Source organism: Brevibacillus sp. MER 51 (assembly GCF_023714195.1).
Classification (GTDB): Bacteria; Bacillota; Bacilli; order Brevibacillales; family Brevibacillaceae; genus Brevibacillus.
Window position 1 is genome coordinate 115,344 of sequence record NZ_JAMAUS010000010.1, and the last position, 115,343, is coordinate 230,686.

Consider the following 115,343-nt stretch of genomic DNA (forward strand, 5'->3'; position numbering starts at 1 on the left):
AGACGTATTCGTAGAGCTGGTGCAGTGCCCAGAGAGCGATGAAGCCGTACAGCGAGACGTTCTTCAAGCGATCCAGGGCGTGCTGCATAACGGAAAGCACATTTTCAATGACGAAGAGGACGAACGTCTCGCGAGCATCGTAGATACGATGATAGACAAAGGCTTGCTCTCAGAGAAGGAGCTCACTGACTGGATCAATAGTTTGGCAAGCTGTGCCGAGCTGCCAAAAAGCCGTACTCAAGTTATCGCTCGGGTGAACAGTAAGAACTTTTTACGCTGTCTCTATTTCAGAAGGGCACGAGATAGCCGGGAAAATGAGCTTGCGGCAGCTATGCTTGCTGCCGTAACGAAGTGTAACAGATTTGCGATCAATTAATGGGTGAAGGTTGATGCCAAGACAGAAGGCATCAACCTTTTCTTTTTTTATACGAGGTTTTAAAAGGTAGCGATGAGCCAACAAAGCTGGTAAGAAGAAAAAGCGCAGGGCTCGTAGACCTTGACAACGCCTACCCAGTCGGAACTTAAAAAAGGGGACCACGCTTGTCGAACACTTCTTCCTCGAGAAACTTCCGCCCGTAGGGTGGCTTTGGCTCGACGGTCCCCTTTTTTAAGTGGAGACGGCCAGTGAATCCCCCCAGCTGGCGTGTCAGAGTCGAAGAGAACTGCGCTTTTTCTTCTCCTCCACTGATTGACAATCACCTTTTAGTACTATATAGTACTAATCATGACACGAACCTCAAACCGTGACCATGTCATCGCCACTGCATCCGATTTGTTTTTGCAAAAAGGACTCATGAATACCAGCATGGATGACGTCGTAGCACATAGCAAAGTCTCCAAGTCCAACATTTACTACCATTTCAAAAGCAAGGAGGAGCTCGTCGTAGCTGTGCTCGGCTACAGAATCAATGTGCTGAGAGGAGCACTGGAAGTCATCCTGCAACAGGCAGACTTGTCTGTTTCCGCCCGGGTGGGGCTGATTTTTACCACCGTTGCAGAGGAACTGGAGGGCCGCTCCTGCGTAGGAGGCTGTCCGATCCTTTCCTTGCTGTCGGCACAAATACCAGAAGTCAAAGCGCGAATCAACGAGTTCCTGATCGAATGGCAGAACCTAGCGGAAAAGCTGCTTGTGGAGGGAATCGCCCGTGGAGAATTCAAGGAGAATATCTCGATTCAGCAAACGGCAGTCTTGCTCGTGACCATTGTGGAAGGAGCGATGCTCATGGCTGAATCGCAGGGTCATGCACAGGCACTCGTAGGCGCTGGTCAGACACTTCTACACTTGATTCAAGTGTAGGATTTTTTTGAAGTCAATTAGTACTAATTAGTACTAAAAATATAAAGGAGGCAGAAACAATGGCTGTCGTTTTTGTAACAGGTGCGACTGGATTTATCGGCAAGGAGGTAACAAAGCAGCTGGCCCGGTCCGGTCATACCGTACTGGCGCTGGTTCGTTCGCCAGAGAAGTGGGATGAATTGCTGATGCAGATGACACCTACAGAGAGGTCTAATTGCAAGGCCGTGCGGGGTGATTTGCGAAAGGAGGGCTTGGGATTATCAGCGAGCGATTACGAGCAGGTATTGCGCGCAACTGTGATCATTCATGCAGGTGCCCCGATGGATATTTCGCTGGATGAAACGGTGGCGAGGGAATTGATTTTACAAGGAGCAAGTCACCTTGCAGCACTAGCGAACGAATTGCATAAACAACAGCGTCTACAAAAGCTGATTCATATCGTTGGCTACATGAGTCCGTTTGACGATGAGAGTGGAAAGCTGGCGACAGATGTTTTTGCGCCAACCGATTTTTATCGAGAGGCAGGGGGCTACGAGAAATACAAGTTTCTGGCAGATCTATACCTCAGACAAGAGGCGTATCAAAAAGGAATGCCGCTGGTCGTGGTAAATCCGTGTACGATCATAGGCCCGCGAAGCACCGGGAACACAGAACAAACAGATGGATTCGGGCTCGTGATCAGCTCCATGCGGCGTGGTAAGATCCCTGTTCTTCCCGGTGGTAAGGAGTGGTGGCTGCCCTTGCTTTCCGTCGACGATTTTGCCCAGGTCATTGTGGGGATTGTAGAGACAAATCACATCGAGCATCAAACGTATTACGCCTTAAATGAGCGGAGTGCCACGCCAGCTTTTTCAGAGCTGATTTCGTTGATGGCTAAAGAATTACGGATGAAGCCACCAACCATTCCTTTCCCGGTATCGGTCTTGAAAAAAATTCTCCATAACGGCGGCAGCCGCTTGCTCGGGGTACCTGCCAATTCGATGGATTTTCTCGTAAAGAAAGACTTCCCGCTCGCTCCCTTTCAGCAAATGAAAGCGAAAAAAAGCATCGCTGCATACGACGTAGCGGCGTATCTTCCCAGTGTGATTGCCGATCTCGACTACCGTTTGTCGGTCAAGGATCAGAAAGTACCTCCTTGCTTTCACCGAGAGCAAATCGCAGGCATGGCCGCGTACAAGAAAGAAGGCTCGGGTACTCCGTGGCTGCTCGTGCACGGGCTTTTCAGTGAGATGAGCGATTTACTCCCGCTCGCTGAACAGCTGGGTGAACAGGAAGTATGGTTACTGGATTTGCCCGGATTTGGCAGATCGCCCTATCACCATCACGAAAAACCGATCGAGGGCTTTATCGAGGCAGTGGCCGAGGCATTGCGACAGCTGCCATCTCCGGTTCATCTTGCAGGACATTCATTTGGCGGGTTTTTGGCATGGGAGGCAGCAAAGCGAGTACCGGAAAAAATCGAGAAGCTATACCTTTTGCAGCCACCCCTGCATGCCCCGAAGTATTCTCGGCTGCAGGCGGGATTGGGGAAGAGTCCAGCCCTCCTTCAGCTTTTTTTGCAAAAGCAGTTAACGTCAGCCAAATTGGAAAAAGCAATGCTTGAGCAAGGGGTATTTCAGTCTACGTATGAAATGCCAAAAGGCTATGTAGAAAAGGCAGGGAAGCTCCTGCAATCCCCGCGCATCAGCAAGACGCATACAGACGTGCTGCGCTACTTTATGAACGAATTCCGGCAAATGGCGGTAGCGACACAGCCTCTCCCTTTTCCAGTCCAGATCGTATGGGGGACACAGGATAAAACGTATCAGCTGACAAAAGGAACAGAGGGTGCATTCAGGGGAGCAAATGTAGAGATCGAAAGGCTCTCCGTCGCGCATCATTTTCCGCTCAGCCATCCACAGCTAACGGCAAACGTATTGCTACAGATGAGGCACGGCAAGGAATGAGGACGGAACGATTCTTCAGAAGGGCATGGTAGAAAGGGACCATGCTCTTTTTGAATGAAGTAAGAAAAAAACGAGTTGAACTTTCTGTAAATTTGGAATAGACTATTTTTAACTAATAACGACACTATAACGACAAGTGTCGTTAGTGGAGAAAGAGGGAGGAGAGCAAAGTGCAGGAACACAACAAGAAGAAGCAAGTTCATACGGTTTCTTACATCTGGGTGAAGACCTCATGAAGCAGTACATCGTGAAGCGCCTATTGTCGGGCATCATTGTCCTGTTTGGACTCTCCGTATTTACGTTTCTGCTCATTCATCTCATCCCTGGTGACCCTGTGCGGATCATGCTGGGGCAGCGGGCGACTGTCGAACAAATCGAGTCGCTTCGCGGAGAGCTGGGCTTGAACAAACCGTTAGTCGTTCAGTATCTCGACTATGCTTCCGGCGTTTTAAAAGGGGATCTCGGCACTTCCCTGAAAACGGGCCGACCTGTCAGCACAGAAATTGCGGATCGTTTTCCCGCGACAGCAAAAATAGCAGTTGCCAGCCTTGTAGTGGCAGTTGTGATCGGTATCGGGCTGGGTGTCCTAGCGGCGAAATACAAGGATACACCCATCGACGGAGCGATTATGACCTTTTCCACCTTTGGGATGTCCATACCCGGCTTTTGGTTGGGTTTACTCGTCATACTTGTATTCTCCGTTCATTTGGGCTGGTTTCCGATAGCGGGAGGGACGGGGCTAAAAGACATGGTTCTTCCAGCGTTTACCTTGGGGACATTGCTGGCGACGGCACTCAGCCGACTCACTCGTGCTGGTATGGTAGAGGTTTTGTCCAATGACTATATCCGAACAGCACGTGCAAAAGGGATGAATGAACGAGTTGTGCTGCTACGTCACGCTTTTCGCAATGTGATGATTCCAATTGTGGCTGTCATTGGTCTGGAACTGGCTGGCTTGCTTGGCGGGGCTGTGATTATCGAGCAGGTTTTTGGCTGGCCGGGAGTGGGGACTTTGGCGATTCAAGCGATTGGCTCGCGGGATTTTCCGATGATTCAAGGAACGACGCTGTTTATCGGAGCTGTGTATGTCCTCGTTGTCATTTTAATTGATGTCCTGTACGCGCTTCTCGATCCCCGCATTGACTATGCCGCGAAGGAGGGAGTGTAGCATGTTCTGGAGCAGACAATGGTCCATGCCTCGTTTGGAATTATGGGAGAAGATCATGCAGCAAAAGAAAGCGAAATACAGCTTCCTGATGATGCTCTGCATTGTTTTGCTGGGAATCATCGGGCCGTGGATTGCTCCGCATGACCCTACGAAAGCGTACTACGAAGCGTTTATGCAAGGCCCGTCGAAAGACTTTTGGCTAGGGACAGATGCGATTGGCCGCGATATTTTATCCCGGATGCTGTACGGAACTAGAGTGACGCTGACCGTAGCTGTGCTGGCGTCTGTCATGACGTTTGTAGCAGGAACGCTGATTGGTGTGACATGTGCTTACCTCGGAGGAATCGTCGACAATCTGATCATGAGAATCATGGATATCATGCTGGCGTTGCCCGGCATTGTAATGGCTCTCGCCATTGTTGCTGTACTTGGACCGAGTCAGGAAAATGCGATGATCGCGATTGGAATATCATCGATCCCGGCCTTTTCGATTCTGATCCGTGGTGCGGCACTCTCGATCAAGCAATCCGGCTATGTAGAAGCAAGCCGCTCCATCGGCAGCTCGAATTGGTGGATCATTACGCGCCAGTTCATTCCGAACATCTCCAATGTGTTGATCGTCTATACGACCATGTTTATAGGCAGTGCGATTTTGGGGACCTCGGCACTGGGCTTTATCGGTTTGGGTGCCCAGCCTCCTACACCGGAGTGGGGAACGATGCTGAATGAAGGGAAAAATTACTTGCGAGAGGCTTGGTGGCTCGCTACTTTTCCCGGTCTTGCGATTACAGCGGTCGTTTTTACGGTATATCTGCTCGGGGATGCTTTGCGCGATATTTTTGATCCCAAATCATAGTTTTGCGAGCTTCCGTTCCCGAAAAAGGAGTGAGTAACGTGACAAACATGTTGGAAGTGACAGGATTGACTACCACGTTTTTTAAAAATGAAAAGGCTTTCAAAGTGGTGGACAATCTTTGTTTGCAGGTCAAAAAAGGTGAATCGGTCGGGATCGTCGGAGAATCAGGTTGTGGAAAAAGCGTTGCCTCCCTATCCATGATGCGTTTGCTCAGTAAAAACGGAAGCATTGAAGGCCATATTCAACTGAACGGAGCCGATCTCTTGCGCTATAGCGAAAAAGAGATGCAGAAGATCAGAGGAAAAGAGATCGCCATGATCTTTCAAGAGCCGATGACTTCGCTGAATCCCGTACTGACCATCGGCAAGCAATTGAGCGAAGGGCTGGAAAAGCACGAGGGCATGAACCGAGTCCAATCGAGACAAAGAGTGCTCGAGCTGTTGACGCAGGTAGGCATTTCACGTGCCGATGAAATTTATCACGAGTACCCGCATCGTCTGTCAGGGGGGATGCGGCAGCGTGTGATGATTGCGATGGCGATTGCCTGTCATCCAAAGCTGTTGATAGCGGACGAACCGACGACGGCGCTAGACGTAACGATCCAGGCGCAAATATTGGATGTCATGAAAAAAATCCAAAAAGAGCTGGGCATGTCGCTCATCATGATCACGCATGATTTGGGCGTCGTCGCCGAGACATGTGACCGGGTACTGGTGATGTATGCGGGGCAGGTCATTGAAGCGGCTGATGTTCGCACACTGCTGCGCAGCCCCAAGCATCCGTACACCATGGGCTTGATCAAATCAACGCCGCATAATGCCAAAGGTCAGAAGAGATTGCACAGTATCGCGGGAAGTGTGCCGACCCCCGATCGTTATCCGCAGGGATGCCGCTTTGCTCCGCGATGCGAGAAGGTGATGGCTGTCTGTTTAGAAAAAAATCCCCCGTTGCTGGATGTGGATCAACAGTCGGAGTGCCGTTGTTGGCTGTATCGAGAGAACAGGGAAAGTCCGGCGGTGAATGGATGAAGACGCCTCTTTTACAAGTGAAGAACCTGAATAAGAAGTTCCTTGTCCGCAAAGGGTGGTTTCAGCAGCCGAGTTACGTGCATGCCGTCCATGGAGTGAACATAACTGTCAACGCAGGTGAAACGTTGGGGATCGTAGGAGAGTCAGGCTGTGGCAAGTCAACACTGGGCAGATGTATTTTGCGCTTGGTCGAGCCGACAGACGGCGAGATCGTGTTCGAGGGTCAAAATATCCGCGGCTTACAGAAGGCAGACATGCAAAAGCTGCGGCGTGATATGCAAATGGTGTTTCAAAATCCATTTGATACGCTCAATCCAAAGCTGACGATCCAGCACATTTTGTCAGAGCCGTTGATTGCCCATGGTATCCCAAAGCGCGAGCGAGCAGCCATGGTCGAAGAGACGCTAGAGATCGTCGGTTTGAACAATAGTCATTTGTCGCGATACGCACATGAGTTTTCCGGGGGACAAAGGCAAAGAATCGGTATCGCTCGCGCCTTGATGCTCAGGCCAAAGCTCATCATAGCTGACGAGCCTGTGTCTGCTCTCGATGTATCGATCCAATCGCAAATTCTCAATTTGCTTCAGGATTTGCAGGAGCAGTTTTCGCTCACGTATCTTTTTATCTCGCATGACTTGAGTGTCGTCGAGCATATCGCCGATCGAGTAGCAGTGATGTACTTGGGAGAAGTGATTGAGCTGGCGAAAAAAGAAGAGCTGTTTCAACGTCCGATGCATCCCTACACACAGTCGCTTCTCTCCGCCATTCCTATCACGGATCCTGACGAGAAGAAAGAGCGGATCATGTTAACAGGAGATCTGCCGTCTCCATCCAATCCACCGAAGGGCTGCAAGTTTCATCCGCGCTGTTGGGCGTGCACGGACGTGTGCAAGACAGAAGCCCCTCTATTAACAGAAGCAGACGGCAGACTGGTTGCGTGTCATCTCTATGAAAAATAAGGGAACAGGAGTGGTAGATAGATGTTGGACCCACGCCTTACGAAGCTGGCGAATGTGCTGGTAAATTACTCGACGAATGTGCAGCCGGGAGATAATGTGCTGATCGATGCGATGGAGGTGGACGCCGCTCTGATAAAGGAGCTAATCAGAGCAGTTTCGCGAGCAGGCGGACATTCCTTTGTGAACCTGCGTGAATCCTCGATTAGCCGTCAGTTATTGCTAGCGGGAACAGAGGAGCATTTCCGTTTAGGGGCAGAGATGGACAAAGAACGAATGGAAAAAATGCAGGCGTGCATCATCATCGAGGGTGGGCTAAACATCAATGAAGTGTCTGATGTCCCTGATGAGCAAATGAAGCTGGCTACGTCCTTTTTCAAAGAAGTAAGTATCGTGCGTCTCAAAAAGAAATGGGTCTATCTCCGTTATCCGACGCCTTCCATGGCACAGCTGGCGAATAAGAGTACAGAAGCGTTCGAACAGTTTTACTTCGATGTCTGCACAATGGATTACGCCAAAATGGCAAAAGCCATGCAGCCGCTCAAGGAGCTGATGGAGCGAACTGACCGCGTGAAAATCACGGGACCTGGCACAGAGCTGACCTTCTCCATCAAAGGCATTCCAGCCATTCCGTGTCCGGGGCACTACAACATACCAGACGGTGAAGTATTTACGGCCCCTGTTCGCGATTCGGTGAACGGTGTCCTATCGTTTAACACGCCCTCGCCTTATCAAGGCTTTACCTTTGAAAAAGTACGGCTGGAGTTTGTGGACGGAAAGATCGTTCACGCCACAGCCAATGATACGGAGCGCTTGAACAACATTTTGGATACAGATGAAGGTGCCCGGTACATTGGGGAGTTTGCTTTGGGGGTGCACCCGTTCATTCGGGAGCCCATGCAGGATATTTTATTCGATGAAAAAATCGACGGCAGCTTCCACTTTACCCCGGGACGATGCTATGACGAGGCATCCAATGGCAACAAGTCGAACATCCATTGGGACATGGTCATGATTCAACGCCCGGAGTACGGTGGCGGTGAGATTTGGTTCGATGACCATTTGATTCGCAGAGACGGACGCTTTCTTTTACCGGAGCTTGCGCCACTTAATCCGGAAAACCTGAAGTAACTGGAGGAGCATGAGGCATGACACATAGAATCGACGCGCATTTTGACCTTTTGCTGGATGTCGCTATTCAACGCGAGCATGGCAGGCGAAAAGTTATTGAAACGGATTACTTGCCCGATTTCGTGGCGGGCGGGGTGGATACGGTTGTCGCAGCGATTTTTATTGACAACAAATTCTTGCCGGAGATGGGCTTGAGAAAAGCACTGCAACAAATCAGCGCGTTGCACGCAGAGGCAGATGAATCGCCTGATAAAATCATGGTTTGCAAAAGTGTGAGCGATATCGAGACCGCGAAGCGACAGGGGAAAATTGGTTTTGTGCTCTCTCTGGAAGGCGCGGAACCGTTATATAATGATCTGAGTATGCTCCGTGTTTTTTACGAGCTGGGCGTGCGCCTTATGGGTCTCGTGTGGAGCAGGCGGAATTTCGTTGGAGATGGCAGTCATTTTAGTCCGGTACGGGAAGGACGCAAGGGCGGGCTCACCGAGTTCGGCATCCGCGTCGTCGAAGAGGCAGAAGCAATGGGGATCATCATTGATGTCAGCCATCTGAATGACGAAGGGTTCTGGGATCTGATCGAGGTAGCGCGTAAGCCCATCATCGCTTCTCATTCCAATTGCCGGACATTAGCGAGCTCCATGCGCAATCTGACAGATGAGCAAATCAGGGCGATAGCATTCACCAATGGCGTTATTGGCATCAATGGCGTCAATCTGTTCGTAGGGGACACAGACGACCAGGCTGATATCGAGCACATGATCAACCACGTCGATCACATCGTGAAGCTGGTTGGTGTTGAACACGTCGGACTGGGTCTGGACATTATCGAGCCATTTATGAAATACGATTCTCCGGGTGTGTTTATCCAAGCAGGACGCAAAGATTTTGATGTCGTAAAAGGACATACCAAGGTTCCGGAGCTTGTGCGTGCTCTTGCCAAAAGAGGATACAAGGATGAAGCGATTGAGCGTATTTTGGGCAAAAACTTCATCCGCGTGTTCAAGGATGTGTGGAAATCATAGAGAGATGAGGGAGTGGAACATTGACCATTACGATAGCGGTAATCTCTTCGGAAGAATTTTTGCCAAGGATCTTGAAGCATACCCAATCCATCGATTACATTCAACTGACCTCGTATACATACCAGAATCCAAAAGAGAGCGTTGCGTTGCTTGATCAAATCCATGACTGCGACGTGCTGCTTTTTGCTGGCCCACTTCCTTATTTTTTTGCCAAGGAAAAGGTAGAGCAAAAGAAGCTGCCTGCTGTGTACATCCCGATCGATGAATATACCATTTCCCTCTCTTTGTTTCATACCTTGCTGAACGTACCAGGAGGACTGGACCGCATCTCGATAGATTTGCCAAAAGCGGAGTATATTGAGAAGGTCGCTGATGAATTGGGCATTATTTCTACGCCTTGGTATGTAAAAGACTACAGTGAGATTATCGAAGAAGGCGGGACGAAATTTGACGTAGAGGAGATTATTCAGTTCCACAAGGAGCTTTGGGAACAGAAACAGAGTCATTTTGCTTTGACTGGCGTTGATTACGTATATCGTCAATTGCGTGAGATGAACATCCCTTCCGCATCGCTGGTTGGTCCCGACAAAAATATTCGCGATGCCGTCAATCAAGCCATTGCTTATGGTCAATTGAAAATTAGCAAAAACTCACAGATTGCTGTGGGAATTGCAGCGATCCAGCAAAATGATGGTCCGCCTGTAGAAACGAGATGGCAGGATGCGACGATTATTTTGCTGCAAGAACTGCTGGAGCTCGTCAAAGAGACGGACGCTTCCATACAAAAGCTGGGAATGGATCAATTCATCATCTATGGCACGAGAGGCAGCATCGAGCAAATGATTGAATCCGGGAAGATCATGCAAGTAGTGGGCAATGTCGACCTGCTTGCCAAGGTGACGGTTGCTATCGGGTTTGGTTTTGGCCTAACCGCGAAAGAGGCTGAGGCCAACGCGCGCATTGCGATTTATCATGCCCAGAAAACAAAGGAAAGCAGTGCGTACTTAGTAACAGATGAAAAAGAAGTGATTGGGCCGTTGAACACCGAATCGAAGAGCTTCCAATTAAAAAGCGAGAACAAGGAAGTGCTGGAGATCGCGGAGAAGACTGGCGCAAGTGTCGCTACGATCACGAAAATTATGCAGTATGTCAAGCTTCGCCGCGATAACCGCTTCACCGCTTCCGATTTAGCCGAGTACCTCCAGATCAGTCGCCGCAGCTCAGAAAGAACCTTGAAAAAGCTGATCGAGCATCAGGTCGTAGAGATCGTCGGAGAAGAACAGCCGTATCAGCAAGGACGCCCGCGGGCTGTGTATCGCCTTAATCATCCATGATTATCCTCATGTAACATCAACCTGTCCCGGATTTCCGTTTGCGAAGGCAATCCGGGACCCCCCTCATGTAAGAAGCAATCCGACCTAATTAGCGACTATATACCGACGCAAGTGGGCTTCGAATGGAAAAGACTCGAAAAATGGAGGTCGCGACATGCTATCAGAACAGTTAAAGAGCCAAATTCGCAGCGTTTTACTCATGGGAGTACTCGTCTTTTCCATCGTTGGCTGTAGCTCTGCTCCCACTCCGGCTACAGATGAGAAGCAAGCAAATCAACCAGCAAAAGTCTCCCAGCCCAAAAAGGGTGGGACGATCACCATGGGCTACCAGATGGAGCCAGATACGCTGGACCCGCAAAAGACGTCGTTGCCAGCGGGAAACTTTGTTGGGGGCATGTTGGGGGGAGCTTTGCTGATCCTCGATCCTTTTACGCTTGAGTTGAAGCCGCATCTGGCTGAATCGTATACAATCTCGGACGACGGCAAGACCGTGACGTTCAAATTGCGTCCTGGCGTGAAGTTCCATGATGGAACACCGCTCACTGCGGAAGTTTTTAAGCAAAGCTATGAACGTGCTCTCGATCCGAAAACAGCCTCGCCGGTTACGGGACCGGATGTATCTTCGATCAAATCTATTTCAGCTCCTGATGACTCCACATTGATCTTTCATTTGGATGAGCCCTCCCCTTCGTTACTTTCTAACTTAACATATAGCGGCTACCAGCAACCTATTTCCATAGAGGCACGAAACAAATACGGAAATGAGCTGGGACGTAATCCTGTGGGGGTAGGTCCGTGGAAATTCGAGAGCTGGAAAACAGGCGAATCAATCACACTGGTACGAAACGACGAGTATAAGTGGGCAGCTCCTTTTGCTCTGAATCAAGGACCTGTAAGACCTGACAAGTTCGTTCTGAAATTTATTCAAGACAACCAAACCATGATGGCTGCTCTCGACAGTGGGACGATTGATATTGCCACTGTACCCCCGAAAGACGCGAAGAAATACAAGGATCACAAAGATTTTACGGTGCTGGAAGGAATGCAGCCTGCAGAGTACTTCATTGGGATGAATTTGGAAAATGAAATCTTGCAGGATGTCCGCGTGAGAAAGGCACTGAACCTGGGGATCAACAAAGACGCATTGATCATGGCGGATTTGCAAGGAGAGGGGGTGCCTGTCTACGGACCGATCCCACCAACGATGATCGGATACGATGCGGCAGTAGAGCAGTACGGCTACAAGTACAATGCTGAGCAGGCCAGACAAATACTGGATGAAGCAGGATGGAAGCCAAACGCGCAAGGGATAAGGGAAAAGGATGGAAAAATGCTCAGCCTGACGATGCTCACCGAAGATACAAATCCAGGACATCAGCTGGTGCAAAGCATGTTCAAAGAGATTGGTGTCGAAGTGCATATCCAAAAGTATGAATCAGCGACAGCTCTTGAACAGGCACTGAAGGGCGAGTTCGATTTGTTCTCAACGAGTCATGGCAGTGTCGATCCAGATATTTTGCACTTGTTACTGCATTCGAGTCAGATCGGGGGCTTGAATTTCTTTCGCCTCAGTGATCAACAGCTCGATAGCCTGCTAAATAAAGGACGAACGACAACAGATCAAGTACTGCGACAGCAGGTTTTTGCAGACATTCAAAAAAGAATCGTGGAACAGGCCTATTGGATTCCGCTCTATTCCGCAAAAACATTCGTGGTCGTCAGTAACCGGATTCAAGGGGTCAAACCAAATCCATTAGCCTCCTTAATTATTCAGGACATGTGGGTGAACGAGTAGGGCATGGTATGACAACATTAGAAAGAGGTGGAAAAAATGAGACAGCAAGGCTGGTTAGTAGAATGGGAAGAACTGGTTGAAAAAGAAATGAAGGAAGGCAGAGTTCCGGGCTTCGTCATGGGTGTGAATTTGAATGGACAGAGCCTGTTTCGCAAGAGCTTTGGCTATCGTGATCGTGAAAAGGAACTCGAAATCACTCCTGATACCGTGATGGGTTTGGCCTCCGTTACGAAGTCCTTTACATGCATGGCGATCATGCAGCTACAGGAAGCGAAGAAGCTCTCTGTTCATGATCCGGTGATCAAATACCTACCCGAATTTCGTACCCCGGATCGTCAAAAAACGGAGCAGATGACGATCCACCATTTTATGACGCACACGACAGGCATACCGCCTCTGCCTATTGATAATCTGGCAATTCGCAACTCCATGCTCGATGACATGCCTGACGAGGATAACCCGATTCACCGGTACTTGAAAAAGGAGTACCAGAAACCGATCTACACATTCGAAGAGCTAATGGAAGCTCTTGCCCTGGCGGAATATGAGCTGGTGGGCTCTCCAGGGGAATTGTTCAGCTATTCGAATGATTGCTACTCTCTCTTGGGAGCGGTCATAGCCAGAGTGAGTGGGAAGTCGTATGACGAGTATGTCAAAGAGCATATTTTGGAACCAGCAGCCATGAAGAGCAGCACCTTTCTTCTGAGCGATCTGCCACACCTGCCGGATGTAACGACCATCTATCATTTCAAAGAGAGCAATGGCGTATCCGAGATTTACCCTGATCCCAATTGGGAGGATGGGCTACTCGTAGCGGCATCGGGGCATTTGAATTCAACCGTGCATGACATGTTGAACTACGCTGAAATTTTTCGTACAGGCGGATGTGTGGGCAAGGAACGGATTTTATCGGAGGAGAGCGTCAAACAAATGATTTACCCGCATGTCCAGAACAGCTACAGCAGGTACTACGGGTATGGCTTATCCATTCAACCCGACTACTATGGGGGTACCTTGATCAAGCACGGTGGAGCAATCAAAGGTGTCGCCGCCCATCTAGCGATTGTTCCGGAGCGGGGTATTACATCCATGGCTTTGGCCAATTTGGTCGGAAGCCCCGTCGAAAAAGCCACTCTGACTGCACTGCATGCCTTAGAAGGGCGTCCATTGAATACGCCGCAGTACCAATTCGAGACATACAGCGTCCCTCTTGCCCAGTTAGGAGAGTATGTCGGTCGATACGTCAGTGGGGAAGGAATGGATATCATCGTATATGTGGTAGAGGGTGTCCTGATGATGATAGATAAGACATCGGATGCGTTTGGTGGAAAACAACTGAACTATCCATTGCGACCAATTGGAGAGCATCAATTTATTACCGATAGAGAGGGCAGCGAGCTGACAGTTGGCTTTGTAAAAGGCGAAGACGGCTCTGTAAAAGCCATGTCCCTTTATTATCGAATTATTCCACGAGTAGCAGCTACGGAGGGTAGTCGAATATGAAAATAACATCTGTAAGCGTTCATGCCATCAGGTTGCCGCTAAAACGCCCATTTATTATCGCGTACGCCTCATATGAGGATATGCCGTCCATTATTGTAAAAGTGGAGACAGACAATGGTTTGGTCGGATTAGGCGAGGCGGTACCGGATCAAAATGTCACCGGAGAGACGTGGGAGTCTACCTATACGATGCTCGTTCAAAACCTGGCGACTGTTGTAATCGGTGAGAATCCATTTGATATCGAGAGAATCCACGAGAAGATGAACCAGGCTGTTTGGGGAGCCCCAGCAGCAAAAGCCGCCATCGATATCGCTTGCTACGATCTGATGGGCAAGGCTGCTGGTCAACCTGTTTATCATTTCTTGGGCGGAAAATATCACACGACTCTTTCCTTCCCCTATGTGTTAAGCATATTAGAGCCAGAGGTCATGGCAGCTGAAGCTAGGCAAGCAGTGGCAGATGGGTATGACACGATCAAAATAAAGGTGGGAGCTGATCTTCGGACAGATATCCAGCGAATCCGGGCTGTTCGGCAGGCAGTTGGCCCTGATGTAGGACTGCGGGTGGACGCCAACCAAGGTTGGGAGAACCGTGCGAACACCTTGCTTGTTATGAAACAGATTGAGGATTGTCACATTGATTGGATGGAGCAGCCTGTCTTGGCAGATGATCTCGATGCGCTGGCGGATATTCGCAGGCAAACGACCATTCCCATTATGGTAGACGAGGGATTGCACGGGACGAAGGAAATGCGGGAAGTCATCGCGAAGAAAGCTGCAGATAAAGTAAACATCAAACTGATGAAAAGTGGAGGGATTTATCCTGCTCTCAAATTGGTGAATCAGGCGGAAATGGCCGGGATGGAGTGTCAAATCGGTTCGATGCTGGAGTCCTCGATTGGCAGTGCAGCTGGTGCACATTTGTCACTGGCGAAAAAAAACATCATTTCCAACGAGTTGGCAGGACCTACGATCATTTCGCGGGATGTAGCTCAGCTTGCGATTCACGGAAGTCAAATAGTCGTGACAGATCAGCCGGGCTTAGGATTAGTGCTAGACGAAGCGGTGCTTGCCGGTATAACGGATAAGTCAGAGCAGGTCATCGGAGCGAAGCGGCAACCCGTATAGGGAGAGGACTGAATGCAAAATACGCGCATAGAAATTGTCGAGTCATTGACAGATAGCCAGCTTCAGATGATCAAGGCAATGGAGCAGGAGGCCTTTGGCCCACATGGAGCGATTGATGAATGGGTGCTCGTACCACTGGCGAGACATGGCTGCGTTGCACTTTTCATGGAAGCAGAGGAGGCGCGTCCTGTTGGGGTGTGCCAGCTTTTGAGGGATTTTCGTCGGCCGGACAAGTGCTACATGTATGGGTATTACATCCGAGCAGATCGGAAAGGGATGGGTTATGGGTTCTCTTTCTTGAACCGATTGCTGGAGAAATTGCGTGAGGATGGGTTTCGTCAGATTTGCCTGACGGTAAGCCCAGATAATACTGGAGCAGTCGGACTCTATCAAAAAGCAGGCTTTGCGGTTATCGAGACACGGATAGCGGAATATGGAAGTGGAAACGATCGCTATTATATGGTGAAAACGCTATAGAAGGGGAGTCGCTACAAACATAAGCGTAGACATTTTTCTCTTTTGTTTGTTGGAGATTTATTGGCCCTGTACTCGTTGTAACCCAACAGAAATTAGGCACCGGACAAGTTCCGGTGTTTTTTTTGTGTGCTTGACAATTACAAAACGATGATTCATTATGTTTATTAAATAATAAACAAAAACGTATTTTATCTATTTATTATCAGTTATTGAAAAGTGAGGGGAACACAATGAATCGCGAAGAACTGAAACAACAGTATAAAGAGTCGGAAACGCAGGCAGGGGTGTATCAGATCAAAAACACCCAAAACCAAAAAGTCTGGATCAGCGCCACCCGCAACCTCAAGACGATGAACGGAAAGCTGTTCACTCTCAAAATGGGTTCGCACATAAACAAACAGCTTCAACAGGAATGGAATGAATACGGAGAAGAGGCATTCGTCTTTGAAGTGTTGGAGGTTTTGAAAAAGAAGAAAGACGGATTCTTTGATGAAAAGGATGCCCTGAAGAAACTGGAACAAAAATGGCTCGACCAGCTCCAGCCATACGGAGAGCGCGGATACCACCAGGAAAAAAAGAAAGAACAATAATCAGACGAAAAGAGGGAAAGAAAATGAAAATACCTACTACCTTGAACCATAAGCCTGTTGTGGTGTCGGATAACTATGAGCGCGTGGATGGCAGATTAGCCAGGAACACAGATGCGAAAGCACTTTCTCTGGGAGTGGCAGAGGGCAACTCCAGAAGGAAGGTCGATCTATTGGCCAAAGTATGGAGACACACGGGAGAAGAATGGTCAAAACAATCGGAGGAACTGCCTCTCCATCGCGTTCTTGACATGTCCATATTGATTTGTCGGTCTTTGGCCCATTTTCGCGACGCATACAGATATGAGCATTATTATGATCCGCAGGAGCCCGTCATCGACCGGGTTGCCCTGCAAGGGGATGCAATGAACGTGGCGATATGTACGGACAATGAGAATCTTCATGAAGACATTAAGCTATTCAGCCAAGCGCTGAGCAACGACGATGAGATGATCGGCGAACGTCTGCGCACATTATCAAGACTATTAAAGGATATGGGGTATTGAAATGTTTTCCAATGTTTATGTTCGAACGATTGTCCTCTCCCGCGTGCTGCTGCATTTGGGGATTTGGATCCGGAATTATGCCGTTCTTCTTTTCGTTAGCGAAATGACGAATAATAATCCGGTTTATGTATCATTGATTTCGGTCGCGGAATTCGCACCCATTTTTTTATTCGGCCTGATTGGCGGAACTTTTGCTGACCGATGGCGACCGAAGCGGACAATGGTTTGGAGCGATCTGCTGTCTGCCGTGTCCGTCGGGGCTGTGCTGCTTGCACTTATGAATGGGGGATGGATGGCACTGCTCATCGGAACCTTTATTTCCGCCAGCTTGTCTCAGTTTTCTCAGCCCTCGGCCATGAAACTGTACAAGCGTCATGTGCCAGCTGATCAACTGCAGGGCGCGATGGCCATGTCCCAAACGCTTGTTGCTGTCTTTACGGTTTTAGGTCCGGTCATCGGCACGTTTATTTTCATCCAGTTTGGAATTACAGTCTCTCTGATTTTGACAGCCGTTTTGTTCCTGGGTTCTTCACTGATATTAGCGACGCTTCCACGTGACGCGGAGGAACCGAAGTCTGAGGATGCTGGCGGCTTCATCAAGGAATTGAAGGCCGGACTGCGCTACATCGGGTCCAATCAATCCTTGCGAATTCTCTGTTTGACTTTCTTCGTTGTCGGATTGGCGTCAGGTTTGACACAGCCGCTTCAAATCTTCCTTGTCATCGAGAATTTGGGACAGGACAAACAATTTTTGCAGTGGTTGGTTATGACCAACGGGTTAGCCATGTTGGCAGGAGGAGCAATTATTATCGGGATAGCCAAAAAGGTAAGGCCACAGATGCTGCTCATGGTAGGCTTGCTTGTCTCTGCGGTTTGCACGATGGTAGTAGGGGCTACCACAACGATTTGGTTGATGATTGTTCTATTAGTGATCAGTGGTTTCTTTTTCCCTTGTATTCAAAGCGGAATCCAGACGCTGATTGTACGGAACACAGAAGGGGCATTTATGGGCCGGGTATCTGGTGCGATCACCCCTGTTTTTATGGGGATGATGGTGATTGGCATGTTTATCTCCGGCTATTTAAAGGAGACGTTCTCGCTGGTTGCGGTATATGTGGTGAGCGGGGTTTTGATTATGATCGGTGCTGCTTTGCTGTTGCCTCTTCTTGTTGAGAAAAGGAGCAAAGATGTGAAGGACTCCGCACTATGAGGGGAGGAGAAATATGATGACCGAAAATGAAAACGATCATTTGTCACCCGAAAGACAGCTGACAGATGCAGAAAAAAAGCTCGTTTGGAAAAAGCCAATCACGCATAGGGTCAGTGAAGAAGAACGGCGCATTAGTAAAGAAATCAAACGCAACTGGAATCGCGGGGAAATGAAGATCGCCAATATATTGTTAGAAGGTGACGCCGGTTCTGGGAAAACACAACTAGCCAAAGCCTTATCGGCTAATTTCGGGCTGCCGTATACGAAAGTGACTTGTTTTGCTGATATGGATAAATCGGATATTATTGGCGCTATATTGCCTGTCATTTCTTCTGAACGTCTCGAGAAAATGGAGCCTGCCGAGCAAGCGGTATGGAAAGCTTTATATGAAAGCGATGGGCTCCAAAGCATATCTGAAATTTTAATGGATGCACTGGGGATTACACAGGAACAGGCTGCCTTAAAGATGAAGCAATTACTGAAGCGTGCAGCAGCGGAAAACACCGATGATGAAGCGATTGAGTACCGATTTTACCCTTCGGAGATCGTCAGAGCCTATCAAAAGGGTTACCTGCTGGAAATCCAGGAACCAAACGTTATTCGCGATGCTGCGGTGTTAATGGCATTAAACTCTGCCTTGGAGCTGGATGGCAGCATCAATCTTCCTACTGAGATCATACGCAGGCACCCAGACTTCATCGCGGTTATCACAACAAACCGCAGCTATGCGGGAACCAGACCGTTAAACGAAGCGCTGCGCGACAGGGTTCAGCATACGGAAAAGATGGACCTGCCGACCAAAGAAATCATGATCGAACGTGTAATGGCCAAAACCGGTTTTCAAGATGGCAAGATGTTGGGTATTTTAGCGGATGTGATTATGGTTTTAGACAGAACAGCGCGGGCCAATGCGATCAAGGGCGTGGCTGGAATGCGTTCCTTTTTCTACTGGGCAGATGCAATTGCCGCAGGAGCCTCCGCCAAAGAATCTCTTTATCATAAGGTCATCTACAAGATCACAACCGATTCGGAAGAAATAAAACTTCTGGAAGAAGCACTAAAAAATCATGGTTTGCTTGCCAGCCTGGAAGAAGCCGAGACTGAACTAAAAAAAAACGAAAATTTGACGACGCCGTAGAGATCAGGACATGGGGAGATATAGACGATACGGATTTTGACAAGGACAACCATCGAGAGGAAAAAGGAATCGCGTTGAAAAAATCTGCTGATAGCAGCTCTTCCCGTGTTTCTGATGACTCTACCCATATGGAACGTTCAGGTTTGGGTGAAAATGGCGATCCCAACTATCATCAGGCAAATCCTGAATCCATGTCAGAGGAAGCGAAGCAAAAGGAACGAGATTTCCGTAAAAAGCTGAATCGAGATGCAAGAGAGGTCATTTCCGATTCGATTCATAAAAAAGTAAAGCTCATTGTTCACCGTCCAGACTACGATGAAGAAAACCAACAGGAATATGTTCGTCTTTGTCAGGGACTCATGCCGATTGTACAAGAGATTGCGAGAAAGACACTTCCGTATCTGGAACATGAGATATCATCCGACTTTGCGAGAAATCGTTACTATGGCAGCAAATTTCAGGCAGACAGCGTTGCTTACAGGGATTACAAGTATTTTGCCAAGAAACGTCCTCCAACGGAATCCCCTTCTCTTGTGGTTGGTCTTAGGGTTGATGAATCCGCATCTATGTCAGCTTACGGGAGATTAGAAGCAGCAAAACGAGCAGTGATCGCGGTATATGAATATTGTCAGCTTTGTCATATCCCCATTTTGATCTACGGCGATACAGCGGATGTTTCCCGATTGGAGCAAATGTCGATCTTTGCCTATGCCGACTTTGATAAAGCGGATGCCAATGATCGCTTCAGATTAATGAGAATTCATGCCAGAAGCAATAATCGCGATGGCATGGCTCTTCGAATAATGGCGGAACGGTTAGCCGCTTCACCCCAAAAGACAAAACTGTTGATTAGCATAAGTGACGGCCAACCGAAAGCAATGGATGACTACACGGGAAGTTACGCTGTTACAGATATGAAACAGACCATCCAGGAATATGAACGAAAAGGAGTCACATTTCTTGCAGCCGCAATCGGTCAAGACAAGGATGTGATTAGTGAAATCTATGGGAATGAAAGATTTTTGGATATTACCAATTTACATGAGTTCCCTGCAAAATTAGTTCGGATAATCGCTCGGTATTTATGATGGAAGCGGGCATCTCTCTATCTGTTTCGCATAGAGAGGATGCCCGCACTCTGTTATTTTTCAATATACGCGTATTTAAAGTAGGAACCGCCGAGAGGGAAGATCACAAAGTCCTTCACCTTGTCGTTTTTTACATAAGCATTGCCGCGGAAGTGCAGCGGTGCTAGTGGCATTTCTTCCATGAGAATTTTTTCGGCGTCAAACATCAACTGCTTGCGCTTTTTCTCGTTGGTCTCATAGTAGCTCTTATTGAGTAGATCGCGGTATTCCTTGTTGTCGAAGCGAACGACGTTGTTGCCACCCAAGTCCTTGTACATTTCGAGGAAATTGATCGGGTCGTTGAAATCGGCCCCCCATAGCCAGATACCGAAGTCGTATTTGCCATTTTGGACATCCTCGTTGAACACTTTCCATTCCGAGGTACGAATGTCAATGTCGACTCCCAATGTTTTCTTCCACTCGTCCTGAAGTGCTTGAGCCAATTTCTTGTCCGTTTCTCCAGTGTCGTAGTAGTACGTGACCTTAGGGAATTGAGTCAGCCCGAGCTCTTTCATGCCTTCTGCCAAAAGCTGCTTCGCCTTCGTTACATTCTCTTTAAAGTAGCCGTCCGGGTTCAACCCCATGGAAACGGGAACCCAGCCATACGCGGGTGGGACGCCGGTCTGCAGGATGTTATCCACCAATTGCTGTCGGTCGATCGAATACGAAAACGCCTGACGAATTTTTTTGTTGGTAAAAGGGGGCTTTTCTGTATTGAAAATGACAGCTTTGGTGCCGGGATTATCTGCGACGAGCAGCTTGCCCTCTTCCTTGATCTGACCGACTGCATCTGGAGACAAGCCAAAGGAAGGGTAGCCTCCCCAATCCAGGTCACCATTTTCAAACATGGACAGGGCGGTGTTGTTATCCTCGATGATGACAATATGGATCTGGTCCAGCTTGACGTTGGCGCTGTCCCAATAAGTAGGGCTTTTGCTGAAAGAGAGCTTGGATTTGTGCTCCCACGTATCCATGATAAACGGTCCATTGCCGACAATTGTTTTCGCTTCTGTTGCCCACTGGGGATTGCTCTCGATGGTCTTTTTATGAAGCGGATAGTAGGTAGTGAATGAGGTCAATTCGCGGAAAAACGGTGTTGGTGAGCGCAAGGTGAAATCGAGTGTGTAGTCGTCCTTTGCCTTTACCCCGACGTCTTCTGGTTTGCCTTTACCAGAGTAAAAATCCTCGCCTCCTTTGATATAAAAGAGCTGATACGCGTAGCCGGAGGCAGTTTTGGGGTCGAGATTGCGCTTGATGGCGTACTCAAAATCGTGAGCGGTAACAGGATCGCCATTGCTCCATTTGGCGTCCTTTCGAATGGTAAAAGTAAAATGAGTGAAGTCAGGAGTATGCGTGTAGCTCTCCGCGATGGCGTTGATCATCTGGCCTTGACGGTCGACGGTGGTCAGTCCTTCGAAGGTGAGATTGATCATGTCCATTGAGGTCGAATCTGTTGCAATGCCGGCATCCATCGTAGACGGCTCCCCGGTGATGCTCCATTGCAAGACCATTGGCTCTGATGTAGTAGGCTTTGCTGTCGCTTCCGTTGGAGGGGATGGGAGGTTGTCGGCGGGCTTCGAGCTACAGCCGACCGAGAGACTAAACAACAAAACAGCAGTAGAAATGCCTAGTAGCCACTTGTTCATACTGTCCTCCTGTTAAATTATTAGAAAAATGAGAAAATTTATAGTTCCTCAAAAGAATAATGCACAGCAATCAGACAGTCATTCAACATCATGTATAAATATTCATTGGAAATCACGGGTACATGTTGGAATAAATTCATACAATTTGTCCGTTACTTTATTAATTATCTAGCTGAAGGGACAACAAAAGCCACCCGAAATAGGTGGCTTTGTCATTCGAGAGGAAAAACATATTACTTGTTCATCGGCAAAACACCATCGCGCGATTTTCTCGTCCAAGGTGTTCCGAGATAAGAAAGCGCCCAGCGGTCAAGACCATACCAGCCCGCAACCTTCCAAGCCAGAACGAGCCAAGTAGCAAAAACAAAAAGAAGTGGGTTGGTGCTGACCGTTCCTGCGAACAGAAAGCTGACGTTCATCAAGCCGCCGAAAAACGCTGCGATCCCTGTCAGGCAGCCGAGAATCAAGCCGAGTCCGACGAGTACCTCACCATAAGCAACGAGGAAGCCGAACACCTTGGCATTTGGCAATACCATATTTTCCAGGAACCAGGCGTACCACCCGGTTACGTCCTTTCCTTCGGCTGCTTTTGCCAAGGAGCCTTTTACGAACCCTTGAATCGCTCCGCCAGCCGCATCTCCCGTCCAGCTATCGGACTGGACTTTTTTCCATCCGGCAGTAATCCATGAATAGCCAACATACAATCTGATAATCAACCAGATCGCAGCGGATTTCGTACTGGTGAACAGAAAGTGTGAAACAGGATTTTCAGGAATAATAATTTCGTTTTGACGGTTTTGCATGTGGGTGTCCTCCTACATACGTTTTGCACATCTTTGTTCGAGCCGATTTTAACATAACAAATGGCGGTACAGTGCGGTTTTGGGCATAAGTTCATACGGTGTTCATTGACACTATAAGCACGGTGTTAATGGTAAATCCTAGTGTATATATTTCCAAAATACAGCAAAATCATGAAAGGATTGACAAGTTAAGATGTGGTAAATTATGAACGAGTGGTGATGTTACTGTTGGTTATTGTTATTTCTCTGTTTTTACTCTTTATTAATCATCATGTTTATTAGCTCCGGTATCGTACATTTGGATCGTCTGCTGGAGGCTAGAATGCAGGAGAGAGGTCACGCTGAACCGTTAAGAATTAAGGAAGAGATGTAGATCAAGAGTAATAGCAAAAGAAAAAATATCCGATCCAAGCGGAGGATTAACTAAGGTTCCAATTAGAAAGGTGCTATTTACAGTCCGGGAATATTCTCCTTTGTTTCGATCTGTAGGAAAGGGTATTTTTGACTATTGAAATCGTAATTCACAGACAATAGAATGAGGATGCGAACAAAATACCGCAGGATTGTTACTGCTAAGCAGGCAAGACCTGAGACGTGAGATGGGTGAAGTATGGCTATCGCTATACAGTCCCTTACGCGTTTTAGGTCTTTTTTGTGTCCTGTCAATGGAGAAGAGCAGAGTTTTCAATCTCTCAATATTCTCATAATAGGTAACTTTGCTGCAATTCATGATGTAAAGGGAGGATTTAAGAAAATGAGAAAATCCAGCAAACCTAAGTTTAGGAATCTAGCTTTATCCACAGCGATCGCTGCCAATTTGCTTGCAGCCATCCCAGCATTAGCCGCCGAAGTCAGTGATGATCACACTTCGATTTGGTCGCGCCAGCAAGCGGAAAAAGTTGCTCTCACGAAAGAGACAACCGCTCCACCGGTCGATTTGGATTTCAAGCTCGTCGCACCGGACCAATGGGTTTGGGACACATGGCCCCTGCAGAACAGAGACGGTTCCCTTGCAACTGTCAAAGGTTACAGAGTCGCTTTCGCCTTGGTCGCTCCGCGCTCTCTGGGTTGGGGTGAACGTCATACGCAAGCAAGCATCGGAATGTTCTACTCGAAAAACGGCAAAGACTGGACATACGCCGGCATTCCCTATAACAAAGACAAAGCGTTAGGTCATATGCAATGGGCCGGAACAGCCATGCTGGATGAGAAAGGCAAAGTCCACCTCTTCTATACGGCAACCGGGGATAAAAACAATTGGGACGAATCCAGATGGGCTCAAACGGCTGAGCAGCGCATCGCCAAAACTACGTTCGATATCGGCGCCGACAAAGATGGCGTGCATCTCACGAACGAAGGTGAACACAAGATCATTCTTGAAGCAGACGGAAAGTACTACGAAACGATTGATCAGTTCAAAGGCAATATCATCACGGCGTTCCGTGATCCGTTCTTCTTCCAAGACCCGAACACCGGCAAAGAGTACATCATTTTCGAAGGCCAGGCCGGCGGTGGCTATTCTTTGAAGCCGGAAAACATCGGTGACGAAGAATACCGTAAAACCCATTCGGTTCCGGCAGGCGCGGAATTGTACAACGGAAATATCGGCATCGCGGAAGTGCTTGACCACGACATCACCAAATTGAAACTGCTGCCTCCGCTGCTCGAATCAGTTGGGGCCAACCATCAGATGGAACGTCCGCACGTCGTGGTGAATGGCGATGATTATTACCTGTTCACGATCAGCCATACCTTCACCTACGCACCTGGTTTGACCGGCCCGGACGGCGTATACGGTTTTGTCGGGAAGGGTCTGCGAAGTGATTACAAACCGATGAACGGCAGCGGCTTGGTTATCGGGAATCCAGCGGAAAACGGTTACCAAGCGTATTCCTGGATGGTGCTTCCGAACCAACAGGTGATCAGCTTCATTAACGAACCAAAAGATGAGAACGGGGAAGTGAAATTCGGGGGTACCTTCTCTTCAACGTTGAAGGTAAACCTGGAAGGCGACAAATCGGTCATTACCAAAGAGGGAAAACAAGGTGAAATCAAACCGTTCGGCCCGAATCGCTAAGCACGCATAGCCATAAACGAAAGGGGCGGTAACATGATCCGCAAAAACAAGAAAGCATTGACCGCGCTGGCTTTGGCAACAAGCGTTGTCGCTTCCGGCCTCACTGCGCTCTCGGCGTATGCCGAGGGCGGTGAGCAAACGGTCAACTGGACCCGCGAGCAGGCATCGAAAATCGAGCTGAATCAAGACAATACCTTGCCGTACACTGACATCAGCAAACTGGAGAAATTGGCGCCGGGCTATCACATGTGGGATACGTGGGCACTGACAGACCGTGACGGGAATGTAGCCTCGATCAAAGGCTGGAAAGTGATATTCGCGCTTACCGCACCGAGTGATGTGCTGCCGGGCAAAGTGCACGACATTGCCACGATCCGTTACTTTTATTCGAAAAACGGAAAAGATTGGACGCTGGGTGGCGAGCTGTTCCCGAGCGGATCCGCGCTCGGTTCCCGCCAATGGGCTGGATCGGCTATGATGGATAACGGCAAAATCCATGCGTTCTACACCGCAACCGGACACAAAGGCGAAGAGCGTTTGACCTATGAACAACGTTTGGCCATGGCTACCGGCGATATCGTCGCGGACAACAGCGGAGTCCGATTCGAAAATTGGGGCGATCACCGCATCATTTTGGAGCCGGACGGAAAATACTATCAGACCAAAGAACAAGCGCAGCAGGGTGAAGGCGGGGGGTACGCTTTCCGCGATCCGATGTGGTTCAAAGACCCGCAGACGAAAAAAGAATACCTGCTGTTTGAAGGGAATTCTGGAGGCTCTGCTGCCGACCGCAAGTTGAAACCGGAATATGTCGGCAGTCCTGAATTTGCCGGGCAGCAAAACGTGCCTTCAGGTGCCGTACACGCTAACGGCAACATCGGCATCGCTGAGGTGGAGGGCGGCGATTTTTCCAAAATCAAAATGCTTCCTCCGCTCGTAGAAGCCAACTACGTAAATGAAGAACTGGAGCGCCCGCATATTGTGGTGAAGGATAAAAAGTATTATCTGTTTACCGACAGCCACATCAATAAATATGCGGATGGACTCACCGGACCGGACGGACTGTACGGATTCGTTTCAGACAAGCTGATCGGCGGATATAAGCCGCTGAACGGAAGCGGTTTGGTCTTGGCCAATCCGGCTGATAATCCATACCAAGCATATTCCTGGTTGGTGCTTCCGAACTTGAACGTGGTCGGTTTCGCCCATTTTGGCGATCTGGGCAACATGTCCATCGGCGATGTCGGCAATCAGACTCCGGAATTCCAATTCAGCCACTTTGGCGGAACATTGGCTCCGACGGTGAAGCTGTCGATCAAAGACGATCGCACAAAATTGGAACAAGAGTACGAGCCAGGTTGGATCAAGCAATAAATAAGAATGGTCAACCGAAAGTTGTCGGTTGACCTTCTATTCTTTTCTAAAAACAAGTGACGGTAGGAGGCTGCATACCCATGTTTTGGAACACAAAAAATGCCGGGAAAATGCTTTCAGCAGCAGTTATCGGTTTTTCGGCTATTCTAGCCCCGGTTATCAGTTCAAGCGTCTTCGCCCAGGAAACCGCAGCTACATTCGATTGGACGCGCGAAGATGTCAGCAAAATAAAGATGAATGAAGAGAATACAGCACCTGTCATCAACAAGGAGGAGCTTGAGGAACTTTCAGAGGACTTTCTGGTATGGGATACATGGCCGCTGCAAGACCGAAATGGCCATCCAGCAGTTGTCAATGGCTATAAGGTTATTTTTGCTCTGACGGTGCCAAGTGACGTGATTCCTGGCAAACGCCACGATACGGCGGAAATCCGCTATTTCTACGCAAAGGACGGAAAGAGCTGGCAGTTGGGCGGACGTTTGTTTGATGACGGAAAAGCATTGGGTTCAAGGCAATGGGCAGGCTCTGCCATGATTGACAAAGATGGAAAAGTCCATATCTTTTATACAGCGACCGGACGTAAAAATGAAAAAAAACTCACATACGAACAGCGTTTGGCTACGGCTACCGCTGATATCATAACAACCAATGCCTCTGTGGCGTTTAAAAATTGGTCTGAACACAAAATCATCCTGGAACCGGATGGTGAATACTATCAAACAGAAAGTCAGTCCAACCAAGGTGAATCTTCTTACGCCTTCCGTGATCCTTACTTCTTCCAAGACCCAAAGAGCGGACAAGAATATATTTTATTTGAGGCCAACTCCGCAGGAACCTTGTCAGAGCGGGCTTGTCAGCCTGACAGTTCAAAACCTTATAATGCGAGTATCGGCATTGCCAAAGCGTCTTCTGACAGTCTGACGGAATTTGAGGCTCTTCCCCCTTTACTGGAAGCCAACTGTGTAAATGACGAGCTGGAGCGTCCAAGCATTATTGTAAAAGGCAATCAATACTATCTTTTTGCAAAAACCCACCATGAAAAGTTCGCGCCAGGTCTCGATGCGCCGGAAGGATTATACGGTTTTGTGTCCGGGTCCTTATTTGGCGGGTATAAACCCCTGAATGGAAGCGGACTAGTGATTTCCAATCCAAAAGACAATCCGTATCAAACATACTCTTGGATGGTCATGCCAAACGGTACGGTTATTAGCTTTGTCAACTATGTCCATGTAGAGGGAAAAGACATCCAGCAAATTGGCGAACAAACACCAGACTATCAAAAGGAGCATTTCGGTGGAATGCTGGCACCATCTCTAAAAATCTCCATGGCGGATGACAAGACTAGGATTCTTCATGAGAAAAAGCAAGGCGTGTTCCGTTAAAAAACAAGAGAGGTTGGCAATAGAAAGTTTTTGGCGTTCAGTAGTTGCTGAGCGTCTTTATTCTAGTGGACATCCATTCATGATTCTTTCGTTTTCATGGAATGATAAGCGGGACGTAGTCGATTCCCTTATTTATACAAAAGAGGAGGAACAGACGATGGCAAAGCTGATGCAATCAAAAGAGTTTGTTCAAGAGTTGTTGCCTCTGGTAGGGGGTGAGGAAAATATTGCTGACGCTACCCACTGTGCTTCTCGATTACGCTTGCTTCTTCGAAATGAAGAAAAGGCGGATATATCAGCCATCGAAAAAATGGATGGCGTAGAAGGGGTATTTTCCAGGCGCGGACAATTCCAAATTATCTTTGGGACCGGCAGAGTAAACAGAGTGTACAAGGCACTTGTCGAGGCGATCGAGATCGCACAGACAAATCCATCCAAAGAGCGGATGGAGAAGGCGCCAAAGATGAATCCATTCACTCATTTTGTAAAGACACTAACCAACATCTTTTTACCGATTATTCCCGCTATCGTAGTGAGCGGTTTGCTCATGGGGCTGCTTGGTATGGTGAAGGCTTTTGGTTGGATCACGATGGATAGCGCATGGATGAAGATGCTCACCATGTTTTCCAGCTCATCGTTCATTATTCTTCCGATATTAATTGGCTTTAGCGCAGCCAAGGAATTTGGCAGCAATCCCATTTTAGGTGCAGTGATTGGGGGGATATTAACCCACCCGTCATTATTAAACCCTGCAGAGCTGGGGAACAGCACCCCGGAATATATGGATTTGTTTGGGCTTGAAATCGCGTTGATCGGGTATCAGGGTACGGTGATTCCTATCTTGTTGTCGGTATACGTAATGAGCTGGTTTGAAAAACTCCTGCGAAAATTCATACCCCAGTCATTAGATTTATTGCTCATCCCCTTTATCACCATTACGTTTACCGGGATTGTCTCCCTCGTAGCGATTGGCCCTTTGGGCATGATGATCGGGGAGATGATTTCTGGTAGCTTGGAATATGTCTACCAGTATGCTGGACTGGTGGCAGGGTTCCTGTTTGGCGGATTTTATGCGCTATTCGTCGTTACTGGTTTGCATCATAGTTTGCACGCCATTGAGGTAGGGTTGCTAGCCGATCCGAAGGTTGGTGTCAATTTTTTGCTGCCGATCTGGTCCATGGCTAACGTGGCCCAAGGTGGAGCTGCTTTAGCCGTTTTTTTCAAATCGAAAAATGACAAACTGAAGAAGATTGCGATACCTGCTGCTCTTTCGTCCTTTTTTGGCATTATTGAACCCGTGATGTTTGGCATCAATTTGAGGTTAGTCACCCCTTTTATAGGAGCGGCCATTGGAGGGGGGGTGGGCGGGGCATATGTCGTAGGTGCTCACGTGGTTGCCAACGCATATGGCTTAACCGGAATCCCCATGCTTGCGCTCGTGACTCCATTAGGAATATCAAACGCAGTCCATTATCTTATTGGTCTAGCTATTGCGGTTACTACCGCTTTCACCTCGACATGGATACTTAGATTTACCGAAGAGGAATAAATCATTCTGATGACCCGGGAGAAGGTTTTCCTGGTCCAAATTGGATGCGTTATATGGGTGATGGTTACGGTAAAATGAAAGGTAATGGAGCTCCTCGCAGATGTAATTTTTCTCATCATGGTTCACCTAGTAAATGGGGAAGGTGACGGGAGGATAGACAGGAGGGATACCATGAAAATTAAAAAAATCTTAAATAACAACGCGGTCGTTGTCCAGGATCAGGGAGAAGAAAAGATCGTTATGGGCTTAGGGATCGCTTTCCAGAAAAAAAAGAATGATCTGGTAGACATTTCAAAGATAGAAAAAGTATTTGTCATGAATGAATGGCAAGAGTACGGAAAGTTCGAAGAGATATTAATAACACTTCCTGAAGAACATATCCAAGTGGCTGAGGAAATTATCTCCCATACGGAAAAAGAACTAGGGATAACCTTGCATGACCATATTCATATCGCTTTGACCGACCACTTGTCCTTCGCCCTAGAAAGATTAATGAAGGGAATGGTCATTAAAAATACCTTGCTGAACGAAATCAAAATTTTGTATGCAAAAGAATTTCAAATCGGTTGCTGGGCGAAAGCATTGATAAAAGAGAAGCTAGGGATAGAAATTCCCGAAGATGAGGTCGGTTATATTGCATTGCATATCCACACTGCCAGGATAAACGCGGGAGATATGGCAAAAACAATGGATATGACCACTATGATACGGGATATGATCGATCTGATCGAAAGCAGTTTGAAAATCAAGATTGAGGAGAAAACGGTTTCCTATGAGCGATTAGTCACACATTTGCGCTTTGCAGTACAACGGGCGGAGTTTGGCGAATCGTTTCATGATATAGAACCGGAAATGTCCCAGATCATAAAAGAACAGTACGAGGAATCTTATTTATGCGCACAAAAAGTAGGTGAATTTGCGCAAGAGGAATATGATTTTGAGTTCCCCGAGATGGAATTGGTCTACATCACGATGCAGATTCAAAGGATTTATAGTAGAGTGTTGAGTGGTTAACCCATACGAATGCGACTCGCTTGCCCTAAGGAAGCGAGTTTTTTTCAAGTACCCATGAACATTATCCATGCAAGGAGGAGACCAGAAAGAGGTCCCGGGAAATTCTAAATATAGTGGAGCCCGAAGTGTTTGATAAGCTCGACAAACATGATGAGAAGATCACAGTAAGAAACAGCACAGGGAAAAAGACTGCGCACGACCACACATCCGTTAACAATAAAAGAAAGGCTTCATCCCAGAAGGGATTGTCTTTTTCTACACCCACGCGTAATTATTCTCTTCCGGAAGGTAGCATTTGTATTTCATACCCGAGATGGTCACCGATTCATGCTTATCCCCTTTAGTCACATCGATTGTTTCGTCATGATTGTCAATCCACAAGTTCTCCAATTTTTCGAACAAACCCGCTGTGTTTTTCTCAACAACAAGGAAAAATGTTCACCGCCAAGCCCGTTGTTGTCCCTGGAAATTTTTTCGTACCAGAATACCCAAACTACATCCTGATTCTGCTTATGCTCCTGAGCGCTCTTTAATTGATATCCTTCGGGAACCTGCAGCAGTTGCAACGCTGCTTGTAACGCTTTGCTGTAATCCTGCTATTTCACTTTTGGAACCAATAAACGGAAATTGCGATCACTGACTCGAAGGAATCGATGGAAAAAATTAACCTGTTGGCAGAGGCGATACTCACGATCTCTGAGCAGACGAATCTGTTGGCGTTAAATGCGGCGATTGAGGCTGCACGTGCGGGAGACAGTGGTAGAGGGTTTTCTGTCGTAGCGGATGAGATACGCAGACTGGCGACACAATCGTCCGAGGTTGTGATTGATATTCAACGCATTATCCAGGTTACGGGCGAATCCGTAGGAGCAAGTGACGAACTCGATGGAGAAAAGTGCGCACAGTGTAGAGGCGATCACAGAGCAATCTCGAATTATTGCGGATAACAACCAACAGGTCGCGGCTATTTCCGAGCGAAATGTCGGCTTGACGGAGACGATGGAAGAGATCGTGCATCGGTTCAAAATCTAAAAGTGCCCCCTTTCTGCTCAAAACGGAAAGGGGTTTTTGTTGTAATATATTTGCAGGAAGGATGTTGGGCGGAAAATAAAAAGTTTCCACGGAGGGTATGTATGAAAACCTTTATTTACATGGTCAGGCACGGAGAGTCACCAAAAAACGAAGGGGACGAAAAAACACGAGGACTGACTGAAAAAGGAAAGTCAGATGCCCGTATCATTACGCAATTGTTGAAAGATGAGGAGATAGATACGTTCATTTCAAGTCCGTATAAAAGAGCAATGGCAACCATAGAAGAATTAGCCCAATCCGTAGGGAAAGAGATCGTGGTTTTTGAAGAGCTGAGAGAACTCGTTTTTATCGGAAACAATCAGACCATGGCCGATAACGAGTTGTATCCATTAGTAAAGAAGATGTTTACTGAGCCAGACTTCTCTTTACCTGGAGGAGAGTCCATCACAATTTGCCGGAATCGTGTGGTAAATACGTTCCGAAACATTTTAGAGCAATACAGAGGGCAGAAAGTTGTAATCGGAACACATGGTGCTGTAATGACATTAATGATGGGGTACTTTGACAGTCAGTACGACTTGGATTTTTTATGGACGACGTCCAAGCCTGATATTTACAAGATGGAATTCCAGGATGAAGTACTCGTGGAAACGAAGCGATTATGGAAGAACTGACTTCCTATTAGGAAAAAGGAGGCTTACTATATGGAAATAAGAGAGTATATCAAGAATGGTTTTGAAGCTTACTACGCTCGATATAACCAAGTGACAGAAGAAGGCTTTTGCAGATGGATGCGGCCAGACGTCCCTGATGTCATGAAGGTAGCTGATGCCGATGAAGAATGGTCCAGATGGAAGCTGGTTCCTTCTAGCGTAAGTCAGGAGGATGTGGCTGCACTCGAAGGAGAATTTGGATTGACATTTCCGGAGTGGTATAAAGCCTTCATTTCTACTTATCATCATTTTTTCGACGTCATTCCTGAACAAGGGGTTGATGAACCATTCGAGCGTATTCAGGATATGTACAATCCATTGCTTTGCAAGCTAGGCTACCTTCCTTTTTCATGGGATACAGAGTACGGAAAAATACGATGTATCGATTTGCAAGAAAGTCTGGATGAAGAGAAGTATGGAATCTATGAAATTGACCATGAAATTTTGTTTGAAATGGATGAAGAAAATACGGACCGCAGCAAGCTGAAAGAGTCACTAGTCTTTTTGTACCCGAATTTCAAAACTTATTTTGACCACACTTTTTTGGAACGTTCATGACGCGAAATCAAACCCTCTTTCACGAAAATAGGAAAGAGGGTTTTGTGTTCTACGCTAGGAGCCGACTACGGCTCTATGAATCGTAACTTATCAGGATTTCTCACAAAGTAGAGGTTACGAATAACTCCGTGTTCAATATGCAAAAACACCACGGTGTCGATTCTGCCGTCCAGTCTGATTACAAATCCGGTCTGATCGTTTAAAGGTGCGAACTCTACAGCGAAATCTGGACGCTTCGATAAGCCCCGCATCAAGCCGAGTAAGAAGGATGCCACGCGTTTGCCAGATAAGATCGGATGCAGGGCTGCGGTGACCTTGCCGCCGCCGTCGGAGAGCAATACCGCATCTGTGGCAAGCAGAGTGAGTAATCTCTCGACATTTCCGTGCTCCAGCGCAGACAGAAAACGGCTGATCCATTCTTCGCCGAGCTCTTTGTCTGCGGTGAGATGAGATTCCTTTGGGTCAATCCCCATTTTCTTTTTAGCCCGACTCACGATCTTGCGGCAATTCGCTTCAGTTTTTCCAATCAGCTCAGCAATCTCGTCGTATTGGAAGTCAAAGGCTTCTCGCAAGACGAACACTGCTCGTTCCGGGGGAGACAGTCGCTCTAACAGGACGAGCATGGCGTAAGATAGCAAGTCTTTGGTAATGACAGAATCATAGCTGTCTGCATCAGGGGTAGAGATAGGCTCTGGCAGCCATGGCCCAGTATACAGCTCCCGTTTTTTGCGGGCTGATTTTAACAAATCGAGGCAGCGGTTTGTGGTCATTTTGCACAGGTAAGCCTTCGGTTCAAGCATCTGTTCCAGCGAGACATCATGGGCCTTCACGAATACGTCCTGCACGATATCCTCCGCATCTGTGGCCGAGCCAAGCATCTGATAGGCGAGGCGGAACATGAGCCCCTTATATTGTTTGTACAGAGCCTCCATGGTCTGTGTCACTTCCTCTTGTGTCTTCGTACTTCCCTCTTTTTTTCTATTTTATCATGCTGGCAATATTCCAGGTGAACTGGCGAAGCTTCCACGCCAATTTCCCTGTCAAAATGATATCCAGTCCCCATTTTCTCGTCCAAACCATTCCGCGTTCAGGGCCGAGTCCGACGCAGTACATGTCCATGTAGCTTTTGTGAGTGGGGGCAGGGGTTCCATCCAAGTCGGCCAGCACAATTTTGCCCAAACGTATTGCCTGACCGGAGGCTTCCTTACATGTCATCGTGTCTGCTTGCCCGCTGGTTGGATCTACGATGCGTGCACAATCGCCAATACTGTACACCCCAGGCGTTCCCGCTACACGATAGGATTCATCGACGACCACCTGTCCGTGCGTGGTCAGTGGCAGGCCCATGCTGCGCAAAGCTGGATTAGGCTGGAGTCCGAGCGACCAGACGCACAGCCCGACAGCAAGCGTGTGACCACTGTCTAGCGTCAGCATTCCGTCCCGCTCATGAAGGGCCTTTTGACCATGCAGAATGGTAACGCCGCCATCCGTGAGCGCACTCTCCAGCTTACGCCCCATTTTGGCAGGACCCTCCGTAAACAAACGACTTTGTGCGTTGACGAGATAGACCTTGACTTCAGCAGGATGAATGCCCAGGTTCTTCGCTTCCTCGCGCATGGCAAAAGCCAGCTCCGCAGCGGTCTCCATCCCGCTGATGCCAGCTCCCGCAACGGCGAGCGTCAACAATCGCTCACGTTCGGATGGCTGCTTCTCTTGGACAGCTTGGTGCATATTGGCAAGCCACTTATCCCGAACTGCCTCGGCCGCCTCTACGCCCGTCAAAGCGATGCCGCCTTGTTCTGGCTCCGGTTGGCGAATGACGCTTCCTACTGCCAAGATGAGCATGTCGTAGGGTAACGCCTGTTCTTGGCTGTTTTTGTTCCGGAATAAGAGGGTTTTCTCCTTCCCTTTGATCGACGTGACTGCACCTTGCACAAATTCGACGCCCTCTGGAAACAGGTTTTTTAGCGGAATGGAAATATCCGTTTTGGCAGCAGCTGGTTTGAACAACAGGACTTTTCGAAGGTGATGAGGTTCTTTATCGATTAAGATGAAGCGGATCGGGCGTCCTTTGCATGTATCCCGAACGGCTTTTAGTGCGTGGATACCTGCGTACCCGCCTCCGACAATCACACATGTTTGCTCTTTCATACCAATCAGCTCCTCGTTTGGTTTGACCATATAACGAGAGAGGGGGTGATTGTGTGACACATCCCAAGAGGAAAATGTCGAAGAAAATCGAATAGGGAATAGATGGGAAGCTAGACATCTGCGTTTGTAGGAGGATTCCAAGCATGTCATACAACATCTACACTTTCGCGCAAAGATCAGATCTAAACGATCAAGCTGATGCACTAATTGAAGCAAGCTGGTCTGCCTTCATGCTGAATGACGAAGTGGCTAATGAATATTACAGTCATCTGTATGACTGGTTCTCTCCTTATCAATTTATGCTGACAGACGAGGCTGACAAAGTGATGGCTGTAGGAAATGCGATTCCATTTTATTGGGATGGCACTGCGGAAGGGCTGCCAAAAGGCTGGGATGATGTCTTTCTGCAAGGGATTGAAGACTACCGCCAAGAAATACAGCCTAACGCGTTATCGGCCCTCTCCATCTCCATCGATCCCCGCTATCGCGGACTCGGTCTGAGCAAGCAGATGGTTACGGCGATGAAGGATATCGCCAAGGAAAATAGCTTGGTGCACTTGGTGGCACCTGTACGTCCATCGCTCAAGCACAAGTACCCGCTCACGCCCATGGACAAGTATGTTCAGTGGAAAACAACCGATGACGCTCCGTTTGATCCGTGGGTGCGCACGCATTGGAAACTGGGAGCGACGATCATGCAGGTAGCGCCGGAATCCATGCTGATCAGAGGAAGTCTGGCGGATTGGGAAAGCTGGACTGGGATGAAATTTCCCGAGTCTGGATCGTACATCATTCCTGACGCATTAGTTCCGGTGCAGGTCGACGTGGAAAAGGACGAAGTGGTATATATCGAGCCGAATATTTGGATGCAGCATTTTTTGTAGAGCGATAGCGAAGTAGCCGTTGTGGAAACCACAGCGGTTTCTTTTTGCATTTTTTGTCACCTTTTTGCTGTGAGATGGATCATACCTAATAGCAAGCATTTAACGGATGAGGTGAACGGGTTGAACGAAGCAGAAACAATACCAGCGAGTCTGGAGGTTACACGGGAAGCCAGACTAAAATGGCTGATGCAGCAATACGGGGAGAAGATTTTTCATCTGGTGAGCCTCACAGTAAAGAATCATGCCTTGGCGGACGATATTACCCAAAACGTGTTTATCCAAGCGTATCGACATCTCGATCAGTTCCGCGGGGACGGAGAGATCAAGCATTGGCTCTACAAGATCGCGATGAATGAGAGCAAAAAGCATTTTCGGTCGTGGTCGTTCCGCAATATTTTTCCGACGATGGATGATCATTTGGGCGACCTGATGGATCGGCAGGCAAACAATCAGGTAGAGGAAGAGATTTTGAACCGGGTGAAGCGGGAAGAGATCGTCACATACATTCAATCCCTTGCACCGAGATACAGACAGGTTATCCTCCTGCATTATTACGAAGACCTGTCGATTGCGGAAGTGGCGGATATTCTCTCGGTTTCGCAGGAGGTCGTCCGTACGCGTTTGCATCGAGCCAGGAAGCAATTGAAGGAAACCATGTCGAAGGAGGTAAAAGGATGAGCGATGATCGCATGTGGAGGGAATGGAGCCAGTCAGCAAAGCAATCCGTTCGTGAAAAATATCCGTTTCGTTTGGAAAAATTCGAGCAGGAAGTACTCACAAAAATTCAGCGTGAGAAGCGTCGCCGTCGCTGGCAGGTAACCTCTTGGGCAACCGGAGTGGCAGTTGCTGCTACCCTTTTCTTCCAGATTGCTCAGCCCTTTGATGGAAGCTTGTGGGGACTGACTGGTGCAGAGCGAGGCCAGGAGGTATTTGAATGGGTCACGCCCGATGAAGGTTTCATGCATGCTTTGAAGAACGGGTATCCGATTCTGCCTGAGGTGAAAGTGGAGAAGGACGGACTTGTCTATCAGATCAGGGATGCCATGGTCGATCACAGACGGATTACGTTTACGCTGTTAATCTCCGGTGAAAAAATAGAGGAGTTCGCGCAAATTCCGGACGAATCGACAAGAAACGAGATGCTCTACTTCCGTTTTAATGTAGAGTTGGGGAATCTGTCAGAAAGAGGTCATGGATCAAGGGATTTTCGAATGATCGATGGTGTGCATTATCTCATAATCAAGTCGGATTATCGAATTGACGAAAAAGAAATGCAGGCGCTGATGGGTCAGACCAAGCCTGTCCTGCCAGTGCAAATCGTTGATAGGCGAAAATCAAGAGGTGATGTAGTGGTAGCTGAGCTGTTGCTGCCCCTGCCAAAGTCTGTCACTGCAGCCGAAAAAGTAATCCAACCGGATGCAGATGTAGATGCTGTGCTTAAAACAGATGGTCTGGTGACGAGCTTGCAAATGAACCGATTGATAGCTTTACCTACTGTGACAGAGATAGAGCTTGAGGCTAAGTTCGAGGATGGGTTTGTTCTACATCGATTAGAAAACATGAAATTGGTGGATGGAAGCGGGAACGAGTATCAAGCGATAGAAGACAAGGTGAATGAAAACGTGGAGTATGTACAGGAGACAGATACCTATAAGGGGCAATTTATTCCGTCGTTGTTCTATGGGACTCTCCCGGAAAAACTGGAGCTGCGCTTTAATGAAGTGACGATGAAGCGACTCCTTAAGGATAACTTCGTGCTTGATATAAATGCCAAATATCCGCAAACGATACCGTTTGGAAAAAAGAAACAGCTAAACATTGAAAAGGTAAATTACGACAAAGGCAAGCTGTCCATTGTCATTCCAAACAAGGGACCAGAAGAAATTAACTTACGCGTAGAGGGCCAGAACTACCAGGATCTTATTGTGGCAGAGAATCAGGAGACTGTCTCGATTGTTTTCGGGGTACCGAAACAGGATACGTATACGATAGAGATGAGCGGGCTAGAGTTTGAGAGAGTCAGATTGGATGGCGTGATACCTATTACAAAATAAATAGGACTCCCACTGGAAGATTAACGAAAAAGCCTTTGCACGAACCAGGAGGTCTGGTATTGCGCAAAGGCTTTTTGCTGTATTTACACCCAACCGAGTGCTCTTGCCACCTGGGCAGTCAAGAACGTTACTCCTACCGCAATGGCGAGCGGAATGAGTGCGGAAAGCAGTGTCCATTTTACACTTTTCGTTTCCTTGTAAATATTGAACAAGGTTGTGCCGCAAGGGTAATGAAGCAGAGAGAACAGCATCATGTTGAGTGCTGTCAACCAAGTCCACCCGTGCTGCAAGAAGATATCCTTGATGTTGTCGAGGCCCTCCACATCAACCATGGCACCGGAGGACATGTACCCCATCAGAAGGATCGGCAGCACAATTTCATTCGCAGGCAAACCGAGAATAAAAGCCATGAGAATATAGCCATCGAGCCCAATGATTTGCGCAAACGGATCAAAAAAGGCAGCCATATGGGCGAGGATACTGTCTCCACCGACATAGATATTACCCAATACCCAAGTGATGATACCGGCAGGGGCGGCCACAATGACAGCTCTTTTCAGCACGCTCCACGATTTATCCTTGCTTGCGATCAGGATCGTTTTCCATATCTGCGGACGGCGATAGGGGGGCAGCTCCAATGTATAGTGTGTCGGTACTCCGCGCAGGGCTGTTTTGGATAGTGTCCAGGAAACCGTAAGAGTGATAGCGATTCCAAAAATAACCATACCCATTACAATGAGAGCAGTAGTCAAAGATTGCCATCCACTGGTCGCGCTGGTCGCCATAAATAGCGAAGACAATAAAATCAATGTGGGCCAGCGACCATTGCACGGAACGAAATTGTTGGTCAGAATCGCCAGCATTCGCTCCCGGGGAGATTCGATGATTCGGGTTGATAGGATGGCAGCTGCGTTACAGCCGAACCCCATCGACATGGTCAATGCTTGTTTTCCGTGTCCGCCGGCATTTTTAAACAGACGATCCATGTTGAACGCAACACGCGGCAGATATCCGAAGTTTTCGAGCAAGGCAAAGACTGGGAAAAAGATAGCCATCGGAGGCAGCATGACGCTGACAACCCATGAGGTACCGCGAAAGAATCCGAGAACCAGAATCCCGTGGAGCCATTCAGGCGCGTGAATAGCTTGAAAGCCAGCAGTCAGATAACCCTCGACAACGCCGAACATGTCGGCAAGCATTCCAGATGGAACGTTGGCACCTGCGATTGTGATCCAAAATACCGCGCCTAAAATCGCCAGCATGATCGGGTAGCCCCATATTTTGGACGTCACAATTTTATCGAGCTTGTATGCGCTAGACAGCTTTTGCTTGTTTTCGTAGGTCACAGCTTCCTTGCAAATACTGCGACTGGTGCGGTAAATGTCACTTACAATCGTGTCCCGAATCTCACTTCCTTCTGCTGAGGCGCGGGCCACGGAAAGAAGCGCATCCAGTGGATCGGAAGGATTAGTGGCAAATGGTTTGGCCATGGGTCAAGCGCTCCTCTCCGAAAGACTCAGCTGGCTCTTGCATTCGCTCCCGCAAGGTATTCAACAAACTCTCATCGCCATCCAGCAGCCTCAGAGCGATCCATCTTGTCGGAAAACGGCTACCCAAGGTTTTCTCAATGAGAGGCTCCAACTGTGCCAGCTTGGTTTCAATTTGTTCACTGTAAGTTATCTGTACAGGATTGGACACGATGGTTCCGTTCGCTACCTTCTCCACCTGATCGAGCAAATTCTCGATCCCGATTTGATTTCTGGCGGAAATGGCGATACAGGGAACGCCTAATCTTTGCGAGATTTTTTCCAGATCAATACGAATGCCAAGCCTTTTCGCTTCATCGATCAAATTGACGCATACGACAACGTGCGGAGTCATTTCCAACACCTGCAAGGCCAAATTGAGATTCCGTTCCAATGAAGTGGCATCCAGGACCACGATGGTGACGTCAGGCTGCTCGAAGATAATGTAATCTCTCGCCACTTCTTCATCCGCCGAGTTGGAATACAAGGAGTACGTACCTGGCAAATCGATGATCCGAAAAGTCGTATTTCCCCGAGAGAATTCTCCCTCAGCCATTACGACTGTCTTTCCTGCCCAGTTTCCTGTATGTTGGCGCAGTCCCGTCAATGTGTTGAATAATGTACTCTTACCGGTATTCGGATTTCCTGCCAACGCAATTGTGTATGAACTCATTTTTCGTCACTTCCTACGTACTCGCCGAATATGAGGGAGCTTTCTTCTTTGCGCAGGGCGATGATCGTGTTATTTACCCGAAAGGCAATGGGATCGCCTAGCGGACTTTTTTGCATGACTTCCACGATGTTGCCGGGGACGAATCCGAGATCCAGCAATCGCCTGCGCAGTATACCCTGAACGTCAATACGATCCAGACAGATGTGGCTTCCAATCAAGGCATCAGACAAAGGAATGCTGATAGATGGCATGATGTTCACTCTCCTTTTTCGTTAAGGACAAACTGTTGGCTTAGGGCAAAAATGAAGGTAAAAAAAAGTACGCGTAGTCGATATCTTCATGATTTTAGTTTAAGGTAAGATTCTTTCCTAGGCAACAAAGTTTTTGCTTAAGGAAACTTTTTGGTCATAGAAAACTGCACCGCCAATCGTTAATGGTATCTAACAATGGAGGTACAGTTCAGCTTGTTAACAGCTATATTCGTTCCACCGGGCTTGTCAGGCAAGTAGGCCCACCTGTTCCCTTATAAGAAATCTCCTCGCCCTCATACTCGTACACAGTCGCTCCTGCGTCGAGAAGGCGTTGCTTGGTAATCGGGTTGCCTGCCACGACCATGCACACACGCGGCGCAAGGGCGAGAACATTGCTGCCGAGATTATCGTACTCATGATCAGGTACCTCGATTAGCTGAATGCCTCTATCAATGAGCAGTTGACGGAAAAATACAGGCATCAGCTTGGAGTAGACCACTGCCAAATCATGATCGACCATGCTGATAATCGACATCAGATGCAAACATTCCGCAGGACCGCGATCATACGGAAGCTGTACCACGATGATTTCGTCCGTGAAATCCTTGACCATTTCCGTAATTTGAGCGATAGCCGCTTTGTTCGTCCGGAAGCCAAGGCCAATCGCGAGTGTTTTTTCATCCAGCCAGACGAGATCGCCGCCATCTGACAAGGCATCGCCTGTGAGCTGTCCCAGGATCGGAATATTGTTTTCCTCTAAAAAAGCTTTGTATACTTCTGCTTCTCCCTGACGGAGCTCTTTACCAGATTTGAGGATAATTGCCCCTTTGGAAGTAAATTTCACCGGATCATGGGCGTAAATGGAATCCAGTCCGGTTTTATCGGATTGTGGCAAGTGCAGGACATTTTCCACATGCTCGCGCAAAATCGATTCGAATTTGGCGTATTCATGCAGAGCGCGGTCCCAGTCAGGGCGGTCTGTATAGTTGAAGGTTTTCCACGATTGATCGAGATGTTCTTGACTGATAAATGCTTGATGGGGATGCTTGATGATGACTGTTTTCATCTTTTTGACCATGGATTGGCTGCCTTGGAACATAGTTGCCTCCCTTTTTCCACATTGCAGAATATTATTCATATTTCGAAATGTTCATTATTAGTTTACACATTCTGATTTCTGACTGTCAATCTGTGATTCCTTGGAGTTTTTTTGCGATTCACAAAATTAGAGCAAATGGTTTAACATAGTTTCATATGAGAAGATAGATAAAAAAGGGGGGATGACCGTGATTCAATCGTTTGATCGAGCGATGGCGATTGCAACGGCACTTTCGTCGGATGAACATAGAAAATGGTGGACGATCAATGATTTAGCGAAGGAATGCCAGCTCCCGGTCAGCACCATTTATCGGCTGTTGTACACGTTGATGAAGCATGGACTGGTAGAGCAGGATGCTGCGACCAAGCAATATACGTTGGGGATAAAATGGATGGAGTTCGGCTTGCGCGTGCTTGATCGGATCGATTATCGGAAGGTGATCAAGCCGATGATCGAGGAGCTCGCCAGAGAAGTGAACGAAAGTGTTTATTTCAGTCAGCCTAGCGGACTCGAATCCATTGTCGTCGATCGCGTAGACAGTCAGCATAATATTCGCATCTACGACCAGTTGGGCTTGCGGATTCCGATGCATATCGGTGCGGCCAATAAAGTCGTGCTGGCCCACATGCCTGTGGAGGAAGCACGACAAACCGTAGTGCAGCTAGTGGGTGAAGAGCAGGTGCCTGCTTTTATGGAGAAGCTTCAGGAGATCAGGGCAGCTGGACATGCGGTCAGCTTTGCGGAGCGGACGGAAAATACGGCATCCGTCGCAGCACCGGTGATTGATTACACACAAAAGGTAGTCGGGGCATTAAGCATTGGAATTGTTACGTATGATTTGAAGGAGGAACGACTCCAGTATTTGATTGAACGGGTAAAGGATGTCGCTCTCAAAACCTCGCAACGGCTAGGCGGCCTGTCAAAGGCTTGACTGGCCTTTTTTTATTTTGATTTCCTTGTACCATTTCCCTTTTGCTGATGATCACAGTAGGAGCTGCTGCTTTGCTCTTCTCAAGCCCATTGTGGGTTACGCAACCAACAAGTAACTGTACATGCCGCGGCACGGGCTTATCTCCAACATAAATCGCTCAGTCCCCGACGGGAGAATGGATGCCATACGAATAAAGAGAGATACCAGGGGAAGACTCCTGGTGTTTCTTTTTGCATAATGCCTTCCCAGAAATTGCATAGTAAAGCGTGAGGGGAGGGACAAATGTGGAAGTACTCGGAGAAAGCATACTTGTCATCGGGCGCGTATGCACGATTATTCCTTTATTACTGATCATCACCTTGTTCATGGGGAAGCGCTCGATTGGTGAGCTACCTGTTTTTGACTTTATCATCATTATTACGTTGGGGTCAGTGGCGGGGGCTGACATTGCAGAGCCAGATGTCCGGCATATTCCGATTGCAGTAGCGATTCTGACGTTGGGCGTCCTGCAACGGGTCGTATCTCAGTTGTCCATTGTCTTTCGCTGGTTTGGCAGAATGGTTACATTTGAACCGACTGTCATTTTTTTTAACGGGACTTTTCACGTCAAAAACTTGAAAAAAATCCGCTATTCGCTCGATAATGTGCTCCATATGCTTCGCGAAAAAGATATTTTTGACCTGGCAGAGATTGATTTGGCCATTATCGAGGCGAATGGTCGTTTGACTGTGCTCAAGAAAGTAGAGCGGCAGGTCGTAACGAAACAGGATTTGGGTATCCAGACTTCTTCTACGGGAATGGCGTTGCCTGTCATTGTAGAAGGCAAGATTTATCCGGATGTACTGTCATACCGGAACCGCGGTGAACAATGGCTGGTGCACGAATTGAAGAAAAAGGGGATCGTGTCCGAACAAGTCTTTCTTGCAACAATCAATCGCCAAAATGAACTGCAGTTCACCTTGAAAAACGAAAAAGAACCACAAGTGCCCCCGCTGCATCATTAGCGATTGAATGGAAAAAGGCACAGTCCCTCTGCAAAAAAATTGCATGAAGTCACTGTGCCTTATACGGGAGCATAATGGTGAATTTGGTTCCTACTCGCGGTTTGCTTGATACATTGACCGTTCCGCCAATCGCATGGATGACATGATAGGAGTACGTCAACCCAAGACCGGTCCCGGTTGTTTTCGTAGAAAAGTAAATCGTTCCGAGGCGGCTGATCTGTCCTGCATCCATGCCGACACCGTTATCCTTGATCACCAATAGGGCTTTGTTTCGCTCGATGAGCAAGTCCAGGGAGACTTTTCCGTCCGAAATATCCGAGCATGCCTCGATGGCATTTTTGATGAAATTCACCAACACTTGCTTGAACTCATCTGGATTGGCCTTGATCGTAACAGGTCTCTCAAAGTCTTGCAGCGTAAGCTCCACGTTATGCATATTGGCAAAGGGGAGCATCACTTCACGGATGGCATGCAGATGCTCACTGACATTAATGATCTCATGCCGTTCCTTGAGCGGCTTGGAAATCGCAAGGTACTCGGTCAAAATGGCTTCTGTCCGTTGGATTTCATCGAGACTGATCCGAATGTATTGATCGACTTTTACCAAATTTTCCGGACATTCCTGTATTAATTTCAAGAAGCCTTTAACTGCTGTCAGCGGATTGCGAACCTCATGTGCGAGCGATGCAGCAACATGGCTCATCGTCTGGATTTTTTCGTTTTGCGCGTGGCGGATAAACAGCTCCTTATCCGAAACGCATTTGCTGAAAAGCGACATTAATAACCAGAGGCCGAAAAAGTTTTGAATAGGAATCACTATGGTGTAGTAAACGAGGTGTTGAGTTACATAGGTGGGAAAAAAGTAATAGGTAGTCCCTAAAGCAACCGCAGAAAAAATCGCACTCGTCATAAAAAGATACAGTGTTTTCCGATAACTGGCTTTGTAGTGTCGATACAAAAAGAGTGATATGACAAAATTGACTGTAAGGATCAGCAGGGCAACCCATGTTCCTTCGCCACCGAGGTAGTACCGATAAACCAAGGCTTCAATCAGAAGGAGCAAGGCAATCTCGACTCCGCCATAAACCAGTCCGAAAAGAATGATGACATGTCGGATATCAAAAAACATGCCATTCGTGACACTCGGGGCGAAGGTCATCGCGAGAAACATGCAGGCTGAGCTGGTGATGACAATAAAGGAACGGCTGTAGTTCCTCATTTTGTCACGGTAATAAATGTTGAAAAACACAAACGGGATAATGGCGAAACACCATTGAAGAATGACTTCTTTTAATAGACTCATGTAGCATCCCCATCGCAAATATTTGCTAGGCTTGTATCAATCTACGATAATTCGACAAGACACAACAAAATCCCTCTTGATGTTACAGAAGAAACTGGAATATTTATCAAGAAAGTTGTTTCGTAAACCTAGTTGACAGATAGGTAATTGCCAGATTATATTCTGTATATACTTATACAAACGTTTTGAAAATAGAAACAACTCTTATCAAGAGAAGGCTGAGGGAATGGCCCTATGAAGCCCGGCAACCTAGCACGAGAGAATGCGTTCTTTCGAGCCAAGGTGCTAACTCCAACAGGTAGAATACCTGACAGATAAGAGGCGAGAATCTTGTCGATTTTTGTCCTCTTTCTCTGTGAAAGAGGATTTTTTGCGTAGCTGTCGCGGGGAAGAAGCGCATTTCCAGTCTACGCTTCGGCCTCCGCCCCGCTGTGAGTGAAGACTGTCCGCTTCGGAAGAAATAGCGGGAGCGCTTCAAACCTGAAAACGCGAATGCGTTTTTGTATGTAATAAAAGCTGAAATTCCCCGCTATTTCTTCCTACGCTGAGATGGGCTCCAGAGGCGCTTGGACTGGAAATGCGCTTCTTCTACGAAGTTTCTTTCCTTTTTGAAAGTGAAATCAAAAGAAGCTTCGATCGAATGAGGGGAAACAAAATTTTTAATTTTGTTATGTGTTTTAAAAAGAAAAAGGGGGAACATCTCAATGAAAAAGAAACTCGGTCTGATCACATCACTTGTTTTGGCAGCATCTGTTCTTGTGACGGCATGCGGCAGCGGGGCAACAACGGGAACCGGCAGCACAAACGGCAGTGCTTCGGGAGAGAAGGCGAAGAGAATCGCATTGATCATGCGTCAGAACGTAGGAACGTTTTCTGCACAATACATCAATGGCGTGAAGACAGAGGTGGAGAAAAACGGCGGCGAGTTGACCGTTTTCAATGCAGATACCGATCTGGCAAAAATGGCGTCCAATCTCGATGCGGCTGTGAACCAAAAGTTCGACGGCATTCTGATTGATCATGGTACGGCGGAAGCGTTGCAGCAGGGCACGCAAAAGGCTGTGGATAAAAAAATCCCGGTCGTTCTGTTTGATACAGACATCAACATTCCGGGTGTGCCAGTTGTGGCGCAGGATGACAACAAGTTGGCAGAGCTGAGCCTGGAGAAGCTGGCGGCAGATACAAACGGCAAAGGCAATATTGTGAAAATTTGGGTAGCTGGCTTTGCGCCTATGGAAAAGCGCCAAGTGACCTATGAAGCTTTCCAGAAGAAATATCCGGATTTGAAAGAGATTGCGGCATTCGGTTCTGCTACCAACAATACGGCCCTCGATACACAAACGCAGATGGAAGCGATCTTGAAAAAGTATCCGAACAAAGGTGACATCACAGCGGTATGGGCGGCATGGGATGAATTTGCCAAAGGGGCGACACGCGCCATCCAGCAAGCAGGCCGTACGGAAATCAAAGTATACTCCATCGATTTGAGCGATGAGGATCTGCAAATGATCCAGGCGGAAAACTCTCCGTGGGCAGCGACGGCAGCAGTAGACCCATCCAATATCGGACGCATCCATGCCCAAACCGTGTTCCAAAAAATCAAAGGCGAGCAGGTGCCAGACAACGTGAAGCTAACCCCAGTGCTGGTGAAACAAGAGGACCTGCCGAAGGATAAAAAAGCAACGATGGGCGACCTGTCCCAATACGTACAAGAGTGGGGCAAGTAAGAACCAAATTGGCTTTTCCCGTTGAGCTGTAACCGTCAACGGGATTTTTCCTTATAGAGGTGGGAACACGCAGGTAAACAGGAGGTGTGAAACATGTCCACATTGCAGATGAAAGGGATGGCGAAGCAATTTTCTGGGGTTCCTGCCCTGCGATCCGTTAATTTTGAGGTGCGTGCAGGAGAGGTTCACGCACTGCTCGGAGCCAATGGCGCGGGAAAGAGTACCTTGATGAAAATTCTCACGGGAGCGTATCAGGCAGATGGCGGTACGATCACCATCGATGGACAGGCTGTGACGATCAATTCGCCGCAGGATGCCAAAGCACAGGGCATCCAATGTGTATATCAGGAAGTGGACACCGCCTTGATCCCGTATTTGAGCGTCGCCGAAAACATATTGGCGGACCAGCTCGTCCAGGCGAAAACCAAAGGACTGATCAACTGGCAGAGCTTGTACAACGAAACGGAGCAGATTTTAAAAAACTTCGGCTTTTCCATTCCGGTGAGGATGCTCGTCGAGGAATGTACGCTGTCGGAAAAGCAATTGATTTTGATTGCACGGGCGACCGTTCAAAAGGCGAAGTACGTTATTTTCGATGAACCGACAGCGCCGCTGAGCACGAAGGAGAGCGAGCGGCTGTTTCAAATCATTGCGCAGTTGAAAAAAGCTGGAGTCGGGATCATTTATATCTCCCACCGCCTGCCGGAAATCTTTGAAATCTGTGATCGGATCACGATCATGCGCGATGGACAGCACGTCATGACCACAGACACGGTGAAGACCAACATGGACGAAGTGATTGCGAACATGCTGGGCAAAAGCTTTGACGAGGAGTTCCCGAAGCTCGAAGTGCCGATTGGCGAAACGATTTTTGAGGCGTCAGGTGTAGCTGGCGGCAAAGTACACGGAGTCGACCTGCAGGTGCGCGAGGGAGAGATCGTGGGTGTCGTCGGTCTAGTCGGGGCAGGGAAGACTGAGCTCGCCCGATTGCTCTTCGGTGCAGATGAGGCAAAGGCTGGAGCCATTCGATTGCATGGAAGACGTATCCAACTGCGCTCGCCAAAAGACGCCGTCGATGCCGGAATCGTACTCGTCCCGGAGGAAAGGCGCAAAGAGGGTATTTTTGTAGAGGAGTCCATACAGAACAACCTGTCAGTCGCCTCGTTGAAAAAGAAATCCTGGCTGGGTTTTATCAAAAGAGGGGCGGAAGCGGCTAACGCAAAAGAGCTGGTGCAGCGCCTCGGTGTAAAAGCAGCCGATATCAAGCAGTTGGTCGGTTTTCTCAGCGGCGGAAACCAGCAAAAAGTCGCGATCGGAAAATGGCTGGATACAAACGCTCACCTCTTTATGTTTGACGAGCCGACAAAAGGAGTGGATATCGGAGCGAAAAGCGATATTTACCGCCTGATTGGAAATCTTGCCGAACAGAAAAAGGGCGTCCTGTATTTCTCCTGTGAGTTTCAGGAAGTCATCGGGATCGCAGATCGGATTCTCGTCATGTTCGAGGGCAAGATCGTGAAGGAATTGAGTCGCGAGGAAGCAACACAAGAGCTGATTATGTACTACGCAAGCGGAGGTGAGTAACGTGGCAGATAAAAAGTTTGGCTTATTTGATTTTGTTTACAAATACGGAACGGTTGCAGTCATCGTTATTGTCATGTTGTTATTCAGCTTGACTAACCCGTATTTCTTCACGTACGACAACTTGACGGACATTCTTCGCTCCATCTCGATTGTGACATTTGTCGCGATTGGCGTTACGTTCTCGCTGATTGTCGGAGGCTTTGATTTGTCTGTAGGATCGACGGTTTCATTGACCACGGTCGTTTCTGCTTCGATGATGGTTTGGTACGAACAGGGAGTCTTCCCGACACTGGTTGTTCCGATTGTACTCAGCTTGCTCGTCGGGCTGATCAACGCGTTCTTGGTCGTGAAAATTCGCATTCCTGATTTGCTGGCTACTCTGGCGATGCTCTACATCGTCAACGGTATTCATATGACGTATTCCCAAGGCTACTCGATCTACGCAAACATGCCGATGCAGGACGGCTCGCAAGCTCCGGGAAAATTTCAGGAATGGTTCCTGTGGCTGGGCCAAGGAGAAATTCTCTCCGTTCCTGTTCCGGTTATCCTGACCTTTCTACTTGTCGCGATCACGCATGTGTACTTGACCTATACGAGACAGGGACGGATGCTGTACATGACAGGCGGCAATTTGGAAGCAGCCCGTCTGTCGGGGATTCCTGTGAATCGCTATCGTACCTTGGCATATGTGCTTTCTGCTCTTTTTGCAGGCTTGGGCGGGATGCTTTTGGCAGCGCGGATCGGTACCGGGCAGGTGAGCAGTGGCGGCTCCATGCTGATGGATGCAGTAGCGGCTGCTTTCGTAGGCTTCTCCGTTTTCGGTGCAGGAAAGCCAAACGTATTCGGTACATTTGTGGGAGCCATTCTGATCGGAGTACTACTCAACGGCATGACGATGCTCAATCTGCCGTATTATGCTTACGATATTATTAAGGGGACGGTTTTGGCGCTTGCCCTGGCTGTGACCTATTATCAACTGCGCAGAAAACGAAACGCTTAGAATCGTAACGTTCTTCTTGCTTTTCTCTCATCAACTTCTCATCTTCCTATTATTCCCTTCTCTTTTTTGAAGCTTAGCATTGGTCTTACTCAAGTGAGACCAATGTGAAAGCAAATTCAAATAAAGAGAAGGGATGTTGTTTTTATGCGTATACTCCTTGTGCCTTCGGGCTTTAAGGAAAGCTTAGATGCTGAGCAAGCCGCTGAGTGCATGAAAGAAGGAATTCTGCGCGTGCTCCCGCTCTCCCAAGTACAGACACTGCCGATGGTAGACGGAGGAGAAGGCTTTACAAAAGCGATTGTGAAAATTTCGAATGGCTCGATAATCGATAAGGAAGTAACAGGCCCTGTAGGAGAAAAGGTTCCTTCCCATTTCGGAATATTCGGATCCAAGACGACAGGTCAAACGGCTGTGATTGAGATGGCGGCAGCAGCGGGACTGCGACTGGTTCCAAGGAGCTTGCGTGACCCGCGCAAAACGACGACACATGGCGTCGGTGAATTGATCAAAGCGGCGCTGGACATGGGGGCAGAGCGTATTTTGCTAGGCTGCGGCGATTCTGGTACTTCCGATGGCGGGGCAGGCATGGCGCAAGCACTTGGCGCGAGATTTTTGGATGCAAGCGGTCGAGAAATCGATATTGAAGGCGGTATCTCGCTGGCAAAAGTAACGAAAATCGATGTTTCCGGGATGGACAAAAGACTCAAGCAGGTGCAAATCGATGTGGCTTGCAACTGGTTTAACAAACTGTGTGGGGATAATGGAGTCGCCCGTGTGTTTGGACCGCAAAAGGGAGCGACGCCTGAGCAAGTGGTTGAGCTGGAAGAAGCACTCGAACAATTCGCGTCTATCATTGAGCGGGATTTCGGGATCGACGTCAGAGAAATGCCGGGCAGTGGTGCATCGGGTGGCTTGGGTGCCGGACTGCATGCTCTCACGGGTGCGAATCTTTATCCACGCTACGATATCATCATGAAGTACATTGATTTGGATCGGATGCTTCAAGAGACAGACCTTGTGTTTACGGCGGAAGGAAGCATTGATTTCCAAACACCGCGAGGAAAAATTCCGGTGGAAGTGGCGAAGCGGGCGAAGAAGCATGCCCTGCCGGTAGTGGCTTTGGTGGGGACTGTTGGCAAAGGTGCCCGACTTAATTATGAGCACGGAATTGACGCGTACACGAGTATTTTGCCGATGCCGTCTACGTTGGAAGAAGCGTTTATTCATGCACAGAAATGGTTGACCGATTGCTCGGAAAGCTCCATGCGAACCATCATGGTGGGCTTGCAGCTCGCAAATCGTTTAATGGCGAAGGAGCAAGTATCGTGATTGCACAGACCGTCGCAAAGGAAAGACCTGCCTGGGTCCTTCCGATTGTCCTGATAATGTTCGTTGAATTACTGCTTATGCTGCCGTCTTCCCTGACATTGGAAGCCAAATGGAGCTTGTTCTGCTTCTGTGTCGCCGTGATCCTGTGGACGACCACCTCGCTGAACTCCGCCTATGTAGCGATTGGCTCCGTGTTACTCCTCGTCGTGACAGGAACGGCTGACCAGGAAATTTTGTTCGACTCGCTCGCCTCCGATGTCATTTGGTTAATGATTGGCTCGTTCATTCTCGGCGGTGCGCTTCAAGTGACCGGCTTGGCAGGCAAACTAACAGATCTGGTTGTGAGCCGCGCAAAGAATGTCAAAAGCTTGTTTTGGCTCTTGACGGTCGTCGTTCAATTTCTCGCTTGCTTTATCCCGTCTACTTCTGGACGCGCAGCGGTGCTACTGCCTGTTTTTCACTCGCTGACCTCCGAAATCGGGAACAAGCAAATCACGAAAGCCATGGCGATCCTGATTCCGACGATTATTTTAGTATCGACGAGCTCCACTATGATCGGAGCAGGCTCCCATTTTATCGCACTCGATATGCTGAAGGAGTTCAATGGGGAAGGGATTAGCTTTGCAGAGTGGCTATTGTGGGGACTGCCGTTTGGAGTAGTGGCCAGCATCGTGACTTGCCGGATTGTTCTGGCTCTGTTTCTCACCAAAGACGAGATGCAGCGCCCACTCGCGAGCAAAAAGCTCTCCCTTACCTTGTCCCGCAACGAAAAATATACGGTTGCCGTGATCGGGGCGATGGTCATTTTCTGGCTGACAGAGCGTTTTCACGGAATCGAGATTGCAACTACGACAGTCGTTGGCGCCTTTCTTTTGACATTGCCGAATGTGGGTGTCATGAAATGGAAGGATGGCGTACAGTCTGTCTCGTGGAATCTGATTCTGTTTGTAGGGGCAGCGATTGCACTCGGAAAGTCGTTGTTGGAGAGCGGCGCGGCAGAGTGGATCATGAAAAAGCTGTTCACGATCACAGAGCATCTGGAAGGGGAATCATCCCTTCTGATCATTGTGGTTATTACCTTGCTGACACTGACCTCCCATCTGTACATTACATCGCATACAACGAGAGCCGTCATTCTTGTACCACCGCTTCTCTACTTTGCGAGCAGCCTTGATTTGAATGAAGTGACCATTTTGTTCTTAGGAAACGTCGGCATGAACTACTGCCTGACCTTCCCTGTCAGCTCCAAAGCATTGCTCATGTTCCAGGAAAGCGGCAAGGAGACCTTTTTGCCTAAGGATTTGCTGCGGTTGAGCTTGTATGCAGGGGCAGCCCACGCAATTCTGATGATCGTCTTTTATTACGCTTACTGGCAGTGGGTGGGGTTATCGATATAAGTAAAAAATGATATCTTTCGTACGGATTACTCTTTGATCCACAGCCAATATTTGCTAAACTCATCTGGATAATGGAGCAAGGCTTAGGAGGATTACATGTCGGAGCGAATATTAATTGTGGAAGATGAAGAGAAAATTGCTCGTGTGATTCAATTAGAACTGGAATACGAAGGTTACGAAAGCGAGATCGCCAAAACAGGGCTCGAGGCGCTGGAACAATACAACCAAGGCGGATGGAACCTGGTTTTACTCGATGTACTGCTGCCAGGCTTGTCAGGCATAGAAGTGCTTCGTCGGATTCGGGTAAAGGACTCCGCGACGCCAGTCATTTTGTTGACGGCCAGGAATGCTGTCGTAGACAAAGTAAATGGACTCGATCAAGGAGCGAACGACTACATCACGAAACCTTTTGAAATCGAAGAACTGCTGGCTCGCATTCGTTCCTGCCTCCGCTTGTCCCAGATGACAAGAAAAGTGGAAGCCAGCTCCAAGGTAGAAGTAGCGGATTTAAGCCTGGATGAAAAATCGCGGGAAGTGACGAGAGGGTCCAGCCAGATCGAGCTGACGCCGCGTGAATTCGATTTGTTGCTTTATTTGATGCAGAATAAAAACCAAGTTCTGAATCGTGAACAGATTCTTACACATGTATGGGGATTTGATTATTTCGGAGACACAAATGTCGTTGACGTGTATATCCGTTACTTGCGTAAAAAGGTGGACCAAGGGTATGAAACCCCGCTTTTGCATACAGTACGAGGCGTTGGTTATATGCTGAAGGGGTAGATTATGAAAATCAAAAATAAAATTCATTTGTTCTCCACGGTCGCACTCTTGCTTCTGTTGCTCATGGTCAACAGCTTCATTTACTTCATGTTCTACAAAGTGACAACAGACGGAGAACTGGATCGCCTGCAACGAGAAGTTCTGCACATCCAGAGTGGCCTCAATCAGATCGGGGTAGAAAGTTTCGGCCCTGCGACGCTCTTGCAGCCGTATTTGCCATCGAACGGGATGATCCGGATTATCGATCAAGAGTCGCGAGCGATCGTCACGCAGGAAGTGGACAGCACGCGGCCCATCCCGGCACCCAAGCCTATCTTTGATAGAAAAGCGAGTGACGGTGTCTTCGATGTCAATGGAGCGAAATATGCGTTCGTCAAAGTCCCGATCATTTGGACGAATGGAAAAATTGTCACGTTAGAAGTCATTGAAAGTATTGCGGGTTTGCAAGAAAATTTGAGCCTGCTGCAAAATGTTCTGCTATTTGCTTCGTTGTTCGTGCTGATTCCTGCTTTTTTTGCAGGGCGTATGTTGAGCAACCTGATTTTGCGACCAGTCAACTCGATGATTCAAACGATGGAAGACATTCAAGCCCGCAGTATTTTTAAGAAAATACCGCTTGAGCACACATCCAAGGATGAATTGCATGCGTTAGGAAGTACCTTTAACAAGATGATGGATTTATTGCAGCAAAACTTCGAGAAGCAGCAGCAGTTCGTCTCTGATGCTTCCCATGAATTGAAAACGCCGCTGACCGTAGTAGAAAGCTATGCGAAGCTATTGAAGCGTTGGGGGACGAAAAAGCCGGAGGTTCTGGCAGAGTCGGTGGAAGCGATCTATTCCGAAGCCGTGCGCATGAAGGATATGACCAATCAAATGCTCCTTCTTGCAAACAATAGTGCCGAATGGAATCTGGATGTGAAAGAAATCGACTTGATCCCGATGTGCCAAACGACCATTGCACAATTGACCAATGCGTATGGCAGAGCCTTTCAACTGGGCGCAAGCCACGAATCGGTTCCGGTGATGGCCGATGAACAAAAACTAAAACAAGTGCTCGTCGTTTTACTCGACAATGCGATGAAATACAGCTCCAATGAAATTGAGGTTGAGGTGGGTATTCAAGGGGAGCGTCCATTTTTCTCAGTGAAGGATTACGGAATGGGGATTCCCAAGGAAGATTTGCAGCATGTTTTTGATCGTTTCTTCCGTGTAGACAAAGCCCGCAGCCGTGAAACAGGGGGCGTAGGACTCGGTCTTTCCATTGCCAAACAGATCGTCGATGCCCATCAAGGCGATATTGCCCTGGATAGCGAAGAAGGGAAATGGACGCTCGTGACCGTTTTTCTGCCAGGGCAGGCTAAGAAATAGCAGGAGGTACGTATGAATAAAAAGTGGAAAATAGGGCTGCTGGCAAGTTTTCTGTTGGTCACTACAGCATTTGGCATGCAACGGATCTTCGCGAGCATGGATTTGCGGTCATTGTCAGCGGAGGAAGTCAAACAGATCGTGACGGCCCGCTACCCGGGGAAGATTGAATCAATCTCCATGACAGATGTAGGAGAAAACAGCATTTACAATCTCCAGCTCCTCAATGAGCGTGGAACATATAGTGTGATGGTGAATGCACATACGGGCGAAATTATTGATTTGAAGGAGCTATCCTTGGTCGCAGCCACTGCGCAGCCGAAGGCAAACGAAACGGCGACGAATCCAATACAGCCGGGTTCAATTCCGACAGCCAGCACAGCACAGCAACCTAATAACGCTGGGAAAGATGCTTCTGGCAACGCGACCAAGCCAGCTACAACCCCAACACAGCAGCAGCCGAAGCCAAATCAAGGCTCGAATCCACCAGCGCAGTCACAGACCAAAATTACGGAACAGCAAGCGAAACAGATTGCGACAGAAAGAACAAGTGGCGGCAAGATCGATGATGTTGATTTGATCGAGACAAAGAGTGGAGCCGTCTATCGGGTGATCACGGAAAAAGACTCGAAAACGGTAGACGTACGCATACATGCTATTACCGGAAAAGTGCTCTCGACTACGACTATCGACAATAGCTCTACCGATGATGATGACGATGATGATCAGACACCAGCGGATAAAAACGGCAGTGCTCCGGCGGATACTCCAACAAGTGGGGACACGAACTCCGTCGACATCGACGACGATGATTTGGATGATGGTGATGATGATTAGGATTTAGATTTTTCATATGGAGGGAGCCGTCAGTGTCTGCATTGACGGTTTTTTCGATGTGCAAATTGAGGACAGAGATACAAATAGAAGAGAAAAAGCATCTGTTCCGATCCCCGTCTATCGGCTTACATACGCACGTACAGAGCGGTATAAATATGTCGACGCCATAACCAATCAGCCGGGTCGATGACTTCACTCCCTTCGTAACGCACAGTGAAACTGCAGGTACGCTTTCTCGTAGAAAGAGAAGAAGGGAGAGGGTGTATCTGTTTTTTCTTGGATTAACGCTTTGCATGATCGCATGGATAGCGGGAGGCGTATTTCTGTATCAAGGGGATTATGTTACAGGAGGAGTCTTGATCATACTTGGTTTGCTTGTTTTGATTAGCATGATCCTCTATTATTCGACAAACCGTAAAAACCGTAAAAATTGTTCGCCAGATTGCAGCCATCTTCCCGTTGATTGTCCGAATTGTGATGCAACCGATTGCGATTGCAAGCCAGATTGAGGGGGGATGAAAATGAATACGCAGTGGATTCCCTGTCATCGACGAGCAGATCGTTCCTTTTCTATCGGTGGCAAGAAAATGCCGCTATGTGCCAGGTGTGTTTCGATCCTAGCTGGATACTTGCTTGCGCCTGTTTTTGCAGGAATGCATATCGTGACCTCTTACTATTTCATTGGACTGCTTTTATTGCCCATGCTGATTGATGGCTTTACCCAACATTGGAAGTGGCGAACAAGCAATAACAAACTGCGCTTTTTCACAGGGTTCAGTTTTGGAATCGGACAGTCTTTGCTCATTTCCAATGTCGTTTGGTTTTTGGTAGAGAGACTGGGGTGAAGTCGATATGCCTCTATGTACACAAAAATTTCAATATTATGCTAATCCTTTCACCGGGGACATCCCTCCTATATAATACTGGTGGGGGGATATAAGTGATCCATTATAAGACATACATACGTGGTGAGGATTGCGAATGGGTGACTTTTGTCCATGGGGCAGGGGGCAGCTCGTCGATTTGGTATAAACAACTTAAGGCATACAAAGAGAATTTCAATGTTCTTCTAGTAGATATGCGTGGTCACGGAAAATCTAAAAACATCCCGGGCAAGCTGTTTAAAACATACACCTTCGATGATGTCAGCAGAGATATCATTGAGGTTTTGGATCATTTAAAAATCGTTTCCACCCATTTTGTGGGGATTTCTTTGGGGACGATTATTGTGCAGATTATTTCGGAGCAGGCCCCGGACAGAATGCGTTCTATGGTTTTGGCAGGGGCTGTGACGCACATGAATGTTCGATCGCAGGTATTAATCACGCTGGGGAATATGGTCAAACATTTCATCCCGTACATGTGGCTGTATCGACTGTTCGCATGGGTGATCATGCCGAACAAGCGTCATAAAGAATCGCGTTCCTTGTTTATCCGCGAAGCCAAAAAGCTTTGTCAAAAGGAATTCAAGAGATGGTTCAAGCTGACTAAAGGCATTAATCGCTTCCTGGGAACCCTCTTTGATAAAGAGCCTCCCATCCCTACCTTGTTCATTATGGGGGACGAAGACCATATGTTTTTGCCATTCGTCCAGATGCGTGTGAAAAAAAGGCAATATGCACAGTTGAGTCTAGTCGCTGACTGCGGTCATGTCGTCAATGTCGATCAGCCGGAAGAATTTAACCGAATCTCCATCGGGTTTATTCAAAAGCAGTCGACAATAGCACACAGAATGTATGCACTGAATCCAGCCTAGCTTCGTAAGATAAGAGCCGCAGAGAGTGCTTCTGGGGTTCTTTGTTTTTTCTGCGGGTTGCGATTGGCGATGAAAAATGTTCCAATGTAGGAGTAGAAAAGGGGAATAATTACATTCGTAGACAGGAGGGAAACACATGTCGATTCAAAATGAACATGATTTGATCTGTTTGAAGCGGATCGGTAGTATTGTCGCTGAAGCAAGAGAGGCGATGATAAAAGCAGTGCGGGCAGGCGTGACAACAAAAGAGCTCGACCGGATTGGCGGAGAGATCTTGGCAAAGTACGGCGCGCGTTCTGCACCGAATATCACGTATGATTTTCCAGGGAATACGTGCATCAGTGTCAATCACATTGTTGCGCACGGCATTCCTGATGATACAGTCTTGAAAAATGGCGATATCATCAATATTGATGTCTCGGCGGAGCTGGATGGATATTTTGCCGATACAGGTGCTTCCATCGTGGTAGGGGAAGGTGAGCCCGAGAAACAATCCTTATGCGAATGCGCCGAGGAGTCGCTGTACAAGGCATTGGATGCGGCAAAGGCTGGATCGAAGCTTAGCCAGATTGGTCGCATTGTTCATCAGGAGGCCAGGAAAAAAGGCTTTACAGTGGTCAAAAACCTTACGGGTCATGGCATCGGCAAAAGCTTGCATGAAGAGCCTGCTTACATTTTGAATTACTATGACAAAAAGGACAGACGCTTGCTCACAGAAGGTCTCGTATTGGCCATTGAAACATTCATTTCAACGGGGACGGAATATGTGGACGATGGCAGGGATGGTTGGGCGCTCATTACGCCTGATAAGAGTTACGTAGCTCAATACGAGCACACCATCGTTGTGACGAAAGGGAAGCCAATTATTTTAACGGCTTGATTGCAGGGAGACCTCAGATGGATGAGGTCTTTTTTGTGAAGAAAAACTTGCAGAATACCCAATGATTGTATATTCTTTATATAAGAATGTATGTTCGCATTCCGTAGAGGAGGCTTCTTTCCATGAATCGGTGCGGCTGGGTGAATCAGGACCCTATTTATATGGATTATCACGATCACGAGTGGGGAGTTCCTGTCTATGAGGATCGGTTGCTCTTTGAATATTTGAATTTGGAAGGAGCACAGGCTGGACTGAGCTGGTACACGATCCTGAAGAAGCGGGAAAATTATCGAAGAGCGTTTGATAACTTTGAAGCGGAGAAAATCGTTCAATACGATGAAGCCAAAATTGAGCAATTGCTGACAGACGAAGGCATCGTTCGAAACAGGCTGAAGATTCGCGGCGTCGTGAAGAACGCCCACGCGTATTTGCGGGTTGTGGAGGAGTTTGGGTCCTTTAGCAGCTATCTTTGGTCGTTTGTAGGCGGAAAGCCGATCCATAATCATTTTCAGGAAATGAAGGATGTGCCTGCTTCTACCGAAATCAGCGACAAGATGAGCAAGGATCTGAAAAAGCGCGGTTTTACGTTTGTCGGTTCAACTATTTGCTACGCCTTTATGCAAGCAGTCGGCATGGTCAATGATCACGTAGCGACATGTGATCTCTATCAAAAAAACTAGGACGAGCTTACGGGGAGGGGAGAATGGCATGAACGAAAATGATCTCTTAATCTTAAACTTTGAGGAAGTAAGACGTAGAAGCATCAAGGTGTGGAAGGCAATCCCTACAGAAATGCTGAACTGGAAGCCTGACGATAAAGCGTTCACGTGCGGAGAAATGATTCGCCATGTCATCGAGGGTGAGTTTTTGTATCACCAGATTTTGATCCAACGGGGAAGCGCCGCCTTGTCTGACATCCCCAATCCGTATGAAACCAAAGAGTTTTCGAGCGTAGAAGAAGACTTGGCCTTTGCGAAACCGTATCGAGAAGAGTTTCTCCGCTTCGTCAGAGGGCTGTCCAAGAGTGACTTGGAGAGTGTCCGCATCGATCGATCCGATGTAGGCTATGTCCGCACACTTGGAGACATGCTGCTGCGAATCGCTTATCATGAGTCGGTACATACCGGTCAACTGCTAGATTATATGAGAACGATGGGTGTTGAACGTCCGAATATTTGGGATTAAGAGAGTGCGAAAGATAGAAAAGCAAGCAAGTTCTTCTGCTATGGATGCGTGAGGGGCTTGCTTTTTTATTTTTATAAGATATTTCAAGCGTGATGGGCAGATAAAACCCAAAAAGTATGAGAATTCTGTACTTTTATAGAGTAGGAACATCAGTTAAATAAGGATAATTTCATACTTCTACACAAGCACGATCTCCACTCGGGAACGTGCTTTTTTGATGTCTTCTTCTGAAAATTATGCAGTGGATCAACCTGGAAAATCATCTCCAAAAATCTGGTAGAAAGAACTTGAACTTATTACGTTGGTATGAGATACTTGTACTACAAGAGAACGAATGTTCCTATTTCCGGATGAAAAAGACAGAAGGTGAAGCAAGTGACAGATGAGCAGTTGAAAGAGCATTGCAGAAAAGTGCTCAAGAGGATTGCTTGGCGATTGCAGTACGCCGCCAAGAAGCGTTTGTACAGGGAGACGGTGATCAAAGAGGAGGTGCGGGGAACGGAAGCGGTCGAGGACAATCTGTCGGATCTGTATGTTCAGGAGGTGTTGATGCAACTCCCAGAAAAAGCCCGGATCATTATCAAGCAGGTCGTCCTACAAGGAATGACAGAAGAACAGGTAGCCAAAAAACTGAATATGACCAGACAAGGAGTGAGTAAATGCAAAAACAAATATTTGCGCCAATTGGCCGAGAAGCTGACTCGTTCAGCCTGACCCTCCAAAAAGCACAGTCAGGAGATAATCGGGCTGTACTGACGATCCTCGACTTTCTGCTTCCTGACATGGAGTACCTCGCTTCCTTTATCAAACTACCTCGGGAAGAGAGCATGCAAGAAATGAAAACCGCGATGCTCGAAGCGATCCGCAGTGGAGAAGTGATGCTATGATGACGATTGATTACGTTCAGGTTCTCGCGGTTGTCGTGTGCTTCCTTGCTTTAATCGTCACGTTTAAGCAGGTGGATTTGCAGATTCGGATTAATAATCTGTTCAATCTGCAATTAAAGGCAAACAAAGAGAAAAAGAAAGAGCAACTGGAACAAAAAAAGGAGACTCCGACTGACGATCGGAATCCCCGTTGAATGCTTGGGGCAAAGAATACAACTGGTGAGTATCCTCTTTGCCCCCTTTCATTATACAAGAAAATGACGATGCAAAGGAGATACGTACGAAATGATAGAAGCAGCATTAATCGGAGCAGCTGTTTTATTGGTCGGAGTCATTATCGGACAGATTGGTTTGTCTCAAAGATTAAGAAAAGACGCAAGAGTCAACGAAAACCGATAAGCAATCATACGGACTTCATATATATGACCGAGGGGGAATAGTGCCTTGATCAGCAAAGATATTTTCATGGAAGCAGTATGCGAGGTTTGTCCGGCAACGTGCTGGGGAAAGAAATCACATTGCCAGGTTCATGATAAGCACGTAGGAAAAATCGATTCTTGCCCGGAGTGGGACAAGTACATGCGGGATCAAGAGGCAAAAGGGCAGCAAAAGACAGTATCCGCTAGAAAAGAAGGCTTCGTCCGGCTGAGTGAGCAAGCACCCATTGTAGATTTTCTACAGAAAGCCGAGGAAGAAATCCGCGACTATAATTACATGCAAATCGAGATCGTTCGTATCCAGCGTTTTTTGCGCGAGGCGGGGGAAGGAATGGTCTCTCAGTATGGATTGGATGCAGGCATGCCAAAAGGAAAGGGCACCACGGGAGATAAGACGCACGCGGAGGTTGTACGCCGGGAGCGGAAATGGAAGAGGCTGCAAAATTTGCAGGATAAAATCGAGCGGATCAATAAAGCGGTAGAGACGATTCCGGGGGAGCAGGAACGCTTGGTGGTCGAGGCTTTGCTGGATGGCGACAAGAACAATCTGATTGCCAAAGAAATCGGTGTGTCCCGTCAGCGGTATTATGAAATCAAGCGCAGTGCGGTGATGAAGATGGCATGGGCGATGTATGGCGATCAGGCTCAGCAGACCGGATGATGATTTAATAGATGAGAAGCTGTCTGGAAGATGACAGCTTCTTTTCATTTTCACAAGCATGATTGAGGTTGACAAAGGTTGACACTTCCTGACACATCGGGTCATTTTCCCGGTTTTTCCTCCGAATCAGTTATACTTGAGTCAAGCGAAACAAGTAAGAGAGATACGAGCCATCCGAAGAAGCTATCGGGTGGCTTTTTATGTACGCCGACGGCTCAAATGCCCGGCGAGCGGGGAAAACGGCGATGGCGCCACACGATGTTGCGAGTTCAAAGCTACAGGCAACTCGCTCCCTGCTCGGCGGGTATTTGCCGTGGATGCCTTGCCAAATGAAGTGAAATAGTGGGGGGAAGAGTCATGTGACGAAGACAGAAGAGAATACCACAAGTATGGGAGGTGGAAGCTGGATGGATCGTGAGCTAGCCGTTCTCATTGAACTGGTAAAGGAAGCGTACCCAGAGCTGGCTACTGTTGTAAATGTGGACGACTGGATGGCGCAGCGATTTCAGCCGCCTATCGCGTTTCTTTTGACGCAAGGGGTCCGTGAAGAAGGAAGAAGCCTCACTTCCTATCAGGTTGTCTCAGAAGCAGCCATCGTCCTCCACTATCCAATGGTAGCAGGCGTCTACCAGCCGCTTTCAGCTGAGCCGCTGCGTGAGCTTCTTCGCCAAAATCAATTTAGCTATCAAGGCAAATCGTCTGGATTGTCCATCGAGATCGACAGCTCCACCTTGCGTATTTGGCGGGATAAAAAGGACCGGACGGAGATCGTGTTCCAGTTCACCTACAACGTGGCGGTGCAGAGAGCAGCCACAGAAAAAATCAACGAATTTGATGTAGAGGGGGTCCGATCATAGTGGCACGAAAAGAACAACAAGCACAGGCCCCAGAGCTTGTGCAAACCAAACAAGCGTGGATCAAGAGCGCCGCTTATCTTGGAGCCGAACGGTTCGAGGTAGCAGGTGCTCTTTTTTCTGAAGCAGATGATCAACTACTGGCAGAAGGACAAGTGAAGAGCCGACTGACCAAATACAAAGGCGGGGTGTAAGCATGACCATTCAACGTGAACGTCCGGGTGTAACGGTCGAACTGATCGCAAAAGCAAAAGAACGTGTAGTACCGAAGAGCGGTGTCGTACTGGTTCCGTATCAAGCAGAGTGGGGCGCGCCAGATGAGCTCGTCAAGCTGGGGAGCTTTGAGGAGCGACTTGCCCACACATTTGGCAAGGTCGATACCGTGGAGCTGGCAGCAGAAGGCGGCGCGACGATTCTCGCGTACCGCATGACGAATGGCACAGCCACAAAAGCAGCGTATGAGCAAGCGGATGCAATCAGAGTCGAGGCTCTGTATCCGGGTTTGGTAGGTAACGAGCTGAAGGTTATGATTACTGCCTCGACGTCCGAGCCAGACAAGAAGGAACTCCAGGTAACAGGTCCGCTGCAAACCGAGAAGTTTTCGTTTGCGGATGCGAATGAGTTGGCAGCGAAAACGAGCCAATCCAACTATGTGCGTGTGAAAAAACTGGGCGAGACTGCCGTTACAATCGTGCCAGAAACAGCGCTGACAGGAGCGAAAAGTGGCACAGTAGCGCTTACCGCAGCTGACTCAACTAAGCTGTTCATGGCTGTGTCCGGTGCTGATTTTGACACGATGTATCTGCCTTTTGACGATGCGGCTGTACAAGCGGCAGCGAAGCAATTCATGAGCGATCGTCGTACACAAAACAAGAAGCTCAGTACACTGGTAATCGGCGGCAAAGCGGCGGACGACGAGAACATGGCGAAGCACATCGAGCGGTCTGTGGCGCAAAATGCCCGTTTTGTCGTGAACAGTGCTATCGCTGGTCAACACAACAACGGGAAAGTATACGGCAGTCTGGAGTGGGCCGCATGGGTGGCGGGTATGATCGCCGCGACACCTGCGCATGAATCGCTGACGGCTGTCGTCGTTCCATTGAAAAAAGCGCTCAAGGATTGGGGCCACACCGATATTTTGAGTGCGCTCGGCTCCGGTACGCTGATCGCAACCCGCGACGGGGATGTGTACATCATCGAGAGCGCCGTCAATACGCTGGCGGTCCTTGGTACGCATGAGCGCGAGGACTACGGCAAAATCCGTGTCAGTATGACGCTGGATCAGATCGTCAACGACATCAGTCAAGTCGGCAAGAAATACAAAGGCAAGCTCGGCAACAACGATTTGGGCGGCGCGGTATTTGTCTCTGCCGTCAACGCGTACATGACCGTTCGCGAGCAGCAGGGCGCAATTGATACGGGCTGGACATTCACGGATAAGAAGAACGGCATCGGGGATCGCCGTGGCTTCCTCTTGTCTGCGAAGCCGCTTGATGCCATCGAATACTTTGACATTGACTGGGAGGTGCTGTAATTGGCTATTGCACGCGATATTAAACTGAAGAACTGCCAAATTTACGATGAAAACGGAGACCCGATCTTCGGTACTCTGGAAGGAAAAATGGTGCTCAAGGTAGAGTACGGCGACACGAATCGCCTGCAAAAAGGAAAAATCCAGACCGTCAACGACTGGCATGTAGAAGTGACATTGAAAATTACCGCAACCAACGCTGCGTTGAAATACTACTGCGTCGATCAATTGACGCAAGGCAAAACCCCAGTCCTCCCATTCCTGATCGGCGAGACGCTGGACAAGGAAGCGGGCAACTCCGAACGCGTCCGCATTTCCAACATTGTGCTGAACCCAGACGAAATTACGCTGTGGGAAGCCAAAGCAGACGGCAACGATCACGCGACCTACGACCTGAAAGGGATGTCCATCGAAAAGCCGGACTACCTCGATGAATTGCCAACCTACACGGAATAGGAGAGTTTAATCCACATGAACAAAAACAAACTCGAGAAATTTTTGGCCAAGGCTAATGAACAAGCTCCGCGAAAAGAAATTACCGTAACCATCGACGGTGACGAGTGGAAGGTTCGTCAACTGAATATGTCCGAGCTGCGCGATTGCGAACGCATGGCTGACAAAGGCGAGAAAACCGACTGGTTCCTGTACAACGATGCACGTCTGGTGAAAGCCACCGAGCACGATTTCCCTTGGAATCAGGAAGAGCTCAAGAAAGCGTACAAGGTCGGCACCAAGTACGAGCTCGTCGAGAAAATTTTCCGCGACAATCCAGAAGGCTACACCAAGCTGCTCAATGCGGTCCGTGAAGTGAATGCAACCCAGACGGAAGAAGAAGCCATTGAAGAAGCAAAAAACTAATCCGATCTGACGGCGAGGCCTGGCATATTTGCCGCGCTTTTCTAAAAGGCCGAGGCCGCCCGTCGGATCTACTCGAGTACGAAGTCGATTTGTACAAGCAGAAGCTGTTTATTTTTGCTTGTCAGATGATTGAGGCGGAGGATGAGGAAAGAGCTGGGGGGTAGGTCTCCCGGCTTTTTTCGGGTTCTGCTGGGGGTAGACATCTGGGAGGACAAGGAGGTGAAAGAATGGCAGGAACAATGATGGAAACGTTTGATGCTTATAGCGGAATAGTAGGTAAATATGACGAATTCGAAAAAGGACTCCTGGGCTCACTAACTCCGATGATCGAAAAGGCTCTTGGAACAACGCTGAGTTCGGTTGCCCAAGAAGCTCAGGCGACAGAAAGAGAAAAGACACTTTTTGAAGCTGGTGGCAAAGGTAATGAGCAACTCCTGAAGATAGAAGAGACTTCCATAAAAATACGTGAACTCAACCCGGATATAAAGAAAGATCAAGCATACAGCCTCATGGCCAAAGCTGAACTTGTGCATGCAACCAATGGTTTAAAGTATGCAGAAAAAGCAGGCATGCTGAAATACACGACGCGGTTTACAGAAGATGACATCATGAAAATGATGAGCTCCATTGAGATTTCTACTGGTGATGAAAGTACCGTTAGGCAATCAAATGCGGTTCAGTATTTAAGCAACAAGGGAGGGGGAGCCGCGACTGGAAAATTTGTGGAGTCTCTGGCTCACTTCAACCTTCAGAATGGCAAATTGCTGAATACGCCTGAAAAAATGGCCGCTACCTATGTTTCAATAGGGAACCTTTTGAATGATTTTAAAACGTATGGTGCGTTGTATGAGAATGCAATGAAGATGTCGGATAATGGTGATCTCGCCGCAATTCTTGAGAAGCATTACAAGGCTCAAAATAAGAAGGATGCTAAGGCCAAGGCCGCCCAAGATATAGCAACGCTGAATCGAAGTCTCGCAACAGGGGAGAAAGAAACAATAAATATCGCCCTTGGAAAACTCCTGATGACTTTTTCTAGCATCCAGGATCAAACGTTACAACAACGTGCATTCGATGCTTTGACAGGCGATGCCGGAGTTGACGTGGCGAAGGGTCTGCGAGAAGTAAAAGATATATCTACAGGGGCTTTTGTGCCGGAAATGGGGAAAGAGAGCGCATATAAAGTAGGGAATGAAGCAGTGAATGCGCATAAGCTGTCTGCACAGAACGATGTTTATTTCAAACCTGGGCAGGCACAAGCGATGGCGAGAAACGAGGCCATGGAGATCGCGACTCTGTACGCTGAACAAATGTCTGGGATAAATACAGGGATTTCGGAAGCAGCTGAAGGAGTAATGAGTTCATTTAACTCTTTGGACGAGTCGATAAAAGGTACTGCGATTTTTGCCGGAGGATTACTACTCCTTGGTAGTGCTTTGAACATTCATACGACATCTCAACTAAAAAAATTCAGAGATCTTCGGACAACCATAGAAAAGTTTCCTCAGGAAGCAACTGGCGGGAAAAACTGTTGCTGTTGTAAGGGGAATAACCGTAATAACCGTAAATCAGGTTCCTCTTCAAAAAATAGACGTAACACGAATACTCCTAGGAGCCCACGTACGAGTGAGGTCATAGACCAGTTAGCAGATCAGTTAAAAGACCAGTTCATGAAACGCTTTCCTTTGGGGAAGCTCAAAGGTGGGCGGACAGGTAAAATCATGTTGGGCCTTGGGCTTGGGCTTGGGGGACTGTGGTTGGGTAAAGACAAGCTTATGGAGCAGTTTAATAGCTTGTCATTAGACAAACTCAAGGGTGAGTTCATGAATAAGCTTGGAGAATTGCACCCGAATAAGCTCAAAGATGGACTCATGAAAGGACTTGGGCTTGAGGGATTGTGGCTGGGTAAAGACAAGCTTGTGGAGCAGTTCAAGGGCTTGTCATTCGACCAACTCAAGGATGGGTTCATGAATAAGCTTGAAGAATTGCACCCAGGTAAACTCAAAGACAAATTTATGGAACAGTTCAAGCGTTTGCCTCTGGACAAGTTTAACTTCGGGCAGAAAAAGGTGCCCTACCTCGGAACCTTAACAAGTCTCGAAGAAGTTCTCACATCGGACAACAAACTTGACGTTGCCGCTCGTTTTGGGGCAGAGACCGTCGGTGGCTGGGCTGGAGGAAGAGTGGGAATGCTCGCCGGAGCAGCCCTTGGTTCACTCGCTACACCTGGAGCTGGTTCATTCGTCGGCGGTTTGGCTGGTGGTGTCGGTGGCAATATCGGTGGATCAATGGCAGGTGGAGCCCTATACGATTGGGTCAAATCATGGTGGCAGGACACGTCTCCTCCACAACCAGTTAGTATACAACCCTTAATCCCAGCAGTTGCTTCGATGCCAAATCGGTCACCTGTTAGCAGCATGCCAAAACAGCCCGTCTCCATCACCATTCCGCAAATTTCAGTCCCATTACACGTACAAGGCGTACTACAGGATATCCCAACCATGTTGAAAATGCTCAGCGATCCATCTGTCGCGCAGAGAATCAAAGACATCATCGAGCGCTCCCTGCTGGATGCACTAGAGACGAGGGGAGGGGTAACGACATGATCCGCCTTCAAGGCAAATACAGGCTGACATTTCCTGTCACACCTGCGGAAATCCAGTTTCGCGGCTATGGCAACGACATCGAAAGCACGACATCGATTACATTATTGTCCGGCAACCGCATCTCTTCCAGACGCCCAAAGTCTATCTCCTTTGACTTCATCTTACCCGGAGACAGTACGGCTCCCTATGTCGAGGTACAGGGCTATCAAGGGCCCAGACAGTGGCTTGCTGGATTGGACCGCTTAACGGGCTCGGAAGCACTTTTGACTATAGACGAGCTTTATCTGGCGTGGAATGTGCTCATCGGGCCATGTGACGGAAAATTCCAAGGAAAAAACGTCGATTTTCACGGCTCGATTGAGCTGCCGCTGTTTGTCAAAGACGAATTCATTACGTGGAGCAATCAGACGCAGCTTTTATCCCCCGGGGCGGTCATTACGAAACAGCAGCCAGCTCGCCCGAACACGAGCGGGAAGGTAGCCAAGAAGACGAAGAAGCAGCAAGCGGCTCCACGGATAGACAGCAAAAAGTTGGAAGATAGGAAAAGAGAGATTCACGAAAAGCTAGAAAGAGAAAACAGAATGTAACGGAGGGCAGACGAAATGAAAGTCATTTACGGAAAAGAACAGACCCGCTATGACCTGACCCCAGCCGTTACCGAGCTCTCCTGGTCCTCGGCCAGGGGACAAATTGCTCAAAACTGTGATGTGAGAATCAAGGAAGGCCCGCCGTTGCAATCGGCGGGTTTTTTGATGCTCTTTGCAGGTGCAGAGCTAAAAGAATCCCAGCAGCTTTTCCATGGCCCGCTCGTTCGTTTTGACCGGGATGATCGGACAGGAGATTTATCTGCAACAGCATATGAGTTGGGCTGGTATTTGCAAAAAAACGAAATTTCCAGACTCAAGCTGGACGGGGATGCAGGAACAGAGCTTGCGCGAATTATCAAGTCGGCAGGTATCAATTTTAGCTGCCCGGCGTTCGGCTTTACGGTCAAAGAGAGAATCTCATCACAATCATACACGTCTCTCTTTACATCACTGACAGAGCAAGCCTATGAAAAGACGGGCATCCGCTATTTCGTGCAATACCAGCGCGATAAGCTGACGGTACTGCCCGAGGGGAAAAACAGTATTATCCCGATGTTCAAGGCTAGTTTACTCGCAAGTAGCTCGACGGGAGAGAGTATCGAGGATGTATACACCGTTGTAACAGTAGAGCGCTACCGGGATGATCGGGTCGTGAGCAGTGCAACGAAATCTAACGATAGCCTGGTCAAACAAATCGGTCGCATGCAAAAAGTCATCGACGCAGGTGAGGACAAAAATGTAGCGGGAATGGCAGCCAAGCAGCTTGCGGAGTTGTCCAAAATTCCTAAGACACGCTCCATTTCGGTTAGGCACGAGGATGAGAATGCTGCTAGACTACGCGCTGGTTGGCTCATCAAGATCATGGAAAAAGACAATAAAACCATCACGGATTGGATCGTCACCAACTGCCAAGCGCGTTGGCAGGGCGGTCAATACACAATGGATCTCCAATTGGAAAGGAGGACGTAAGGGATGCATTCCGTTATTGCAAAACTGAGAGGGCACGCGCAGGACGGCATTGAGAATACGCAAGGGGAGTTCGGCAAGCTTTTGTCGCTGTCGCCCTTGTCTGTAAAGCTCGACGAGGACCCGACACCCTTGGAGCCGTATGAGCTGTCTGTACTGCGTTCTGTCCGATTGTTGCCAGAAGATGTGGGCAAAAAAGTAGCGTTGTTGCGATGCAACAACGAACAATACCTCCTGCTTGGGGTGGTGGAGTAATGTTTCCAGAGCTGAACGGAGACGAAATACAACTGGTTCAATCTCCAGATAACCCGATTCCATGGACATATAAATTCGACTGGACCACTAAACAATTGATGCAGGGGCCAGATGGTCGTTATTTGCGGACGACTACCTATGCGGAGTATTTGGAAGAGACAGCAAAGAAAATCCTGAATACGCGTCGTTTCCGGTATGAGATTTACTCGGAACGATACGGCGTAGACTTTCTATACGATACTGGAAGGATGCGCTCGGGCATTTCATTGCCAGCAATTAAGACGCAAGCACAAGAGGCGCTAGAGGCTCACAGTGAGATAGAGCGTGCGGAAGTGGTAGACATTCGATTTGAGAACAATGGGGTCATTTTTTCGCTCGAAATTGAGGGCATGAGAGGGACAACTAGGACGGAGGTGAATACATGGCAACGTTAGACAAACCAGAAATGCCGATTCTCAGGGAAACCCCGGATCAGATTTATCAGCGGATGGCAAATCGGATGGCGCTGATAGCACAAAAGCGTGGAGAGACGCCACCAGCGACGGAAGAGGGAGAAGTCTTTTATGACCTCGGTTATCCGATCGCAGAGGAGATCAGCGATCAGCAGCAGTTATTTGAGTACGGTTTTCTCCAGCGGTTTCTACCCTGGGCAGAGGGGGAATTTCTGGATGCTACGGGCGTATTCTTCGGCTTGTCTCGCAATGAGGGAGAGACAGACGATGCTTACCGACAACGCCTCATTGATCGAGCCCGCACAGAAGAAGGAGACGGCAGACGCCAAGATTACGAGCGGTGGGCGCGAAATGTAGATGGGGTAGGAGGAGCAGTTGCTATCGAGAAGGCGCGGCATGACCTATCTATCGACGTGTATATCACAGACCTGACAGGCAACCCTGCGGGGCAGGAACTGGCTACGAGTGTACGGACGAAACTGGAAGACAAACGCAGGGCCTTGCATGACTTGCAGGTGTTACCCGCGAAAGTGTATCCGGTGACTATCGCTGTAAAACTTGCTTTGCGACCAGATGCGGAAATCGAGAAGGTCAAAGACCAAATTACTAAGCAAATCAAAACCTACCTAAAAGGGCGTTCTCAGATCGTGTACCAGCAGATCGGAGCGCTCTTTTTCGTGGATGGGGTAATAGATTTCACGGGCTACACCTTAAACGGCGCGGAATTGAATTTGACGGTGCCTGCTGACTCTGTATCGACTCTAACCATGGCGGTGACAACATGATTCCAGAACGCTATCGGCGGATGCTGCCGCCGCAATGGTACGAGAATAAAATGGCGGAATATCACTTTGAAGGTGCAGGGACAGTTGTAGATGCTTTCAATTTGGAGCGTGAGGACATCCTACAGCAGTTTAGCCCATGGTCAGCTACTTGGGGGCTGGATGTCTGGGATTGGATTTATTTCGGGAGAAAGCAATTGCTGAGTGTGGAGGAACGGCGAAAGAATATCCAGCAAAAGCACTGGTCATATCTTGGATTTACCCCAAGCGTGCTGCGTGCAATTGGTTTGAGTTCCTCGTCATTCAAGCATGTCCAAATGGTCGAGGATTACGGCAAAAAGGTGATTCGGTACGTCTACCCGATTGAGGACCGATTCGATACAAAGAATGCTGTTCAAGCTGTTGAGAGAATCAGGCCAGTTCATTGTAATGGAGTCGCTTTTGAACCAGTTGTGTCGGAGAAGATCGTGCTGCGAGATGTCTTAGTGGTTGGGATAAAGGAGTATCACAAGGTCAGTGAGTTTCGTATCGGGATGACACCAATCAAGCGTTACGAGGAGGTCGTGAAATGATCCTGCCAAGCTATCTTCAAACCGTCCGGAATGACCTGCTGGCTAGGGTGTCGGGCGGCGACATTTTGATAAACGGCTCAGTTTCAGTGCCTGTCCAGGCTGTGGAGATTACTTCGCATCCGATTGCAGGCATAAAAGACGGAATTGCTTTACAAGTATCTGCCCAACATGTCGCCAGCGTGCCAGTAATCACGAGCGCAAAGTTGAGGACCAGAACGGGAGCGGTCGTTGCTGAGAAGACAGGAAACATTGAAATGAACGGGGCGCAGTTCGTAAACCTGACCTTTGTTATAGAAGCGAGAGGAGGGGTGTAAGTGTCCTATGTAGCGAAAACGGACTGGAAGCAGGATGATCCGGTAACAGAAGTGGACATTAATCGTTGGGAGCGAGGCATTGCGGATGCTCATGCAGAGCTAGCTGTTCTGATGGCAGATGTATCAAACCTAAAAGTACGAGTGAATACAATCGAATCCACCTTGCCGGACGGATTCGTACACAACAATTTCAACGATGACCTGTCTACTATCAGTTTTATCAGGGTGATTCGGGGCTACTATAACGAGGCGCAGATTCGATTGGAGGTTTAGATAGTAGAAACCGGAATGAGGCGCAAGAACGGACATTTTCGGAAGAGCCAGCACCAATAACACATATGTCCCAGGTCCATCCGACACAATCATGCGTCACACGATCATAGTAACAGAACGATAGGAGGTAAAGCATGCCTGTAATCAACCTGACGTACTCAAATAGCATCACAGGAGATTCGTATGTAACCAGCAACAGCCCGAATAACTCGTTTGTAGGACAAGCCGCAAGCGCGTTTGGAAAAAGCACGAATGGATCAGCGCAATATTTTTCGTATATCAACTTTGACTTGGGCACGTTGCCGACCAATGCCATAATCAACTCCGCAAAACTAACGCTGACTAGATTTAGTGGAACCGGATCAGGAACATACCAATTTGTCGCTACGATGGTTACGTCTCCATGGAAAAATGAAGAATTGACATTTAACAACCAACCAACTCTAGGGACATCAAAAGTACAGGATGTATTCTCAACCGGAACATCCCCTGTCGTTATGGATATTGCCCCGCTTGTTAGAGAGTGGATTTCTTGCAAAAGTGTCAACTTTGGCATCCGACTTAGTCTGGTGAACGACAACGACTACTTAGACTTCACGTATCACAACTCTCGCGCTAGCGACCTTAACTACGCTCCTCGTTTGATCGTTGATTACACAGTGCCAGAAAACCGCGAAGACGTATATATCGTTAACAAGGTATCGCAAAACGGAAGCGGAACATCGTTTTCCCCGACGCTACCGACTGGATATACGGACAAGGACTACATCATAACCTCGGTCATTATCGAGAATAAGAGTGAAGCTATCAACATCGCAGGTGACTGGGAAGTTATCCATGATGTGGTACAGAACTACCGACACATCCTTTTGCGCAAGATCGTTTCTGGTAACGGTGTGGTTACTCCTCCAACGTTTTCGACGACCAACTCTGTTCCTTACCGAGTAGGCTCTATGATTTACAGGAACGTTGACGTTATGACTCCGGTTCAGATAAGAAATGACGGTTTGTTTGCTAGGGTGACAACTGTCCCTGATGCTCAATCAATGAGGTCTGGTGCCATGTTCGTCGGCATCATGTCATTGGAAGCAAATACACCTCCGTTAACAACAAACCCAAAAGGGTACGAAATCTATAGCTTGCCATGGACATCAACTCGTACACAGTGGGCAACCAGAAACCTTATGGCTAGAACTGCATTAACAACAGAGGAACGGACGTTCAATTACGTAGACAACGCTAGGTTCGTAAACTTTGCTTTCGTCTTGGAGGCTAAATACAACCAGGCGCCAACACCTCCAACGAACGTAACGATGGACAAGACCTCGTACAACGTAGGGGAAAAAATGCAGATAAGCTTCACGATGGGAACAGACCCAGAGGGCGGAACCGTCATGGCTAGGGTTGAACAATACAACCCCGGAAAAGGTGCGTGGGAGTTCATAGGCAACACACCTACATCTCCAACGATATTCAATTGCTCTGCGATGTTGGATACAACAGAATCTAAGATTCGAGTGTATACCGAGGATGACAAAGGTATGTTGTCTACCCCGACAGAAACAACCGCGTTTTCTGTAAAGCAAAGAAACGGAGCCATAACCGTTCCTACAGAAATCGCTAGTGGAAGCTACTATAACATATCATCAGCACCTATAATGCGTTTTGACAACGGGTGGTTTGGTCATGTTGTTAGGGATGCGGCTGGAACAATTGGTTACCTCAGAATGAGTAAGGACGGAGGGAAGAACTGGGGTAATTACGGATACTTCAATGGATTGCTCACGAAGGGTTGGAGTACTGTTTCTAACGGAAACATGCTGTACATCGTTTGTCAGCAAGCTACCACGATGGTTTCCATGCTTTCTATAGACGTTACTCAATTGTCTCTCAACGGAACGATCCCCGGCAGTTGGTACAGCGCTCACAGTGTCGTTGACACAAATAGTTTCAGTTTGGCGTTTAATAAAGTGAAGAATACACTTTCGATCGTTTTTACAGCAAAACAATCAGGATTGCCAAACGCTTTCAACATCGTAAGGGGTGAAGCTGATTTAAAAGATGACGGAACTATAAAAGGGTTCTTGGGTTTCAAAAGTCTATCAAACTCCAATGCGACAAACGTAACGTTCAGTAATGTGAATCACGACATTTCTCACGATGGAACTAGAGAGTCTATAGTTTACAGAGAAATGAACGGAACATTAGCTTACATGGGTTCAATCTACAGCTTGCTAAGCTCTAACTCTTGGAGTTCAAAGATCATATACAACGCATCATCAGGGACGATCATAAACCCAACGGTTAGGTTTTCTCCGGGAGGCATTGTAAACTTCTTTGCTGGGGTGTCTGTTGTTGGGATTGTAAAGGCGCTATACTGTAGGTCTTTAGATAATATGTCAACGGTACAAAGTTATGTCGACCTAGGGAATTGCACAGACGTAGCGATGGCTGTAGACAAAGAAAATGCGGTGTACGTATACATTTCAAACGGAAATACCTTGTACATGACTTCATCTACAGATGGATTCGCAACATTCCCGGCATCTAAAGTGCTTACAAGCGAAGTTATAATTCCGATCCAAAACTCCATATCCCCCTTTAGAGAAACATCGCTAAAGACAGTTACGACAGTGCCGCCAATTGCGTTCCGACAACAACGACCTTCCGACAGTGCGCAAATGGTTTCTTTCTTGGGTACTTGGCAAGTAGCTGAGCCTCCAGTAGTTACGCTGAGTTCTCCCGCAAACGGAATGCAACTGATAGAAGGTCAGAACTACATCGTTACAGGCGAGACGCTGTGCAAGAGCGCAGGAGCAGTAGTTAACGTAAAGATCGCCGTAGGTGCCATAACTACCACGATTGATTCGTATGTTAGCGACGGAACAACTCCAAGGTCATTCAGCAAGACGTTAACTTACAAAAACAAGCAATTGTTCGACGGTTCTACTCCAGTATCTTTTGTACTAAGCGAGTCTGTACAGTACACTATGATTGTATCTGCTACCGATACGACAAACACAGTGAATTCGTTGCCTGTATATCGAGACTTCACCGTCAAGTACAACATGCCGCCAGTCATCAGCGGAACAAATCAAGACCTCGGCGCGTTCACACAAATTCCAAGCGTGAACTATTCAGCCACCGATCCAGAGGGCAACACTTTCACTTTTAGCGAGTATCTGAACGGCAAACAAATCAGGTCGTTTGCAGGCGTAGCCGGACAACAATACACAGTTGAAATTAGCCATGACGCTTGGATTCGATTGGACTTGGACATGCAGCATCAAATCAAGATCGTTGCCACGGACAGCGCAGGAATATCATCCGAACGGATCTACACATTCACCCGAAAAGAGACCCATATCGAATTTATGCTAGAGTACGGAAATCCAGACATTAAAGCAGACTTCACATTGGACGGTATGCCATTACGTGTATTAGTGACACTTGAAAGATACTTGCCAGAAGGCTCGTCCATTGAAAGTGTGAAAGTCTGCAATAACTACTTAGATGATGTACCTACATGGGAAGATTGCACAGGGGCAGTAAAGGGAAATCGAGGCTATTTGTTCACCAATAAGGTTAAAACAGCTCCCGAATGGGCTATTAATCTATGGGTGACAATCGACAAAGGAACAGCAAAGGAACGTGTACTTCTAAATGGTTATGGGGGGGCGTTCGATTAATGAAAATGCAAAATAAAGAAGCTATTTCAGAGATTAGAAAGCAGCAACAAACCGATCCAGTAATGACAATGGGACAGGAGCTTTCCTCACTCAAAATTAGCAACATCCAAAAGGATGCGTTAATCCAGACAATGGGTGAACAGCTAGCCCAGGTTAAGCTTGAGCTCATCCAATTAAAAGGAGGTGCTAACTGATGGCATTTTGGAAGTTGGCATTTAGCAAGAAGTGGGTCACAGTAGAAAAGCTGCGGCTAGCAGTAAAAACTACATCCAATCCTTTTGGAGAAATCTCGCCAGAAGAATTCAAGCAAATTACCAACCAAGATTTTTGAGCTACGACTAATTTTTATACACAGATAATTTAAGTCAGCCCCGTAATTAACGGGGCTATTTTTATTCCCTTAAGGGGCGAGGAGGTACGAACCTATGAAATCCCTACACAGCCTAGACACCATCGCAACCCCAGCAAACGCCTGGGCGACAACAGCAGGTGCAATCGTGTCGCCCGCCTTTCACTATCTATACGGCACCAACCGCCAAGACATCCTCATCGTCCTCTTCTTCATGATCGTCCTCGACTGGATCACAGGCATCTCCGCCGCCAAAAAAGACCAATCCTACTCCTCCGACTACGGCCTGTCCCGAATCCCCCGCACCTTATTCCTCATGGCCCTACCAGCCGTAGCCAATCTCCTAGACCGCGTCATGGGCACCCCGGGCTTCTTGTTCTACGGCGTCACCTTCGGCCTCATCTACCACACCTGGACAAGCCTGACCGCCAATGCCCACCGCGCAGGCTGGCCGATGCCCAAATCCATCGAGAGATTAGTCAGCGCCGAAATCAAGGCAAAGGCTGAACGAGCCAAACGAAAGGAGTCCTAGTAAACGATGAATATCACCGAGATGCTTTTGACCAACGTAAATTCCCGCCCCAAAAAGAAGATCGTCCCAAAAGGAGTCGTCATCCACTGGACGGCCAACGAGCGCAGTGGGGCGAATGCCACCGCAAACCGAAACTACTTCAACAAACCAACGACAGTAGCTAGTGCTCATTACATCGTGGACGACAAGCAAATCATTCGCTGTCTACCCGAGGACGAGATGGGCTACCACGTCGGGGCGCAGACTTATTCACAGGCCGCCTTGACCAAATTGAGCAACTACCCGAACAACTGCACGATTGGGATTGAAATGTGCGTCAATGCAGATGGAAGCTTTGCGAAAATGTACGAGCAAACAGTGGCACTGACCGCGGATATCTTGAAGCGACATGGCTGGGGAGTCGAGCACCTGTGGCGTCATTACGACATTACGGGGAAAAACTGCCCGGCCTTTTTTGTCGTCAATACGACCGCGCAAGCCTATACGGGAATGCCAGCGAAGGACGCATGGGCAAAGTTTCAACAGGATGTCCACAGGTTTCTCACAGCTTATCCACAAAAACCACAGCCCGATGTGGATAAGTGCGCAGTTGAACTGACACTTACCTCCACAGGAAAACTAATCGATGATGTTTCCTATGTACCCATCCGAATGATTGCGGAGGCAGTGGGTGGAGCAGTGGAATGGGAGCCTTCTACGCAAAAAGTGACCGTGAACGGACAGGAAGTCTCCTATGTAAACGACCAGGGAACTGCTTTTGCAAAAACAAGAGAGCTTGCTGCCTTACTAGGACTGCAAGTGGAGTGGGACGAGCCGAGAAAAGCGGTCGTATTGAAGAAATAAAAGAAAAGCCGCAGATTCCGTCTGCGACTTTTTCCATACATACTTTTACTCAATCCGAATCTGAATGATATCCGCTGCACTCAAGACAGCGCTTGGCTTCGTCTCCTTCTTATTCAGGCGAATATGCCCGTCCTTGATCTTGCGGACAATCTGGCTGCGGCTCCAGCCTTCTATCTGTTCGGACAGCAGTTTGTCTAGGCGGAAGCGGGCCTCTGCGCTCTCGATTCGAATCGTCACTATCTGAACGCCCTTTTCCTGGTATTTATGCAAGGGGAGTATAGGGAGGGGCGCGATCTCTTCACTGAACTCCGTATCCGGCACCTCCCGATGATCTGTAAAGGCTTTATAGATGGCGAGCTTTTCGTTCCACGTATGATTTTTTTCGCATTTATAGATAGCGAAGCGATAGATGTTTTTGCCGTTTGCGTTGTGGCGGCGGATGTTTGTATCGAAGAAGAGAACGGTTCGCCCACAATTGCTGCAATATCGCCGCACTGGCTGATTCTCATGATTTTCACGTAATACCCACGTATGCTCGATGGTATGCATGGTCCTTCACCTCGTCTAAAAAGTGAAAGGAACGCATCTGCTATTTGGATGTCCTGTAGGGCAGGTCTGTTTTTGAACACAAAAAAACGGAGATTCCCCATAGCGAACCTCCGTTAGGATATACACCTACAGATTTCGTTACGTTCCTTTGTAATGGGAAAAAAGGGCAGACTGCACCTGTGCGAAAAACCGTTTGTTTTCCGAAGGGCAAGCTATCCAGTTTTTTAGGCCATTACAAAGTAGTTGTTGGCATAAGTAGTTACCGTACCTTTCCATCCAAATAGACCTGTCGCCAGCATACCATATAATGGGTTAATTTCCAAGGGGGATCGTATTGTTGATGACAGGAGGACGAGTGGTTTTCACGCGTAAAGGAGCGGAGCCATAGATTTGCTTCATCCAGGTTCGCGCTTCCGCAAAGTCACTCTCCCGATAGAGATGAAAAGCGGGATGGTGTGTATCCACAAAAAGGGACAAACCCAAAGCCTGCGCCCGGACGCAGAAATGACGGTCCTCTCCCCAGAAGCTCAGGTTTGAAATTTGCCTAAAGCTGACGCCAGCTTGCAGCGCTTTTCTGCGGATGAGGGTGCAGGCTCCCAAACCACCTACCTCATATACGCCGGGGACACGTAGTTGTCCGTAGAAAGCGTATTTCCGCAGGTATTGTTCTTCCAAGGAAATTTGTTCATGGCGTGCGCATTCGAATTGGGTGTATTCGTCTTTGAGCCACACCTGAGGGACGGGGACGGTATCTGGTGTCCAGCTCGTCCAGAAGATTTCAGATATGATCTCTTTGTCAGAGGCGAGCAAAACTTCCAAAGTGGCTGGCTGGAGAAGCAAATCCGAATCGATGAGGAAGAGGGCATCGTAATCTTGGTGTTTGGCGCGGGCGATCATTTCGTCTTTGAATCCAGCGACCTTCCATACGAGTGCTTCGCTCCAGTAATGGGCCTTCTCATCGCATGTGTAAGGATGGAGGTTGCCAGCAGCGGGGATAATGTCGACCTGGCCCGTGTATTTGTCTGCAAAGTTTTGAAGGATATTGCTCGAATGCGGATCGTTATTGTCATCGACGAACAAATAATGCAACGTCAAGTTTGAGGTCGACAACCTTTCTAACGAAAACAAAAACATCCGGAGAACATCTGGTTTCTGACAAACTGGACTGCCAATTAGCACGCTTGTTTTCACACTCATAGCACCACCTCCCGCTTTTTTCCGAAGTGCGAAGCATGTATGGAGCTCGCTGTGTAATCGTAGACAAGGGATTCATGTGTCTTGCCCATGCGCTCCATGCATCGTCCCAAAAAGTGAAAAGCGTAAAAGCTCCCCATTCCTTGCTCACTAAAATGCTCCCACTGATTGTCCCCGATCTCCAAGCAATACTCAAAAGCTTTTACCGCCTCAGCATACAGACCATGCTCCATCAGGAAAACGCCTTTGTAAAAATGAAGGTCTACGTAATTGGGGTAGATTTGAATAGCTCGTGCAATCCCCGGCCATGCTCCGTGCATGCTACCATGCTGGAAAAGAATATCGAATTTCAGCTTGTAGCAAATGGACGGGGGAGGTTTTTGGGTGGTTAAAAAGCCTTTCATTGCTTGATTCACCAGTGTAAATGCATATTCAAATTGTTTGGCGCGAAAAAATTCGTTTGCGAGATGGTAATCGCACCACGGGTCTTGCCTGGATTTCTTTCTTTCGTGACGTAAGAGCCTCAAGTTGCGCAAAGCTTTTTGTTTTCGTTGAACGGCATCGTCCATATATCCGAGATGGTGAATATGTACAGGTAGCAAAGGGATGGAGATATCTCTCGAAGCGGTGGAGGGCCATTGGAGCACTTCATGTATGTCGCGCACAAATCGAAATCCTTTTTTGTTGCGAAATAAGCGGACTTGCCCGGATCGGTAGGCGGAGTGGCGCGAAGCTTGCTCCTTTTGCGAGCCAGTGTAATGGATCATTTTCATAAAAAAGGCGTCGCTTTTGCTGGCACTTATAGCTTGACGAAGCACCCCCGGCTTTTCTTCTTGTACGATTTCATCTGCATCCAGCCATAAAATCCACTCTCCCTTGGCAACCTGCAATCCGGCGTTTCTCGCTTTCGCAAAGCTGTTTTCCCAAGGAATCTCCAGAACTTTCGCCCCGTATTTCCGACAAATATCCTGTGTACCATCGGTTGATCCTGTATCGATAACAATGATCTCGTCTGCCACCATATGCACGCTGGACAGGCATGCTTCGATCTGGTCTGCTTCGTCTTTGACGATCATGCATAGGGAAAGGAGAGGCGGGCTCATTTGATGATCACCTTCTTTTCGGTGTTGTCAGAACATATTGTTACACCATATTCGTGTGGGGAGATGGTTATGAAAGTACGGATACATAAAGGGGGATGGAAGGAAATAGGATGTTGAGAAAATGATTTTCTGGGGAGGGGGCGATCTGCATGTTCACGGTTAGCTTGTGCATGATCGTTCGGGATGAGGAAGAATCACTCGGTCGATGCTTGTCGACGGTCTACGATTTGGTGGATGAAATCATTATTGTCGATTCAGGGTCGATAGATCGGACCAAAGAAATTGCATTGACCTATGGTGCACAACTGTTTGATTTTACCTGGGTGGACGATTTTTCAGCAGCTCGTAACTTTGCTTTTGCGCAAGCCAAGATGACGTACATTTTTTGGCTGGATGCGGACGATGTGCTTTTGGAAGCGGATCGGGAACGTTTTGCAGCACTGAAGGCCGTGGACAATTTCGATTACGACAGTGTCTCGATGCCGTACCACTTAACGGTAGATGAACGAGGGAAGCCGGTTCACTATTTGCGGAGAAATCGCCTCGTCAAAAGGAAGTGTAACTTTGTTTGGCATGGGGCAGTTCACGAGTATTTGGCTGTTGCGGGGGATATTCTGCACAGCGAAATCGCCATTACTCACCAAAAAAATAAGCCGTACACAGACCGGAATTTGCAAATTTATGTAAAGCGCAAGGAAAAAGGCGAGGTTTTTGAACCGCGTGACCAATTTTATTTTGCAAATGAACTGTTCGATCATGCGAGGTACGAAGAGGCGGCTGAGCAGTATCAGTTATTTTTGGACGGAGGCTTGGGCTGGATCGAGGATCAAATATGGGCGTGCCAGAAGCAGTCAGAGTGTTACGCTCACTTGAAACAGCCTGAAAAACAGATCCAATCCTTGACCAGGACACTTGCGATTGACCTTCCGCGTGCGGAGATTTGCTGCAGGATGGGGGCTTTTTTTGTGGAGAAGCAGGATTTCCCAAAGGCCATTTACTGGTACCGACAAGCGACATTATTGGAGCGGCCACAAGATTCCATGGGGAAGGTAGATGAATCGGCATGGACGTGGCTGCCTCATATACAGCTATGCTACTGCTACGATCGAATCGGGGATCAGCGAAAGGCTAAAATTCATCACGACATGGCAAAGCTATTTTACCCGACACATCCAAGTGTAGCGTACAACGAAGCTTATTTTGCAAGACTGGAGCAATTGGATTCGGTGGAACAATAGATGGCTATACTCCTTCTTGGTTGTTCGTATTGTATGGGGGAAGCTGTTATTTTGCTCGGGTCTTCTTTACAAAATAGAATCGATCCTCGTTGATTAAAGAAGGAGATTTTCCATCCGTTACTGGTAAAAGCTGCACGACAGTTTGTTGGAATCCCTTTTTAGATTAAGGGGGATGGCTTCTTTTTTGGAGGAAGAGGATGGATGAAAAATAAGACCCGATTACGGTTTGGTAATGCACTTCGATAACGATTACTCCTCGTATTGATTCCTCTAATGAATGAGCAACGATTTCCTTTCTCCTTCTATTTTCTCGTGGTTGTCTGGAAGCGCGATTTTTTCATTCCATACATTTTCAAATGATTGGGAAATCAGTATGCCATGGCTTCTTATGTAACAACTCATGAGGGAGGGGAAACATCCTTTTCAAAGAGGAGGAGAATCATGTCATTTCCAAATATACCGAATATCACCCCGACCATTCATATAGGGCGTGATGAAGCGCTCAATTTCATGTTGTCTTCTTTAGCTATGGAAGAGTTGGGACTTAGTCATATTTTAAATGCGGAAGCTGAAAAAATTCAGTATGCACTCGGGACAATTCCCGGGCTATCTGGACCAGGAGCCACCATTTCGGATTTGCTCGCGCTAAACAACAGTGTGGGGGACATGCTCGAAGCAACGATAAAGCAAGACATGCTTTTGCAAAAGAAACTGGAGGTTGTGCTGGATGCTTCTAAACATCCGGTACGGAGGATTACTGGGCCAACTGGACCGACAGGAGCAACGGGAGCAACGGGAGCAACTGGACCGAGGGGACCACGCGGAGCTACCGGAGCGACTGGGGCGAGAGGAGTAACGGGAGCGACCGGAACAACTGGAACCATCGGAGTGACTGGGGAAACGGGAGAAACCGGAGAGACGGGTGTAACTGGAGTCACCGGACTAACTGGTGCAACCGGTGCAACAGGAGAAACTGGAGCGGCAGGAGTGACAGGAACCACCGGAACAACTGGAGATACCGGAGTGACTGGAGCAACTGGAGCAACTGGAGATACCGGAGTGACTGGAGCAACTGGAGATACCGGAGTGACGGGTGCAACCGGAGAAACTGGAGCGACCGGAACAACAGGAGCCACCGGAGTAACTGGGGCAACGGGAGAAACCGGAGTGACGGGTGTAACTGGAGTCACCGGAGTAACTGGGGCAACAGGAGAAACTGGAGCGACAGGAATAACTGGAGCCACCGGAGTGACTGGAGAAACCGGAGTGACTGGAGCAACAGGAGCAACTGGAGAAACCGGAGCAACTGGAGAAACCGGAGTGACTGGAGAAACCGGAGTGACGGGTGCAACTGGAGAAACTGGAGTGACGGGTGCAACCGGAGCGACCGGAGCAACAGGAGAAACCGGAGTGACGGGTGTAACTGGAGTCACCGGAGTAACTGGGGCAACAGGAGATACCGGAGCGACAGGAACAACAGGAACAACAGGAGATACCGGAGTGACGGGTGCAACAGGAGAATCTGGAGCGACAGGAACAACAGGAGCCACCGGAGTAACTGGGAAAACGGGAGATACTGGAGCGACAGGAACAACTGGAGTGACGGGTGCAACAGGAGAATCTGGAGCGACAGGAACAACAGGAGCCACCGGAGTAACTGGGAAAACGGGAGATACTGGAGCGACAGGAACAACTGGAGTGACGGGTGCAACAGGTGCAACAGGAGAATCTGGAGCGACAGGAACAACCGGAGATACCGGAGTGACGGGTGCAACAGGAGAATCTGGAGCGACAGGAACAACCGGAGATACCGGAGTGACGGGTGCAACAGGAGAATCTGGAGCGACAGGAACAACTGGAGCCACCGGAGTGACGGGTGTAACTGGAGTTACCGGAGTTACCGGAGTTACCGGAGTTACCGGAGTTACCGGAGTTACCGGAGTCACCGGAGTCACCGGAGTCACCGGAGTAACTGGGGCAACCGGAGAAACTGGAGTGACAGGAGCAACAGGAGCAACCGGAGAAACCGGAGTGACGGGTGCAACAGGAGCGACAGGAGCAACAGGAGAAACCGGAGCAAACGGTACCACGGGAGCCACCGGAGTAACTGGGGCAACGGGAGAAACTGGAGCGACAGGAGCAACTGGAGCCACCGGAGTGACGGGTGTAACTGGAGTAACTGGAGTGACGGGTGTAACTGGAGTAACTGGAGTAACCGGAGTAACTGGGGCAACAGGAGAAACTGGAACGAGAGGAACAACCGGAGCAACCGGAGAAACCGGAGCAACCGGAGAAACCGGAGTAACTGGAGCAACCGGAGTAACTGGAGCAACCGGAATAACTGGAGCAACTGGAGATACCGGAGTAACGGGTGTAACAGGAGCAACTGGTACCACGGGAGAAACCGGAGCGCCAGGAGTTATCGGAGCAACCGGAGTGACGGGTGTAACTGGAGCAACAGGAGCAACCGGAATAACTGGAGCAACTGGAGCAACCGGAGAAACCGGAATAACTGGAGCAACAGGAGCAACCGGAGAAACCGGAATAACTGGAGCAACAGGAGTAACTGGTACCACGGGAGCAACCGGAACCACGGGAGCGACCGGAGAAACCGGAGCGACAGGAACAACCGGAGTGATGGGTGCAACAGGAGAAACCGGAGTAACGGGTGTAACTGGAGTCACCGGAGTCACCGGAGTAACTGGGGCAACTGGAGAAACCGGAGTGACGGGTGTAACTGGAGCAACCGGAGAAACCGGAGCCACCGGAGTGACGGGTGTAACTGGAGCGACAGGAACCACCGGAGCAACAGGAGCAACCGGAGCGATAGGAACAACCGGAGCAACCGGAGTAACTGGGGCAACGGGAGATACCGGAGCGACAGGAACAACCGGAGGAACTGGAGAAACCGGAGCAACCGGAATAACTGGAGCAACAGGAGCAACCGGTGTAACTGGAGCAACTGGAGTAACTGGAGTAACTGGAGCAACTGGAGGAACCGGAGCAACTGGAGAAACTGGAGAAACCGGAATAACTGGAGAAACCGGAATAACTGGAGCAACTGGAGGAACCGGAGCAACTGGAGCAACTGGAGTAACCGGAGCAACTGGAGAAACTGGAGAAACTGGAGAAACCGGAATAACTGGAGCAACTGGAGCAACTGGAGCAACTGGAGCCACCGGAATAACTGGAGCAACAGGAGAAACCGGAATAACTGGAGAAACCGGAGAAACCGGAATAACTGGAGCAACAGGAGATACCGGAGTAACTGGGGCAACTGGAGCCACCGGAGCAACTGGAGTAACTGGAGCGACAGGAACCACCGGAGCAACAGGAGAAACCGGAGAAACCGGAGCAACAGGAGAAACCGGAATAACTGGAGCAACCGGAGAAACCGGAGTAACTGGGGCAACTGGAGCCACCGGAGCCACCGGAGTAACAGGGGCAACGGGAGCAACCGGAGCAACCGGATCGACAGGAGAAACCGGATCGACAGGAACAACTGGAGAGACTGGGGCAACCGGAGTAACCGGAGCGACAGGAACCACAGGAACAACAGGAACCACAGGAACAACAGGAGTCACTGGCGCAACCGGAGCGACAGGAGCGACAGGAGCGACAGGAACAACAGGAGTAACAGGAGTAACTGGAGCAACGGGAACCACCGGAGCAACTGGAGCGACCGGAGCAACGGGAGAGACTGGAGTAACGGGAGAGACCGGAACAACGGGAACAATCGGAACAACCGGAGTGACGGGAGTAACTGGAACAACCGGATTGACAGGAGAGACCGGAGTCACCGGAACCACCGGAACCACCGGAACCACCGGAACCACCGGAACCACCGGAGCGACGGGAACCACCGGGGCAACCGGAACCACCGGAGTCACCGGAACCACCGGAACCACCGGAGCGACAGGAACCACCGGAGCAACTGGGTCAACGGGAGATACCGGAGCCACTGGAGCCACTGGAGCCACTGGAGCCACCGGAGCCACTGGAGCCACTGGTGCAACCGGAACAACCGGAGCAACTGGGTCAACGGGAGATACCGGAGCCACTGGAGATACCGGCCCTACCGGAGCGACAGGTACAGTCTTCACCAACATCAACGCCTTCGGGGCCAATACCTCAGGATCTCTCATAGCAGTAGTCCTAGGAGGAGCGAATATCCCTCTACCGAACAACCAGGTGTTAACAGGTGGCATTACGGTGAATGGCGCCAATACGGTGTTTACGGTTCCATCAGCAGGCAACTATTTAATTTCGTATTCCATTAACACAACTGCCGCGTTACTGGTTAGCTCAAGGATCTTGATAAATGGGACGCCATACACGCCGACGATCATCTCGCCAGCTATTTCACTTTCATCGTTCAATAATACCGTCATCGCTCCTCTCACCGCTGGAGCCACAATCACGCTGCAACTGTTTGGATTATTGGGAACAGCTACCCTCCTGACAGGGGCTGGTGCGACCCTGACGATTATAAAAATAAGTACGTAGCAGGCAAAAAGGAGCTACGATGACAAGTAGCTCCTTTTCCCTTGTTATTTCTTTTCGCTAAAGTAGTAAAAATATTTAGTTAATTAATGGTGATGATAGTATAATAGCTTGGAAGGGGATTTGCCCTATTATTCGGAGTGGGGATAGATGCCGATGGATGACTTGGCAGTATATTTGGACGAGCACGAGGCAACGATCGTAAAAGAATTCAAGCGACGAATTGCCGTTTCGGACAGTGATCAATACAAGGGATTGATCCATCTGAATGGCCAAGCACTGTATCGTATGGTTATTGAATATTTTCGTTCGGAAATCACTCTTGAGGATATTAAAGAATTGGCTTACAAGGTCGCATATGAACGAAACCGGGCAGAGACCAACATTGGCGATTTTGTTTCCAACGTGTGCATGGGCCGGGAAATGGTTATCGATCTTCTCCAAAAAGGTCCGTTTACGCCTGCCACTTTAATGCCTGCCCTATTGAAAATAAACGAATGCTTTGATGTCTTTTTGGTACACGCTGTCTTCAAATACACCGACCTCAAAGACAACGATTTGGAAGAGAAGAAGCTATTTATCGAGCGTTCTCACAAAGACAGACTCACGATTCTGGGGCAAATGGCGTCCAGCTTCGTCCATGAATTCCGAAACCCGCTTACTTCCATTATGGGATTCTCTCGTTTGTTAAAAGAAGATTACCCGAATCTCCCTTACGTAGAAATTATTGAAAATGAGCTGCGGCAATTGAATTACCGGGTTTCGCAGTTTTTGCTGGTCTCGAAAAAGGGAGCGGTCTATAAGCAAATGGAGGTTTTTAGCGTTTGGGAGTTGTTTGATGAGATTCTGTCCTTCCTCTATCCGAATATCGTTGACGTGAATGTGGATATCCAATGCAGTATCGATCCTACCTTTCAACTAAAAGGCTACAAGGATGAGATGAAGCAGGTGTTTATCAACATCATTTCGAACGCGCTGGATGCGTTACATAAAAAAACAGGCGATAAGGAGATCATCATTGACGTTTCCCAAACGCCTGACAGTTCCTTGATTACCGTTTCCAACAATGGATCGCCAATTCCACCTGACCTGCTCTCGGTTATTTTTGAACCGTTTTTCACGACGAAGGAGCTCGGTACTGGAATTGGCTTATATGTCTGCAAAGAAATCATTGAGCGGCACGGAGGAAAGATTACATGCGAGTCTACTGATCAGCAGACGAAATTTTCCATGAAATTCAGACCCTGCGACATATGTACGAGTGGCTTGATGTCGATGAGCCATCATATCTAATGCACAAAAAAGGACCTATCCATGAAGGCACGCGCGATAGCAGACGTGCATCATGAATAGGTCATTTTTTTGTGAAAAAGGACGTGGCTACTTATTTGCCAGTGGAAAGCTGCCTGCTTGTTTGCCGTATGGTTTTGGAGATACGCTCCAGTTTATTGACCAGCCAGACCAGCATGAGTGCCAACAGACAACTGCAGCTGATAATCAGGAGCAAGTACAACAGCGAGTACCACGCGTTTTCAAACAGCCAAGCGACCTCGCCGTATTTCGCAAACAAATAATCTTTGAACATGATCAAAAAAGCAGAGTGGAACAAGAAAATAAAATACGTCAGCCCTTTTCGAAACTTGATGTGCAAACGATCGACGCGTTCCAAAAAGAAGACCATGAGCACGAGAAACGACAAAAGCGTAGCGAAGACAAAAGTCAAATGCACAGCCACATACAGCTTGTTTGAGACAACAAAAAACATCGCAGCCGCAGTGGAAACACCCGTCATCAGCGCCAGGATCGAGCGGTTGTTTCGCAAAAAGGAAAGGATCGATTCACGGTACCAATACAACATATGCCCCATGTACAGGGTAAAAATCCAGCTCGGGAGCATATGACGCGTAGTGAGCCCGAACCAGCCCTGATGGATGTAGTTGATGTAGACGTATTGAATACCGAGCAGAATCCAAATAGCATACAAAATGTTGCGCCTCGTGATCACACGTCGAAACAGATAGGCAAAAACGTAATACTGACAAATCATAAACACAAAGTACAGATGGTCACCCGTTTTGCCTAAAATAATGTTCGTAAAGTCCTGGGCAGTATGAGGCATCCCTTTTTTCAACAAGTAATGATACAGGACACCAGATACTAAATAAGGAACAAAAATATACAGAAGCTTCCCTGAAAAAAACTCGCGAGCAGTAGGGCTCTTGGCTTCAAAAGAATAAGCAGTCAAATAACCGGTGGCGATCGTCAACAGGACAGTGCCGTAGCGACTGATCTGATTGAGGGCCACGATCCAAAACGGATCGGTAAAAGAAAGTGCAGAAGCCGTGAAATGACCGACTACAACGAGAAAACTTGAGAAGAGCTGGATGTAAAACAGAGATTTCAAGATTTTTGAATCTGTATACATTTCGATATTCTCCATTTCATCGTTTGTCGGCTGACGTTGTCGCTCAAACAATAACCTGTGAATGGATTTATGATAATAAAGTTTTCTTTGATTCGTATTTGGACAGGGGAGGGGAATTCTGGAAAAGATAAAAAGAAAGAAAGCCACACCCGCGCGTGTAGCTTTCGCGCGAGTATGGCTTTCATACATTATTTCGGATTCTTTTTCATTTCATTGATGGTTTCATTGACCACAAACGCCAAATCGTCATTGCCAAACAGCGACAATACACCAAGGAGAGTCGCATCAGGAATGTCCTCTGCTTCTTCTTTGGGAACGGTATTGTCCAGCATTTGAACGAGTAACGCATTTTCCCCTTGAGCGGGATAAGCGCGGCGGTATAATTCGCGTGCGTCTACACCGTGATTCACACACCATTGGGCAAAAACGAGAATCATCATGCCCTCGTCGCGCTGGTAGGCTTGAATCACTTGATCTTCCATTTCTTTTCGGTTCATGGGCATACTCCTCTAACATTCGTACGTCATGAGCTTATTGTAGAGAAGAGGAAGAGTACCCGCAAGAAAAAAGAAAAGAAGGGGCTTACGAGTTCCGTTTGCTGCTGTGATTGGTTAGGACCGGTAGCATGCGCGTGTCCTTTACCATACTGGAATGGCAAAAGGGGCAGTTCGGGCTCTTATCAAAGGAAAAGTTATCTCTCATCCAGCACGTACAGCCCTCGTTACTGCACGTCCATACATCTGTTTCCTCTTCTTCGATTGGAACGACTGCTTTTTTTGAGAAATACACATGAACTCCTCCTTTGCAGGGCAAAAGTGCACAAAGTAACCTCTATTAATGTGTGATGGAAAGCGCATGAATATACCAAGATTTTCTTTGGTAGAAGGTAAAAAAAGAGGCCGCGCTTTCATCGTCGCAGCCTCTTTTGCCCATGGCCATCTTTACTGTTCGTCAGGAATGAAGATCTGTCCTGTGGCTTCTTGATTCGTGATAGCCAGCAAAATCGCTTTAGACAAGGTATCTGGATGATAAGGCTTGATCAGATAACCAGTTGCCCCCAGATCAAATGCCTTTTTCTTTTCCTCAAAAGCACTGGAGATCACGATCGGAATGGTTCGTAAATCCGGGTTGTTGCGTATCTCCTCAATGACCTTCCAACCACTCTCGCCGTCCTTCAAGTTTAGGTCAAGCACGACAGCATCCGGTCGCAGCTCCTCGATTGCTGCTACTGCCTCAGACGCCGTAGAGAAGGAATTGACGCTGAATCCAGAGCATGTTAACTCATGACGCAGCAGCTCAGTTAAGTTCAAATCGTCCTCGACGATCACAACGTTTCCTTTGCATTGACCAGTTGGAGAAACTGCCTCCTCACTTCCCGTTGAATAGCCAGGGGACAAAGCGTGCTCATCCAATGGAAGAGTAACCGTAAATGTACTACCCTTGCCCGATTCGGACGTAACGGAAACTTCTCCATGGTGCATATGGACGATCTCCTGAACAATGGCGAGACCCAATCCAGTACCGCCAATCTCGCGACGATCCGAGTTATCTACGCGATAAAATTTGGTAAACAGGTGAGGTATGGCTTCGGAAGGAATGCCTAGCCCGTCATCCTGGACCTCCACGAGCAAGCGATTGCCATCTTTTCGACAACCCACCCGGATATGACCACCATGCGGGGAGTATTTGACGGCATTACTGATCAGATTCAAAAATACTTGATGCAACTTGGCTTGGTCTCCATGAACAACGGTTTGCTCCGTTTGCAAATCGAGTTCAAACCGATGGAGAGGGGACTGGACTCGATGAAGTTCGAAAATATCCCGAATCACTTGATCAATGGCAACATTCTCTAGCTCATAAGTCTGTCTGCCGGATTCCATGCGTTGCAAATCCAAGAAATCGTTGATTAGTGCAGTCAGGCGAGTAGCTTCTTGATAAATGGTCGCTATGTATCGCTGTTGACGTTCGGGCTTGAGCTTTTTCGTTAACAGCAGCTCCGCAAAGCCAAGTACGCTGGCGAGAGGAGTACGCAGCTCATGGCTGACCGTACTGACGAATTCCGATTTCATTTGGTCGATCTCGTATTCCTTGGTGAAGTCACGATAAACGAGCAAGGTACTCCACTTCTCTTGGTTCCGGTACAGTGGCTCTGCATAGAGCTGAATGTAGCGTACTTGCGGTCCGGTCATCTGAAACACAATACTACCTGAAGGAATGGCACCTTCGTCTAAAACGACAGATCTGACATATTGAATCAGCCGATCAGGCTCAGAGGTTCGACTCTGTAGATGGGAAAGGAACTGTTCCAAGTCAAACCCTTGCGAAGCGAGCTGATGGTCGTAACACAAGAGCTCACAAAAATTCCAGTTCACCTGAAGTGTTTCTCCACTCAGATCAATAAGCTGAATGCCTTCTTGAACAGAATCGAGCATATCCTGCGTCATTTTACGCTGTCGCTCTGTCTCCTCATACATCGCGAGCTTGTCGAGTGCCAAGGAAATCTGCTTGGCTATTCCGATGATGACTTGTAGCTCCTGATTCGTGAATTTTCGACCGATCCGGGAGATGATGATACATGCAACGATTGTCTGCTGGGCATCTAATACTGGGAGGTAAAGCTCAAATGTTTGTGACATTTCCTCCGTGTAGCCGCGCTCAGCGTCAGTACTTTCGCGCATCAGGACATATGGCAGGCCCGTTTCCCTGATTCGCACGAATGGACCATCATCCATTCCTTTGCGCAATTGCTCCAGACCGTTTTGGGAAACGCCAAAGCTAGCTGCGTCCCTGTCAGTGTTCAACATGACGATGACACCTTTATCGGCATCCATGACTTCAGTTATATTGCGAATGATACTGGACAGCAGCTCATCTTTATCCAGCGTATTCGACAAAGAGAGGATGAAGCGGTTTTTCTTTTCCAAGTACCGTTCGTTTTCCTCCATCTTGCCCAATGCTTCTTGTAACTCTTCTTGCTGCATCATCAGTTCATCCTGCTGGGCTTGCAGCTCTTCGTTTTGCGCCATGAGCACTTCTTCTTTGGCTTGAATTTGCCTGATCAAATAGTCGAGGGAGCGGGAGAGCCTACCAATTTCGTCAATCCTGTTCAAATCCTGCAAAAGAGGTGTACCGCCATTAGCGAACTGTTCAGCATTTTGGGATAGACGAACTAACGGCCTGCCGATATCCCGCGTAGTTTGAATGGTGACTACTATCATGATCACCAGCACCATCAGCGAATACACGAGAAACCAAGTGCTTAGCTGTGACAACTCTTCGAACAGTAGTTGGTTTTTCGTATACAAAAGCTGATCGTGCTCTTCCTGATACCGCCCGGCGTATTTAAGCAGGTTGTTTACTTCCTGATTCACGCCACTGGCCGAAGCTTTTCGCAGGGATTCAAAGTCTCCGTTCTTTGCATAACTCGAAAAAGTAGGAAACACATTGGCAAAAAAGTTCGTGAAGAAAGATTCGATCGAAGCGACAAGCGCTTTCTCCTCATCATTGAGCGGGAGCTTCTTAAATTCATCCAGCGCTTGTTCCAGCTTCTTTTTTTCGACAAATAGCTCATTGTATTCAGATGGGCTCAAAAAAGCGTAATAACCTCTTGCGCGAAAAAAGATCTGGTTCGTGTGCTCAGCGATGTCTGCGACCAAATTTTGTTTTTCCTTGGTATTGTATATCTCCGTCTGATAATGGGTTAATGCGTTGCTATTCAAATCTTGAACGATGCCAGCGCCCGCAATCAGAAGTAACAGAAAAAGAAGCATCATCGCTATGAAGCGACGTGTGATGCTTTTTCTGATAAACGCCAAGAACCCGGTCATGCGAGCATTTCCTCCACTTTCCGCACAAGATCCATCGGGCTAAAGGGCTTCGGCATGAAGTCATCAGCACCAGCTGCACGCATTTTCTCCTGTTCGGCATGTTGACTTTTTGCCGAGAGGATCAGGACCTTGACTGCCTTTTTATCGTCCATCTGTTTGAGCTGCTGTAATACTTCAAAGCCTGTCAGCTTCGGCATCATATAATCTAAAATAATCAAGTCGTACTCATTTTGGCCGATTTTTTGCAGAGCTTCCTCTCCATCGCAAGCGATGTCGAGCTCGTGTCCCTCGTCTTCGAGCGTGTCGCCAATCAACATGCGTAACACCGCTTCGTCTTCGGCCAGCATAATGGTTGCCATCTAGCTACCTCCTTACAACATTCGCTTAACCAGTCGTGTGATGCGAGCATCCAGTTCGCGCGTACGAAATGGCTTGGTCATATAGTCGTCAGCACCGAGTTGAAGGGCACGGACTATGTCTTGCTCTTCCGTACGGCCTGTTAGCATGATCACCGTATATTTCTTGGCATTCGGCAAATTCCGGATTTTCTGGAGAACCTCGAGGCCATCCATCTGTGGCATCATCCCGTCTAAAATGACGAGATAAGGCTCTTGTCCCTGATGCCAAGAGGAGTCAAAGAAAGCTTCTCCTTCTTCGAAAGTCTGGATGTCGACGTGCATCCAACCGTCAAAACAGGTTTGGATGGAATCGGCAAGCATCACGCGAATCATCGGATCGTCATCGATAATCGCGACCTTCAGTTTTACCTTAGGGGGATCATGCGTCTCTGTGATTTGAGCGGTTTCTATCCGGCGTCGCCCCGCATTTTTGGCCGCATACAAAGCAGTGTCTGCAGCTTCTACCCAATACGTATGCGGTTTATGAGGATCATCTACTTGTACGATTCCACCGGAAAAGCTCAAAGAAAACGTTCCTTCAGGAGCCTCAAACGTAAGCGAACAAAAAGCAGAGAGCATCTGCTCCAGGCGCATCTTTCCTGTCTCTACAGTCGTACGTGGCATCAGCAGGATGAATTCCTCTCCGCCGTACCGGAATATTACATCATGTTTTTCCGCGCTCTGCCCGATGAAAGCAGCAAAACGAGTCAGCACCTCGTCTCCAATCAGATGACCGTATGTATCATTGACCCCTTTGAAAAAATCGATATCTAAAAATGCCAGAGAGAAGGGGGTGTTGGTTCGCTGGGCATCAGAAAGAAGCCGTTGGTACGTATCAACAAAAGAATTCCGATTGTTGACACCCGTGAGCTCGTCCAAAAACAAGATGCTGTTCATCCAGCGCTTCCGGCGAAGCTGGCGTTCGAGGCGTACGACCAACTCTTCCATATCAAGCGGTTTGCTCATGACGTCATCTGCGCCCAAACGATAGGCATTCAGACGGGTCTCCCGTTCGCAATCGATGCTGATGATGGTCGTAGGCACGTATTGCTTCTTTATTTTTTCGCTAATCGTCTGCATCACTTGGAAGCCGCCCGTTTCCGGGATGTTCAAATCCAGAATGAAGCAGTCAGGGTTCATGTCGTGAAAATAGTCGAGAGCCTTATGAGGATAGACCGTTGCGATGACAGACCAATTGTGGTTTTCTAAATATTCCTTTAGATACATCAGCAGGGTGACGTCATCATCCAGGATGAGGACCAAAGGCTGTTGCTCACAAGGGGATTCCAGTTGGAGAGTGGAGTTCTCGAGAAAAACTTCCTGTTCCGGCTGCTGTTCGTAACACAAGCTGATCAACTCTTGCAAAAACAATCGCCATTCACCGAGCGACCAATCCTTGGCAGGCATGTCATCCATTTGACCCAGAAGGAGTTGAGACAGATCAGATAGGTCGTTCAATCCAATCGTCCCCGCAGTTCCCTTCAACGAATGGAGAAATCGATAAAGATCATCATGAGGGACGGGAACCTCCTGGTCGTACCACGTCTCAATCTGTTTATGGATATTTGCAAGAAGCGTTTCTCTGTACTTGATCATGAAGTATCGCCTCCCTGTGTTGGGATGGCGCAAGCAGTCGGATCACTTGCGCCGATTTGATCAAAACGTCTACGATTTGGTATGGTACATGTAGCAGGGAGGAGGAAGGGCTTATTGTTGTAGGGAAAATCCTTCTTCAATCAGGTACTGCTCCGCTTCTACGTACGATTCAAAGGAAGCTTCCAGGTTCATTCCGTGGTATACGTTCCACAGCGCGTCTTCCTGTTGCAACAAGAGCGTGCGGTTTTGCTTGTCGACCCATGTTTGCTCCAATTGTTCAGCTGCACTAGTAGCTTTTGGAGCTGGTTCACGTTTCACAGAGAGGGATTGGATTGAAGCCTCCACTACCTTGCGCAGCTCGTCCGCCGAGAAATCACGGATGTTGACATAGCCCTTGTCGTCTTTTTGGTAGCCCTTCAAAAACGCGGCAAACACAAACCCGTTGCCGTTCGGATGCAGATGATAGACCACCGTCTTTTTGTCATGAAGGCTTTCCTCATAATGAAAATTAACCCGTTTCAGGGAGACGTCATTCCGAGTCAGTTGTGGAAAAGATTCAATAATCGCTAGTTTTTCTTCAAAAGTAAGCATGGATTCCTCCAGTGAGATGGATTTGTTTGTCGATTATATCATAGCGGGACATAGAACGAAAAAAGGAGAAGGGAAAAATGAACGGAAAAAATCGAAAAGATATCGCAGCGGGTCTTGAAGTCGAGATTGTATTGAAACAGGACCAACGCACAGGCAAGCGCACCCGCGGGATCGTCAAGGATATCCTGACGAACTCCAGTACCCATCCACATGGAATCAAGGTTCGTTTGACGGATGGACAGGTTGGGAGAGTGCAAGAGATCATCCGAAAAGGGGAATAAAATCTTCTTCAGAAAAAACGGACAGGCCACAGGGGCAACTGTCCGTTTTGCTTTTTATGAACGGTTCCGGTTTTGCAAATGCTCAATAGCTGGTACGGCGAAGCAAGCCAGATTCGACGGAAGGGCATCGAACGAAAACCAGCGCATGTCTCCAATCGCTCCGCCTTCCTCTAAATTGCGTGCTTCTCCACTCAGGATCGTGACCTCGTAAATGACTGAAACCCAATGCTCGGCACTTTCCGGGCGGATGGTTTCTGCGGTACAAAGCAGAGCCTTTACCTCGACATCGAGATTGACTTCTTCTTTGATTTCCCGGATGACACTCGTCTCCAGTTGTTCATAGGGATCAACTTTTCCCCCGGGAATACTCCACGTATTCTTTTCTGGATCTCTATTTCGTAAAATCAGCAAAACCTCATTCTTGTCGTTTAGGATGACAGCTCCTACTCCCAATCTTGGTATTGCGATAGTCGTCGACATGGTTTCTCCTTTTATAGGCTGATTCGTTTCTTTCATTATAACAAGGCCCAATCGCAAGCAGGACAAAACAAGAAACCGCCTGAAGAGACGGTTTCGAGAAATTCAGCAAAATATTAGCGGTAAGAATCATGGGTAGGGGCGAAGACATCCTCCGTAGATTCCCGCACCAAAATAAATGGCTCAATATTTCCCAATCCATGCAAGCAAGTATTGTGATGGGCGATGATTTGTTCCGCTGACAATACCTTATTGTCCGATGTAGAATGCCCATCTTTGACGAGCGTTACATCATAGCCGAGTGTCGTCGCTTTGCGGCAGGCGCTGTCGATACAATACTCGGTTTTGCATCCCATGATGACGAGGTGGTTAATCCCGAGTGCTTGTAGCTTTTCGTGCAGGTCTGTTCCGTGAAACGAGTCTGTCGCTAGTTTTTGAATCACTGTTTCTGATGGCAGAGGTGCGATCTCAGGGTGGATGGCAAAGTCGTCTGAACCGACTCCTCCGACATCCGCATCCTGAACGTACAGCACAGGAATATCCTTGCTATAGGCATCTTCTCTTACTTTTTTCAATGTTTGGACAAGTGTAGCCGGCTGAAAAACAGGACCAAATTGTCCTTCGATAATACCTACTTGCGCATCAATTATCAGTAGAGCTGTTTTCCGAATCAATCCATTTCCTCCTAGATGAAAGGGGGCTAGCGTTGGTGTTCCCCTTTTTGGTTGTTTGGTACACGCACAGCTTTATAAGAACGTTGATTTCTGTCCTTTTTCATAACTGACCACTCCTTTCATCGTAGAAGAGTAATGAAACTATTCTGGATAATTGTACCACAAAAAAGACTCATTCCTATTGCAAGGAACGAGTCTTTTTCAATTGCGAACGTCTTATGATTCATTTTCCTTTTTCGGTACAAACTGAAAGATATCATGTGATTCGAAGGAGTCGATCAAACGGGACAGCCACAGATAATACTCCAACCCATTTTCAATGCGCTTGATACTGAGCTCCACACGCTCGCTGACTTCTTCCGAAAGCTCTTCTGATTGCTGGAGCGCGCGAAGCTCCAGGAGCGACTTTTTCAAGGCGTGTACATTATGTTCGCAGGCGTGTCGCCACTTCACGGAAAAGAGGTCGATGAAGTTCTGGTACCAGTCCAGATTGACCTCGTAATGATCTTTCCGCGTCCCTTTTTTCCATATCTTTTCTACCATATTTAAGTCCATCAATGTGCGGACGCCGGTGCTCATGCTGGTTTTGCTCATGCCCAGTGCTTCGCCCATCTCATCGAGTGTCATTGACTTGTCCTGAAAGAGCAATGTGCCATACAGCAGTCCCGTTGACATGGTGATTCCATACAGATCCATGTTGCGAGCGAGCGTTTCAATCACGCGTTCCTGAGCTTTTTCGAGGATTTTTTCCTGATTGGTATCCATTTTGAAAAAAGCAGCTCCTCTAGTCTTAGTAACCTGACTAGAATTGTACGTCTCCAAAAGAAAAAAGTAAATGGAGATGTTGTACAGTATATACGTGATAAACTGAGAATACAGGAAGTAAAGTACGTAAAGTTTTTTCTGAACGCTGAAAATGACGGATTATCATGCCTCACCCAGTTTGAGGTAAAAAAATTGGCTGGTTACAATTGTAAGGGTAAAGAACAGTCCGGATGCCGGGCGTAATAGTTGGAGGTGACCATATGCCCAAGATCAAAGTAGAGAATTTGACCAAAATCTTTGGACGCCAACCCCAACGCGCATTGTCCCAGGTGAAGCAGGGGAAGACCAAGCAAGAAATCTTGAAGGAAACGGGTCTTACCCTTGGGGTGAATCAAGCGAGTTTTGAGGTGCATGCAGGCGAAATTTTCGTCATCATGGGGCTTTCGGGAAGCGGGAAGTCGACCTTGGTTCGATTGTTGAACAGGTTGATTGAACCAACAGAAGGCAAAATCCTGATTGACGGTACGGATATCGTCAGTATGAACACCGAGCAGTTACAGGACGTAAGAAGAAAGAAGCTGGGCATGGTATTTCAAAAGTTCGCCTTGTTCCCGCACAGGACAGTACTTGAAAATGCGGAGTACGGCCTGGAGATTCAAGGAATGCCAAAAGCCGAGCGTGAGGCAAAAGCGAAAAAGTCACTCGCACTCGTCGGACTCGGCGGTTGGGAAGCAAGCTACCCGGATCAGCTGAGTGGCGGGATGCAGCAGCGTGTGGGTCTCGCTCGTGCACTCGCGAATGAACCTGATGTGCTGTTGATGGATGAGGCGTTCAGTGCCTTGGACCCGTTAATTCGCAAGGACATGCAGGATGAGCTGTTGGAACTGCAGAGCACCATGCAGAAGACCATTATTTTCATTACGCATGATCTGGACGAAGCATTGAAGATCGGGGATCGAATTGCTCTGATGAAAGACGGTGCGATCGTGCAGATCGGCTCGCCGGAAGAAATCATGACCAATCCAGCAAACGAATACGTAGAACGCTTCGTAGAGGATGTGGATCGTTCCAAGGTGTTGTCCGCTGAAAAAGTCATGAAGCGAGCGGAGACGATCACACTGGACAGAGGACCTCGCGTCGCACTGCAAATGATGCGTGAGCGCGGTGTATCAAGTCTGTACGTCGTGGATAAACGAAAAACATTGCTGGGTGTGCTAACGGCAGATGCGGTAAACGGAGCCAAGGAAGCAGGACAGTCGCTGGAATCCGTACTGCGAACAGAGGTACCGACTGTCGGACCGCAGACACTGCTCAATGAGATGTTTGACCTTGTTGCGTTTTCAGATATTCCTGTGGCGGTTACCGGGGAACAAAATCGTCTGTTGGGCGTGATTGTAAAAGGTGCCGTCCTGGGTGGATTGGCTGGAAAAGTAAATCAACAAGTTCCGGAGGCAACGAATGAAGAGGGGCAGGTGAATCCATCATGAGTCAAAACCAACTATTTCCAAAGCTGCCGCTCGACAGTTGGGTAGAGGCAATTGTAGATGGACTGGAAGAGAATTTGGGCTTCTTGTTCGACTTCATATCAGCTGGAATCGGTGGAACCGTTGACTTGTTTTCATGGATTCTAACAGGAATCCCGTTTTGGGTCTTGATCATTTTGTTTACGCTGTTGGCGTATCGCGCTGGCAAAGTGGCAATTGCTCTTTTTACCTTCATTGGACTTCTTCTGATTCAGAATTTGGGTTATTGGGAGCACTCAATGGAAACACTTGCGCTAGTATTGACGGCAGGGTTGATCTCGGTAATTATCGGGATTCCGGTCGGTGTCTGGTGCGCGAAGAATGATTCTGTGCAAAAGGTCGTCACACCGCTGCTTGATTTCATGCAGACGATGCCGGCGTTTGTGTACTTGATTCCTGCCATCTTTTTCTTCGGACTAGGTAAAGTACCGGGGGTTATCGCTTCTGTCATTTTTGCGATGCCACCGACAATCCGTCTGACCAACCTGGGAATTCGTCAAGTTCCTGCCGATCTGATCGAGGCTTCTGAAGCGTTCGGTTCTACCTACTGGCAAAAGCTGACGAAGGTACAACTGCCGATTGCCAAGACGACAATGATGGCCGGGATTAACCAGAGCATTATGCTCGCGCTGTCCATGGTCGTGATTGCCTCCATGATTGGGGCGAAAGGCTTGGGGGCGGATGTGTATCGTGCCGTAACGCAGATCAAGATCGGTGAAGGTTTTGAGGCGGGGCTGGCCATCGTTATTTTGGCGATTCTGCTGGATCGACTCACGCAAAGTGTTGGAAAGAGAAAAAACGCGTAGGAGGGGTTTTCATGAAAATGAAAAAAGGTGCCTTGAAAGGGCTGGCAGTCGCACTCGGACTCAGTATGGTGATGGCAGGATGTTCAAACGCGGGAACACCGCAGGGAAATCAGCCTGCCGAGGGCAATACGGGTACGTCTGCACCGAATAGCGTTGGAGCACAAGTGGATCATAAAATTATCGGAATCGATCCTGGCGCTGGTCTGATGAAAGCGACGGAAAAAGCCATGAAAGACTACGATCTGAAAGATTGGGAACTGGTGGAGGGCTCCAGTGCAGCGATGACGGCAGCTCTGACACAAGCCTACAAAGACAAAAAACCAATTATTGTAACTGGCTGGACACCGCACTGGATGTTCTCCAAGTTCGAAATGAAATACCTCGACGACCCGAAAGGCGTCTTCGGGAAGGATGAACAAATTCATACCATCGTGCGCAAAGGACTGAAGGAGGAACAGCCAAGCGCGTATGCGTTCCTCGACAAGTTTTCATGGACACCTGCGGACATGGAAAAAGTGATGCTCGATATTGAGAGCGGAAAAAAGCCGGAAGAGGCAGCAGCCGAATGGGTGAAAAACAATGAGGCTACCGTCAACAAGTGGGTAGAAGGCATCCAGCCAGCAGAAGGCAAAAAATTGACGCTCGCCTACGTCGCGTGGGATTCTGAGATCGCCAGTACGAATGTGGTGAAGACGGTCCTGGAGCAAAAGTTGAAATACAAGGTGGAAATGAGCCAAGTGGAAGCTGGACCAATGTGGGTCGGTGTATCGAACGGCGATGTGGATGGAATGGTAGCAGCTTGGCTGCCAACGACGCACGAAGACTACATGGAAAAGCTGGGGAAAGACGTAGAGGATCTCGGTCCGAACCTGCAAGGAACTAAGTTGGGATTGGCTGTTCCAACCTACATGGAGATCAACTCCATTGAAGATTTGAAGAAATAACAGACTCAATATAGTAGGCACCGCTCACGATGGGGCGGTGCCTTTTGCGTTTTGTTACGGTATTGGATTGCTTTCCATGACAGCGGGCCAAGCGTGCTGATTGTCCAGCGTTGCAGGCTCTGGTGCGAATACCCGCAAAACGAGATTGAACTCGCCTTCCGGGAGAGGGAGCCAGTTGCCTTCCTTGCCTTTGGGCGGGTGCTGTTGCAAAAACAGATCGAGGGAGCCATCGGGATTGTACGCAAGCGTTCCTGTATTGCTGCGAACCGATGCGCGATCAGCCGCTGTTTTGGCTAAAAACAACTGGTTGTCATAGACGTTGATCGACCAGAAAGCAGACGTCTTGGGAAGCTGTTCCTTTGTAAAATGCAACGTGTAGCTTTTGGCTCCCGTAAGTGGTTTTCCGGAGCCATCTGTCAATGCGCGATAATAAGCTTCCTCGCTCGGCACATTGGCCCCTATGCCGGAATAGGCGATAAAGGAACGAGCGAGAAACTGGTTTCCATATGTGCCGATGGGGGAAAAGGAGCCCCATCCATTACGGAAGGTGGCGTAGCCGGGAAAGCCATTTTGTACAATAGACGGTGCATCCTGCAAGGCACGCTGTAGGCCCGCAAGTTTGGCTGGACCGAGCGCGGAAGGATCAAAGCCTTTTTGGACATCGATCCCGACTTGAGCGAATTGATCGAGCAAGACGCGATCACATTCGGGCGGAGGATTGCTCTGGATCCATTTCGTCATGACTTGAAAAAAGGAAAGGGACGATAACACATCTGGGGGAAGCGTTTCGGGAACATGTGCCGTTTGCAATTTTGGGTGGACAGGGGCAATCGCAATTTGTTTTTCGAACGAGACAGCCTGTGGCAAATCAGCTTCACCCTTTACCTCGACACGACCAATGAGCCAGACGGTATTCGTAGGGGCGTAGATCACAGGTATATGGGCAGGGGTAGGCCCTTTCCATTGTGGGCTTGCAATGATATATTGTCCGGCCTGCTGTTTGGTGGAACGATTGGAGACATTGCGAAACGTATTCGTGTACGCATCCAGCATTTGCACGGTATAGTAGCGGTTTTGCGGATTGGCAGGGACAGTCAAACGGACGGGCGTCTCCGACAAATCCAGCCACGCGCTCATATACAATGTATCGGAGTTCGGCGTCACAATATCCCGATAAGCTGGGGAAGCGAGTGTGTCCGCATAGTAAAACTGGTTGATCGGAGCACGACTTTTGACCATGGCTTCCATCGTTTTGGCGGACATCACTAATGGATAGCCGTATATGTATGCTTGAATGCCAAGCGAATAGGCAAGCCTCTCCTGCGATTGAAGAAACGACTTCGATTGGAGGAGAGGTGACTGTTGAACAGATGGAGGGTTTGCTGTCTCTTTTGCAAAGGACAGGCCGGACAGGTGAAGCGTCATGCAAAGCAGGGAAACCATCAGTGCCAGGCGCTTTTTTAATAATGGAAGCATAAAGCCCTCCTCATTACCAGAAATGGGGTTCGCACTGGTAGTTTTCTTCATAGAAAAGGGGCTTTATGCAAGTTGGACTGGAATATTTGTTCTTAATGCGGCTCCACAGAAATTTCAGGCGCCCGCCACTCTGGGCAGGTCGCATACAATTTTGACGCTCCATGTAGTAATTCCCTATCACGCCATCGCTTTCCCACACACTGTGTGCCAATAGGAAGACCTTGCTCATCAAAACCAATTGGCATCGTCACGATCGGACTTCCAGTGACATTAAACAGATTCGTATAAAAAGTCGTAGCGACCCAGTAGTTTTGCGGGTTCTCGTCTACGTACAGCGGTTTGTTGTAAAGCGGCTTGTAGCCCCACATTTTCGATTTTGCCATATGTGGGAAAGCTGTCGTGCAGCTGACCGGACACAAGAACAAGTCACAGTCGGCCATAAATTGCTCGAAGCTGCGAATGAGCTGCTCCCGAATGGTTAAGACACGCATGTAGTTTTTGAACGTCAGCGGGATGAGCATGGTAGCCGTGGGAACCTGGCGATAGATCGGCATGGTGAGGAGATGAGCCACTCCTCTCATAAGGGTAGGCGTCGTGGAGTTTAACTCCGCGTCGATGATTTTTCCCCATGTTTCCCAAGCTTTGCGTACATCCAAAGGTGGTACCGTGACTTGTTCTACGCGCATGCCTTGTTGCTCCAGTACTTTGACAAAGCGACGCAACTGATCGCGAATGGCTCGACTCGTCGGGTAGCCGGGCAGTTCCTCCATCCAGCGAATGTGCAGGGGCTGTTCCTTGAGGGAAGGGGGCAAGACTTGTGGTCCATGAGGCAAGCCAGCGTTGCCGTTTCCACCACTCATGATGGAAAACGCCACTTCCAAGTCTTCGATCGAACGGGCTACAGGGCCGTAGCAGGCCAAGTGTCGGGACGAGGTATAATCAGACATTCCCTCAAAGCCGGGCATGTGTCCTGTTGCCGGAACGGCTCCTTCTGTTGGCTTCAAGCTGAACACACCACAATAATGAGCGGGAACGCGCAACGATCCCCCGATGTCACTCCCGATATCCAAATAAGAAAGTCCTGCGGCAACTGCGGCTGCCGAGCCTCCGCTGCTCCCTCCCGAAGTCCTCTCCGTATTCCACGGATTATTTGTCCTGCCGTAAATATCGTTGTCTGTTTGGAGATCCATGAGCAGGGTAGAAACATTCGTTTTGCCAATCAAAACGGCTCCTGCCTGCTTCAGTCTGCGGACGATGGCTGCGTCATGCTGCGGAATGTAGCCTTTTAGTGGGGGGAAGCCAGAAGTAGTGGGGAGTCCGGCTGTGGCAAAGGAATCCTTGATTGTGATCGGCACCCCGTGAAGGGGCCCCCGAATGTTGCCTTCCGCCATTTCTTTGTCCGCTTGCTTCGCAGATTCGAGAGCAGCCTGCTCGTCATAAGCGACGATAGCGTTTATTTTGCCATTAAGCGAGCCGATTCTTGTAAAGGTATGCCGGGTAACTTCCTCGGCGCTTATTTTCCGCTCGCGAATCCAAGTGCCCATCTCCGTTGCTGTCAAATAGGTCAGTTCTTTCATTCGATTCACTCCTTTTCACACGTCCAGCGTACGACAGGAAAACGAGGAAAACTTGATCGAAAATGCGAATCGCTACTGACTATTCTCGTGCAAGAACGGGTATATAAATGAAACAAAGCGAATCAGGATGGTTATTCCCGAGAAAGCGATGATCGTAATATTCAAAATCGTATCGGGCATAAAGCTGATCGGATGCGGATGCGTGTGTCATCCAGCTCCCGTATATATACTGATACGTCAGCTTGAGATTTTGCACCGATCCTCTGTGAGGGAAGACAAGATAACCAGATGCGGGCAGAGTGAGCGATTCCAATCCGTCTGAGCCAACATGCTCCGTACTGTTTATGCCAGCAAAATAGGCGAAGTTCAACGAAAGCCCAAAAGCGTCCGGGTAACGAATAACCCCATAACGCTTCTGGTTTTTCTGCATGGCGATTTTCTTTCCCAGTCGGTTCCAGCAATGGACAATATCTGTGGTCGAACGGGTAGCCGAGGAGCAGCCTATCAGGTTCAATTCTTCGTGGGCTGGGACATAGACGGGCTCAATCGATTGCAGCTGAATATTTTCCAAATATGATAGCTCAATACGCTCCAGCATGGTGTACCGCGGCATTTTTCCAGATCGACGGAGGGCAGAAGGAGGCAGACCAAAGCGTTTGGTAAAAGCACGAGTAAAGGCTTCGTGGGAATCAAAGCCATATGTAAAGGCGACCTCCGTCACGCTCTTTTGTTCCAGTAACAGCGTTTTGGCAGCCTCAGTCAAGCGTCTCTTCGAAATGTATTGCCCCACAGTTTCTCCTGTCACGTGAAAAAACAAGCGTTGAAAATGATACTTGGAATATCCAGCGGCTGATGCCACTTCATCAAGAGTGACTTTTTCCGTTAACTGCTTTTCGATAAAAGAGAGGGCATAAGTTATTTGCTCCATATAGTTCATGGCATCACCTGAAAAAGGAAATAATATTTTTTTAAGGATACCATACGCTTTGGGATGCATTTTTGTAAAAAAGCCAGAATGTCAAAGAATAGGGAGAGAATACAATGAAATAGGACAACATTTCTGGAGGTAGCCGTGGAGCAGCATTTGGATCTTTTTTTAATGAAATATGGATATGTCGGCATCTTTTTTTCGCTCACACTCGGTGTTGTAGGGCTCCCCATACCCGATGAGGTACTCATGACGTACGCTGGCTATGCAGTTTCCCGCGGTGTTTTGCACATGCCGTTGACGGTGCTGAGTGCCTTTTTGGGAGCGGCAGTAGGGATTACGATCAGCTATACCATCGCGTGGAAGTGGGGGCTGCCTTTGCTTATGAAGGTTGGACCGTACTTGCATATTACGCCGAAAAGAATAGAGTCGACCCAAAAGCTGTTTGCCAAGTACGGTCCATACCTGTTGCTCATCGGCTATTTTTTGCCTGGTGTCCGCCATATTACCGCCTATTTGGCAGGAGTCTCTACGATGGGGTTTCGACGATTTGCTTTATTTGCTTACGCTGGCGCATTTCTTTGGAGTGTCACTTTTTTACTGCTGGGACGGGTGCTTGAGAAAGAGTGGCTCAAGGTCGTCGTTTATATACGTCATTATGGCATCACATTTTTGCTAATCGGTTCGGCGATTGGAATGATGGTTTATATTTGGATGAGGTACAGGCGAGACACTAAAGCATAGGAACAGGCATTAGTTCCTGCTGATTGCCATGCTGTCTTTAACCAAGCGGACAAATTCGAGCTGTTCCTCTCCAGCGGCTGTGGCTTCCGCCAGTTTGAGAACATCGGCAAGGGAGCTTCTTTCGACATGCGGACTCTCCCGCAATATTTCCCCGTATTCTGCTACAGCAGCAAGGAACGTCACCTCAGGAGACAAGACATTTTGCACCTTTACGGGTTCGGAGATTTCCTCTACTTTTTGGGAAGAGGCATTATGATAGCGCACGCGAACCGTCCCGAGATCTGTATGGGCAGGGGAAGCAAGCTTCACTTCATAAAGAGCGGTCACACTATGGCCTGCGCCGATCTCGCCTGCATCTGTCTTGTCGTTGCGAAAATCTTTGTCGCGGACATCGCGGTTCTCATAACCGATCAAGCGATACGAATCTACCTTCTTAGGATCGAATTCTACTTGGATTTTTACGTCACGAGCGATCGTTTGGAGGGTGCTCGTCAATGATTCCGTAAAAATGCGGCGCGCCTCGGAGAACGTATCGATGTAGGCGTAGTTGCCCTCTCCTTTGTTCGCTAGCTGCTCCATCAGGACATCGTTGTAATTCCCCATGCCAAAGCCAAAGGTGCTCAAGTAAATGTCTTTTCGCGCATAGTCCTCGATTGATCGCAAAATGCCCTCGGCTCCTGTTTCGCCTACATTGGCTACCCCGTCGGAGCATAAAATCACCCTGTTAATGGTAGTAGGCTTGAAGGAACGGGCCGCCATTTCATAACCGAGCACCAGCCCCTCTTCTGCATTGGTGGAGCCTTCGGGCTGCAGATTTTCGATGGCTGATAAAATCGCCTGTTTGTCTTCGGTAGAGGTTGGGGGCAAAAGAACGCGTCCCTCTGATCCATAGACGACGATCCCTACTAAATCTGTAGGTTGGAGTTGATCGACGAGAACATGTAAGCTTTTTTTCACCAGCTCTAATCGGTTTTCGCGATTCATCGAGCCAGATACGTCAATGACAAAGACGAGATGAGCGGGTTTGCGCTCTTCTGCGCGTAATTCCTTTCCTTTGATCCCGATTCGGACTACTTGAAGATTTGTTTGAAAAGGAGAGGGGCCACTTTCGGCCTGGATCGCAAATGTCTGATCGGTTGGCGCAGGATACGATGTGGGGAAGAAGTTGATGAATTCCTCCACCCGAATGGCTTCTGCTGGCGGGAGATTCCCGTCTTTAATAAAATTGCGCATTATGGTGTAAGAGGCAGTGTCCACATCAGCGGCAAAAGTAGACAGACGGTCCTTCGCTGTAGAAACAAATTGGTTGGTGCCGTAATCTTTGAAGTACATGTCATTGGGGAGGGGATTGACCGATTTTTTCAGCGCATAATCAGCTAGTTGGCTGGGAGGACTTGGACTGGAGGCTACTTGATTGCTTTGACCTTGCTCTGCTGCTGGTTTATTTTCGCTTTCGCTTCTTGATACGAACTGTACGCTTGAGCTGCATCCGATCAGGGATGCAACCAATATGGTAATGCCACTGGTTTTCACGATTTTTCTCATCTTTTGTTATTCCCCCTTTGCCTATGTGACGTGGTAAAAAAAGGAATGTTACATAAAGAGTAGAAGTAGGCTTGTCCGCAGCAAGAGCTTCACTCGCAACGACAGCCGAGGTAGCTGTGCTTCGAGTGGCGTCATGATATATGTTTGGTTTACTCGGCAATCTTCACTAAAGTGAGGAAGCTGGTTACCGTCGTCGTTCCGTCTGCGAAGCTTTGCAAGAACTGGTCTGTGATACCTCCCGTGCGGAATATGTCTACGATGTCACCTGCTGCTAATCGGGTGAAAGAGGTAACCATGCCGAATGCATTTCCATCCGCTGCACTATCTGCACTGCTTGAAGTGCCGGCAGTGCCCGTTATATTGGCGCCATTCCTTCTGATAATGAAAGACACTTCACTCGCTTGGGCAGTAGTTACGCGATAGCTGATGAGATAGATGCCGCTTGCAGGTACGGTCACTTGCCCGCCAGCGAGTAAAAAGCCAAGGGAATTGTCTGCATTCGCCACATTTAGCGGGACGATCGTATTGGGAGAAATATCGATAGCGGAGGATAGCCAGAAGTTACCGAAGACACTGGAAATAGTACCTGTTGCGCCTGTTACACCCGTGGCTCCTGTAGTACCTGTAGCACCTGTAGTACCTGTAGTACCTGTAGTACCTGTAGTACCTGTAGCACCTGTAACGCCAGTTGCCCCCGTAACACCAGTGCCTCCAGCTCCGGTCGCCCCAGTCAAGCCGACTCCTGTCGCACCCGTTATTCCTACTCCAGTAGCGCCAGTAGGACCCGTCGCCCCCGTTGGTCCTGTCAGACTCGCAATAAACGATGCGGATAATACGGAATTCAGCTTGCTGTTCAGCAGAATGTCTTTCTTTGTGATCTCTCTAAGCGTATTTACTACGCTGGAATTCACGTTTAGCAAATCACTAATGGTTGCAGGGGGACCTGTTAATCCAGGAAGCGTGCCAAGGACATAGTGAAGCTTCTCCGCCTCTGCGTTAATGATATGGCTTAAACCAAGTTCCTCCAAAGCGAAGGATGCGAGTAGCAAGTTTACGACTTGGTTTTGAGTAATGGTCAACAGCGGCGTAATGTTGGGGATATTTGCTTGTGACAAATAAAACGTCCTCCTTTATTTATGTCGTTTCATCCTATTCCGATATCATACATAAGGGAATTCGTCGGTTTATGTTTTTATTCGGGCACGGCTTACCATGCGATGCCTTCTTTCTTGGCGATGCCTTCTTTCTTGCCCGTTATTCAATCTTCTTGTAATATTAGGAAATATTTGTGGTGTGACGGTCGCTCTAGTCAATGGAAATCAATCATGGAAAGAGGTAGATTGCTGCAAAAATCAATCAAACAAGAGAGGTTATAATATGAACCTAGGAATTCAAGTGACGCAAAATCAACTAATGGATGTGCTGCTAAACGTTGCAGTAGCTCGTCCAGTATTTATTTGGGGCGCACCGGGAATCGGCAAATCGTCTCTCGTCGAGGCATTTGCCGAGCAGGTGGGCCTGCCTTGCGTATCGTTATTGGGTAGTCAGCTGGCACCGGAGGATATTATTGGTGTCCCACAGATCGTAGATGGGAAAAGCAGATTTTGCCCACCTGCGCAAATTGCGCGAGAAGAACCGTACTGCTTGTTTCTTGACGAATTGAATGCATGCTCGCAAGAAGTGCAAAAGGCGTTTTACAGTTTGATTCATGAGCGGAGAATCGGGGATTACCATCTGCCAGAAGGGTCCATTGTGATTGGAGCAGGAAACCGCGCGCAGGATAGCGCGATTGTCAAACCGATGTCGTCTGCTCTGATCAACCGGATGTTCCATGTCCAATTGCTAGTTTCGTATGAACAATGGATGAATTGGGCGTACAGCAACGGCATCCATTCCTACGTGCTGCAATTTTTGGAGGTGCGCCCGGATTATTTGTGGTCGCAGCCACCGAAGAGCGAGGAACCGTTTTCTACTCCGCGTTCCTGGCACATGCTCTCGGATGCCCTGAACGAATTCGGTGAGAACTTGACGACAGAGATGGTGGGGGTACTGGCCTACGGATGCTTGACGCCTCAGCATGCGGCTCAATTTCGGGCTTTTCACAAGAACATTCAAGGCAAATACCAGCTCAACCGTATTTTGGAGGGAGAGGCTTCTTTCCCGACAGCTCCAGAGGATCGAGACGTACTGTATTTTCTGGCCGATTCTTTCCGTTCGCAGATCAAAAAAGAACTGCCAGCGGATAAAGCCTCCGTGGGGGAGCAGCATAAACGGTTTGCCCACCGAGCGAAGGCTCTCTTGAAGGAGCTGGCTTCTATCTCACTGGAAATGGCGCAGATGGTAGTGGCGCGGCACGAGGATGGCGACGGATTGCCAGACTGGTTTGTTGTGGAGGTCATTCGTGATTTACCGCGATTGGCCATGGACAGGAAGGGCAAATAGCAATGGCCAGAGGAGTTCAAACCGACCCGTCGACGCAAAACTACGAGCAGGCCCTCCATTTTTTGAGTCATCACCCGATGTTTGGTCCACTGTCATCGCGAGCGCACTTTATCCGTTCCGAGCGAAGTATTTGTCCGGATAACGGTTGGGTAGTCGTGACCCGGGAAGGCAGCTTGTACGCGCATCCGAAGCGCAGAGGGGAAGTCGGGGAATGGATTTATGTTCTCGCACACGCGCTCTTGCATTTGGGCTTCGGCCATTTTGTGGAAAAAGAGCAGCCGATATTGTGGAACATTGCATGCGATTGTTATATTACGCGCTTCTTGAGAGACATGAAGCTGGGGAAGCCTCCTGCTGAAATGGCCTTTGAGCTGGATAAATCGGGAAAGAGCGAAGAAGAGCTGTATGACTGGTTCGTGGAGCATGGGGTGCCGGAGCATTTGAAGCTGTTTGGAACGGGCGGGGAAAAACAGGCAGATATGCTTTTCTCGGATAAATACGTCAGGTACACCTACAATCGGGACGTGAAGTGGGAGCGTCTCTTGGGGATCGGGCTGGCACAAGCGGTGCAAAGTGCTGTCAGCGTAGCGGGCGGCTATTCCGATGCTCTCGGGAATGAAGAGAATCAGCTGTCCGAAGCACAAAAGGCCAAGCGCTGGTTCATTAATCATTTTCCATTACTGGCTTCCTTAGCGAGTCATTTCACGATTATCGAGGATTCACAGCTCTGTCAGCGGCTGCAAATCTCGGTGGCAGCCATTGATGTAACAGCCAACGAAATCTTCATCAATCCTGCGGCGGGCTTGGATGAAGAGGAATGCAAATTCGTAATGGCACACGAGCTGTTGCACGCAGGGCTTCGCCACCATGAACGTTGCCAAGGCCGAGACCCGTATTACTGGAATGTCAGCTGTGATTACGTGATTAATCAATGGTTGATGGAGATCGGTGTCGGACGTTTTCCGCAAATTGGCGGACTTTACGACCCAGACCTGAAGGGACTGTCGGCAGAGGCGATTTACGATCGAATCGTGACGGACATGCGTACGTATCGCAAGCTGTACACCTTACGTGGAGTCGGCATGGGCGATATTCTGGATGGCGATGATCCGCGTTTTTGGGAAAAGGGTCCGGGAACGACGCTGGATGACTTTTATCGCAATGCGATGTCGCAAGGCTTGATCTATCACCAGGAGAGGGGACGAGGGCTTTTGCCTGCGGGTTTGGTAGAAGAGATTCGCGCCTTGGGGCAACCGCCGATCCCATGGGATGTTCAGCTTGCCCGTTGGTTCGACGAGCATTTTCCCCCATTGGAAAAGAGTCGCACGTATGCAAGGGCAAGCCGCAGACAGTCCTCAACACCCGATATTGCCCGTCCTGCCTGGAGCTTTCGGGAAACGGATCGGCTGGCACGTACATTTGGCGTCGTGATTGATACATCCGGCTCGATGGATACCAAGCTGCTCGGCAAAGCATTGGGGGCGATTGCGAGCTACAGTGAAGCACGCGATGTTCCGTATGCGCGCGTGGTCTTTTGTGATGCCCAGGCGTATGATGCGGGCTACCTTTCTCCCGAGGACATTGCAGGCCGCGTCAAAGTAAAAGGACGCGGGGGAACGATCCTGCAGCCGGGCATTGACATGCTGGAGAAAGCAACCGATTTTCCAAAGGACGGGCCGATTTTGATCATTACCGATGGGGAATGTGATCGGATCAAAGTAACTCGTAGTCATGCCATTATGCTGCCGAAGGGGAGTAATCTGCCATTCGTAGCGCGAGGACCAGTATTTCGAATGGAATAGCCGTGTTTAGGCTCCGTATCGATGCGGAGCCTTCTTCATGATCTTTTTACAATGAAAGGGTAGGAAAAGCGATAAAATAGCTTATATGATGAAGCGGAGAGGTGTACAGCTTAGTGAAGAATAATCTCCGAGAAGAAACAGGACACCAAAAAAGTAGATGGGAGTCAGTGTTTGAAGTTTTGCTCGTTTCAGCCAAGCTGGGTGTTACTTCATTCGGCGGTCCCATCGCGCATCTCGGTTATTTTCACAACGAATACATTCGACGTCGAAAATGGCTGGATGAGCAAAGCTACGCAGACTTGGTTGCGCTTTGTCAGTTCCTCCCCGGTCCCGCAAGCAGTCAGGTAGGGATCGGTATTGGAATCATGCGAGCCGGATTGTTGGGAGGGGTTGCTGCATGGATCGGCTTCACTCTGCCTTCGGTATTGGCGCTCCTGATATTTGCGTTCACTTTACAAGGACTGGACAGTGGCAGTGCTTCTTGGATTCACGGTCTAAAATTAGTAGCTGTCGCGATTGTTACTCATGCCGTATGGGGAATGGGACAAAAGCTGGCCCCGGATCGAGCACGGGTGACGATTGCGATCCTCGCGGCTGCCATCACGTTATTGTGGCATTCTGCATGGAGTCAGGTCACAGTCATGATTCTAGCGGGAATTACAGGATTGCTGTTCTTCCGGCAGCAAAAAGTTTCGGATTTCCCTGAATTTCGTGTGCCAATCAGTCGAGCACTAGCCATTACGTGCTGGATCACTTTCTTCGGACTTTTGCTTGTGCTGCCCATCCTTCGAGAGAGCACAGGCTTCTCCTTACTAGCACTGTTTGAGAGCTTTTACCGTGCAGGTTCTCTTGTTTTTGGCGGAGGTCATGTTGTATTGCCTTTGCTTGAGAGGGAAGTGATCCCGACAGGCTGGGTAACGCAAGAAGCTTTTCTGACGGGCTACGGCGCAACACAAGCAGTACCGGGGCCATTGTTTACGTTTGCCGCTTATTTGGGAGCGATGATTGCAGGAGGAGTCGGTGCAGCAGTAGCTACGATTGCCATTTTTCTACCGGCCTTTTTACTCGTCATCGGCGCATTGCCGTTCTGGGATTCCTTGAGGAGAAATTCCAAAATCAAAGGAACGCTGGTAGGTGTGAATGCAGCAGTCGTCGGTATTTTACTCGCAGCCCTGTACGATCCGATTTGGACGAGTACGATCCTTGCTCCATTGGATTTTATCGCAGCGGCTATTTTGTTTATCATGCTGGAGCACTGGAAGCTGCCGCCATGGCTGGTTGTGGTTACAGGGGTTTCGTACGGTCTGTTGCTGTCTTAGACTGATAGGCAGTGTATTATCATCCTTAGTTTTAAAAGGTCTCAAACCAAAGAAAGTTTGCCAACTATGTAGGTACCGCTTATAATACTGAATGAAAGTTCAGTATTGTAGGATGGGAAGTTGGTGGGAGCATTGAATAAAAAGAAGCAGCAAACGGAGCAGACCAAGAAAAAAATAGCGGATGCGGCCAGAATTTTATTTATGCAAAAAGGCTACAAGGCCACATCAATAGATGATATCGTGAAAGCTACTGGATACAGCGGCGGTAACATTTATTATCATTTCAAGAGCAAGGAAGGGCTGTTCTTGCATCTGATTGAAGCTTGGAATAGCGAATGGGAAGAGGAATGGCTAGCCAAGGAACATCTCTATACGACCTCGATCGATAAATTGTATGGAATGGCTGAACATTTTGCGACCGATTTCATGAACCATCCTCTGACCAAGGCTGCTGATGAATTTTTCGACATGTCGGAGAAGCCTTCCGATGTGGAGGAGCGTATCAACAAAATGATCAAAGGCTATATTGACTTTAATCAACAGTTGCTCCAGAAGGGGATCGATAACGGCGAATTTGAAATGACGAATGTAACCGGAGTCGCCATGATCCTGGACAGCCTGATGTTTGGTTTAAATCAACACTCGCGACGAATGGAACGCAAGGAAGCGCTGGCAACTTTTCGCTTAGCGATGGATGTGTTTTTATTTGGCATTGTCAAACCATCCCGCTAGCTTTTTTTACGTGATGATTTAGAATGGATATTCAGTGTTTTGGTAACGGATTGGAGGAATAGGAAATGGCTTTATTATTAAAAAATCAGGGAGCCCTATTGATTCTGATGTTCAATATTTTCCTTGTCTTTACGGGGATCGGGCTTGTTATACCGATTATGCCGAAGTACATGGAGAGTTTGGGAATTACCGGGGGAACCATTGGTCTGTTAGTGGCAGCCTTTTCGCTGACGCAGCTTCTTTTTTCCCCTATTGCCGGGCGATGGGCTGATTCATTCGGAAGAAAAAAGATCATTATGATTGGCTTGATCGTATTTGCTATCTCAGAAGGGCTGTTCGGTATAGCGAATTCTCCAGTCCTGCTGTTTGTTTCTAGGTTGTTAGGCGGCATCAGTGCCGCACTGATTATGCCAGCCGTAATGGCTTACTCGGCAGATATTACAACGAATGAAGAACGAGCGGCCGGGATGGGGTATATTACGGCAGCCATTACAACTGGTTTTATTATCGGTCCAGGCATTGGAGGATACATTGCTGAATTTGGTATTCGCGCACCTTTTTATACCGCAGGAATTGCAGGACTGATTGCTGCATGCATCACGTTGTTGATCCTAAAGGAATCGAAACCGACGGAAGAAGCATTGGCTGACTCGCATTCTAGCGAAAAACAACGAAGCAGTCTCCTTTCCCAGTTAATGCATTCGTATCGGGAGCCTTATTTTTTCAGTTTGATTATTGTGTTTGTCATGTCTTTCGGACTGGCTAATTTTGAAACGGTGTTTTCATTGTTTGTCGACCATAAGTTTGGATTTGAGCCAAAAGATATCGCGTTTATCATTACATTCGGGTCAATAGCAGGCGCAGTGGTCCAGCTTACTGCCTTTAGCTGGATCATGAATCGCTTTGGCGAGAAAAGGGTCATCTCAGTCTGTCTGCTCTTTGCTGGTTTGTTTATTGTGTTGACGCTATTTGTTCACGGATTTTGGATGATTTTTGCCGTTACCTTTATCGTATTTTTGGCGATCGATATTTTGCGTCCGGCCATCAGTACCCAAATGTCGATGCTCGCAAAGGATCAACAAGGATATGTTGCAGGTCTTAACTCAGCCTTCACCAGCCTGGGCAATATTGCAGGACCTATCGTAGCAGGATTTTTATTCGATATAGATATCAACTATCCGTATGCGCTAGCGTGTTTGATTTTGCTTATCTGTTTCGTCTTATCACTAGGAGTTAAAAACCGCAACCTGAAGGATGCCAATGCGGCTTCTAGTCAAGCGTCCATTCATGGATGATGAAGTGAAGGGATACGATAGCTGAATAAAGCAGCGGCGAGTCTAAGATTTTATGTTTAGGTCTTAGTTCGCCGCTGTTCCATTATTTGGGCAAATAAAACTTTCATGATTACTTAATAGAGATGGGAATAGAAATTTACATCATTCATTTATAGTGAATACGGTAAGCCATACTTTAAGGAGTGAAGCAAATGATGAGAAACAAGGTAATGATAGCAACTGCTGCCCTTATGGTGTGTGTAGTACCAATTGCTTCTGCCGCTGGCAATCCGCACTGGTCAAAAACCTCTCCAAAAGAGTTCGATCTTCAAGCTCACCGCGGCGGACTCGGGCTCACGGTAGAGTCCACATTGGCGTCGTTCTCCCACGCCCTTGAATTAGGAGTGAGCACACTCGAGCTCGACGTGCAAATCACAGAAGACAAGCAGGCAGTTATTACGCATGACCGCAAGATTTCCGGTGCCAAGTGTCGAGATACAGGCCCACTTTTCGCTGGCGATCCTGAGTATCCGTACGTTGGCAAGTACATAAAGGACCTGACTCTCGACCAAGTTCGCACGCTGGACTGTGGTACACAGACATTGCCGCAATACCCAGGGCAGCGTCCAAGCCCAGGTGCTAGGATGCCGCTGTTGAGCGAAGTATTTGACCTCGTCAAGGACTACAAGGCTAACCATGTATGGATGAATATCGAAACGAAGGTAGAGGCGGGAGCACCGGAGCAAACCGCTCCGCGTGAAGATTTCGTGCAGATCGTCGCTCGTGAAGTGCGCGATGCCGGAATGCTTGATCGGGTATCGATCCAAAGCTTTGACTGGGGGGCGCTCATGCGCATGAAAGAGGTTGAGCCGCAATTGCCGATTGTGGCCCTAACGAACGGTGCGCAATTCTTGCAGCCAGGTCAACCAGGAGCTTCACCATGGTTGGGCGGAATTGACATTGACGACTTTGGAGGAGACCTCGTGGCGGCAGCATACTCATTTGGTGCAGACGCTATCTCTCCGGTGCATGGCTCTCCACAAAATGGCAAAGTCACCGACGAGAATTATGTGCCCTATGTCACGAAGAAAATGGTAGAGGACGCACACAAGGTTGGGATGAAGGTGATTCCGTGGACGGTCAACGACACACCTACGATGAACAAGCTGATCGACGATGGCGTAGACGGGATCATTACGGATTACCCGGACCGTCTGCGTGAGGTCATGGAGCAGCGTGGTCTGAAGCAACCGAAGAGCTACAAGGCTCCTAAAAAAGAGAAGTAAAAAACAGACCAGTCCATTCGGGCTGGTCTTTTCTGGCATTCACGGGACATAGCCATATCCAGGATATTTGACAACGGGCCATTTATCCTTGCGTAAAGCATCTAATAGTTCAGGACCTACACACAGATTGGAAGCGACGAGTTCATGCGGGGTAAGTGCCATCCATTGATTCAGCGACACATCGACAAAGCGGTCGCTTTTGAACATTTCCAAAAACCACACCGTTTCCGTCCCGGTATTTTGAATATAATGCCCCGTCGCAAAAGGAACGTAACCGACATCACCTGCTTGGTAGTCAAAGGTTCGGGCGTTTCCATTTCCGGTGAAAACGGTCATGCGTGCTTGGCCTGAAATGTAGTATTGCCACTCGTCGTTATTGGGATGCCAATGCAGCTCTCTCATGGCACCGGGACGTAGTTCTACGAGTGCTGCCGCGATTGTTTTGGAGATCGGGAAGTTGCGGGAATCGACGATGCGCACACTGCCGCCAGGTGTAATCAGTGGTCGTTGCGCAAGTAAGCGATGGGTAAAGGGAAGGGGGACGGTTCCGTACGGGGATTCTACCTCATCTTCTTCTACGGGACTGGGAATCTCGTCCTGATAAATGTACACTTGCTCGCAAGGAATGTCGGCAAAGGCTGATTCAGGCACACCAAAATTTGCGGAAAGCACATCTGTTGGCGTATGAGCAAACCAATCGGAGATCGATAGTGTATTCAGATCGGAAAAATGTCCATCGTCGAAAACGAGCAAAAATTCGCAGCCTTCCTCTAGTCCCTGAATCGAGTGGGGGATGCCAGGTGGGAAATACCACAGATCGCCTTTGCCGATATCTGCGATAAAATTTCGTCCGCGTTGGTCAACGGACGTAATTCGTGCACGACCAAGCAGCATGTAAGCCCATTCCGCCTGCTGATGCCAATGCAGCTCGCGAACCCCGCCTGGCGTCAGGCTCATGTTTACACCCGCAAGTGTAGTGGCGATTGGCAGCTCGCGAATGGTGACCTCCCGGGACCAACCGCCATGATTTAACGTCATAAAGGCATCTGAAAAGGAAAATTTCAGATTGGGCAGCAAGCCCGCATCTGTGACGGGAGGAACGAGCATATTCGGATTTTGCCGATCACGCATGACGTTCCGTGGGCCGAGATCGACCCATCCGGTCCCGTCACTTCTCATCGGCTGAGGAATCTGATTCCCTTTGTTTGGTGGATTCATCGGGGCAACCTCCTTCATCCTTGGACATGCATAGATTTGGGCGGACTTCATCCACTAACCATGACTATGCATCGGCTTGCCCGTTATGCAAACATCCAAGCCGTACTATCGTTTCCATGGGTGATTTTGTATAATTTTAGGAGTGATTGACAAATTGACAATAGTAGGATGGATATAAATATGACGAAGATTCCCAACGATCAATGGTTAGCACGATATGAGCAAAAAAAACCGATGTTAGAACCCCTTGTTGATTTACACACCTATTTCACATCAACAATGATCAGTGGGAAACCAATCAACTTGCTTTCTTTGGGGGAAATCAAGATTCCCACTGGAGACATCATCGTTCGTGATCCGCTTGTGTATCTGGAGAGAAATAGTGCCCCGTATTTTCGAAAAGTCCCTACTGGAACCTTCCCATTAACCATTTGTGTGGTAACCGTCGAAGAAGACCATTACCGGTATGCAGCTGCGAAGGTAGAGTTCACAAATAAAAATCCCCAAAAATTTACGGAAGCCCTCATAGGAGACGAGGATCTCGAAAATCTTGGGGAAGGCGAATATTTTGGCTTTAATG

The 115,343-nt window shown here is 48.3% G+C and carries 112 protein-coding genes and 1 riboswitch (2 of these 113 cut by a window edge); of the genes, 84 read left to right on the forward strand and 28 right to left on the reverse strand.

Annotation, left to right across the window (positions count from 1 at the left end; translation table 11 throughout):
• From M3630_RS20890 to M3630_RS20980, 19 genes are all read left to right on the forward strand, one after another.
• A protein-coding gene (locus tag M3630_RS20890; protein WP_251253363.1) for a DUF2785 domain-containing protein crosses the window boundary here: on the forward strand, positions 1–376 show its 3' end. Its footprint begins 470 nt before the window's first position; only the last 376 of its 846 coding nucleotides appear in the window; the start codon falls outside the window, past its left edge; the stop codon is at positions 374–376.
• 348 nt (positions 377–724) lie between these two features.
• Positions 725–1,297 carry a TetR/AcrR family transcriptional regulator gene (locus M3630_RS20895; RefSeq protein WP_251253364.1) on the forward strand — a complete coding sequence of 191 codons (573 nt, stop codon included), beginning with the start codon at positions 725–727 and terminating at the stop codon, positions 1,295–1,297.
• A gap of 59 nt (positions 1,298–1,356) precedes the next feature.
• Positions 1,357–3,243: an alpha/beta fold hydrolase gene (locus tag M3630_RS20900; RefSeq protein ID WP_251253365.1), complete on the forward strand. Its 1,887-nt coding sequence runs from the start codon at positions 1,357–1,359 to the stop codon at positions 3,241–3,243.
• A 232-nt stretch (positions 3,244–3,475) separates the two neighbouring features.
• The gene (nikB, locus tag M3630_RS20905) at positions 3,476–4,411 is read left to right on the forward strand and encodes a nickel ABC transporter permease (RefSeq protein ID WP_251253366.1); all 936 of its coding nucleotides are present in this window, start codon (positions 3,476–3,478) and stop codon (positions 4,409–4,411) included.
• 1 nt (position 4,412) lies between these two features.
• Entirely contained in the window at positions 4,413–5,267 is an 855-nt protein-coding gene (locus tag M3630_RS20910) for an ABC transporter permease (protein ID WP_251253367.1), read from the forward strand.
• Between the two features lie 38 nt (positions 5,268–5,305).
• Entirely contained in the window at positions 5,306–6,295 is a 990-nt protein-coding gene (locus M3630_RS20915; RefSeq protein WP_251253368.1) for an ABC transporter ATP-binding protein, read from the forward strand.
• Positions 6,292–7,254 (forward strand): ABC transporter ATP-binding protein, encoded by a 963-nt coding sequence (locus tag M3630_RS20920; RefSeq protein WP_251253446.1) that lies wholly within the window; start codon positions 6,292–6,294, stop codon positions 7,252–7,254. The genes M3630_RS20915 and M3630_RS20920 overlap by 4 nt, the downstream gene beginning before the upstream one ends.
• 21 nt (positions 7,255–7,275) lie before the next feature.
• Complete coding sequence (locus M3630_RS20925; RefSeq protein WP_251253369.1) at positions 7,276–8,382, forward strand: aminopeptidase; 1,107 nt, start codon at positions 7,276–7,278, stop codon at positions 8,380–8,382.
• 17 nt (positions 8,383–8,399) lie between these two features.
• Positions 8,400–9,404 (forward strand): dipeptidase, encoded by a 1,005-nt coding sequence (locus tag M3630_RS20930; protein WP_251253370.1) that lies wholly within the window; start codon positions 8,400–8,402, stop codon positions 9,402–9,404.
• Positions 9,405–9,424: 20 nt separating this feature from the next.
• On the forward strand, positions 9,425–10,738 hold the full coding sequence (locus M3630_RS20935; protein ID WP_251253371.1) for a helix-turn-helix domain-containing protein: 1,314 nt from the start codon (positions 9,425–9,427) through the stop codon (positions 10,736–10,738).
• Positions 10,739–10,892: 154 nt separating this feature from the next.
• Positions 10,893–12,533 (forward strand): ABC transporter substrate-binding protein, encoded by a 1,641-nt coding sequence (locus M3630_RS20940; protein ID WP_251253372.1) that lies wholly within the window; start codon positions 10,893–10,895, stop codon positions 12,531–12,533.
• 36 nt (positions 12,534–12,569) lie between these two features.
• The gene (locus M3630_RS20945; RefSeq protein WP_251253373.1) at positions 12,570–14,036 is read left to right on the forward strand and encodes a serine hydrolase domain-containing protein; all 1,467 of its coding nucleotides are present in this window, start codon (positions 12,570–12,572) and stop codon (positions 14,034–14,036) included.
• On the forward strand, positions 14,033–15,163 hold the full coding sequence (locus M3630_RS20950) for a mandelate racemase/muconate lactonizing enzyme family protein (protein ID WP_173611142.1): 1,131 nt from the start codon (positions 14,033–14,035) through the stop codon (positions 15,161–15,163). Before M3630_RS20945 ends, M3630_RS20950 begins: the two co-directional genes overlap by 4 nt.
• 12 nt (positions 15,164–15,175) lie before the next feature.
• Positions 15,176–15,640: a GNAT family N-acetyltransferase gene (locus M3630_RS20955; protein WP_221868301.1), complete on the forward strand. Its 465-nt coding sequence runs from the start codon at positions 15,176–15,178 to the stop codon at positions 15,638–15,640.
• A 230-nt stretch (positions 15,641–15,870) separates the two neighbouring features.
• Positions 15,871–16,230 carry a GIY-YIG nuclease family protein gene (locus M3630_RS20960; RefSeq protein WP_251253374.1) on the forward strand — a complete coding sequence of 120 codons (360 nt, stop codon included), beginning with the start codon at positions 15,871–15,873 and terminating at the stop codon, positions 16,228–16,230.
• Between the two features lie 23 nt (positions 16,231–16,253).
• Complete coding sequence (locus M3630_RS20965; protein WP_251253375.1) at positions 16,254–16,733, forward strand: DUF6530 family protein; 480 nt, start codon at positions 16,254–16,256, stop codon at positions 16,731–16,733.
• Between the two features lies 1 nt (position 16,734).
• Positions 16,735–17,943 (forward strand): MFS transporter, encoded by a 1,209-nt coding sequence (locus tag M3630_RS20970; RefSeq protein WP_251253376.1) that lies wholly within the window; start codon positions 16,735–16,737, stop codon positions 17,941–17,943.
• Between the two features lie 16 nt (positions 17,944–17,959).
• On the forward strand, positions 17,960–19,081 hold the full coding sequence (locus M3630_RS20975) for an AAA family ATPase (protein ID WP_251253447.1): 1,122 nt from the start codon (positions 17,960–17,962) through the stop codon (positions 19,079–19,081).
• Between the two features lie 74 nt (positions 19,082–19,155).
• Positions 19,156–20,169, forward strand: coding sequence for a vWA domain-containing protein (locus tag M3630_RS20980; protein ID WP_251253377.1), 1,014 nt, complete (start codon positions 19,156–19,158; stop codon positions 20,167–20,169).
• A gap of 53 nt (positions 20,170–20,222) precedes the next feature.
• Here the strand turns inward: M3630_RS20980 and M3630_RS20985 are convergent, their stop codons facing one another.
• Positions 20,223–21,854, reverse strand: a complete 1,632-nt coding sequence (locus M3630_RS20985) for a peptide ABC transporter substrate-binding protein (protein ID WP_251253378.1) — start codon at positions 21,852–21,854, stop codon at positions 20,223–20,225.
• A gap of 233 nt (positions 21,855–22,087) precedes the next feature.
• On the reverse strand, positions 22,088–22,657 hold the full coding sequence (locus M3630_RS20990; RefSeq protein WP_251253379.1) for a DoxX family protein: 570 nt from the start codon (positions 22,655–22,657) through the stop codon (positions 22,088–22,090).
• Positions 22,658–23,411: 754 nt separating this feature from the next.
• On the opposite strand from M3630_RS20990, the gene M3630_RS20995 reads away from it, so the two are divergent.
• The 8 genes from M3630_RS20995 to M3630_RS21030 all read left to right on the forward strand — a co-directional run bounded on the left by M3630_RS20995 (position 23,412) and on the right by M3630_RS21030 (position 32,356).
• Positions 23,412–24,734, forward strand: a complete 1,323-nt coding sequence (locus tag M3630_RS20995) for a glycoside hydrolase family 68 protein (RefSeq protein ID WP_251253380.1) — start codon at positions 23,412–23,414, stop codon at positions 24,732–24,734.
• A gap of 33 nt (positions 24,735–24,767) precedes the next feature.
• Complete coding sequence (locus tag M3630_RS21000) at positions 24,768–26,108, forward strand: glycoside hydrolase family 68 protein (RefSeq protein ID WP_251253381.1); 1,341 nt, start codon at positions 24,768–24,770, stop codon at positions 26,106–26,108.
• Positions 26,109–26,188: 80 nt separating this feature from the next.
• Positions 26,189–27,490 (forward strand): glycoside hydrolase family 68 protein, encoded by a 1,302-nt coding sequence (locus M3630_RS21005; protein ID WP_251253382.1) that lies wholly within the window; start codon positions 26,189–26,191, stop codon positions 27,488–27,490.
• A gap of 169 nt (positions 27,491–27,659) precedes the next feature.
• Complete coding sequence (locus tag M3630_RS21010) at positions 27,660–29,039, forward strand: sucrose-specific PTS transporter subunit IIBC (protein WP_251253448.1); 1,380 nt, start codon at positions 27,660–27,662, stop codon at positions 29,037–29,039.
• Positions 29,040–29,210: 171 nt separating this feature from the next.
• Complete coding sequence (locus M3630_RS21015) at positions 29,211–30,053, forward strand: PRD domain-containing protein (RefSeq protein ID WP_047069611.1); 843 nt, start codon at positions 29,211–29,213, stop codon at positions 30,051–30,053.
• Positions 30,054–30,706: 653 nt separating this feature from the next.
• A complete protein-coding gene (locus M3630_RS21020) occupies positions 30,707–31,000 on the forward strand; it encodes a methyl-accepting chemotaxis protein (RefSeq protein ID WP_285861645.1) in 294 nt (97 codons plus the stop codon).
• A 186-nt stretch (positions 31,001–31,186) separates the two neighbouring features.
• On the forward strand, positions 31,187–31,759 hold the full coding sequence (locus M3630_RS21025; protein ID WP_251253383.1) for a histidine phosphatase family protein: 573 nt from the start codon (positions 31,187–31,189) through the stop codon (positions 31,757–31,759).
• A 30-nt stretch (positions 31,760–31,789) separates the two neighbouring features.
• Positions 31,790–32,356 (forward strand): SMI1/KNR4 family protein, encoded by a 567-nt coding sequence (locus M3630_RS21030; RefSeq protein ID WP_251253384.1) that lies wholly within the window; start codon positions 31,790–31,792, stop codon positions 32,354–32,356.
• Between the two features lie 65 nt (positions 32,357–32,421).
• On the opposite strand, the gene M3630_RS21035 is transcribed toward M3630_RS21030, so the two are convergent.
• Both M3630_RS21035 and M3630_RS21040 read right to left on the reverse strand, forming a co-directional pair.
• On the reverse strand, positions 32,422–33,288 hold the full coding sequence (locus tag M3630_RS21035; protein WP_251253449.1) for an RNA polymerase sigma-70 factor: 867 nt from the start codon (positions 33,286–33,288) through the stop codon (positions 32,422–32,424).
• Positions 33,289–33,334: 46 nt separating this feature from the next.
• Positions 33,335–34,507, reverse strand: coding sequence for an NAD(P)/FAD-dependent oxidoreductase (locus M3630_RS21040; RefSeq protein ID WP_251253385.1), 1,173 nt, complete (start codon positions 34,505–34,507; stop codon positions 33,335–33,337).
• A gap of 143 nt (positions 34,508–34,650) precedes the next feature.
• On the opposite strand from M3630_RS21040, the gene M3630_RS21045 reads away from it, so the two are divergent.
• From M3630_RS21045 to M3630_RS21055, 3 genes are all read left to right on the forward strand, one after another.
• On the forward strand, positions 34,651–35,391 hold the full coding sequence (locus M3630_RS21045) for a GNAT family N-acetyltransferase (RefSeq protein ID WP_251253386.1): 741 nt from the start codon (positions 34,651–34,653) through the stop codon (positions 35,389–35,391).
• 111 nt (positions 35,392–35,502) lie between these two features.
• Positions 35,503–36,069 carry a sigma-70 family RNA polymerase sigma factor gene (locus M3630_RS21050; protein WP_483298473.1) on the forward strand — a complete coding sequence of 189 codons (567 nt, stop codon included), beginning with the start codon at positions 35,503–35,505 and terminating at the stop codon, positions 36,067–36,069.
• On the forward strand, positions 36,066–37,445 hold the full coding sequence (locus tag M3630_RS21055; RefSeq protein ID WP_251253388.1) for a hypothetical protein: 1,380 nt from the start codon (positions 36,066–36,068) through the stop codon (positions 37,443–37,445). Before M3630_RS21050 ends, M3630_RS21055 begins: the two co-directional genes overlap by 4 nt.
• Positions 37,446–37,528: 83 nt before the next feature.
• On the opposite strand, the gene M3630_RS21060 is transcribed toward M3630_RS21055, so the two are convergent.
• The 4 genes from M3630_RS21060 to M3630_RS21075 all read right to left on the reverse strand — a co-directional run bounded on the left by M3630_RS21060 (position 37,529) and on the right by M3630_RS21075 (position 40,994).
• Positions 37,529–38,935: a nucleoside recognition domain-containing protein gene (locus M3630_RS21060; protein WP_251253389.1), complete on the reverse strand. Its 1,407-nt coding sequence runs from the start codon at positions 38,933–38,935 to the stop codon at positions 37,529–37,531.
• Entirely contained in the window at positions 38,913–39,644 is a 732-nt protein-coding gene (locus M3630_RS21065) for a FeoB small GTPase domain-containing protein (protein WP_237899419.1), read from the reverse strand. Before M3630_RS21065 ends, M3630_RS21060 begins: the two co-directional genes overlap by 23 nt.
• On the reverse strand, positions 39,641–39,895 hold the full coding sequence (locus M3630_RS21070) for a FeoA family protein (protein WP_251253390.1): 255 nt from the start codon (positions 39,893–39,895) through the stop codon (positions 39,641–39,643). The genes M3630_RS21065 and M3630_RS21070 overlap by 4 nt, the downstream gene beginning before the upstream one ends.
• Before the next feature lie 223 nt (positions 39,896–40,118).
• A complete protein-coding gene (locus tag M3630_RS21075; protein WP_251253391.1) occupies positions 40,119–40,994 on the reverse strand; it encodes a dimethylarginine dimethylaminohydrolase family protein in 876 nt (291 codons plus the stop codon).
• A gap of 187 nt (positions 40,995–41,181) precedes the next feature.
• Here M3630_RS21075 and M3630_RS21080 point away from each other — a divergent pair, with 187 nt between their 5' ends.
• Together M3630_RS21080 and M3630_RS21085 are read left to right on the forward strand one after the other, a co-directional pair.
• A complete protein-coding gene (locus M3630_RS21080; RefSeq protein ID WP_353057254.1) occupies positions 41,182–41,925 on the forward strand; it encodes an IclR family transcriptional regulator in 744 nt (247 codons plus the stop codon).
• Between the two features lie 284 nt (positions 41,926–42,209).
• Complete coding sequence (locus M3630_RS21085; RefSeq protein ID WP_251253393.1) at positions 42,210–42,929, forward strand: DUF421 domain-containing protein; 720 nt, start codon at positions 42,210–42,212, stop codon at positions 42,927–42,929.
• 49 nt (positions 42,930–42,978) lie between these two features.
• Here M3630_RS21085 and M3630_RS21090 read toward each other — a convergent pair whose 3' ends face one another.
• Positions 42,979–44,232, reverse strand: coding sequence for an ATP-binding protein (locus M3630_RS21090; protein ID WP_251253394.1), 1,254 nt, complete (start codon positions 44,230–44,232; stop codon positions 42,979–42,981).
• A gap of 201 nt (positions 44,233–44,433) precedes the next feature.
• Positions 44,434–44,553: riboswitch (SAM riboswitch) on the forward strand.
• A 383-nt stretch (positions 44,554–44,936) separates the two neighbouring features.
• On the opposite strand from M3630_RS21090, the gene M3630_RS21095 reads away from it, so the two are divergent.
• From M3630_RS21095 to M3630_RS21275, 37 genes are all read left to right on the forward strand, one after another.
• Positions 44,937–45,959: a sugar ABC transporter substrate-binding protein gene (locus M3630_RS21095; protein ID WP_251253395.1), complete on the forward strand. Its 1,023-nt coding sequence runs from the start codon at positions 44,937–44,939 to the stop codon at positions 45,957–45,959.
• A gap of 93 nt (positions 45,960–46,052) precedes the next feature.
• Positions 46,053–47,543: a sugar ABC transporter ATP-binding protein gene (locus M3630_RS21100; protein WP_251253396.1), complete on the forward strand. Its 1,491-nt coding sequence runs from the start codon at positions 46,053–46,055 to the stop codon at positions 47,541–47,543.
• A 1-nt stretch (position 47,544) separates the two neighbouring features.
• Positions 47,545–48,543, forward strand: a complete 999-nt coding sequence (locus M3630_RS21105; RefSeq protein ID WP_251253397.1) for an ABC transporter permease — start codon at positions 47,545–47,547, stop codon at positions 48,541–48,543.
• Positions 48,544–48,687: 144 nt separating this feature from the next.
• A complete protein-coding gene (locus tag M3630_RS21110; protein ID WP_251253398.1) occupies positions 48,688–49,872 on the forward strand; it encodes a glycerate kinase family protein in 1,185 nt (394 codons plus the stop codon).
• A gap of 56 nt (positions 49,873–49,928) precedes the next feature.
• Entirely contained in the window at positions 49,929–51,269 is a 1,341-nt protein-coding gene (locus tag M3630_RS21115; protein ID WP_285861693.1) for an SLC13 family permease, read from the forward strand.
• Positions 51,270–51,365: 96 nt separating this feature from the next.
• On the forward strand, positions 51,366–52,052 hold the full coding sequence (locus tag M3630_RS21120) for a response regulator transcription factor (RefSeq protein WP_173611173.1): 687 nt from the start codon (positions 51,366–51,368) through the stop codon (positions 52,050–52,052).
• A 3-nt stretch (positions 52,053–52,055) separates the two neighbouring features.
• The gene (locus M3630_RS21125) at positions 52,056–53,420 is read left to right on the forward strand and encodes a sensor histidine kinase (protein WP_251253400.1); all 1,365 of its coding nucleotides are present in this window, start codon (positions 52,056–52,058) and stop codon (positions 53,418–53,420) included.
• Between the two features lie 12 nt (positions 53,421–53,432).
• Positions 53,433–54,254, forward strand: a complete 822-nt coding sequence (locus M3630_RS21130; RefSeq protein WP_251253401.1) for a PepSY domain-containing protein — start codon at positions 53,433–53,435, stop codon at positions 54,252–54,254.
• A 515-nt stretch (positions 54,255–54,769) separates the two neighbouring features.
• Complete coding sequence (locus M3630_RS21135) at positions 54,770–55,099, forward strand: DUF2085 domain-containing protein (RefSeq protein ID WP_173611175.1); 330 nt, start codon at positions 54,770–54,772, stop codon at positions 55,097–55,099.
• A 95-nt stretch (positions 55,100–55,194) separates the two neighbouring features.
• Positions 55,195–56,010 (forward strand): alpha/beta fold hydrolase, encoded by an 816-nt coding sequence (locus M3630_RS21140; RefSeq protein ID WP_173611176.1) that lies wholly within the window; start codon positions 55,195–55,197, stop codon positions 56,008–56,010.
• A gap of 136 nt (positions 56,011–56,146) precedes the next feature.
• Positions 56,147–56,890 (forward strand): type I methionyl aminopeptidase, encoded by a 744-nt coding sequence (gene map, locus M3630_RS21145; RefSeq protein WP_173611177.1) that lies wholly within the window; start codon positions 56,147–56,149, stop codon positions 56,888–56,890.
• A 122-nt stretch (positions 56,891–57,012) separates the two neighbouring features.
• The gene (locus tag M3630_RS21150) at positions 57,013–57,570 is read left to right on the forward strand and encodes a DNA-3-methyladenine glycosylase I (protein ID WP_015893337.1); all 558 of its coding nucleotides are present in this window, start codon (positions 57,013–57,015) and stop codon (positions 57,568–57,570) included.
• A 28-nt stretch (positions 57,571–57,598) separates the two neighbouring features.
• Entirely contained in the window at positions 57,599–58,075 is a 477-nt protein-coding gene (locus tag M3630_RS21155; RefSeq protein ID WP_173611178.1) for a DinB family protein, read from the forward strand.
• 375 nt (positions 58,076–58,450) lie between these two features.
• A complete protein-coding gene (locus M3630_RS21160) occupies positions 58,451–58,789 on the forward strand; it encodes an RNA polymerase sigma factor (protein WP_251253402.1) in 339 nt (112 codons plus the stop codon).
• The gene (locus tag M3630_RS21165; protein ID WP_017251813.1) at positions 58,735–58,962 is read left to right on the forward strand and encodes a hypothetical protein; all 228 of its coding nucleotides are present in this window, start codon (positions 58,735–58,737) and stop codon (positions 58,960–58,962) included. The genes M3630_RS21160 and M3630_RS21165 overlap by 55 nt, the downstream gene beginning before the upstream one ends.
• Complete coding sequence (locus M3630_RS21170) at positions 58,959–59,156, forward strand: hypothetical protein (protein ID WP_173611180.1); 198 nt, start codon at positions 58,959–58,961, stop codon at positions 59,154–59,156. Before M3630_RS21165 ends, M3630_RS21170 begins: the two co-directional genes overlap by 4 nt.
• A gap of 250 nt (positions 59,157–59,406) precedes the next feature.
• Entirely contained in the window at positions 59,407–60,060 is a 654-nt protein-coding gene (locus tag M3630_RS21175) for a hypothetical protein (RefSeq protein WP_173611181.1), read from the forward strand.
• A gap of 200 nt (positions 60,061–60,260) precedes the next feature.
• Positions 60,261–60,398, forward strand: a complete 138-nt coding sequence (locus M3630_RS21180; protein WP_251253403.1) for a hypothetical protein — start codon at positions 60,261–60,263, stop codon at positions 60,396–60,398.
• Positions 60,399–60,419: 21 nt separating this feature from the next.
• Positions 60,420–60,917: a hypothetical protein gene (locus M3630_RS21185; protein ID WP_251253404.1), complete on the forward strand. Its 498-nt coding sequence runs from the start codon at positions 60,420–60,422 to the stop codon at positions 60,915–60,917.
• Positions 60,917–61,108 carry a hypothetical protein gene (locus M3630_RS21190; RefSeq protein ID WP_173611183.1) on the forward strand — a complete coding sequence of 64 codons (192 nt, stop codon included), beginning with the start codon at positions 60,917–60,919 and terminating at the stop codon, positions 61,106–61,108. The genes M3630_RS21185 and M3630_RS21190 overlap by 1 nt, the downstream gene beginning before the upstream one ends.
• A gap of 2 nt (positions 61,109–61,110) precedes the next feature.
• Positions 61,111–62,448, forward strand: coding sequence for a phage tail sheath subtilisin-like domain-containing protein (locus M3630_RS21195; RefSeq protein ID WP_251253405.1), 1,338 nt, complete (start codon positions 61,111–61,113; stop codon positions 62,446–62,448).
• Positions 62,449–62,901 carry a hypothetical protein gene (locus tag M3630_RS21200; RefSeq protein WP_007723453.1) on the forward strand — a complete coding sequence of 151 codons (453 nt, stop codon included), beginning with the start codon at positions 62,449–62,451 and terminating at the stop codon, positions 62,899–62,901. It begins immediately after the preceding gene.
• A gap of 15 nt (positions 62,902–62,916) precedes the next feature.
• On the forward strand, positions 62,917–63,303 hold the full coding sequence (locus tag M3630_RS21205) for a phage tail assembly chaperone (protein WP_251253406.1): 387 nt from the start codon (positions 62,917–62,919) through the stop codon (positions 63,301–63,303).
• Positions 63,304–63,530: 227 nt separating this feature from the next.
• Positions 63,531–65,909, forward strand: coding sequence for a hypothetical protein (locus M3630_RS21210; RefSeq protein WP_251253407.1), 2,379 nt, complete (start codon positions 63,531–63,533; stop codon positions 65,907–65,909).
• Positions 65,906–66,496: a hypothetical protein gene (locus M3630_RS21215; RefSeq protein WP_251253408.1), complete on the forward strand. Its 591-nt coding sequence runs from the start codon at positions 65,906–65,908 to the stop codon at positions 66,494–66,496. The genes M3630_RS21210 and M3630_RS21215 overlap by 4 nt, the downstream gene beginning before the upstream one ends.
• 15 nt (positions 66,497–66,511) lie before the next feature.
• Positions 66,512–67,465, forward strand: coding sequence for an XkdQ/YqbQ family protein (locus tag M3630_RS21220; RefSeq protein ID WP_219663453.1), 954 nt, complete (start codon positions 66,512–66,514; stop codon positions 67,463–67,465).
• Positions 67,466–67,468: 3 nt separating this feature from the next.
• Entirely contained in the window at positions 67,469–67,717 is a 249-nt protein-coding gene (locus M3630_RS21225) for a hypothetical protein (protein ID WP_251253409.1), read from the forward strand.
• Positions 67,717–68,151 carry a DUF2634 domain-containing protein gene (locus tag M3630_RS21230; RefSeq protein WP_251253410.1) on the forward strand — a complete coding sequence of 145 codons (435 nt, stop codon included), beginning with the start codon at positions 67,717–67,719 and terminating at the stop codon, positions 68,149–68,151. The genes M3630_RS21225 and M3630_RS21230 overlap by 1 nt, the downstream gene beginning before the upstream one ends.
• Positions 68,139–68,954: a baseplate J/gp47 family protein gene (locus M3630_RS21235; protein WP_251253411.1), complete on the forward strand. Its 816-nt coding sequence runs from the start codon at positions 68,139–68,141 to the stop codon at positions 68,952–68,954. The genes M3630_RS21230 and M3630_RS21235 overlap by 13 nt, the downstream gene beginning before the upstream one ends.
• Positions 68,951–69,523, forward strand: coding sequence for a YmfQ family protein (locus tag M3630_RS21240; RefSeq protein ID WP_251253412.1), 573 nt, complete (start codon positions 68,951–68,953; stop codon positions 69,521–69,523). Before M3630_RS21235 ends, M3630_RS21240 begins: the two co-directional genes overlap by 4 nt.
• A complete protein-coding gene (locus tag M3630_RS21245) occupies positions 69,520–69,837 on the forward strand; it encodes a hypothetical protein (protein WP_251253413.1) in 318 nt (105 codons plus the stop codon). The genes M3630_RS21240 and M3630_RS21245 overlap by 4 nt, the downstream gene beginning before the upstream one ends.
• Positions 69,838–70,110, forward strand: a complete 273-nt coding sequence (locus tag M3630_RS21250; RefSeq protein WP_251253414.1) for a hypothetical protein — start codon at positions 69,838–69,840, stop codon at positions 70,108–70,110.
• Between the two features lie 134 nt (positions 70,111–70,244).
• Positions 70,245–73,799, forward strand: a complete 3,555-nt coding sequence (locus tag M3630_RS21255) for a DNRLRE domain-containing protein (RefSeq protein ID WP_251253415.1) — start codon at positions 70,245–70,247, stop codon at positions 73,797–73,799.
• Entirely contained in the window at positions 73,799–73,993 is a 195-nt protein-coding gene (locus tag M3630_RS21260) for an XkdW family protein (protein WP_197240083.1), read from the forward strand. The genes M3630_RS21255 and M3630_RS21260 overlap by 1 nt, the downstream gene beginning before the upstream one ends.
• A complete protein-coding gene (locus M3630_RS21265) occupies positions 73,993–74,130 on the forward strand; it encodes an XkdX family protein (protein ID WP_251253416.1) in 138 nt (45 codons plus the stop codon). The genes M3630_RS21260 and M3630_RS21265 overlap by 1 nt, the downstream gene beginning before the upstream one ends.
• Positions 74,131–74,224: 94 nt before the next feature.
• Positions 74,225–74,680, forward strand: a complete 456-nt coding sequence (locus M3630_RS21270; RefSeq protein ID WP_088909473.1) for a phage holin family protein — start codon at positions 74,225–74,227, stop codon at positions 74,678–74,680.
• 6 nt (positions 74,681–74,686) lie between these two features.
• Entirely contained in the window at positions 74,687–75,523 is an 837-nt protein-coding gene (locus M3630_RS21275) for an N-acetylmuramoyl-L-alanine amidase (RefSeq protein WP_251253417.1), read from the forward strand.
• A gap of 45 nt (positions 75,524–75,568) precedes the next feature.
• Here the strand turns inward: M3630_RS21275 and M3630_RS21280 are convergent, their stop codons facing one another.
• The 3 genes from M3630_RS21280 to M3630_RS21290 all read right to left on the reverse strand — a co-directional run bounded on the left by M3630_RS21280 (position 75,569) and on the right by M3630_RS21290 (position 78,369).
• Complete coding sequence (locus M3630_RS21280) at positions 75,569–76,072, reverse strand: S4 domain-containing protein (RefSeq protein ID WP_251253418.1); 504 nt, start codon at positions 76,070–76,072, stop codon at positions 75,569–75,571.
• A 312-nt stretch (positions 76,073–76,384) separates the two neighbouring features.
• The gene (locus M3630_RS21285; protein WP_251253419.1) at positions 76,385–77,269 is read right to left on the reverse strand and encodes a glycosyltransferase family 2 protein; all 885 of its coding nucleotides are present in this window, start codon (positions 77,267–77,269) and stop codon (positions 76,385–76,387) included.
• Positions 77,266–78,369: a glycosyltransferase family 2 protein gene (locus M3630_RS21290; protein ID WP_251253420.1), complete on the reverse strand. Its 1,104-nt coding sequence runs from the start codon at positions 78,367–78,369 to the stop codon at positions 77,266–77,268. Before M3630_RS21290 ends, M3630_RS21285 begins: the two co-directional genes overlap by 4 nt.
• Positions 78,370–78,518: 149 nt before the next feature.
• Here M3630_RS21290 and M3630_RS21295 point away from each other — a divergent pair, with 149 nt between their 5' ends.
• From M3630_RS21295 to M3630_RS21305, 3 genes are all read left to right on the forward strand, one after another.
• Complete coding sequence (locus M3630_RS21295; protein WP_251253421.1) at positions 78,519–79,607, forward strand: glycosyltransferase family 2 protein; 1,089 nt, start codon at positions 78,519–78,521, stop codon at positions 79,605–79,607.
• 441 nt (positions 79,608–80,048) lie between these two features.
• Positions 80,049–84,113, forward strand: coding sequence for an alpha-helical endospore appendage domain-containing protein (locus M3630_RS21300; RefSeq protein WP_251253422.1), 4,065 nt, complete (start codon positions 80,049–80,051; stop codon positions 84,111–84,113).
• Positions 84,114–84,260: 147 nt separating this feature from the next.
• On the forward strand, positions 84,261–85,403 hold the full coding sequence (locus M3630_RS21305) for a sensor histidine kinase (protein ID WP_251253423.1): 1,143 nt from the start codon (positions 84,261–84,263) through the stop codon (positions 85,401–85,403).
• A 91-nt stretch (positions 85,404–85,494) separates the two neighbouring features.
• Here M3630_RS21305 and M3630_RS21310 read toward each other — a convergent pair whose 3' ends face one another.
• The 7 genes from M3630_RS21310 to M3630_RS21340 all read right to left on the reverse strand — a co-directional run bounded on the left by M3630_RS21310 (position 85,495) and on the right by M3630_RS21340 (position 92,950).
• The gene (locus tag M3630_RS21310; protein ID WP_251253424.1) at positions 85,495–86,535 is read right to left on the reverse strand and encodes an acyltransferase family protein; all 1,041 of its coding nucleotides are present in this window, start codon (positions 86,533–86,535) and stop codon (positions 85,495–85,497) included.
• Positions 86,536–86,723: 188 nt separating this feature from the next.
• Complete coding sequence (locus M3630_RS21315; protein WP_251253425.1) at positions 86,724–87,032, reverse strand: hypothetical protein; 309 nt, start codon at positions 87,030–87,032, stop codon at positions 86,724–86,726.
• An 85-nt stretch (positions 87,033–87,117) separates the two neighbouring features.
• The gene (locus M3630_RS21320) at positions 87,118–87,324 is read right to left on the reverse strand and encodes a cold-shock protein (RefSeq protein WP_173612474.1); all 207 of its coding nucleotides are present in this window, start codon (positions 87,322–87,324) and stop codon (positions 87,118–87,120) included.
• Positions 87,325–87,476: 152 nt separating this feature from the next.
• Complete coding sequence (locus M3630_RS21325; RefSeq protein ID WP_251253426.1) at positions 87,477–90,365, reverse strand: ATP-binding protein; 2,889 nt, start codon at positions 90,363–90,365, stop codon at positions 87,477–87,479.
• The gene (locus M3630_RS21330) at positions 90,362–90,724 is read right to left on the reverse strand and encodes a response regulator transcription factor (protein ID WP_069852954.1); all 363 of its coding nucleotides are present in this window, start codon (positions 90,722–90,724) and stop codon (positions 90,362–90,364) included. Before M3630_RS21330 ends, M3630_RS21325 begins: the two co-directional genes overlap by 4 nt.
• 12 nt (positions 90,725–90,736) lie before the next feature.
• On the reverse strand, positions 90,737–92,359 hold the full coding sequence (locus M3630_RS21335) for a response regulator (RefSeq protein ID WP_251253427.1): 1,623 nt from the start codon (positions 92,357–92,359) through the stop codon (positions 90,737–90,739).
• Positions 92,360–92,470: 111 nt separating this feature from the next.
• The gene (locus M3630_RS21340) at positions 92,471–92,950 is read right to left on the reverse strand and encodes a hypothetical protein (RefSeq protein WP_106785678.1); all 480 of its coding nucleotides are present in this window, start codon (positions 92,948–92,950) and stop codon (positions 92,471–92,473) included.
• A gap of 77 nt (positions 92,951–93,027) precedes the next feature.
• Here M3630_RS21340 and M3630_RS21345 point away from each other — a divergent pair, with 77 nt between their 5' ends.
• The gene (locus M3630_RS21345; RefSeq protein WP_173612478.1) at positions 93,028–93,231 is read left to right on the forward strand and encodes a YwbE family protein; all 204 of its coding nucleotides are present in this window, start codon (positions 93,028–93,030) and stop codon (positions 93,229–93,231) included.
• 54 nt (positions 93,232–93,285) lie between these two features.
• Here M3630_RS21345 and M3630_RS21350 read toward each other — a convergent pair whose 3' ends face one another.
• The 3 genes from M3630_RS21350 to M3630_RS21360 all read right to left on the reverse strand — a co-directional run bounded on the left by M3630_RS21350 (position 93,286) and on the right by M3630_RS21360 (position 95,147).
• A complete protein-coding gene (locus M3630_RS21350; protein WP_251253428.1) occupies positions 93,286–93,711 on the reverse strand; it encodes an NUDIX domain-containing protein in 426 nt (141 codons plus the stop codon).
• A gap of 113 nt (positions 93,712–93,824) precedes the next feature.
• Positions 93,825–94,382 carry a cysteine hydrolase family protein gene (locus tag M3630_RS21355; protein WP_251253429.1) on the reverse strand — a complete coding sequence of 186 codons (558 nt, stop codon included), beginning with the start codon at positions 94,380–94,382 and terminating at the stop codon, positions 93,825–93,827.
• 216 nt (positions 94,383–94,598) lie between these two features.
• Positions 94,599–95,147 carry a GbsR/MarR family transcriptional regulator gene (locus M3630_RS21360; RefSeq protein ID WP_237899386.1) on the reverse strand — a complete coding sequence of 183 codons (549 nt, stop codon included), beginning with the start codon at positions 95,145–95,147 and terminating at the stop codon, positions 94,599–94,601.
• A gap of 260 nt (positions 95,148–95,407) precedes the next feature.
• Between M3630_RS21360 and M3630_RS21365 the strand changes: the two genes are divergently transcribed.
• The 3 genes from M3630_RS21365 to M3630_RS21375 are packed head-to-tail and all read left to right on the forward strand — an operon-like array spanning position 95,408 to position 98,420.
• Complete coding sequence (locus tag M3630_RS21365) at positions 95,408–96,634, forward strand: quaternary amine ABC transporter ATP-binding protein (protein WP_173612482.1); 1,227 nt, start codon at positions 95,408–95,410, stop codon at positions 96,632–96,634.
• Positions 96,631–97,476 (forward strand): ABC transporter permease, encoded by an 846-nt coding sequence (locus tag M3630_RS21370; RefSeq protein WP_173612483.1) that lies wholly within the window; start codon positions 96,631–96,633, stop codon positions 97,474–97,476. The genes M3630_RS21365 and M3630_RS21370 overlap by 4 nt, the downstream gene beginning before the upstream one ends.
• A gap of 17 nt (positions 97,477–97,493) precedes the next feature.
• Positions 97,494–98,420 (forward strand): glycine betaine ABC transporter substrate-binding protein, encoded by a 927-nt coding sequence (locus tag M3630_RS21375; protein ID WP_251253450.1) that lies wholly within the window; start codon positions 97,494–97,496, stop codon positions 98,418–98,420.
• Positions 98,421–98,474: 54 nt separating this feature from the next.
• On the opposite strand, the gene M3630_RS21380 is transcribed toward M3630_RS21375, so the two are convergent.
• The 3 genes from M3630_RS21380 to M3630_RS21390 all read right to left on the reverse strand — a co-directional run bounded on the left by M3630_RS21380 (position 98,475) and on the right by M3630_RS21390 (position 102,410).
• Entirely contained in the window at positions 98,475–99,896 is a 1,422-nt protein-coding gene (locus M3630_RS21380) for a DUF1254 domain-containing protein (RefSeq protein ID WP_251253430.1), read from the reverse strand.
• Positions 99,897–99,988: 92 nt separating this feature from the next.
• The gene (locus M3630_RS21385; RefSeq protein ID WP_251253431.1) at positions 99,989–101,473 is read right to left on the reverse strand and encodes an amidase; all 1,485 of its coding nucleotides are present in this window, start codon (positions 101,471–101,473) and stop codon (positions 99,989–99,991) included.
• Between the two features lie 79 nt (positions 101,474–101,552).
• Complete coding sequence (locus M3630_RS21390) at positions 101,553–102,410, reverse strand: AraC family transcriptional regulator (RefSeq protein WP_251253432.1); 858 nt, start codon at positions 102,408–102,410, stop codon at positions 101,553–101,555.
• 123 nt (positions 102,411–102,533) lie between these two features.
• Between M3630_RS21390 and M3630_RS21395 the strand changes: the two genes are divergently transcribed.
• The gene (locus M3630_RS21395) at positions 102,534–103,145 is read left to right on the forward strand and encodes a DedA family protein (protein WP_251253451.1); all 612 of its coding nucleotides are present in this window, start codon (positions 102,534–102,536) and stop codon (positions 103,143–103,145) included.
• Between the two features lie 9 nt (positions 103,146–103,154).
• On the opposite strand, the gene M3630_RS21400 is transcribed toward M3630_RS21395, so the two are convergent.
• Both M3630_RS21400 and M3630_RS21405 read right to left on the reverse strand, forming a co-directional pair.
• A complete protein-coding gene (locus M3630_RS21400; protein WP_251253433.1) occupies positions 103,155–104,690 on the reverse strand; it encodes a vWA domain-containing protein in 1,536 nt (511 codons plus the stop codon).
• 149 nt (positions 104,691–104,839) lie between these two features.
• Positions 104,840–105,805, reverse strand: a complete 966-nt coding sequence (locus M3630_RS21405) for an alpha-helical endospore appendage domain-containing protein (RefSeq protein ID WP_251253434.1) — start codon at positions 105,803–105,805, stop codon at positions 104,840–104,842.
• Between the two features lie 262 nt (positions 105,806–106,067).
• On the opposite strand from M3630_RS21405, the gene M3630_RS21410 reads away from it, so the two are divergent.
• The 6 genes from M3630_RS21410 (at position 106,068) to M3630_RS21435 (ending at position 113,545) form a co-directional block, all read left to right on the forward strand.
• The gene (locus tag M3630_RS21410; RefSeq protein ID WP_173612489.1) at positions 106,068–107,132 is read left to right on the forward strand and encodes an AAA family ATPase; all 1,065 of its coding nucleotides are present in this window, start codon (positions 106,068–106,070) and stop codon (positions 107,130–107,132) included.
• Between the two features lie 2 nt (positions 107,133–107,134).
• Positions 107,135–108,934 (forward strand): vWA domain-containing protein, encoded by a 1,800-nt coding sequence (locus tag M3630_RS21415; protein WP_251253435.1) that lies wholly within the window; start codon positions 107,135–107,137, stop codon positions 108,932–108,934.
• Between the two features lie 113 nt (positions 108,935–109,047).
• Complete coding sequence (locus M3630_RS21420; protein WP_251253436.1) at positions 109,048–110,253, forward strand: chromate transporter; 1,206 nt, start codon at positions 109,048–109,050, stop codon at positions 110,251–110,253.
• Positions 110,254–110,385: 132 nt separating this feature from the next.
• Positions 110,386–110,985, forward strand: a complete 600-nt coding sequence (locus tag M3630_RS21425; RefSeq protein WP_251253452.1) for a TetR/AcrR family transcriptional regulator — start codon at positions 110,386–110,388, stop codon at positions 110,983–110,985.
• A gap of 65 nt (positions 110,986–111,050) precedes the next feature.
• Entirely contained in the window at positions 111,051–112,280 is a 1,230-nt protein-coding gene (locus M3630_RS21430; protein ID WP_251253437.1) for an MFS transporter, read from the forward strand.
• A gap of 191 nt (positions 112,281–112,471) precedes the next feature.
• On the forward strand, positions 112,472–113,545 hold the full coding sequence (locus tag M3630_RS21435) for a glycerophosphodiester phosphodiesterase (protein WP_251253438.1): 1,074 nt from the start codon (positions 112,472–112,474) through the stop codon (positions 113,543–113,545).
• Between the two features lie 39 nt (positions 113,546–113,584).
• On the opposite strand, the gene M3630_RS21440 is transcribed toward M3630_RS21435, so the two are convergent.
• Complete coding sequence (locus tag M3630_RS21440) at positions 113,585–114,763, reverse strand: oxalate decarboxylase family bicupin (RefSeq protein WP_251253439.1); 1,179 nt, start codon at positions 114,761–114,763, stop codon at positions 113,585–113,587.
• Between the two features lie 168 nt (positions 114,764–114,931).
• Here M3630_RS21440 and M3630_RS21445 point away from each other — a divergent pair, with 168 nt between their 5' ends.
• On the forward strand, positions 114,932–115,343 hold the 5' portion of the coding sequence (locus M3630_RS21445; RefSeq protein ID WP_251253440.1) for a DUF4241 domain-containing protein. It continues 356 nt past the right edge of the window; 412 of the gene's 768 nt are visible here — the first part of the coding sequence; it begins with the start codon at positions 114,932–114,934; its stop codon lies beyond the right edge, outside the window.

Coding starts and splice junctions, on each gene's coding strand:
- M3630_RS20895 (WP_251253364.1), top strand. CDS start 725: ATGACACGAACCTCAAACCGTGACCATGTCATCGCCACTGCATCCGAT.
- M3630_RS20900 (WP_251253365.1), top strand. CDS start 1,357: ATGGCTGTCGTTTTTGTAACAGGTGCGACTGGATTTATCGGCAAGGAG.
- nikB (WP_251253366.1), top strand. CDS start 3,476: ATGAAGCAGTACATCGTGAAGCGCCTATTGTCGGGCATCATTGTCCTG.
- M3630_RS20910 (WP_251253367.1), top strand. CDS start 4,413: ATGTTCTGGAGCAGACAATGGTCCATGCCTCGTTTGGAATTATGGGAG.
- M3630_RS20920 (WP_251253446.1), top strand. CDS start 6,292: ATGAAGACGCCTCTTTTACAAGTGAAGAACCTGAATAAGAAGTTCCTT.
- M3630_RS20925 (WP_251253369.1), top strand. CDS start 7,276: ATGTTGGACCCACGCCTTACGAAGCTGGCGAATGTGCTGGTAAATTAC.
- M3630_RS20930 (WP_251253370.1), top strand. CDS start 8,400: ATGACACATAGAATCGACGCGCATTTTGACCTTTTGCTGGATGTCGCT.
- M3630_RS20940 (WP_251253372.1), top strand. CDS start 10,893: ATGCTATCAGAACAGTTAAAGAGCCAAATTCGCAGCGTTTTACTCATG.
- M3630_RS20945 (WP_251253373.1), top strand. CDS start 12,570: ATGAGACAGCAAGGCTGGTTAGTAGAATGGGAAGAACTGGTTGAAAAA.
- M3630_RS20950 (WP_173611142.1), top strand. CDS start 14,033: ATGAAAATAACATCTGTAAGCGTTCATGCCATCAGGTTGCCGCTAAAA.
- M3630_RS20955 (WP_221868301.1), top strand. CDS start 15,176: ATGCAAAATACGCGCATAGAAATTGTCGAGTCATTGACAGATAGCCAG.
- M3630_RS20960 (WP_251253374.1), top strand. CDS start 15,871: ATGAATCGCGAAGAACTGAAACAACAGTATAAAGAGTCGGAAACGCAG.
- M3630_RS20965 (WP_251253375.1), top strand. CDS start 16,254: ATGAAAATACCTACTACCTTGAACCATAAGCCTGTTGTGGTGTCGGAT.
- M3630_RS20970 (WP_251253376.1), top strand. CDS start 16,735: ATGTTTTCCAATGTTTATGTTCGAACGATTGTCCTCTCCCGCGTGCTG.
- M3630_RS20975 (WP_251253447.1), top strand. CDS start 17,960: ATGACCGAAAATGAAAACGATCATTTGTCACCCGAAAGACAGCTGACA.
- M3630_RS20985 (WP_251253378.1), bottom strand. CDS start 21,854: ATGAACAAGTGGCTACTAGGCATTTCTACTGCTGTTTTGTTGTTTAGT.
- M3630_RS20990 (WP_251253379.1), bottom strand. CDS start 22,657: ATGCAAAACCGTCAAAACGAAATTATTATTCCTGAAAATCCTGTTTCA.
- M3630_RS20995 (WP_251253380.1), top strand. CDS start 23,412: ATGAGAAAATCCAGCAAACCTAAGTTTAGGAATCTAGCTTTATCCACA.
- M3630_RS21000 (WP_251253381.1), top strand. CDS start 24,768: ATGATCCGCAAAAACAAGAAAGCATTGACCGCGCTGGCTTTGGCAACA.
- M3630_RS21005 (WP_251253382.1), top strand. CDS start 26,189: ATGTTTTGGAACACAAAAAATGCCGGGAAAATGCTTTCAGCAGCAGTT.
- M3630_RS21010 (WP_251253448.1), top strand. CDS start 27,660: ATGCAATCAAAAGAGTTTGTTCAAGAGTTGTTGCCTCTGGTAGGGGGT.
- M3630_RS21015 (WP_047069611.1), top strand. CDS start 29,211: ATGAAAATTAAAAAAATCTTAAATAACAACGCGGTCGTTGTCCAGGAT.
- M3630_RS21020 (WP_285861645.1), top strand. CDS start 30,707: ATGGAAAAAATTAACCTGTTGGCAGAGGCGATACTCACGATCTCTGAG.
- M3630_RS21025 (WP_251253383.1), top strand. CDS start 31,187: ATGAAAACCTTTATTTACATGGTCAGGCACGGAGAGTCACCAAAAAAC.
- M3630_RS21030 (WP_251253384.1), top strand. CDS start 31,790: ATGGAAATAAGAGAGTATATCAAGAATGGTTTTGAAGCTTACTACGCT.
- M3630_RS21035 (WP_251253449.1), bottom strand. CDS start 33,288: ATGGAGGCTCTGTACAAACAATATAAGGGGCTCATGTTCCGCCTCGCC.
- M3630_RS21040 (WP_251253385.1), bottom strand. CDS start 34,507: ATGAAAGAGCAAACATGTGTGATTGTCGGAGGCGGGTACGCAGGTATC.
- M3630_RS21045 (WP_251253386.1), top strand. CDS start 34,651: ATGTCATACAACATCTACACTTTCGCGCAAAGATCAGATCTAAACGAT.
- M3630_RS21055 (WP_251253388.1), top strand. CDS start 36,066: ATGAGCGATGATCGCATGTGGAGGGAATGGAGCCAGTCAGCAAAGCAA.
- M3630_RS21060 (WP_251253389.1), bottom strand. CDS start 38,935: ATGGCCAAACCATTTGCCACTAATCCTTCCGATCCACTGGATGCGCTT.
- M3630_RS21065 (WP_237899419.1), bottom strand. CDS start 39,644: ATGAGTTCATACACAATTGCGTTGGCAGGAAATCCGAATACCGGTAAG.
- M3630_RS21070 (WP_251253390.1), bottom strand. CDS start 39,895: ATGCCATCTATCAGCATTCCTTTGTCTGATGCCTTGATTGGAAGCCAC.
- M3630_RS21075 (WP_251253391.1), bottom strand. CDS start 40,994: ATGTTCCAAGGCAGCCAATCCATGGTCAAAAAGATGAAAACAGTCATC.
- M3630_RS21090 (WP_251253394.1), bottom strand. CDS start 44,232: ATGAGTCTATTAAAAGAAGTCATTCTTCAATGGTGTTTCGCCATTATC.
- M3630_RS21095 (WP_251253395.1), top strand. CDS start 44,937: ATGAAAAAGAAACTCGGTCTGATCACATCACTTGTTTTGGCAGCATCT.
- M3630_RS21100 (WP_251253396.1), top strand. CDS start 46,053: ATGTCCACATTGCAGATGAAAGGGATGGCGAAGCAATTTTCTGGGGTT.
- M3630_RS21110 (WP_251253398.1), top strand. CDS start 48,688: ATGCGTATACTCCTTGTGCCTTCGGGCTTTAAGGAAAGCTTAGATGCT.
- M3630_RS21115 (WP_285861693.1), top strand. CDS start 49,929: ATGTTCGTTGAATTACTGCTTATGCTGCCGTCTTCCCTGACATTGGAA.
- M3630_RS21120 (WP_173611173.1), top strand. CDS start 51,366: ATGTCGGAGCGAATATTAATTGTGGAAGATGAAGAGAAAATTGCTCGT.
- M3630_RS21125 (WP_251253400.1), top strand. CDS start 52,056: ATGAAAATCAAAAATAAAATTCATTTGTTCTCCACGGTCGCACTCTTG.
- M3630_RS21130 (WP_251253401.1), top strand. CDS start 53,433: ATGAATAAAAAGTGGAAAATAGGGCTGCTGGCAAGTTTTCTGTTGGTC.
- M3630_RS21135 (WP_173611175.1), top strand. CDS start 54,770: ATGAAAATGAATACGCAGTGGATTCCCTGTCATCGACGAGCAGATCGT.
- map (WP_173611177.1), top strand. CDS start 56,147: ATGTCGATTCAAAATGAACATGATTTGATCTGTTTGAAGCGGATCGGT.
- M3630_RS21150 (WP_015893337.1), top strand. CDS start 57,013: ATGAATCGGTGCGGCTGGGTGAATCAGGACCCTATTTATATGGATTAT.
- M3630_RS21155 (WP_173611178.1), top strand. CDS start 57,599: ATGAACGAAAATGATCTCTTAATCTTAAACTTTGAGGAAGTAAGACGT.
- M3630_RS21165 (WP_017251813.1), top strand. CDS start 58,735: ATGCAAAAACAAATATTTGCGCCAATTGGCCGAGAAGCTGACTCGTTC.
- M3630_RS21170 (WP_173611180.1), top strand. CDS start 58,959: ATGATGACGATTGATTACGTTCAGGTTCTCGCGGTTGTCGTGTGCTTC.
- M3630_RS21180 (WP_251253403.1), top strand. CDS start 60,261: ATGTACGCCGACGGCTCAAATGCCCGGCGAGCGGGGAAAACGGCGATG.
- M3630_RS21195 (WP_251253405.1), top strand. CDS start 61,111: ATGACCATTCAACGTGAACGTCCGGGTGTAACGGTCGAACTGATCGCA.
- M3630_RS21205 (WP_251253406.1), top strand. CDS start 62,917: ATGAACAAAAACAAACTCGAGAAATTTTTGGCCAAGGCTAATGAACAA.
- M3630_RS21210 (WP_251253407.1), top strand. CDS start 63,531: ATGGCAGGAACAATGATGGAAACGTTTGATGCTTATAGCGGAATAGTA.
- M3630_RS21215 (WP_251253408.1), top strand. CDS start 65,906: ATGATCCGCCTTCAAGGCAAATACAGGCTGACATTTCCTGTCACACCT.
- M3630_RS21220 (WP_219663453.1), top strand. CDS start 66,512: ATGAAAGTCATTTACGGAAAAGAACAGACCCGCTATGACCTGACCCCA.
- M3630_RS21225 (WP_251253409.1), top strand. CDS start 67,469: ATGCATTCCGTTATTGCAAAACTGAGAGGGCACGCGCAGGACGGCATT.
- M3630_RS21230 (WP_251253410.1), top strand. CDS start 67,717: ATGTTTCCAGAGCTGAACGGAGACGAAATACAACTGGTTCAATCTCCA.
- M3630_RS21235 (WP_251253411.1), top strand. CDS start 68,139: ATGGCAACGTTAGACAAACCAGAAATGCCGATTCTCAGGGAAACCCCG.
- M3630_RS21240 (WP_251253412.1), top strand. CDS start 68,951: ATGATTCCAGAACGCTATCGGCGGATGCTGCCGCCGCAATGGTACGAG.
- M3630_RS21245 (WP_251253413.1), top strand. CDS start 69,520: ATGATCCTGCCAAGCTATCTTCAAACCGTCCGGAATGACCTGCTGGCT.
- M3630_RS21255 (WP_251253415.1), top strand. CDS start 70,245: ATGCCTGTAATCAACCTGACGTACTCAAATAGCATCACAGGAGATTCG.
- M3630_RS21260 (WP_197240083.1), top strand. CDS start 73,799: ATGAAAATGCAAAATAAAGAAGCTATTTCAGAGATTAGAAAGCAGCAA.
- M3630_RS21265 (WP_251253416.1), top strand. CDS start 73,993: ATGGCATTTTGGAAGTTGGCATTTAGCAAGAAGTGGGTCACAGTAGAA.
- M3630_RS21270 (WP_088909473.1), top strand. CDS start 74,225: ATGAAATCCCTACACAGCCTAGACACCATCGCAACCCCAGCAAACGCC.
- M3630_RS21275 (WP_251253417.1), top strand. CDS start 74,687: ATGAATATCACCGAGATGCTTTTGACCAACGTAAATTCCCGCCCCAAA.
- M3630_RS21280 (WP_251253418.1), bottom strand. CDS start 76,072: ATGCATACCATCGAGCATACGTGGGTATTACGTGAAAATCATGAGAAT.
- M3630_RS21285 (WP_251253419.1), bottom strand. CDS start 77,269: ATGAGTGTGAAAACAAGCGTGCTAATTGGCAGTCCAGTTTGTCAGAAA.
- M3630_RS21290 (WP_251253420.1), bottom strand. CDS start 78,369: ATGAGCCCGCCTCTCCTTTCCCTATGCATGATCGTCAAAGACGAAGCA.
- M3630_RS21295 (WP_251253421.1), top strand. CDS start 78,519: ATGTTCACGGTTAGCTTGTGCATGATCGTTCGGGATGAGGAAGAATCA.
- M3630_RS21300 (WP_251253422.1), top strand. CDS start 80,049: ATGTCATTTCCAAATATACCGAATATCACCCCGACCATTCATATAGGG.
- M3630_RS21305 (WP_251253423.1), top strand. CDS start 84,261: ATGCCGATGGATGACTTGGCAGTATATTTGGACGAGCACGAGGCAACG.
- M3630_RS21310 (WP_251253424.1), bottom strand. CDS start 86,535: ATGTATACAGATTCAAAAATCTTGAAATCTCTGTTTTACATCCAGCTC.
- M3630_RS21315 (WP_251253425.1), bottom strand. CDS start 87,032: ATGAACCGAAAAGAAATGGAAGATCAAGTGATTCAAGCCTACCAGCGC.
- M3630_RS21325 (WP_251253426.1), bottom strand. CDS start 90,365: ATGACCGGGTTCTTGGCGTTTATCAGAAAAAGCATCACACGTCGCTTC.
- M3630_RS21330 (WP_069852954.1), bottom strand. CDS start 90,724: ATGGCAACCATTATGCTGGCCGAAGACGAAGCGGTGTTACGCATGTTG.
- M3630_RS21335 (WP_251253427.1), bottom strand. CDS start 92,359: ATGATCAAGTACAGAGAAACGCTTCTTGCAAATATCCATAAACAGATT.
- M3630_RS21340 (WP_106785678.1), bottom strand. CDS start 92,950: ATGCTTACTTTTGAAGAAAAACTAGCGATTATTGAATCTTTTCCACAA.
- M3630_RS21345 (WP_173612478.1), top strand. CDS start 93,028: ATGAACGGAAAAAATCGAAAAGATATCGCAGCGGGTCTTGAAGTCGAG.
- M3630_RS21350 (WP_251253428.1), bottom strand. CDS start 93,711: ATGTCGACGACTATCGCAATACCAAGATTGGGAGTAGGAGCTGTCATC.
- M3630_RS21360 (WP_237899386.1), bottom strand. CDS start 95,147: ATGGATACCAATCAGGAAAAAATCCTCGAAAAAGCTCAGGAACGCGTG.
- M3630_RS21365 (WP_173612482.1), top strand. CDS start 95,408: ATGCCCAAGATCAAAGTAGAGAATTTGACCAAAATCTTTGGACGCCAA.
- M3630_RS21370 (WP_173612483.1), top strand. CDS start 96,631: ATGAGTCAAAACCAACTATTTCCAAAGCTGCCGCTCGACAGTTGGGTA.
- M3630_RS21375 (WP_251253450.1), top strand. CDS start 97,494: ATGAAAAAAGGTGCCTTGAAAGGGCTGGCAGTCGCACTCGGACTCAGT.
- M3630_RS21380 (WP_251253430.1), bottom strand. CDS start 99,896: ATGCTTCCATTATTAAAAAAGCGCCTGGCACTGATGGTTTCCCTGCTT.
- M3630_RS21385 (WP_251253431.1), bottom strand. CDS start 101,473: ATGAAAGAACTGACCTATTTGACAGCAACGGAGATGGGCACTTGGATT.
- M3630_RS21390 (WP_251253432.1), bottom strand. CDS start 102,410: ATGAACTATATGGAGCAAATAACTTATGCCCTCTCTTTTATCGAAAAG.
- M3630_RS21400 (WP_251253433.1), bottom strand. CDS start 104,690: ATGAGAAAAATCGTGAAAACCAGTGGCATTACCATATTGGTTGCATCC.
- M3630_RS21410 (WP_173612489.1), top strand. CDS start 106,068: ATGAACCTAGGAATTCAAGTGACGCAAAATCAACTAATGGATGTGCTG.
- M3630_RS21415 (WP_251253435.1), top strand. CDS start 107,135: ATGGCCAGAGGAGTTCAAACCGACCCGTCGACGCAAAACTACGAGCAG.
- M3630_RS21430 (WP_251253437.1), top strand. CDS start 111,051: ATGGCTTTATTATTAAAAAATCAGGGAGCCCTATTGATTCTGATGTTC.
- M3630_RS21435 (WP_251253438.1), top strand. CDS start 112,472: ATGATGAGAAACAAGGTAATGATAGCAACTGCTGCCCTTATGGTGTGT.
- M3630_RS21440 (WP_251253439.1), bottom strand. CDS start 114,763: ATGAATCCACCAAACAAAGGGAATCAGATTCCTCAGCCGATGAGAAGT.